At 72.1% G+C, this 115,343-nt stretch carries 82 protein-coding genes and 2 tRNA genes (1 of these 84 cut by a window edge); 41 read left to right on the top strand and 43 right to left on the bottom strand.

Annotated features, from left to right (window positions below; genetic code table 11):
* Nucleotides 1-609: the beginning of a penicillin-binding protein 1C gene (locus tag WMF31_RS16300; RefSeq protein WP_436602825.1), read on the bottom strand. The gene continues 2,034 nt to the left of window position 1, outside the view; only the first 609 of its 2,643 coding nucleotides appear in the window; its start codon is at nucleotides 607-609; its stop codon lies off the left edge, out of view.
* A 3-nt stretch (nucleotides 610-612) separates the two neighbouring features.
* Entirely contained in the window at nucleotides 613-6,396 is a 5,784-nt protein-coding gene (locus WMF31_RS16295; protein WP_436602824.1) for an Ig-like domain-containing protein, read from the bottom strand.
* A 593-nt stretch (nucleotides 6,397-6,989) separates the two neighbouring features.
* Here WMF31_RS16295 and WMF31_RS16290 point away from each other — a divergent pair.
* Both WMF31_RS16290 and WMF31_RS16285 read left to right on the top strand, forming a co-directional pair.
* Entirely contained in the window at nucleotides 6,990-11,243 is a 4,254-nt protein-coding gene (locus tag WMF31_RS16290) for a PAAR-like domain-containing protein (RefSeq protein ID WP_436602823.1), read from the top strand.
* A gap of 13 nt (nucleotides 11,244-11,256) precedes the next feature.
* The gene (locus WMF31_RS16285; protein WP_436602822.1) at nucleotides 11,257-12,888 is read left to right on the top strand and encodes a hypothetical protein; all 1,632 of its coding nucleotides are present in this window, start codon (nucleotides 11,257-11,259) and stop codon (nucleotides 12,886-12,888) included.
* Nucleotides 12,889-12,973: 85 nt separating this feature from the next.
* On the opposite strand, the gene WMF31_RS16280 is transcribed toward WMF31_RS16285, so the two are convergent.
* From WMF31_RS16280 to WMF31_RS16245, 8 genes are all read right to left on the bottom strand, one after another.
* Nucleotides 12,974-13,861, bottom strand: a complete 888-nt coding sequence (locus WMF31_RS16280) for a putative glycoside hydrolase (RefSeq protein WP_436602821.1) — start codon at nucleotides 13,859-13,861, stop codon at nucleotides 12,974-12,976.
* A 130-nt stretch (nucleotides 13,862-13,991) separates the two neighbouring features.
* On the bottom strand, nucleotides 13,992-14,978 hold the full coding sequence (locus WMF31_RS16275; RefSeq protein ID WP_436602820.1) for a hypothetical protein: 987 nt from the start codon (nucleotides 14,976-14,978) through the stop codon (nucleotides 13,992-13,994).
* 627 nt (nucleotides 14,979-15,605) lie between these two features.
* Entirely contained in the window at nucleotides 15,606-16,079 is a 474-nt protein-coding gene (locus WMF31_RS16270; RefSeq protein ID WP_436602819.1) for a BMA_0021/BMA_0022 family TOMM bacteriocin, read from the bottom strand.
* A gap of 147 nt (nucleotides 16,080-16,226) precedes the next feature.
* On the bottom strand, nucleotides 16,227-20,477 hold the full coding sequence (locus tag WMF31_RS16265; RefSeq protein WP_436602818.1) for a TOMM system kinase/cyclase fusion protein: 4,251 nt from the start codon (nucleotides 20,475-20,477) through the stop codon (nucleotides 16,227-16,229).
* Between the two features lie 482 nt (nucleotides 20,478-20,959).
* Nucleotides 20,960-21,604: a ThuA domain-containing protein gene (locus tag WMF31_RS16260; RefSeq protein WP_436602817.1), complete on the bottom strand. Its 645-nt coding sequence runs from the start codon at nucleotides 21,602-21,604 to the stop codon at nucleotides 20,960-20,962.
* A complete protein-coding gene (locus WMF31_RS16255) occupies nucleotides 21,601-22,851 on the bottom strand; it encodes an NAD(P)/FAD-dependent oxidoreductase (protein WP_436602816.1) in 1,251 nt (416 codons plus the stop codon). The genes WMF31_RS16260 and WMF31_RS16255 overlap by 4 nt, the downstream gene beginning before the upstream one ends.
* Before the next feature lie 263 nt (nucleotides 22,852-23,114).
* Nucleotides 23,115-25,010 carry a sigma 54-interacting transcriptional regulator gene (locus WMF31_RS16250; RefSeq protein WP_436602815.1) on the bottom strand — a complete coding sequence of 632 codons (1,896 nt, stop codon included), beginning with the start codon at nucleotides 25,008-25,010 and terminating at the stop codon, nucleotides 23,115-23,117.
* Between the two features lie 331 nt (nucleotides 25,011-25,341).
* Nucleotides 25,342-25,866, bottom strand: coding sequence for a universal stress protein (locus tag WMF31_RS16245; RefSeq protein ID WP_436602814.1), 525 nt, complete (start codon nucleotides 25,864-25,866; stop codon nucleotides 25,342-25,344).
* 404 nt (nucleotides 25,867-26,270) lie between these two features.
* Here WMF31_RS16245 and WMF31_RS16240 point away from each other — a divergent pair, with 404 nt between their 5' ends.
* The 7 genes from WMF31_RS16240 (at nucleotide 26,271) to WMF31_RS16210 (ending at nucleotide 34,755) form a co-directional block, all read left to right on the top strand.
* Nucleotides 26,271-27,161: a hypothetical protein gene (locus tag WMF31_RS16240; RefSeq protein WP_436602813.1), complete on the top strand. Its 891-nt coding sequence runs from the start codon at nucleotides 26,271-26,273 to the stop codon at nucleotides 27,159-27,161.
* Between the two features lie 269 nt (nucleotides 27,162-27,430).
* Nucleotides 27,431-28,504 carry an ABC transporter ATP-binding protein gene (locus WMF31_RS16235; protein WP_436602812.1) on the top strand — a complete coding sequence of 358 codons (1,074 nt, stop codon included), beginning with the start codon at nucleotides 27,431-27,433 and terminating at the stop codon, nucleotides 28,502-28,504.
* Complete coding sequence (locus tag WMF31_RS16230) at nucleotides 28,501-29,226, top strand: ABC transporter permease (protein ID WP_436602811.1); 726 nt, start codon at nucleotides 28,501-28,503, stop codon at nucleotides 29,224-29,226. Before WMF31_RS16235 ends, WMF31_RS16230 begins: the two co-directional genes overlap by 4 nt.
* Nucleotides 29,223-31,211, top strand: a complete 1,989-nt coding sequence (locus tag WMF31_RS16225; protein WP_436602810.1) for a Gldg family protein — start codon at nucleotides 29,223-29,225, stop codon at nucleotides 31,209-31,211. Before WMF31_RS16230 ends, WMF31_RS16225 begins: the two co-directional genes overlap by 4 nt.
* Nucleotides 31,208-32,248 (top strand): DUF4340 domain-containing protein, encoded by a 1,041-nt coding sequence (locus WMF31_RS16220; protein ID WP_436602809.1) that lies wholly within the window; start codon nucleotides 31,208-31,210, stop codon nucleotides 32,246-32,248. The genes WMF31_RS16225 and WMF31_RS16220 overlap by 4 nt, the downstream gene beginning before the upstream one ends.
* 148 nt (nucleotides 32,249-32,396) lie before the next feature.
* Nucleotides 32,397-33,044 carry a hypothetical protein gene (locus WMF31_RS16215; protein WP_436602808.1) on the top strand — a complete coding sequence of 216 codons (648 nt, stop codon included), beginning with the start codon at nucleotides 32,397-32,399 and terminating at the stop codon, nucleotides 33,042-33,044.
* 4 nt (nucleotides 33,045-33,048) lie between these two features.
* Nucleotides 33,049-34,755, top strand: a complete 1,707-nt coding sequence (locus tag WMF31_RS16210) for a protein kinase domain-containing protein (protein ID WP_436602807.1) — start codon at nucleotides 33,049-33,051, stop codon at nucleotides 34,753-34,755.
* A 13-nt stretch (nucleotides 34,756-34,768) separates the two neighbouring features.
* Here the strand turns inward: WMF31_RS16210 and xerD are convergent, their stop codons facing one another.
* Nucleotides 34,769-35,659: a site-specific tyrosine recombinase XerD gene (gene xerD, locus WMF31_RS16205; RefSeq protein ID WP_436602806.1), complete on the bottom strand. Its 891-nt coding sequence runs from the start codon at nucleotides 35,657-35,659 to the stop codon at nucleotides 34,769-34,771.
* Nucleotides 35,660-35,810: 151 nt separating this feature from the next.
* Between xerD and WMF31_RS16200 the strand changes: the two genes are divergently transcribed.
* The 3 genes from WMF31_RS16200 (at nucleotide 35,811) to rpmB (ending at nucleotide 38,241) form a co-directional block, all read left to right on the top strand.
* A complete protein-coding gene (locus WMF31_RS16200) occupies nucleotides 35,811-36,689 on the top strand; it encodes an N-formylglutamate amidohydrolase (RefSeq protein WP_436602805.1) in 879 nt (292 codons plus the stop codon).
* 271 nt (nucleotides 36,690-36,960) lie between these two features.
* Entirely contained in the window at nucleotides 36,961-37,830 is an 870-nt protein-coding gene (locus WMF31_RS16195; protein ID WP_436602804.1) for a hypothetical protein, read from the top strand.
* A gap of 186 nt (nucleotides 37,831-38,016) precedes the next feature.
* Nucleotides 38,017-38,241, top strand: coding sequence for a 50S ribosomal protein L28 (rpmB, locus tag WMF31_RS16190; protein ID WP_129348959.1), 225 nt, complete (start codon nucleotides 38,017-38,019; stop codon nucleotides 38,239-38,241).
* Nucleotides 38,242-38,569: 328 nt separating this feature from the next.
* Here rpmB and WMF31_RS16185 read toward each other — a convergent pair whose 3' ends face one another.
* The 10 genes from WMF31_RS16185 to WMF31_RS16140 form a co-directional block, all read right to left on the bottom strand.
* On the bottom strand, nucleotides 38,570-39,643 hold the full coding sequence (locus tag WMF31_RS16185) for a hypothetical protein (protein WP_436602803.1): 1,074 nt from the start codon (nucleotides 39,641-39,643) through the stop codon (nucleotides 38,570-38,572).
* Complete coding sequence (locus tag WMF31_RS16180; protein ID WP_436602802.1) at nucleotides 39,640-40,365, bottom strand: DUF72 domain-containing protein; 726 nt, start codon at nucleotides 40,363-40,365, stop codon at nucleotides 39,640-39,642. Before WMF31_RS16180 ends, WMF31_RS16185 begins: the two co-directional genes overlap by 4 nt.
* A gap of 64 nt (nucleotides 40,366-40,429) precedes the next feature.
* Entirely contained in the window at nucleotides 40,430-41,353 is a 924-nt protein-coding gene (locus tag WMF31_RS16175; protein WP_436602801.1) for a lysophospholipid acyltransferase family protein, read from the bottom strand.
* Nucleotides 41,354-41,477: 124 nt separating this feature from the next.
* Complete coding sequence (gene queG, locus WMF31_RS16170; protein WP_436602800.1) at nucleotides 41,478-42,659, bottom strand: tRNA epoxyqueuosine(34) reductase QueG; 1,182 nt, start codon at nucleotides 42,657-42,659, stop codon at nucleotides 41,478-41,480.
* A gap of 51 nt (nucleotides 42,660-42,710) precedes the next feature.
* Nucleotides 42,711-43,286 carry an RNA methyltransferase gene (locus WMF31_RS16165; protein ID WP_436602799.1) on the bottom strand — a complete coding sequence of 192 codons (576 nt, stop codon included), beginning with the start codon at nucleotides 43,284-43,286 and terminating at the stop codon, nucleotides 42,711-42,713.
* Nucleotides 43,283-44,155: a tRNA (guanosine(37)-N1)-methyltransferase TrmD gene (gene trmD, locus WMF31_RS16160; protein ID WP_436602798.1), complete on the bottom strand. Its 873-nt coding sequence runs from the start codon at nucleotides 44,153-44,155 to the stop codon at nucleotides 43,283-43,285. Before trmD ends, WMF31_RS16165 begins: the two co-directional genes overlap by 4 nt.
* 51 nt (nucleotides 44,156-44,206) lie before the next feature.
* Nucleotides 44,207-44,719, bottom strand: a complete 513-nt coding sequence (gene rimM, locus WMF31_RS16155; RefSeq protein WP_436602797.1) for a ribosome maturation factor RimM — start codon at nucleotides 44,717-44,719, stop codon at nucleotides 44,207-44,209.
* A gap of 12 nt (nucleotides 44,720-44,731) precedes the next feature.
* Complete coding sequence (locus WMF31_RS16150; protein WP_436602796.1) at nucleotides 44,732-44,983, bottom strand: KH domain-containing protein; 252 nt, start codon at nucleotides 44,981-44,983, stop codon at nucleotides 44,732-44,734.
* Between the two features lies 1 nt (nucleotide 44,984).
* Nucleotides 44,985-45,251 (bottom strand): 30S ribosomal protein S16, encoded by a 267-nt coding sequence (rpsP, locus tag WMF31_RS16145; protein ID WP_436602795.1) that lies wholly within the window; start codon nucleotides 45,249-45,251, stop codon nucleotides 44,985-44,987.
* A gap of 446 nt (nucleotides 45,252-45,697) precedes the next feature.
* The gene (locus WMF31_RS16140) at nucleotides 45,698-45,880 is read right to left on the bottom strand and encodes a hypothetical protein (protein WP_080682315.1); all 183 of its coding nucleotides are present in this window, start codon (nucleotides 45,878-45,880) and stop codon (nucleotides 45,698-45,700) included.
* A 221-nt stretch (nucleotides 45,881-46,101) separates the two neighbouring features.
* Between WMF31_RS16140 and WMF31_RS16135 the strand changes: the two genes are divergently transcribed.
* The 9 genes from WMF31_RS16135 (at nucleotide 46,102) to WMF31_RS16095 (ending at nucleotide 57,911) form a co-directional block, all read left to right on the top strand.
* On the top strand, nucleotides 46,102-47,562 hold the full coding sequence (locus tag WMF31_RS16135; RefSeq protein ID WP_436602794.1) for a DUF4350 domain-containing protein: 1,461 nt from the start codon (nucleotides 46,102-46,104) through the stop codon (nucleotides 47,560-47,562).
* On the top strand, nucleotides 47,559-48,536 hold the full coding sequence (locus WMF31_RS16130) for an AAA family ATPase (RefSeq protein ID WP_129348977.1): 978 nt from the start codon (nucleotides 47,559-47,561) through the stop codon (nucleotides 48,534-48,536). The genes WMF31_RS16135 and WMF31_RS16130 overlap by 4 nt, the downstream gene beginning before the upstream one ends.
* Nucleotides 48,537-48,543: 7 nt before the next feature.
* Nucleotides 48,544-49,869 carry a DUF58 domain-containing protein gene (locus WMF31_RS16125; protein WP_436602793.1) on the top strand — a complete coding sequence of 442 codons (1,326 nt, stop codon included), beginning with the start codon at nucleotides 48,544-48,546 and terminating at the stop codon, nucleotides 49,867-49,869.
* 359 nt (nucleotides 49,870-50,228) lie between these two features.
* Nucleotides 50,229-51,059, top strand: a complete 831-nt coding sequence (rsmA, locus tag WMF31_RS16120) for a 16S rRNA (adenine(1518)-N(6)/adenine(1519)-N(6))-dimethyltransferase RsmA (RefSeq protein ID WP_436602792.1) — start codon at nucleotides 50,229-50,231, stop codon at nucleotides 51,057-51,059.
* Nucleotides 51,060-51,319: 260 nt separating this feature from the next.
* Nucleotides 51,320-52,744: a F0F1 ATP synthase subunit beta gene (atpD, locus tag WMF31_RS16115; protein ID WP_436602791.1), complete on the top strand. Its 1,425-nt coding sequence runs from the start codon at nucleotides 51,320-51,322 to the stop codon at nucleotides 52,742-52,744.
* 7 nt (nucleotides 52,745-52,751) lie between these two features.
* Entirely contained in the window at nucleotides 52,752-53,309 is a 558-nt protein-coding gene (gene atpC / locus WMF31_RS16110) for an ATP synthase F1 subunit epsilon (protein ID WP_129348985.1), read from the top strand.
* Between the two features lie 195 nt (nucleotides 53,310-53,504).
* Entirely contained in the window at nucleotides 53,505-55,439 is a 1,935-nt protein-coding gene (gene dnaG, locus WMF31_RS16105) for a DNA primase (protein ID WP_436602790.1), read from the top strand.
* Between the two features lie 118 nt (nucleotides 55,440-55,557).
* Complete coding sequence (gene rpoD, locus WMF31_RS16100) at nucleotides 55,558-57,477, top strand: RNA polymerase sigma factor RpoD (RefSeq protein ID WP_436602789.1); 1,920 nt, start codon at nucleotides 55,558-55,560, stop codon at nucleotides 57,475-57,477.
* Between the two features lie 2 nt (nucleotides 57,478-57,479).
* Nucleotides 57,480-57,911 (top strand): hypothetical protein, encoded by a 432-nt coding sequence (locus tag WMF31_RS16095; protein ID WP_436602788.1) that lies wholly within the window; start codon nucleotides 57,480-57,482, stop codon nucleotides 57,909-57,911.
* 267 nt (nucleotides 57,912-58,178) lie between these two features.
* On the opposite strand, the gene WMF31_RS16090 is transcribed toward WMF31_RS16095, so the two are convergent.
* Together WMF31_RS16090 and bamA are read right to left on the bottom strand one after the other, a co-directional pair.
* Nucleotides 58,179-58,961, bottom strand: a complete 783-nt coding sequence (locus WMF31_RS16090) for a rhomboid family intramembrane serine protease (RefSeq protein ID WP_129348993.1) — start codon at nucleotides 58,959-58,961, stop codon at nucleotides 58,179-58,181.
* A gap of 207 nt (nucleotides 58,962-59,168) precedes the next feature.
* The gene (gene bamA, locus WMF31_RS16085) at nucleotides 59,169-61,565 is read right to left on the bottom strand and encodes an outer membrane protein assembly factor BamA (RefSeq protein WP_436602787.1); all 2,397 of its coding nucleotides are present in this window, start codon (nucleotides 61,563-61,565) and stop codon (nucleotides 59,169-59,171) included.
* A gap of 563 nt (nucleotides 61,566-62,128) precedes the next feature.
* Here bamA and WMF31_RS16080 point away from each other — a divergent pair.
* From WMF31_RS16080 to WMF31_RS16070, 3 genes are all read left to right on the top strand, one after another.
* Nucleotides 62,129-64,531, top strand: coding sequence for a DNA gyrase/topoisomerase IV subunit A (locus tag WMF31_RS16080; protein WP_436602786.1), 2,403 nt, complete (start codon nucleotides 62,129-62,131; stop codon nucleotides 64,529-64,531).
* Nucleotides 64,532-66,469, top strand: coding sequence for a DNA gyrase/topoisomerase IV subunit B (locus WMF31_RS16075; RefSeq protein WP_436602785.1), 1,938 nt, complete (start codon nucleotides 64,532-64,534; stop codon nucleotides 66,467-66,469).
* A 668-nt stretch (nucleotides 66,470-67,137) separates the two neighbouring features.
* Nucleotides 67,138-67,461 (top strand): helix-turn-helix domain-containing protein, encoded by a 324-nt coding sequence (locus WMF31_RS16070; RefSeq protein ID WP_436602784.1) that lies wholly within the window; start codon nucleotides 67,138-67,140, stop codon nucleotides 67,459-67,461.
* Nucleotides 67,462-67,556: 95 nt separating this feature from the next.
* Here the strand turns inward: WMF31_RS16070 and WMF31_RS16065 are convergent, their stop codons facing one another.
* Together WMF31_RS16065 and WMF31_RS16060 are read right to left on the bottom strand one after the other, a co-directional pair.
* Nucleotides 67,557-68,375 carry a carbon-nitrogen hydrolase family protein gene (locus tag WMF31_RS16065; protein WP_436602783.1) on the bottom strand — a complete coding sequence of 273 codons (819 nt, stop codon included), beginning with the start codon at nucleotides 68,373-68,375 and terminating at the stop codon, nucleotides 67,557-67,559.
* 59 nt (nucleotides 68,376-68,434) lie between these two features.
* Complete coding sequence (locus tag WMF31_RS16060) at nucleotides 68,435-68,716, bottom strand: hypothetical protein (RefSeq protein ID WP_436602782.1); 282 nt, start codon at nucleotides 68,714-68,716, stop codon at nucleotides 68,435-68,437.
* Nucleotides 68,717-69,393: 677 nt separating this feature from the next.
* On the opposite strand from WMF31_RS16060, the gene WMF31_RS16055 reads away from it, so the two are divergent.
* Both WMF31_RS16055 and ligA read left to right on the top strand, forming a co-directional pair.
* Nucleotides 69,394-69,879 carry an NUDIX hydrolase gene (locus tag WMF31_RS16055; protein ID WP_242516401.1) on the top strand — a complete coding sequence of 162 codons (486 nt, stop codon included), beginning with the start codon at nucleotides 69,394-69,396 and terminating at the stop codon, nucleotides 69,877-69,879.
* Nucleotides 69,880-69,892: 13 nt separating this feature from the next.
* Complete coding sequence (gene ligA / locus WMF31_RS16050; RefSeq protein WP_436602781.1) at nucleotides 69,893-71,932, top strand: NAD-dependent DNA ligase LigA; 2,040 nt, start codon at nucleotides 69,893-69,895, stop codon at nucleotides 71,930-71,932.
* 6 nt (nucleotides 71,933-71,938) lie between these two features.
* On the opposite strand, the gene WMF31_RS16045 is transcribed toward ligA, so the two are convergent.
* A complete protein-coding gene (locus WMF31_RS16045; RefSeq protein WP_436602780.1) occupies nucleotides 71,939-72,931 on the bottom strand; it encodes a DUF2804 domain-containing protein in 993 nt (330 codons plus the stop codon).
* A 184-nt stretch (nucleotides 72,932-73,115) separates the two neighbouring features.
* Between WMF31_RS16045 and pruA the strand changes: the two genes are divergently transcribed.
* On the top strand, nucleotides 73,116-74,756 hold the full coding sequence (pruA, locus tag WMF31_RS16040; protein WP_436602779.1) for an L-glutamate gamma-semialdehyde dehydrogenase: 1,641 nt from the start codon (nucleotides 73,116-73,118) through the stop codon (nucleotides 74,754-74,756).
* A 100-nt stretch (nucleotides 74,757-74,856) separates the two neighbouring features.
* On the opposite strand, the gene WMF31_RS16035 is transcribed toward pruA, so the two are convergent.
* Nucleotides 74,857-75,150, bottom strand: a complete 294-nt coding sequence (locus tag WMF31_RS16035; RefSeq protein WP_436602778.1) for a hypothetical protein — start codon at nucleotides 75,148-75,150, stop codon at nucleotides 74,857-74,859.
* Between the two features lie 254 nt (nucleotides 75,151-75,404).
* Here WMF31_RS16035 and WMF31_RS16030 point away from each other — a divergent pair, with 254 nt between their 5' ends.
* Complete coding sequence (locus WMF31_RS16030) at nucleotides 75,405-76,901, top strand: PPC domain-containing protein (protein ID WP_436602777.1); 1,497 nt, start codon at nucleotides 75,405-75,407, stop codon at nucleotides 76,899-76,901.
* Nucleotides 76,902-77,086: 185 nt separating this feature from the next.
* Nucleotides 77,087-79,231: a M3 family metallopeptidase gene (locus tag WMF31_RS16025; protein WP_436602776.1), complete on the top strand. Its 2,145-nt coding sequence runs from the start codon at nucleotides 77,087-77,089 to the stop codon at nucleotides 79,229-79,231.
* 39 nt (nucleotides 79,232-79,270) lie between these two features.
* Here the strand turns inward: WMF31_RS16025 and WMF31_RS16020 are convergent, their stop codons facing one another.
* Nucleotides 79,271-82,093 (bottom strand): tetratricopeptide repeat protein, encoded by a 2,823-nt coding sequence (locus WMF31_RS16020; RefSeq protein ID WP_436602775.1) that lies wholly within the window; start codon nucleotides 82,091-82,093, stop codon nucleotides 79,271-79,273.
* A 145-nt stretch (nucleotides 82,094-82,238) separates the two neighbouring features.
* On the opposite strand from WMF31_RS16020, the gene WMF31_RS16015 reads away from it, so the two are divergent.
* Nucleotides 82,239-82,568, top strand: coding sequence for a hypothetical protein (locus WMF31_RS16015; RefSeq protein ID WP_436602774.1), 330 nt, complete (start codon nucleotides 82,239-82,241; stop codon nucleotides 82,566-82,568).
* Nucleotides 82,569-82,603: 35 nt separating this feature from the next.
* Here WMF31_RS16015 and WMF31_RS16010 read toward each other — a convergent pair whose 3' ends face one another.
* Nucleotides 82,604-83,926 carry a serine/threonine-protein kinase gene (locus WMF31_RS16010; RefSeq protein ID WP_436602773.1) on the bottom strand — a complete coding sequence of 441 codons (1,323 nt, stop codon included), beginning with the start codon at nucleotides 83,924-83,926 and terminating at the stop codon, nucleotides 82,604-82,606.
* Complete coding sequence (locus WMF31_RS16005) at nucleotides 83,923-85,152, bottom strand: FHA domain-containing protein (protein ID WP_436602772.1); 1,230 nt, start codon at nucleotides 85,150-85,152, stop codon at nucleotides 83,923-83,925. The genes WMF31_RS16010 and WMF31_RS16005 overlap by 4 nt, the downstream gene beginning before the upstream one ends.
* 102 nt (nucleotides 85,153-85,254) lie before the next feature.
* Here WMF31_RS16005 and pilB point away from each other — a divergent pair, with 102 nt between their 5' ends.
* The 6 genes from pilB (at nucleotide 85,255) to WMF31_RS15975 (ending at nucleotide 92,444) form a co-directional block, all read left to right on the top strand.
* Nucleotides 85,255-86,955, top strand: coding sequence for a type IV-A pilus assembly ATPase PilB (gene pilB / locus WMF31_RS16000; protein ID WP_436602771.1), 1,701 nt, complete (start codon nucleotides 85,255-85,257; stop codon nucleotides 86,953-86,955).
* A 4-nt stretch (nucleotides 86,956-86,959) separates the two neighbouring features.
* Nucleotides 86,960-88,099, top strand: coding sequence for a type IV pilus twitching motility protein PilT (locus WMF31_RS15995; protein ID WP_436602770.1), 1,140 nt, complete (start codon nucleotides 86,960-86,962; stop codon nucleotides 88,097-88,099).
* Between the two features lie 184 nt (nucleotides 88,100-88,283).
* Nucleotides 88,284-88,976 carry a transcriptional repressor LexA gene (lexA, locus tag WMF31_RS15990; RefSeq protein WP_129349027.1) on the top strand — a complete coding sequence of 231 codons (693 nt, stop codon included), beginning with the start codon at nucleotides 88,284-88,286 and terminating at the stop codon, nucleotides 88,974-88,976.
* Nucleotides 88,977-89,126: 150 nt separating this feature from the next.
* Nucleotides 89,127-89,411: a DUF4398 domain-containing protein gene (locus WMF31_RS15985; protein ID WP_436602769.1), complete on the top strand. Its 285-nt coding sequence runs from the start codon at nucleotides 89,127-89,129 to the stop codon at nucleotides 89,409-89,411.
* Between the two features lie 65 nt (nucleotides 89,412-89,476).
* A complete protein-coding gene (locus WMF31_RS15980) occupies nucleotides 89,477-90,580 on the top strand; it encodes an OmpA family protein (protein ID WP_436602768.1) in 1,104 nt (367 codons plus the stop codon).
* A 241-nt stretch (nucleotides 90,581-90,821) separates the two neighbouring features.
* Complete coding sequence (locus tag WMF31_RS15975; protein WP_436602767.1) at nucleotides 90,822-92,444, top strand: hypothetical protein; 1,623 nt, start codon at nucleotides 90,822-90,824, stop codon at nucleotides 92,442-92,444.
* A 449-nt stretch (nucleotides 92,445-92,893) separates the two neighbouring features.
* Here the strand turns inward: WMF31_RS15975 and WMF31_RS15970 are convergent, their stop codons facing one another.
* Nucleotides 92,894-93,259: a PilZ domain-containing protein gene (locus tag WMF31_RS15970; protein ID WP_436602766.1), complete on the bottom strand. Its 366-nt coding sequence runs from the start codon at nucleotides 93,257-93,259 to the stop codon at nucleotides 92,894-92,896.
* A 243-nt stretch (nucleotides 93,260-93,502) separates the two neighbouring features.
* On the opposite strand from WMF31_RS15970, the gene WMF31_RS15965 reads away from it, so the two are divergent.
* Nucleotides 93,503-95,101: a TIGR02266 family protein gene (locus WMF31_RS15965; protein WP_436602765.1), complete on the top strand. Its 1,599-nt coding sequence runs from the start codon at nucleotides 93,503-93,505 to the stop codon at nucleotides 95,099-95,101.
* A 39-nt stretch (nucleotides 95,102-95,140) separates the two neighbouring features.
* Entirely contained in the window at nucleotides 95,141-96,097 is a 957-nt protein-coding gene (locus WMF31_RS15960) for a hypothetical protein (protein ID WP_436602764.1), read from the top strand.
* Between the two features lie 288 nt (nucleotides 96,098-96,385).
* On the opposite strand, the gene WMF31_RS15955 is transcribed toward WMF31_RS15960, so the two are convergent.
* The 8 genes from WMF31_RS15955 to WMF31_RS15920 all read right to left on the bottom strand — a co-directional run bounded on the left by WMF31_RS15955 (nucleotide 96,386) and on the right by WMF31_RS15920 (nucleotide 105,932).
* A tRNA-Val gene (locus WMF31_RS15955) sits at nucleotides 96,386-96,457 on the bottom strand.
* A gap of 180 nt (nucleotides 96,458-96,637) precedes the next feature.
* Nucleotides 96,638-97,750 (bottom strand): MlaD family protein, encoded by a 1,113-nt coding sequence (locus WMF31_RS15950; protein ID WP_436602763.1) that lies wholly within the window; start codon nucleotides 97,748-97,750, stop codon nucleotides 96,638-96,640.
* Nucleotides 97,751-97,785: 35 nt separating this feature from the next.
* A complete protein-coding gene (locus tag WMF31_RS15945; RefSeq protein ID WP_436602762.1) occupies nucleotides 97,786-98,565 on the bottom strand; it encodes an ABC transporter ATP-binding protein in 780 nt (259 codons plus the stop codon).
* A gap of 162 nt (nucleotides 98,566-98,727) precedes the next feature.
* Nucleotides 98,728-100,518, bottom strand: a complete 1,791-nt coding sequence (gene recJ, locus WMF31_RS15940) for a single-stranded-DNA-specific exonuclease RecJ (protein ID WP_436602761.1) — start codon at nucleotides 100,516-100,518, stop codon at nucleotides 98,728-98,730.
* Between the two features lie 84 nt (nucleotides 100,519-100,602).
* A complete protein-coding gene (gene secF / locus WMF31_RS15935; protein ID WP_436602760.1) occupies nucleotides 100,603-101,844 on the bottom strand; it encodes a protein translocase subunit SecF in 1,242 nt (413 codons plus the stop codon).
* Between the two features lie 74 nt (nucleotides 101,845-101,918).
* On the bottom strand, nucleotides 101,919-104,072 hold the full coding sequence (secD, locus tag WMF31_RS15930) for a protein translocase subunit SecD (RefSeq protein ID WP_436602759.1): 2,154 nt from the start codon (nucleotides 104,070-104,072) through the stop codon (nucleotides 101,919-101,921).
* Nucleotides 104,073-104,127: 55 nt separating this feature from the next.
* A complete protein-coding gene (gene yajC / locus WMF31_RS15925) occupies nucleotides 104,128-104,574 on the bottom strand; it encodes a preprotein translocase subunit YajC (protein WP_129349051.1) in 447 nt (148 codons plus the stop codon).
* Nucleotides 104,575-104,789: 215 nt separating this feature from the next.
* A complete protein-coding gene (locus tag WMF31_RS15920; RefSeq protein ID WP_436602758.1) occupies nucleotides 104,790-105,932 on the bottom strand; it encodes a transketolase in 1,143 nt (380 codons plus the stop codon).
* 459 nt (nucleotides 105,933-106,391) lie between these two features.
* Here WMF31_RS15920 and WMF31_RS15915 point away from each other — a divergent pair.
* From WMF31_RS15915 to infC, 3 genes are all read left to right on the top strand, one after another.
* Nucleotides 106,392-106,463, top strand: a tRNA-Val gene (locus WMF31_RS15915).
* A gap of 30 nt (nucleotides 106,464-106,493) precedes the next feature.
* Entirely contained in the window at nucleotides 106,494-108,551 is a 2,058-nt protein-coding gene (gene thrS, locus WMF31_RS15910) for a threonine--tRNA ligase (RefSeq protein WP_436602757.1), read from the top strand.
* Nucleotides 108,552-108,810: 259 nt separating this feature from the next.
* Complete coding sequence (gene infC, locus WMF31_RS15905; RefSeq protein ID WP_436602756.1) at nucleotides 108,811-109,530, top strand: translation initiation factor IF-3; 720 nt, start codon at nucleotides 108,811-108,813, stop codon at nucleotides 109,528-109,530.
* A gap of 276 nt (nucleotides 109,531-109,806) precedes the next feature.
* Here infC and WMF31_RS15900 read toward each other — a convergent pair whose 3' ends face one another.
* The 4 genes from WMF31_RS15900 to glgB form a co-directional block, all read right to left on the bottom strand.
* The gene (locus tag WMF31_RS15900) at nucleotides 109,807-111,372 is read right to left on the bottom strand and encodes a serine/threonine protein kinase (RefSeq protein ID WP_436602755.1); all 1,566 of its coding nucleotides are present in this window, start codon (nucleotides 111,370-111,372) and stop codon (nucleotides 109,807-109,809) included.
* Nucleotides 111,373-111,535: 163 nt separating this feature from the next.
* On the bottom strand, nucleotides 111,536-112,228 hold the full coding sequence (locus WMF31_RS15895; protein WP_436602754.1) for an SMI1/KNR4 family protein: 693 nt from the start codon (nucleotides 112,226-112,228) through the stop codon (nucleotides 111,536-111,538).
* Between the two features lie 105 nt (nucleotides 112,229-112,333).
* A complete protein-coding gene (locus tag WMF31_RS15890; RefSeq protein ID WP_436606565.1) occupies nucleotides 112,334-112,603 on the bottom strand; it encodes an Hsp20/alpha crystallin family protein in 270 nt (89 codons plus the stop codon).
* Between the two features lie 379 nt (nucleotides 112,604-112,982).
* Entirely contained in the window at nucleotides 112,983-115,232 is a 2,250-nt protein-coding gene (glgB, locus tag WMF31_RS15885; RefSeq protein ID WP_436602753.1) for a 1,4-alpha-glucan branching protein GlgB, read from the bottom strand.
* Between the last annotated feature and the right edge of the window lie 111 nt (nucleotides 115,233-115,343).

Genomic DNA, 115,343 nt, shown 5'->3' with positions numbered 1-115,343 from the left:
GACGCCGCGCAGCCCCGGGCCGAACGCGACCCGGTTCAGGTACTGCTCGAGGATCTCGCGCTTCGAGAGCGACGCCTCGATGCGCAGCGCGAGCGCCATCTCGCCGATCTTGCCGCGCACGGTGCGGGGGCGCGGCGCGAGCGTGCGCGCGAGCTGCTGCGTGATCGTGGACGCGCCCGAGACGACGCGCCGCTCCGCCGCGAGCTGGCCGAGAGCGCGCGCGATCGCGAGCGGATCCACCCCGGGGTGGAGCGCGAACCGCCGGTCCTCGGCGGCGAGCAGCGCGCGCTGGATCCGGTCGCCGGCCTCCGCGAGCGGCAGCCAGCGCGCGCGCGCCCCGTCCCCGGCGCGGAGCTCGCGCAGCACCGAGCCGTGGCGATCGAGGATCACCGTGGAGACGGCGCGCTCCTCGGGCGCGCGGAGCTCCGGCGGGAGCCCCGTGAGCGCCGCGAGCACGGCGAGCAGGAGCCACGGCGCGACGGCGAGCCCGAGCGCGATCCGCGCGGCGCGGCGCGCCCCGCGCGCGCGGGCGAGGCGGACGACGCGGGAGAGCGCGCGCCACCTCCCGGCGCGGCCGGGGCGCTCTGGCGAGGGCGAGGGCGCGGCCACGGCTCAGCGAGGACGCGCCGCCGCGTCCGCCCCCCGGGGCCCGACCTTCACCGCGAGCGCCCCCGTCCGGCCGAAGACCTCGGGGCTGTACATCTCCTCCGCCCGCGCGGGCGGGACCACGAACGCGCCGAGCGTCGTCGCCCGCGCGAGGTAGCGGTACCGGTACATCCCGGCGGCCATGTGGTCGACGAAGAAGAGCACCCGGTCGTCGCGGATCTCGCGGACGAAGCGGCTCGGGTTATACGCGCGGCCGGTCGCGCGCAGGTCGTCCGGGTCGACGTCCGCGGCGGCGGCCTCCGCCGCGGCCTCCGCGGCGTCGAGGTCGAGCGAGCGCGCGGACGTCGCGAGCCGCGCGTCGATCGCCTCCAGGCCGGCCGGCAGCGGATCGTCGATGACCACGAAGTCGCGCGGCGAGGGCGTCACCACGACGATCTCGCCGAGCACGAGGTCCCCGCCGGCGAAGGCGAGCGAGGAGGGCGACGCGCCGCCGGCGGGCGGGCCCGGCGGCGCGCCGCCGACCGCGGCCGCGAGCTCGTCGGGCGCGAGCGCGCGGAGCGACTTCAGGACGGTGAAGCCGCGGTCGAGCGGCGCCGCCGGGAGCTCCTTGCGCGCGTAGCGGAGCCGCGCCTCGTAGAACAGGCGGCCACGGCCGTCGACCGAGAACGCGAGCGGCGAGCCAGCCGCGCTCACGAGCCGCGCCGCGGGAATCGTGGTCCTGGCCTGCTCGGTCGTGGGGCCGTGGAACGAGGCGGAGAAGAGCTCCGCCTGCCCGAGGAACACCCGCGCGTCGAAGTCCGGCGCCGCCTTCTCCTGCGCCCTCCGGTACTGGTCGAGCGCGAGCAGCGCCCAGGCCGTCTCCTGCGTGCTGCGCCACGTGCCCCCGCGGCGGTCCGCGAGCAGCCCCGCCGCGAGCCGCGGCGCCAGCGCGTGCGCCGGCCGCGCGGCGAGCAGCGCCCGCAGCACGAGCGCCGAGGTCCGGGCCTCGGAGTCCATCAGGACCGCGTAGGCGTCGCCGTGGTCGTGGACGGCCCGCGCGACCGGGCCGTCGACGCGCACCGCGCCCTCGATCTCGCGCACGAGCTCGTCCACCGCCGCCCTGTCGCCCTTGCCGACCACCATCGCGTGCGCGAGCAGCGCCTTCGAGAAGAGCGGCAGCTCGTCGCGCTCCTCGAACAGCCGCGTCGCGCGCCCGGGATCGGGGGCGCCGGTCTGGGCGAGCACGTCGACGATGAACGGCGCGGTCGCGCGCAGGATCGGGTCATCGCCGATCTCGTTCAGCTTCCGGCGCAGGAACGCGATCGCGCGGTCCGTCGCGTCGGCCGGCACCGCGACCCCGTGCCGCTTCGCCTCGGAGAGCCCCCACAGCGCGTAGGCGGTGGTCCAGAGATCCGGGCGGTCCGACTCGGCGAAGAACCCGAACCCCCCCTCTCCCCGCTGGTGCGAGAGGATCTCCCGGACCGTCTTGCCGACGACCGCCGTGAGGTCCTTCGGCAGGGCGATCCCGTACGCCCTCGCGAGGTCGCGCAGCGCGAGCAGCGGCACCATCCGGCTCGTGAGCTGCTCGGTGCACCCGTACGGGTACTCGAGGAGCTGCTCCACGCCGCCGCCGAGGCCCACGAGCGCGGTCGGCGACAGGCTCACGGTGAGCCCTCCGACGTCGTCGCGGATCGCCGACAGGTCCCCGAGCCGCTCGGCGCTCGCGGCGCCCGTGTCGCCGTAGAGCGCGACCGCCTCCGGCGACGCGGGCGCCTGGACCTTGCGCGTCACCTCGACCACGTCCTCGGCCCCGCCGCCGGACGCGCGGAAGCGCAGCGTCGCCGGGCCGGCCTGCGGCGCCGAGAGCGCGAAGCGGACCTCGGTCGAGGCGCCCGGGGCGAGCTCGATCGAGCGCCTCGGGCTCCCCGAGAGCGTGAGCCCCGTGGCGGAGAGCTCCACCTCGACCGTGGCCTTCGCGAGCCCCTTCGACGTGACGACGACGCCCGCGTCGATCGCGTCGCCGGCGCGCAGGAAGCGCGGCAGCGCCGGCCGCGCCATGAGCGGGCGGCTCGCCGTCACCCGCGCCTGGCCGTAGCCGAAGCGATCGTCCTCGGCGACCACGACCGCCATCACGCGGTAGGTCGTGAGCGAGTCCGGCAGCTTGAAGCTCGCGCGCGCCTTCCCCGCGGCGTCGGTGACGAGCGCGGGGTGGTAGTAGGCGCTCTGCCGGAAATCGCGCCGCACGCCCGTGCTGCCGTGCGCGCCGCCGCCGCCCGCGCGCCCCTTGTCCGCGCCGAGGTCCGCGAACGGGTTGCGCACACGCGCGAGCGCCTCGCGCGTCTCGATCGTCGCCACCCTCAGGCTGCGCGGCGCCCCGAACACGGGGATCGGATCGGGCGTCTGGTAGCCGATCAGCGACAGCACCCCCTCGTCGACGGCGTAGAGCGTGACCTCCGCGCGCGCGGGCCGGCCGCCGCGATCGCGCACGTCGACGTCCACGCGGATCGGATCGCCGGGGCGCGCGTCCACCCTGTCCGGCGTGACGCGCACCGTGAGCCGCCGCGCCTCGGGGTTCACGCGGAGCGGCGCGTAGCCGAGGCGGAACGCGGGCGCGCCGACGTCGGGCGGCGGCGACCCGTCCTTGCCGGGCGCGGGCGCCGGCCGGGTCCGCCCGCGCAGGATCAGCACGGAGAGGAACGAGTTCGGCCGGAGATCCTCGGTGATCGGCACGTCGATCGTCGGCATCGCGCCCGTGAGCTTCACGCGCCGGTGCTCCGAGATCCCGGCGCGCTCGACCGTGACCAGCGCGTCGGCGGAGGCGAACGGCGACTTCACGAGCACGCGCGCGGTCTGCCCGACCTCGTAGCTCTCCCGGTCGGGCACGAGCTCGACCTTGAGCTCGTCGCTGTCGCCGAAGCCGAAGCCCGCGCCCTCGCCGAGCGCGTAGACGCCCGCGGCCGCGCCGACGGGGTTGCCGCGGCGGTCCCTGGCCGTCGCGTGCAGCAGGTAGTAGCCCGCGCCCGGGACCTTGAGCTCGCAGCTCCGCGGCGCCTCCGCCGTCGTGACGCCGCAGCGCCCGACGACCTTGTCGACCGGCGTGGTCACGCTGCGGTACGCGCTGCCGCTCGCCTCGCGCGCGAGCGTCCACGTCCGCTGCACGAGCTCGACCCGGACCGCCACCTTCCCGACGCGCGCCCCCTTCGGGTCGACCGCGAGGACCTCCGGCCGGAGCACGTCGCCCGCCTCGACGAACAGCTCGGGCTCCCGGAGCGCGACGTAGAGCTCGGCCGGGTGCACGAGCGCCGTCGAGCTCCCGGCGAGCGATTGCCGCGACACGTCCGTGATCTCCGCCTCGCACGTCACGAGCTCGGCGCCGCGCTGCCCGGGCAGGGCGAGCGTCGCGGTGATCTCGGCCTGCCCGGCCGCGTCGAGCCGCTCTTGCCCGCTCTGCACCTCGCCCTCGCGCGGGGCGCTCTCCGGCAGCGCGTCGGTGAGCTCGTCCTCGCTCACCGTGAACCCCTCGATCCCGGGCGGCGTGAACGCCGCCGGCCGCCGCGTCACCGAGAGCCGGACCTCGGCGTTCGTCATCGGCGCCCCGAACAGGTAGTCGCCGCGCGCGATCCAGCGCGCCTTGTCGCCGCGGACGTAGCTCGGCTTGTCGCTCTCGACGCCGACCTTGAACTCGGCGGGCCGGTACTCGGCGACCTCGACGCTGCTCGTGACGTCGGGCCACCCGGCCTCGCCGCCCTGCACCGTGGCGCCGAGGGTGTACGTGCCGAGGCGCGCCGTCTCCGGGATCTTCACGTCGGCCGAGAACGTGCCGAAGGCGCCGAGCCGCGGCGTCTGGCGCACGATCGCCTCGCCGTCGGGCCCCTCGACCTTGAACGCCACGGCCTTGCCGGCCGGCGTCCTCGTCCCCCGCGCCGCCTCCTCGCGGAAGATCCCCTTCACGCGCACCGTGTCGCCCGGCCGGTAGATGCCGCGATCGGAGAACAGCATCCCGAACGGGCGCGGCGCGCTGAAGTCGAACGGCGCGCCGAAGCGCCACCCGCTCAGCGCGTCCGAGACGCGGCGGTACGTCCAGTCGTCGCCCGCGCGCGCGAAGATCACGCCGCGCTCCGGCGCGGACGAGGTCGCGGGCCGGTACGCCGACGCGGGGACGATCGCGAACCCGTCCGCGTCGGTGGTCACCGCCGCGGGCGCGGGCGCGCCCGGCGTCCGGATCCAGACGCGCGCGCCCGGGACCGGCGCGCCCGTCGACAGGCGCGTCACCCAGACGAGCGAGCCGTGCGGCGACACCTTCGCGCTGATCCCGAGGTCCGTCACCTGCGCGATCACCGCCTCGGAGGCGGTGCGCGCGCGCCGGGTCCCGGGCCGCTCGGTGTAGCTGATCCCGATCGCGAGCGGCCCGCGCTTGCCCTCCCCGCCCAGCACGTCGGCGGTGCGCACGAGGTGGGTCGCCGGCGCGTTGCGCGCGGCGGCGGGGCGCAGGACGGAGCGCTTGCCGGAGGGGAGCGCCGCGATCTCGCTCATCCTGGGGCTCCGCCCCGGGCTGTGCGGGTCGGCCTCCAGCGCGAGCACCGCCTCCTCGGTCATCGCGCCGACGGCGAGCGATAGCTCGCGGACGTTCACGGACACGACCGGGATCTCGCGCCGTTGCCCCGGCTCGAACACGCTGCCGGTGAGGCCGATCTGCGCCTCGGGCCAGCGATCGGCGAACGCGACCGCCTCGGAGAAGGGCGCGGCGAGCGCCTGCCCGTGCTCGTCGCGCAGCCCGGCGGCCACGCGCACGCGGTAGCTCTGCCCCGGGGCGAAGCGCCCGCCGAGGAAGACGTGGCGCGTGAGGGAGTCGTCCTCCATCCACGAGGGCCACCGGAGCTTGACGGCGGGCTCGACCGAGATCGCCCGCTTCACGTCCGCGAAGCGGACGCTGTTCGAGAAGACGAGCGAGATCCCGCCCTCGGCCGCGCACCGCCCGCCCGGCGTGTCGCGATCACACTCGATCGTCTCGGCGCGGAGCGGTCCGTAGGTGCGGTACGAGAAGCGCTGCGCCTCGCCGGCCGGGAGCGGCCCCTCCCGGCCGCGGAGGCTCGCGGCCACGGAGACCTCGACCTCGCTGTCGCGCGGCAGCGGCGCGCGCGGGACGAGCTCGGCGAGCAGCTCGTTCTTCGGATCGGGGCGGCGGACGTCGAACGGGACCTTCGTCGCGCCGCCGTCGCCGGCCGTGATGGACACGCTGCGCGCGATCTCGGCGGCGTCGACCGGCTGGTTGAAGCGGAGCTCGAACCGCGCGTCCGGCCGGAGGTCGTCCTTGCCGGACCAGGGCTCGACGCGGGCGACCCGGGGCCGCTCGGTGCGGAAGGTGAGCACGTACGGCGCCGCGAGCGCGCTGCCGTCGAGCGCGCGGGTGCCGGCCGGGACCTCGACGGTGAACTCGGTGGCGCGCGGCAGGCGGCCCTCCGGGGCGAACGTGAGGCCGCTCGAGCCGACCCAGCGCCACTGCCCGGGGACCTGTGGCTTCAGGGACGCGGGCGCGCTGACCTCGCCGCCGGCGAGATCGAGGGGCCGCATCGGCCGGTTGAAGACGAGGTTGATCTCGGCGGGGCTGGTGGTCTGCCCGCGGGGCGCGCCGAACACGACGGCGAACGGCCCCTCCGCGGGCTTTTTGCCCGGGTCGAGCGCGCCGGGCGCGAGCGTGCCGCGGGGCGGGACGTTGGGAGCGCGCGCGCCCTGCACACAGGAGAGGCTGAGGGCGATGGCGGCCAGGGCGGCGGGCGCGAACCGGAGCTGCGGCGGGGCGGGCACGGGCATGGTGCGCGACTGAGCAACAGGGATGCCGCGGGCGCAAGGGGCCTGGCCGCGGCGCAGCCCCGGGCGCGGCGTGGCAGGCGAGACACACGCCGGCGGGGGCTCCGGGCACCGGAGGGGCAATGGGCATCGAGCGCGTCAGCAAGCCACCTCTGGACACGCACCCGCCCATCTGGACACGCACCCGCTCATCTGGACACGCACCCCGCCCATCTGGACACGCCCCCCGCCCATCTGGACACGCACCCCGCCCATCTGGACACGCACCCGCCCATCTGGACACGCACCCCGCCCATCTGGACACGCCCCCGCTCATCCGGACACGCACCCCGCTCATCCGGACACGCACCCCGCTCATCCGGACACGCACCCCGCTCATCCGGACACGCCCCCGCTCATCCGGTCACGCGGACGCGCCCCCCGCTCGTCTGGGCAGGCGTCGAGGGCGCGTCATCGAGAACGCCTTGTCCTCGAGCGCGTGTCACGCGCCGCCGACCTGGCTCGGCTGCGCGACGACACCCCCTGGGCGCGCCGTTCTGCCGCGCCTGCGCGCCGGAGGATGCCCGGGGGGCGACATAGGATCGCTCCACGGGGTCATGTATCCTCCCGTGGAGGTCTGGTGCATGGCCAAGGTGACCGCGCTGGGAATGGATACGATCACGGAGAAGTCCGGCCACCAGATGACCGGCATGGCCGTCAGCGTTTGCCTGACGCCGGCGGCGCCGAGCCCGGTGCCGATCCCGTATCCCACCATGGGCACCGTCGCCGAGGGGATCATCGATCCGTGCATGCGCACCAAGATCGAAGGGGCGAAGATCCTCACGGTGGGCGGCTGCATGAAGGCGTGTCACGGCAACGAGCCGGGCACGCTGAAAGAGGTCGTCAGCCTCAACACGGCCGGGCCGTGCTTCCCCTGGCTCGGGGCCCCCAACGTGTTCATCGAGCTCGGCATGGCCGGCATCACCGGCAGCATGGGCCAGATGAACAAGAGCATCACCGTCGGGGCCGGCGCCAGCGCCAGCGGCGCCGGAGGGGGCGGCGGCGGCGGCGGCGGCGGCGGCGGCGGCGCGGGGGGGCCCGGCGCCGGCGGGCCGCAGGGGTCGAGCAACGCGGGCGGCGGCGGTGGCGGCAGCGCCCAGGGGGCCGGGCCGCCCAGCCCGCCCGCGCCGCCTGGCGCCGACGGCCAGGCGACCGGAGGGCACCCCGTCGACGTCGCGACCGGGACCGTGTTCACCAGCCCGGCGGTCGACTTCCAGCTCCCCGGCCCGCTCTGGGTCAGCTTCGTCCGCACCTACCGCACGTCGAGCGTCGAGCACGACGTCGGGCTCGGTCGCGGCTGGTCCCACGGCCTCGCGCTCCGCGCGACGCGGCAGGGCGACCGCCTCGTGCTCGTCGACGAGACGCTTCGCCGCACGGAGCTCGCCTTCCCCGAAGGCGGCACGGTGCTCGTGCTCCCCTATGGGCGCAAGCTCTGGGTCGAGCAGGACCTCCTCGTGCTCGACTGGAACGACGGGCTGCTCCGCGTGCTCGCGGAGGTCGAGCGCCCTGGTCATTACGCGCTCGTTCAGCTCCGCGACGCGTTCGGCAACGCCGCCGATCTGACGTGGCGCGACGGCGAGCTCGCCGAGATCCGGGACGCCGTGGGGCGCCGCGCGTTCCTGGAGAAGAGCGGCCCCTACCGCGCGTGGTGGGTCAGCGTCGCCGACGCGGAGGGCCAGGAGCACCGCTCGCGGCTCGTCACGTACGAGATCGACGCGCGGTCGGATCTCGTGCGCGTCATCGACGCGGGCGGGGCGGAGACGCGCTACGTGTATGACGCGGATCACTACCTGGTGATGGAGCAGCGCCCCGATCGGGTGCGGTTCCACTTCACGTACGAGACCATCGGCGGGGCCCGGAGGTGCGTGGAGACCTGGGGGGATCTGCCGGACGAGGATATCCTCGCCGCCCTCGGCGCGCCCGAGGCCGCCTCGGAGGGACGGCCGCGCGGCATCTATCCTGCGCGGTTCGAGTATCGTCCGGAGTCGCGCGAGACCGTCGTCATCGACGCTTCGGGCCACCGGCACGTCCATGTCGTCAACGCCTTCGGCCTGATCGATCGCTACATCGATCCACGCGGCTATGTCACGTATTACCAGTACGACGCCGCCGGTCGGCTCACCGCGACCACGGACGGCGCGGGCGCCAGGGTCCGCGCGCAGGTCTCGCTGCTCGGCACCGTGGACGCCATCGATGTCGGCTCGGAGCGAGAGGCCTCGGCGCGGTACGACGCGGACAGGGCGACCCTCACCCTCTCGGGCCGCGGCGGGAGCGAGGAGGTCCGGCTCGCCCGCGGGCGGCCCGTCGAGCACGTCGACGCATGCGGCCGGCGCACGCGCTACGAGCTCGACGAGCGCGGGCTGCTCACCGCGATCACGCACCCGAACGGCACGCAGGAGATCCGGCGGTACGACGCGCACGGCAACGTCATCGAGGTGAAGGGCCCGACCGGCGCCGCGCTCGCGTACCAGTTCGATCTGCTCGGCCGGCCCACGCAGATCCGGGGGCCCGGCGGCGTCGAGTACACGCTCGAATACGACTCGCGCGGCGACCTCGTGGTGCTGCGCGAGTCGACCGGGCGCGTGACCGAGAGCGCCATCGACGGCGCGCGGAACGTCGTGCGTGTCCGCGACAGCGTCGCGGGGACGACGGAGTTCCGTTACGTGGCGGGCAGGATGGTGGAGAAGCGCGAGGTGGACGGCAGCCGATTCCGCTTCGGCTACGACGCGGACCTGCGCTTGCGCTGGATGGAGAACCCTGCCGGCGAGCGATACGAGCGCGATTACGACCCCGCGGGCAACATCGCGCGCGAGCGGTTCTTCAGCGGGCAGGTCCGGGAGTACCAGCACGACGGCTCGAACCTCGTGGTCACCGAGGCTCGCCCCGACGGCACCTGGGCGCGGGTCGAGCGCGATCCTCAGGGACGGGTGGTCGGCCGCGCGCACGGCGAGCGGTGGGCCGAGCGGTTCGTCTACGACGGGGCGCGGCTGATGCGCGCGGAGACCCCGGAGGTGGTCGTCACGTACGAGTACGACGAGGCGGGCCGGCGCGTGGCGGAGACGCAGTCGACCCATGGCTGGACGTTCACGGCGAGGCGGGAGCTCGACGCGTGCGGGCTCATCGTCGGCCGCGCGTACTCGACGGGCTGGGGCGTCGCGATCGAGCGCCGGCCGGAGGACGGCGCGCCCACGGCGATGAAGCTCGAGGGGCAGGCCGCGCGCACGCTCCACTTCGAGCACGATACGAGCGGCCGCGAGGTCCGGCGGTGGTGCGCGGACACGCGGCTCGCGCTCGAGACCGAGCGCGACGCCCGCGGCTTGCCGCTGCGGATCGCGCTGAAGGGCGCGGGCGGGGAGGTGCTGCGCGCGCGCTCCTACGTCTGGAGCCCGCTCGGGCCGCTCTCGGCGATCCACGACGAGCGCCACGGGACGCGCCGGTACGAGCTCGACGCGCGCGGTCGTGTCCTCGGCGCCCGTGGGCTCGGCGCCGACGAGTCGTTCACCTACGCGGCGCAGGGCACGCCGGTCTCCGCCGCGCTGCGCGGCGCGCCGCTCGTCCGCGGAGGGCGCCCCGTGCGCACGGAGGACGCGCACCTCGAGTGGGACGCGCGCGGCCGCCTCTGCGCCTGCTTGCGCTCGGACCCGGCGCGCTCGTTCAGGTACATGTACGACGACGACGATCGCCTGATCCTGGCGATTCGCGGCGACGGCGCCCAGTTCCGGACGCTTTACGACGCCTTCGGCAGGCGGATCGCCGAGATCGCATCCACGGGCACGAGCACGTGGTTCGGCTGGGACGGCGAGAGCCCGGTCGAGGAGCAGGCGATCGGCGGGCCGACGCTCCGGCGCGTCTTCGACGACGACGGCTATACGCCGCTGGCCGAGACCGACGCCAGGGGCGTGTTCCGCCTGGTGGCCTGCGACGCCGCCTCGACGCCGTGGCTCTACGCGGCGTCGGAGGACGCGATGGCCGACATCGACCTGTCGACCTGGGGGCGCGTCGCGCGCCACCAGGGAGCCCCCGGTCCGCTGCGCTTCGCCGGACAGCGCGCCGACGCGTCGACGGGGCTCCATTACAACCGCCATCGCCACTATGCCCCGGACCTGCATGTATTTCTCACGCCGGATCCGGCCGGCGTGCTCGCGTCGCTCCAGGACATCGGCTTCGTGCCGAACGTCACGCTGTACATCGATCCATCCGGCCTCACGACGATCATCGCCGGCGATCGGAGGGACCCCGTCATCCGCTCCAGCGTCGACCGCCTGCAGAGGGAGTACCCGGGGGCCCGGGTGATCTATCACGATCAGATCAACCAGCCTCCGAGCTTGTGGCAACGGATGACCGGGCGTAACAACCGGCTGGACGGGGAGAGCCACGTGGTGGTGACGACCCACGGCGCGCCCGGCTTCGTCCAGTGGGGCAGCGGCACGGTGAACGGCCAGCAGCTCGGGAGGATGCTCAACGACGCCGGGTTCGACGGGACGAGGGCGGGCGCGAAGGTCGATCTCATCGCCTGCAACGGGGCCACGCCTCCGCAGGGGGGGACGTTCCGGGACAGCGTGGCGGGCTCGGTCGCGAGGACGACGCAGGCCGACACGTCGGGCGCGATCTCGAACGAGATGGCGCGCACGTGGGCAGACGAGACGGACACCATCCCCGGCGTCCGGGAGGTCCGCGACTGGCCTCGATTCTGGCGGAAGCGGCAGGAGCCGACGACGTACCAGTACGGCCCAGGGATGATGAGCGGCACGCCGAACCGGCCGTTCGTCCACAGGGGGCAATGGGTGACCTACGGCCCCGGGGTCATGTGATGGACTGCGCGACGTGACGCCGCATCACGGCTTCGAGGCCTACTTGCGCCGAGCGCTGGGCGACGCGACGCGCGGCCGGCTCACCGCGGCAGGCGCGACGGTGGAGCTCGATCGGGGCGAGATCGCCGCCCTGGAGGCCGCGCTCACGCCCGTCTCCCCTCGCCTCACCACGCGCTGCCCGAGCGCGGTCGTCGCGGAGATCGCGCTGTCCCGCGATCGCAGGCCGGTGGCCGCGCTGGCCGTGCACCGCGACGGATCCATCGGCGCCGCGGGCTTCACGCTGCGCGTCTTCGTCGAGGACGACCAGCGGCTCGTCGCGTGGCTCGGCGCGCGCGTCGCGGGGGCCTCCGGCCTCTTCGCCTGCCCGGTGGGCCAGGCCTCGCTGCGCAAGCGGTGGCTCGACGCCGCCCCCGCGGCCTTCCGGGACGAGCTCCTCACGGAGCGTTCGTGCCGGGAGCCGGAGGGCCTCACGGCCAGGCTCGGCGCGGCGGGCGCTGCGCTCGGGGAGCCCCGGCGGCTGCTCGAGTGGCACGGCGCGGGGGACGGGCCCTGGGCCGACATGCCGCCGTGCACCGCCGCCTCCGGGTCGCTCGTGGACGCGATGCCCGCGGACGTGGTCCTCTCGGTCCTCGAGGGCGGCGCGCCGCAGGGAGCGCTCCTGCGGGGGGCGGCGCGCTTCGTGGGCGCCTACCTGCGCTCCTGGGAGGAGGCCGAGGCGCTGCGCGCCCGCCTGTCGCCGGCGCTCTGGGGCTCGCTGCTCGAGGAGACGCGCCGGGGCGGCGATCCGGGCGCGATCGCCCGGCTCGAGCTGGCCCGGTCGGGGCGCCGCGCGGAGCCGCCGCCGGGGGCGCTGCGCATCGCCGAGTCGCGGCGCGCGCGGTTCTCGGCGCTGCACGCGGACGGGGTGCACGCGTGCGCGCTCGACGGCCGGACGCTGCGCTGGTTCAGCCTCGACGCCGGGAGGGCTGGTCAGGCAGAGGGGTGCTTCGTGCAGACCACGGCGCCCATCGCGGTGCACGCGGGCGGCGTCTTCTTCAACCGCACGAAGCGCCTGGATCTGCGCACCGGCGAGGTGCGCGACGCGCCCGGGCCGGGGTTTCTCCGCCGCGCGCTGGCCCGCGAGGCGCGGCGCGCCGCGGATTTTCGCGAGGAGATCGTGGACCGTTGCCTCGACCACCTCGGCGATGCCCCGCTGCTCGTGGAGCCTGGCGAGGGCGCGCCGCCGGCGTGGCTCGTGGCGCGGCCGACCCGCAACGACGTGGAGGCCTGGGAAGCGTACGCGCACCTCGGCGTACGAGCGCCCGAGGCGCTCGGCCTGGAGCACGTCTGGGCGGCTCGCCCCGGGGAGCGCGTGCTCCACGCGCTCCCCAGGGGTCGGCGCGCACGGCGGCTCTCGTTCCGCTTCGAGGGGGAGCTCGTCGCCATCGCGGCGGGGGCGCGCGGCGTGCACGCGGTCGAGCTCGGGCGCGGCCCGGGCGACGCGAGCGTCTGGTGGGAGCTGTCCGCCGACGGAGCGAGGGCGCGGCGAGGCGAGCTCGCGCTGCCCGGGGCGTCGATCCGCGGGCTGCGGGCGCTGCGCGACGGGATCCTCGTGCGGGCGGCGGCGCCGCTCAGCGAGGTCCTGCTGCGCCTGGTGTGCCGATAGCGCGTGTCTCTCGACGACACCTCACCACCGGTGACCTGGAGTCTCATGGCACGATCGACTCCGCGCGCACAGGGCCCGGCGTGAGTCACGCCGTCTCCGGCGAGTCGACGCGGAGCGCGTCCTCCTCGTACCGGCTGCGCGGGTTCCACGCGGCCCACCCGGCGCAGCCGGCGTCGTCGCAGGCGCGGATCTGCTCCTGGACGTGCCACGGCGTGTACCGGTAACGGCGCATCGGCCGCGAGCTGTCGAGATCGAACGCCTGGATCCAGCTCCGCAGCCGCGCGACCCTCCCCGGGAGCTCCGCCAGCCTGCGGAGGCCGGCCGACAGCGCCGCGTGGACGGTCTCGTACGGGTGATGCGCGGGGTTCGCGAACCCGAAGCTGCCGGGCTCCCAGTGCGACGGGTACGGCATTGGCATCACGTAGTCGAAGCGCTCCGCCGCGTCCTCGAGCCGCTGGCCGATGGCGTCCAGCGGCCCGAGGAGCGTGATCCCGAAGACGTCCGCCGAGATCGGGCGGGACGCCGCGTCGCCGACCTCGGCGCGGAGGAAATCGAAGAAGGCGCGGACGGTCGGCGTCCGCTCGCGGATCGGCGTCCGCGACCGCGGCTCGCGCGCCGCGCCGTAGCGCACGTAGTCGTAGTTCACCTCGTCGAAGCCGAGGTCGAACGCCCGGAGCGAGATCTCCGCGATCTCCCGCCATCGCGCCTCCGAGCCGGGATCGTACCAGCCCCGGGGGCCGCCCTTGAACGCGACGAGGCGGGCGATGAGGTAGATGCCGGCGTCGCGGAGGGCCCTGAGCTGGGCGAGGGTGTCCGCGTCGCGCGCGTGGAGGAGCGCGCCGCCGTCCGACCGGATGTCGATGACCAGGGAGTTCAGCTCCGCCCGCCGGACCAGGGTCGCGAGCCGGTTCATCCGGTCCGCGCTCCGCGCCGCCGCGAAGTTCACGTAAACCGCCTTGACGACGCTGGGCATGCCGCTCTCCCCCCGCGGGGGCGAGCGCACGCCCCCGCCACCCACGTTGTAGCCGGGCGCGCGACGCGGGCAAACGCGCGCCTCGTCGCGATTCCCAGGCTCGCTCCGCGGCCGCCCTCGGGACGCGGGCTCAGGGCCAGGTCTCGATCACCGCGGAGATCCAGAGATCCGGATCGCGAAAGCCGGGATCCTGCTCGATGCTCACGAAGCGTCCGGTGTACGTCGCCGCGGGGGTGCCGCAGACCCGGTTCGCCGGAACGCCGTTGAGGAGCCTGCCCTGGACGTTGGTCGTCGCGTTCAACGAGCACACGCCGCTTCCGGGGACGCCGATCCGCCAGTCGGGCTCACGGTCGAGCAGGTTGTCCCTGAGCGCCACGATCTTGTCGCCTTCCACGGGGACGACGTCCACGCCGTGCGAGAGGTGGACGTCCACGGCCTCGCAGGTGTCCGCCGCCATGCCATGCCACTGGATGGCCCACCACGGCCTCGCTCCATAGTGGATCGAGAGCGCGAAGTAGGTCGCGTGGAACATGTTGGTCACGTCGTGGGCGACGTCCGACGCCTTGAAGGAGCGCTGGCAGGTGCTGTCGACGAGGCTCGCGTCGCGATGGGAGCCCGCCACGAGGAGGGTGCGGGAGCGCGTCTCCTTGAAGATGGTGACCGCCTGCATCTCCGTCGAGATGTCCGCGATCGGGTGCGCCGCGTGGTGGCTGAGCTCCCGCCTCGCGACCGGGTCCACGATGAAGGTGCCGAAACCGCGATCGACGATCCCATCGTTGTTGCCGTCGAGGACCTCCATGAGCACGCAGTACCTGCGGCCGCTGTCGGCGTCGCGAACGCGCCGGAGCCGCATGGACTGCCGCAGGCTGAACGGGAGCGCGAACTCGCACTGACCGCGCATCATGGCGCCAACGACGCTCCGCCAGTCGCTCATCTGCACCGAGCTCGGGGCGACGTAGATCCCTGAGTCTCTGGGGGGCATATGGTCACGTGCGCACGCCACGAGCTCCTCGAGGGTCGCGCGGGATATGCAGGTGAGCTCGGCGGCCATCGCCGCGCGAGGCGTCATCGGGACGAGGGCGACCAGGAGCAACAGGATCGATCGTTCGACATGCATGGCAATGACACCTCCAGATCGGGGCCTTGTGAGGTCGACCGGCGATCCCACGCGATGTCCTCTGCGCGCGCAGGCGCCTGGAGGGCGTCCTCCGGTGCCCGGGCCGCGTCCTGCGGGGCCGGGCGTGCCATGTCACACGTCCTTCAGGCGCGCGCTCGCTGACCGCTCGCTTTCGACGTCAACGCAATGATCGCCAAGCAACATCACGAATCGGCGACGGCGGGTGCAAAGCAGAGGCCGCCGAGAAGGCATGTGCGCTGTGCGTGCCGTTCGCGGTGACCGTGACCACCACATCGCAGCATCCCTCGATCCGATCGGCGACCGAGGCGCCGCCCTCCGCTCCCGCCCCGCGCCGCCCCGGGGCGGTCGGCGTCAGTCCACGATCTCCAGCGCCCCCTCGGCGGAGCGGAGCGCCCCCTCGATACCCTGTCGTCGCAGGACGCTTCGCCGCGGAGGTGGACGTTCCCGGCGGACGCCGGGCCGCCCGGGAGGCGGAAGGTGGTGGCCTAGTTTGGGCGCCCGATGCGTGGGGGACGACGCGCGCGTCGCCAGCGTGCCCCGCCGCGGGCGGGCGATGCGCTCCACGGGGCTCACACGGCCCGCGCGCGCGCGCTCGGACAGGCCGGGTCAGCAGGGGATACAGCCGGAGACGAGCACGTGGCCGATGTCGCCGCGCGCGAGATCGGCCATCGCGATGGCCTGATCCTCCAGCTTCGGAGGGGGCGGCACGCGCATCGTGAGCTGAGCCTGCCGCGCGCCCCCGTCCATGTCGCGCACGCCAGGGCTCCGCGGAGCGTCCTCCGGAGACGACGGGCCCGCCTGCTCTTCACGGACGACGAGATCGAGCCCCTCGGGCAGCTCGTAGCCACAGTGGATCTCGAGGAAGCGAGCGGGATCGCGCTTGAGCAGATCGAGCTTCGCCGGCTCGGCCCACGCGAGCGCGACGGCGCGCAGCCAGGCGAGCCTGAGCTGCTCCAGCGCGCTCGCGCTGATGCCTCGCTCGCGCGGAGACGCTTGCTCGCCGGGCGAGATTCCTGACGCGCGGTCGCCGCCGAGATCGAACGCCTGAGTCTGAGAATTCGTGGATTGACTGTTCGACATGGTCTCTCTCCATCTGGCGCGCGCGTCGGGTCGACCGTGCTCGCACCTCCGGGTGTCCGCCTTCCTTCACGAGGACAACGTAAGTCTCCCCCCTATGCCCGGTCAGGGCCCCTCCAGCGGTCCATGGCGCCGCGGGAGCGAGGCGGCCTACGCGGCGATCTCGCGGAGCAGCGCCCGCGCCTCGTCGATCTCGGGGATCTCGGCGTGCTCGGCGGGCCAGGAGCCGATCTCGTGGAGCAGCAGGCGGCCCTCCGGGCGCCGGTCCTGATCGAGCAGGAGGCGGCAGAGCGCGAGCGTCGAGCGCAGCTCGAGCAGCCGCGCGCCTTGCTCGCGCGTGAGCGCGATCGCCCGGCGGAGGCACGCCTCGGTCTCGGGCGCCGCGCGAGGATCGCGCGCCAGGATGGAGAGCGCCTTGAGACGGTAGAGCTCCGGGACATAGTACCTCTCGCCCGTCTCCTCCGCGAGCTTCAGGCAGCCGTCGAGCCGCGCGATCGCCGCCTCGTGGTCCCCTCGCTCGGCCTCGAGCTCCGCCACGAGCGACGGCCAGTAGGTCATCCAGGAGAGATCGCCCGAATCTCGGATCACGTCGATCTGACGCGACAGCTCCTCGACGTCTCCCTCCGCCCAGCGGCGCATGGCCCAGCAGAAATGCTTGAGCCAGAGCCGGTAACGCTCCGCCACATCGATCAGCGCGTTCGCCACCTCCGCGACCATCTCTCGCCTCCGGCAGTAGTGATAGATGCCGGACAGGCACATGAGCGCCCTCGCGAGGCTATGCGGATGATCCAGCTCACGCGCCCACGCCACGGCCGTATGCCCCAGCGCGAACGCCTGGTCCGGATACCCCATCAAGCAGAGCACCATCGACAGGCTCGTCTGGGCATAGACCCTCGAGTCCAGGCCGTACGCGAAGGCGTGCTCCCGGTGCCGCGCGGGATCATAGAGCGCGAGGCACCGCTCGTGGGCCTTCCGGGCCTCCGTGAACCTGCCCTCGGTGTAAAGACACTCCCCGAGCAGCGGCAGCGACCAGACGAGCTGGCCGACGTCCTGCGACCGCTCGGCCACCCCGACGAGCCGCCCCGCCAGGGCGCGCGCCTCACGGCGGTGATTCCGCACGTTGTGGTACATGACCATCGCCCACAGCGTCGCCGAGGTCAGCGGGCAGTCCCCGAGCTGCTCGCTCAGCTCCTCGCAGCGCTGGACCGCCGCCGTGAGCTCCGGGGCCATGTACCCCCGGCGGTCGAGCAGCGCCAGGATGAGCAGGTTGTTGAGGCGCATCTCGGTGATCGCGCGCTCCCGGGCGTCCTCGATGGACGCGAGCCAGCCCAGCGCGTGGGTGATGTGCTCGACGACCTCGATGTCGTCGGTGCTGCTGGCGGGGCGCTTCAGCGCGAGCTCGGCCGCGCGCTCCGCGTAGGGGATCGCCAGCCGCTTCTGCTCGGCCGCCGCGTGGTGGCGCGCGAGCAGATCCGGGCGGGTCTCGACGATCTCCGCGAAGCGCTCCTCGAGGGTCCTGGCGATGCGCGCGTGCACCCGCTGCCGCGTGCGCCGCGGCAGCGCCTCGTAGGCCGCGTCCCGGATGAGCGCGTGCTTGAACATGTATGTCGGGTTCATGGCGCGGCGCTTCCGGTGGATGAGATCCGCGGAGATCAGCCGCTCCACGTCCTTCTGCAGCGCGGCCTCGTCGAGCGTGCTCACCGCGCAGAGCACGTCGTGGCGGAACTCCCGCCCCAGCGCCGCCGCGAGCTGGGCCGTCGTCTTGGCCCTGCCGAGGTGATCGAGGCGGGCCATGAGCAGGCCCCGCAGCGTGGTGGGGATGGCGAGCTCCGAGAGCGACCCCGACAGCACGTAGCGGCCCTCCTCCTCGTGCAGGGCCCCCGAGTCGAGGACCATCCGGATCAGCTCCTCGACGAAGAGCGGCACGCCGTCGGTGCGGTCGACCACCTGCGTCAGCACCGGCTCGGGCAGCGCCCGGCCGCCGGTGATCTGCGCGGCGATCTGCTCGATGTACGAGCGGTCCAGGCGGCCGAGCTGGATCTGCAGCATGCCCGACGTCGGCCACGGCGGGGAGAACTCCGGCCGCGCGGTGAACAGCGCCATCATCCTGGCCGAGGGCACCTCGGCCACGAGCGAGCAGAGCCACTCGAGCGTCGTCGGATCGGCCCACTGCGCGTCCTCGACCAGGAACAGGACCGGCTGGTCCTCCGCCATCTCGAAGAGCAGCGAGAGCAGGAGGTTCAGCGTCATCTCCTTCTGCCGCTGCGGCGAGGCCGACGGCAGCGCGTAGCGCCCCTCGAGCGGGACGGAGAGCAGCGCCGCGAGCAGCGGCACCGCCGACGAGAGCGGGAAGCCGCGGCGGGCGAGGAGCGCCTCGAGCCTGTCGAGCCTGCTCCCGGGCGCGTCGCCGCGGTGGGGCTCCAGGAGCCGATCGAGCATGTCGATGATCGGGTGGAGCGCCGAGTGACGCAGATCGCCGAGGCAGTGGCACTCCAGGCAGGTGTGCGCCTCGCGGCGCAGCCTCCGGATGAGCTCCAGGGCGAGGCGGGACTTGCCGACGCCGGCCCCCCCCGTCACGAGGACGATCTGCCCGGTCCCCTGCCGCGACTGCCCCCACCGCTGGAGCAGCAGATCGACCTCCTGATCGCGGCCGAACAGCGGCGCCGTATCGTGCTCGGGGCCGCCGCGGTCCGCGGCCATGGGCGGGAGCTCCTCGCGCACGTGATAGACCCGGACCGGCCGGGAGGCCCCGTGGCGAGGCACCTGCACCCCCGTCTCGTCGCACGCGAACTGGCTGCGGAGGATGCGGTAGGTGTCCCCGCTCGCGGCGACGACGCCGGCGGGCGCGAGCGCGCAGAGCCGCGCGGCGAGCTGCGGCGTGCTCCCGAGGTGCTGGACGAACCTCTGCCCCTCGCGGGCGACCACGATCCCGGTGTGGACGCCGACGCGGACCTCGAGGGTGGCGCCCCGCTCCGCCTTCAGCCGGGCGCTCCGCGCGCGGATCGCGGCGGCGATCTCCAGCGCCGCGCGGGCGGCGTGCCGGGCGTCGTCCTCCTGCGCCGCCGGGTAGCCGAAGTGGAGCAGCAGCTGATCCCCGAGCGCTCCGGCGAAGGTCCCGCCGTGGCGGCGCGCGATCTCGGCGCAGATCTCCTGCGCCTCGCTGAAGAGCTCGTCGAGCTCCTCGACGTCGATCGCCGCGAGCCCTGGACCGCCGGCCGAGAGGGCGCAGCACACGGCGGTGAGCGGCCGCCGCTCCCCCTCGACCAGGCCCGCGGCCTCCGCGTCGACCTGGGCCCCGGGCTCCGGGACACGGACGGCCGCCGGGGACGGGAGCACGCCGGACGAGGGCGAAGGCGCCGCCTCCGTCGTGCCGACCCGGAAGCTCGCGCCCACCTGCGGCCGATCGAGCTCCGCCTGCGGCGTGGCGCCGAAGGTCCGCGGGCCCGGCGCCAGCCCGCCCCCGGAGCCCACGTCCGCTCGCTCGCGGCCGAGCGGCACGCCGGGCTCCGCGAGGTCGGCGCGGCTGAGCCCGGAGACGTCGCAGGCCTCGAGGTCGCGCAGGAGCCCGTCCGCCGTCACGACGCGCGCCGCGACGTCCTTGGCCGTCGACCGCCGCAGGATCGCGCCGAGCGGGTGCCCGAACAGCGCCCTCGGGACCGGGATGGGCTCGGGGCTCACCTGGCTGAGGAACACCTCCTCCAGCGATCGGCCGCTGACGGCGGGCTTGCCGGTGAGGCACTCGATGAACACGAGCCCCCAGGAATAGAGATCCGAGCGCGCCGTCAGGGGGAGCCCGCGGAGCTGCTCGGGCGCCGCGTACGCCGGCGTGCACAGGAGCTCGTTGCTGGCGGTGAGCTTCACCTCGTGCCCCTCGTGCGCGCCCGCCACGACCGCGCCGATGCCGAAATCGAGCACCAGCGCGTTCCGCCGGGCCCCGGTGGGGACGACCATGACGTTCGCGGGCTTGAGATCCCGGTGCACCACGCCCTGGGCGTGCGCGCAGCTCAGCGCGTCGAGCACCTGGAGCATCAGGTACCGGGTCTCCTGCGGATCGAGGACGCCCTCGTCGCTCAGGAGCTCGGCCAGGTTCTTCCCGGGAACGAACTCGAAGACGGCATAGAGCTGCCCTTCGTCCGTCTGTCCCGAGTCGAGGAGCCGGACGATGTTGGGGTGATGGAGCCGCGCGCAGAACCCCATCTCTCGACGGAAGCGCGCGTCGTACCGCGCGGCGTCGGCGGGGCTGCAGCCGCGGACCTGGTGCAGGACCTTGATGGCCACGGGCTGCCCGGTCGCGAGCTGCCGCCCCTTGTAGACCACGGCGAAGCCGCCCTGGCGCAGCACGGAGAGGACCTCGTAGCGGCCCTGGAACACGGCCCCCGGAGCGACGGCGTTGATGCTCATCGAACCTCCTCTGGTCGGCGCGACGGCCGCCGGCCGGCTCGAGCGGACGACCCCGCCTCGCAGCGCCGCCCTGCTCGCGCCCGGCCGCCTCGCCGCCCGCGATGCGCCCCGGCCAGCGCGAAGGAGCTGACGCGCGCGCGGCCGAATTCCCTCCCCATCGAGAGCTCATATAGTGCCGATGTGGCCGTCGTCGTCCGGTGTCCACACGACCGGAGCGCCGGGACAGGCGCCGATCGAGCGGGCGCCGTGCGCCGCGGCGCCCATGACGAGGCGAGCGCGCGGCCGCGAGCAGCCCCGCAAAGAGGCCGCGGGCGGCGCCCGATCCCGGCACCAAGGCGCGAAGGCGGGAGAAAAGATCAAGGTTCTCGATGCCTTCCCGATGTCATGGAACCTCCGACGCGCGACGCGCGAGCGCGCCGCGGCCGCACGACGATGGCGGCGCGCTCGATGGCGAGGGCGGAGATCGCGATCACGCCGCGGCGCTAGATCCGCCCGGCCCACCGCATCCCGCGCCCGAGGAGCGTGAACGCCTCGGACACCGCGAAGTCGCTCGGGCGGTGTCCGACGGAGACGTAGAACACGCGTCCCCGTCCGAAGTGGTGAGTCCAGGCCACGGGGCTCACCCCGCCGTCCTCGAAGGCCGTCGTGGCCAGCACGTGGGCCCTCGCGTCAACGTGCATGTAATATCGCTCGGTCCGGTACATCGTGAAGCTGGGTAGCCCACGCGTGATGGGGTGAGCGGGGTCGCGGATCTCGACATGATACGTCATGTTCTCGTCGCCCTGGAGCGCGACGAGCTGCCCACCCGTCACCCGCTTGTAGACCGAGCTCCCGCAGAACGCCCAGCACATGCCGTGGAAGCCGCCGATCCCGACGCCGGCGGCGACGGCCTCGGCGAGCCCGCGCTCCTGCGCGGCGGTCAGCTCGCCGAGCGTCCAGACAGGGACGATGAGCTGGTACCGCGAGAGGCGCGAAGGCTGGCTGAAGACATCGAGATCGTCGCTCGCGTCGACGGTGAACCCCCAGGCGGTCAGCCATTCGGACAGGATGTTCTTCCAGCGCTCGGGGTGGTGGACCTCCCACCCTCCCCAGTGGATGAGGCAACGCCCCAGGTCGCTGCGGCTCATGCGGGCTCGCTCGCGCGCTGCGCCCTCGACGGCGCCGGCGCGCTCCCGCGGGCCGCCGCGGCGGGGGCGCCCCAGGCGCCGGCGCCGAACGGCGAGGGCTCGACGATCGCGTCGGCCTCGATCATGCGGTCCAGCGGCGCCCGCGGGAGCGGGAGGCCCAGGGGGACGTCGAGGACGCGGCTCGCGAGATCGCGGCTCGCGTGGAAGCCGAGCGACAGCTTGCCGGGGACGAGCGTCCACAGGCGCGCGATGCCGTCCTCGCGGCCATGGTCGACGATCGCGCTCCGGGGCTCGATCCCCCACGCGTCGGCGCCGCCGCGATCGAGCTCCATCCTGCTGCACATGGTCGCCTGGCCGGTGTGATAGCCGATGAGCCCGTCCCGGAAATAGAACCTCATGCGCTCGACGAGCTCGAACATCTTGACGACGGGCACCGACCCGCGGTGATGGGGGAGGCCGAGCGGCTGGGCGCCGCCGTGGACCGAGGCGAGGAGGGCGCCGCCGGCGGTCGGGGCGATCACGGGGCCGCCGTGCTCCAGGGAGACGATGGATCGCTCGAGGCCGCTCGCCTTGAACGCCGCCACCATGTCGAACCGCGGCCTCAGGCTGTCGAGCAGCCTGAGCGAGCGCCGCTCCGCGAGCTCGCGGAGGCCGAGCCCCGCGCAGAGGACGACCTCGCCTGCGGTCACCTCGCCGCGCCCGGACAGCGCGACGCCGACGGCCTCGCCGCGCTCCACCAGGACGTCGTTCACCGCGGCGCGCGGGTGGACATCGACCCCGAGGTGCCAGCAGAGGCAGAGCAGCTCCGTGACGACACGGCGCGACGACATCGCGAGATCGTCGACCAGCGCGAACCGCAGATCGCGGCTCCGGTCGCGGCGGAACAGGCCCTCCAGCTCCTCGCCCGAGGCCCAGCGGAAGCGGCAGCCGAGCCGCTCCCACCCCGCGGCGTGCTGCGCGAGGCACGCTGCGCGGCCGAAGTAATACGCGCCGCGCGCGACGAGCGCGCCCGGGAAGGCCGCGGCGAACAGCTCGACCGCCTCGGCGCAGGCGGGCACGATCTCGGCGTGATCTCTCGCATGGAGGGCCCCCGAGTGGATCGTGCCATGGTTGCCAGCCGTCGACCGCGCCCCGATGAGGCCGCGCTCGAACACGGCGACCCGTTTTCCCGACATGGCGAGGCGCGCGGCCGTCATCAGCCCGGCGATCCCTGCCCCCACCACGATCACGTCGTAATCGCGAACCATGGAATGCCTCTTTCGATCACCGGCGCACGCACCGCCGGTCTCTCTCCCGATCGGCAGCCCAGCAGGCTTCGTGCCGTGGTCGCGCCCTGCGTCGAGCGGCCGTATTCGCGGCGGCGCTCCGGCGCGAGCCGAGGCGCGCTTGCGCTCTCGCGCAACCCTTTGCCCAACCACGCGCCTGACCGCAGCGCCGTCGCCCGTGGCGTCCGCCGCGACGGCCCGTGCAGCACAGCCTGCCTGATCCACACGGCGCAGATCGCCCGCTGCTAGCGTGGCGCGGTCGGGGCGTAGCCAAGCTTCTTGATCCCGAGCACCTTCAGCTTGTGCACCAGGGTCCGGAGCGGGATGTTGAGGGCGCGCGCCGCCTCCCGCTGATTCCACCCGGCCGCGCGGAGCGCCTCGACGAGGATCTGGGACTCGTACCGCTGCAGGCGCATCTTGAGATCGTCCGTCCCGTCCTGCGCCGCGGCGTCCGGGGCCGCGGCCTCCGGGGCGGCGGGCGTCGGCTCGTCGTCCGGCTCGGTCCGCTGCGCCGCCGCGACCTGGAGCGGGCGCCCGGCGCGGACCCGCTCGGGCAGGTCCTGCTCGACGATCCACTCGCCCTCGGCGATGACGACGGCGCGCTCGATCGCGTTGCGCAGCTCGCGGGCGTTGCCCGGCCACGCATAGGCCCGGAGCAGCTCGAGCGCCCCCGGCTCGATGCCGCGGATGGACCGGCCGTTCGCCCTGTTCGCCTGGTGCAGGAAGCGGAGCGCGAGCGGCTCGATCTCCTCGGGGCGCGCCCGGAGCGGCGGGATCGTCAGCGTCATCGCGTTCAGCCGGTAGAGCAGGTCGAGGCGGAAGCCGCCGGACGCGCACAGCGCCTCGACGTCGCGGTGGGTCGCCGCGATGATGCGCACGTCGACCTCGATCTCCCGGCTCGATCCCACGCGCGTGATGCGCCTCGTCTCCAGCACGCGCAGCAGCGCGGCCTGCGCCGGGAGCGGCAGCTCCGCCACCTCGTCGAGGAAGACCGTCCCCCCGTCCGCCACCTCGAAGACGCCCCGCTGCTGCTGGCTCGCGCCGGTGAACGAGCCCCGCTCGTGGCCGAACAGCGTGCTCTCGACGAGCTGCTGGGGGATCGCCCCGCAGTTGACGCACACCATCGGCCGCCCCTGCCGGGCGCCCCGCTCGTGGATCGCCCGCGCCAGGACCTCCTTGCCCGTGCCCGTCTCGCCCAGGAGGAGCACCGGGATCGGCGAGCGCGAGACCCGCGCGACCATCTGCAGGATGTGGCGCATCTCCGGGCTGACCGCGACCGGCTCGCCCCCCTTCTCGGGGAGCCCTGCGTCCTCGCCCAGCGTCCAGGTCCCGGCGGGCGCCGACCGCACCGCGTTGTCGAGCGTCGCGCCGCGGGCGGCGCTCCAGCTCAGCTCCAGCAGCTTCTCCGGATCGCTCGCCGTGTCGGGGAAGGTCGCGACGCCCGCGAGCATCGGGATCTCCTCGTCGCCTGACGGCGCGGTGATCGCGCGCGCGAGCGCGGTGGCCACGTCCGGGCGCGCCTCGGTGAGCAGGATCGCCAGGGTATCCGGGCTGTACAGCGCGACGCGGTCGACGGGCCGGAGCAGCGCCCGGACGCGCGCGACGAAGCGGCTCACGTGCGCGCCGGCGCCGCGCGCGGGGCGGACCATCAGGACGGCGAAGCTCCGGCCGAAGTAGTGCGCTCGCCTCACCTCCTCTTCGAGGATCACGCGAAACCGCTCGTGGGTGAGGAGGACGTCCGAGGCGCTCTCCTCGGGCGTGAGCACGCGGACCGAGACCAGCACGCTGCCGAGCATCACCGAGTCGCCGGACCGGATCTCCGCGCGCTCGACCCGGGCGCCGCCGACCCAGGTGCCGTTGGTCGACTGCAGATCCTCGACCGTGATCACGCCGCCGGACGCCGTGAAGCGGGCGTGCTCACGCGACAGGCTGGTGTCCTGGATCCGCACCTGGGACGGCGGCGCGCGGCCGATCACGACAGGTGTGTTCGGGCGCAGGACGACGCGCTCCGAGCCGTCGCGGTGATAGATGAGCAGCGAGATGCATTGCTCGGCGGGTCGAACACGCCGGATCGCGTCGATGAAGCTGCCTGGCAGGAGCACGGTTGTCGTGCTGGTGCCGCCGTCACGAGGTAATTCCACGTCACGTCCCCCGGACGACCATGCCACACGGCGGAGCCGCGATCCAACGCCTGCACAGGGCGGTATGCTCCGGCGACTCCGCGCCTGACCCTGGCCGCGCGGCCCGCTGTCGGCGAGGCGCGGCGGAGGGGAGCACGGCAGAGCCGCGCCGGTCGCCGGCGCCGGAGCGAGGCGAGCGCGCGCGCCCGAGCGCGCGAGATGGCCTGACGGAGGGGGCGAGTCTTCCGGGCGCGTCGACGACTCAGGCTGCTCGCTCCTCTCGGGGGCAGCCCGCCGCCTTCATCTGACGCCGACGCGGCTCGGACTCTGGCTCAGGAGATCGGACCCTGGCTCAGGGGAAGGCGTGCTCGAGCTCCTTCACGCCGGCCGCGGGGGGGCGCTCCTCGATCTCTCCCGCGCCCCCTGCGCTCGCGCGCGCGGCGCCGGCTCGCTGCGTCACCGCCACCACGGGGACAGGGCTCGTTCGAATGACCGTCTCCGCCACGCTCCCGAGCAGCATGCGCGAGATGCCGCGGCGCCCGTGCGTCCCCATCACCACCATGTACGGCCGGACGCCCTCGATCGCGCGGACGATCTGCTCGGCCGGATCGCCCTCGCGCAGCAGGCAGCGCAGCCCGCCGTGCGTCTTCGCATACGCGTCGAGCGCCCGCTGCGCGGTGGCGGAGATCTCCTCGATGCTCTCCGGCGGAAGCACGATGTTCACCCCCGCATAGCTGTAGCGAGGCAGCGTGTAGACGTGCATCAGCACGACCTCCGCCCCGAGCGGGGCAGCGAGCTCCAGCGCGAGCTGCACGGCCGAGGCCGAGCCCTCGCCGAGATCAACCGGTACCAGGATCATCTTCGCGACGTTGTCCATTGCCCTGCTCCCATCGTTGCGGGCCGCTCCCGCCTCGACATGTCTCAACATGCCTCAACATGTCTCGATTTGCTTCAACATGCCTCAACATGCCTCTGCCTGACGGGTGCCACTGCATGGCGGATGCCACCGCGCTGGCCGCGGATCCGCGCGCCCGCGCGGCGGACGAGCACGCGTGTCCTGCGGGCGAGCGCAAACGCTGCGTGCTCCCCCACCGCGGGCGCGGCGCCCGCACGCTCTCACACATTCGGACAGAAAAGGGCCCCGGCGCGCGCCCAGTGGGACAGAGGCGCCCTTCGTCGCCACATCACTCCATCACCCCCTGGATCCCTGGAGCTCACGGCCCGTCGCTTTCCGGGGCGCAGAGGTTCAGGTAAATCGCACTTTGCCGTACGCTGGAAGTGATGAATTCCGTCAAGAGGTCGCTCCCCCCGGGGCCGCTCGTCACGGACGAGGACATCCGGGAAGAGCTCCAGCGCCTGTTCGACGCCGGCCCCGACTCGGGGCTCGTCATCCGGGTCTACGGGGAGCCGGGCGAGGGGGTGGCCACGGCGGACGCGTTCCGCGAGATGCTCGCGTCGCTGCGGATGTACGAGGGCAAGCAAGACCATCAGCCCCTCGAGATCCTCGTCGACACGCCGGGGAAGGCGCAGATCGCGCGGGCGCTGTCCGTCCTCGGGCACGAGCAGCACCAGAAGCGGATCCTCGATCACATCCTGACCACGTTCGGGCGCCGCCTCATCGATCCGCTCGCCGAGATCCTCGACACGACGCCGACCGGCTCGGTGATGGCGCGCCTCAGCATGCTGCGGGACATCTTCCTCGCGCACATCGCCGATCTGCGGATGACGCCGGAGTCGCAGCAGATCCTGACGAGCGACGTGCGCAGGCTCATGACCGACGAGTACCTGGCGAGGGTGGCGGAGAACGAGGAGCGCGTGCAGCGCCCGCGGGTGGCGAAGCTCGCGCAGCAGATCCTGCGGCTCGTCGGCTCGACGTTCCACCGGGCCCTCAAGCGGTGGCCCGCGCACGCCGAGCAGATCGCGTCGTCCATCGTGCGGCGCAGCCCGAAGAGGGTCCGGCTGAGCGAGGTGCCGAAGCTCCTGCGCGGCCAGATCATCGACGGCATCGAGGAGTTCCTCTGGATCGAGACGAGCGCGGACATCGAGGGCGCGCTGCGCCCGATGCTCGCGGAGCACCAGGACGTGATGCCCGTGACCCAGGCGAGGCTCGACCGCGCGACGTACCGCGAGTTCGCCGACGCCTGCTGGGCGATCATCGCCGAGCACTGCTGACGCCGCGCCGCGCGGATCGCCGGCGCGCGCCCGCCCGCTTCACCAGCCGCGCGCCCGGTCACCGCCCTCACCGCCCCCACCGCGTGTCCCGGTCGATCGAACCCCGGCGCGGCGTTCCCCGTCTGGGCGGCGCCTCCGGCGCGCCGCGTCGGGAATGATTTCCGTCATCCGCTGTTGTAAGGGGCCGCTGGCGCCTGGACCGCCGCGCTGCGCGGCATCCGATTCCGCCGGCGCGAGAGCTTCTTCCCTTCGCGGAGGGGTGCACGGCCGTGATCGAAATCAGCGAACTCTACAAGTACTATGGCGACCGGAAGGCGATCGGTCCCCTGTCGTTTTCCATCGAGACGGGAGAGATCGTCGGCCTGCTCGGCCTGAACGGGGCGGGCAAGACGACGACCCTGCGGATCCTCGCCTGCGACCTCCTCCCGTCCGCGGGTCGAGTGCTCGTGGACGGGCTGGACGTCGTGGACAACCCGCACGAGGTGCGGGCCCGCATCGGGTACCTCCCCGATCGGCCGCCGCTCTACGACGAGATGAGCGTGCGCGCCTTCCTCCACTTCGCGGCGCGCCTGCGCGGCGTCGACGCCGGGTCGGCGGACAAGCGGGTGGCCGAGGCGCTCGCGGTCACGCAGCTCGAGGACGTCGCCGCGGATCCCATCAGCTCGCTGTCGCACGGCTTCAAGCAGCGCGTGGGCATCGCCCAGGCGATCGTGCACAAGCCGCGGCTGCTCGTCCTCGACGAGCCGATCAGCGGCCTCGACCCGGTGCAGATCGTCGAGATGCGCGCCCTGCTCCGGAGCCTGCGCGGCGAGCACACCATCCTGCTCTCGAGCCACATCCTCTCCGAGATCAGCGAGACGTGCGACCGCATCCTCGTGATCCGGGACGGCGAGATCGGCGCGCAGGGCACCGAGCAGGAGCTCTCCGCGAAGCTCCTCCACGGCGTCCGCGTCGAGCTCACGGTGCGCGGGCTCGCGGCCGAGGGCGCGGGCTACCGCGCGGCGCGCGGCGAGGCGGCGCGGGCGCTCGAGATCGCGCGCGAGGTCGAGGGGGTCACGTCCGTCGAGCAGCTCGCCACGGCCGAGCCGGGGAGCGACGTCGTGAGCTTCGCGGTCGAGGCCGACCGCGACGTGCGGGCGGCGCTGTGCGCCGAGCTCGTTCAGGCGGGGATCGGCATCCTCGAGGTGAAGCGGAGCGAGCGCGAGCTCGAGTCGGTGTTCCTGCGGCTCGCGACGCGCGCGACGAAGGACAGGCCCGCCGGCGCCGACAGGGCGAAGGCCGGCGGCGAGGCGCAGAGGGCCCCGGCTGGGGACCGGGGAGAAGAAGGCGAGGGCGAAGCATGAGAGGGACACTGCTCGTCGCGCGGCGGGAGCTGACCGCGTACCTGAGATCACCGCTCGGGTACGTCGTCGCCGCCGCCGCGCTGCTCATCGACGGCATCTACTTCCAGGTCGCGGCGCTCGGCGCGGGCGCGCGGCTGTCCGCGGAGGTGCTGCTCAAGTTCCTGGACGGCACCGCGTTCATCATGATGGTCGCGGCGCTCATCCTGTCGATGCGGCTCGTCGCGGGCGAGCGCGAGAGCGGGACGCTCATCCTGCTCAAGACGGCGCCCGTGCGCGACGGGGAGATCATCGCCGGCAAGTTCCTCGCCGCGCTCGCGCTCATCGGCATGATGACGGCGCTCACCGTGTACATGCCGATGCTCATCTTCGTGAACGGCAAGGTGTCGGTCGGGCACATCCTGGTCGGCTACGCCGGCGTGCTGCTGCTCGGCGCCGCGTCGCTGGCGATCGGGCTCTTCGCCTCGACGCTCGCGGCGAGCCAGGTCATCGCCGCCATCCTCGGGGCGGCGATCATCGGGACGCTCGGCTTCCTGTTCCTCGTCGCCCGCGTGACCGAGCCGCCGCTCAACGACTTCGTGAGCGCGCTCAACCTCTACCCGCTCAACCAGAAGCCGTTCCTGACCGGCGTGCTCCGCCTGGAGAACGTCCTGTACTACGTCGCGGTCGCGTACTTCTTCCTGCTCGCCGCGACGCACACCCTGAGGGCCCGGAGGTGGCGGTGAACGACAGCAGAGCTCAGGCCGGCGAGGCCGAGATCAGCGGCAAGGACGAGGGCGCCGCGAGGCGGTCGCCCGAGCCTCCGCCGGACGCAGACAAGCAGGCCCCCCCGGCGGCGCCGCGCGAGGCGCCGGCGCTCCGCGCCGGGGGCTGGATGGTGCCGGCGTACGCGGGCGCGCTCCTGCTCCTCTTCCTGGGCGAGCGCGTGGTCCCCACGATCGAGTGGGCCCGCTACGGCCTGTCGGGGCTCGGGGTCGCGACCCTGATCCTCGTCACCGCGCTGCGGTTCGCGACCGCCCTGCGCGAGACGGGCGAGCGCCGCGCGGTCGAGCGCGCGCTCGCGATCCTGTCGGCGCTCGGCGTGGTCGCGGTCGCGGCCTACTTCAGCACGACCGACGCGGGCCGGGCGCTGCTCGGCGTCGCGAAGGCCGCGCCCGACGTGCGCGCGCGCGTCGAGTCGGCCACGACGGTCGGCTGGATCGCGCTGCTCGTGATCGCCACGGTGCCGCTCTTCTTCGGCGAGGCGGCGCTCGCGCCGATGCGGCGCGCCGAGCGCATCGAGGGCCGGCGGGTGCGCGCCGCGACGCTCTCGGGCGTGACGCTGGCGTTCGCGGCGGTGTACTCGGCGCTCTTCGTGTACGGCGCGAGCCAGCTCGATCTCAAGGCGGACTTCTCGTACTACCGCACGGCCCGCCCGGGCGACTCGACCAAGCGCGTCGCCGAGAGCCTGACCGAGCCGCTCAAGATCACCGCCTTCTTCCCGCAGCTCAACGAGGTGGGCGCCGAGGTGGAGGGCTACCTCCGCGAGGTGCAGGCGGCGTCGCCGCAGATCACGGTGGAGATGCACGACCGCCTGCTCGTCCCCGCGCTCGCCAAGGAGGCGAAGGTCACGCAGGACGGCGTCATCGTGCTCTCGCGTGACACGTCGCGCGAGACGCTCATCGTCGGCTCGGACATCAAGACGGCGGGCGCCAAGCTGAAGAGCCTCGACGCCGACTTCCAGAAGGCGCTGCTCAAGGTGGTCCGGTCGCGGCGGATCGCCTACCTGACGGTGGGGCACGGCGAGATGAACGAGGCGGCCGGCGCGGCGGCGGCCGACGGGCGGACGGCCAGGAACCTGCGCAAGCTGCTCGAGTCGCAGAACTACCTGGTCAAGGACCTCGGGCTCGCCCAGGGGCTCGGCAGCGAGATCCCGGCGGACGCGTACGTCGTCGTCGTGCTCGGCCCCCAGAAGGCGTTCCTGCCGGAGGAGGTCGCCGCGCTCAAGAAGTACGCGGACGGCGGCGGCCACCTCCTGCTCGCGCTCGATCCGGACGCCAAGGTCGATCTGGATCCGCTCGCCGGCGTCGTCGGCCTCACGTGGAAGCCCGAGATCCTGCTGAACGATCGGGTCTACGTGCGCCGGCGCTACAACGAGTCCGACCAGGCGATGCTGGTCACCACGCGGTACTCCTCGCACGCCTCGGTCTCGACGCTGAGCCGCCACGCGCAGCAGGCCCCGACGATCTTCCCCGGCGCCTCGTCGCTCGACAAGCAGGGCGGCGGCGACCTGAAGATCGACTTCGTCGTCCGGTCGCTCGGCGAGACGTTCGCCGACGTCGACGGGAACTTCAAATTCGACGCGCAGAGCGAGAAGCGGAGCGCCTACAACCTCGCCGCCGCGGTCTCGAAGGAGCTCGCGCCCGCCGAGGAGGGCAAGGAGAAGAAGGAGCTGCGCGCGTTCGTCGTCGCCGACGCCGACGTGTTCAGCGACCCGGCGTTCCGGAACGAGCCCAACATCGTGCTCGCGCTCGACGCGTTCCGGTGGCTCGGCGGCGAGGAGAGCTTCGCCGGGGAGATCACGACGAACGAGGACGTCCGGATCGAGCACACGAAGGAGAAGGACCAGGTCTGGTTCTGGGCCACGATCCTCGTGGCGCCGGCCATGGTGCTGGGGCTCGGGCTCTTCATCACGCGCCGCGGGCGGCGCGCGAGCGGGAGGCGCTCATGAGGTTGGATCGCAGCTTTTTCGTGCACCTCGGCCTGCTCTTCGCCGCGGCGTTGTTCGCGGTGCTCGTCTGGACGCGCGACAAGACGGCGTCCGCGCTCGCGGTCGCGGACGTGACCGTCTGGGCCGGCCGCGCCGACGACGTCGAGCGCGTCACGTTCGAGGCCGAGTCGAAGACCGTCGTCCTCGAGGCCAGGAAGGACAAGGAGGGGCGCTACTTCGTGGGCACCGCGGAGCGCCGGAAGAAGCCCCCGGCCGACAAGCCGAAGGACGACGTGCACGGCCACGGGGCCGCGCACGAGCACGACGCCCCGCCCGCGGAGCCGGAGACGACGGTCAAGACGTTCGTCTCGGTGAGCGGCGGCAACAAGCTCGCCGAGGCGCTGGCCCCGCTGAAGGCCCTGCGCGCGATCGGCCGCATCGCGGACGACCGGGCCGCCGAGTTCGGGCTCGACGAGCCGGAGGGGACGCTCACCGTCAAGCTCCGCGGTGCCGAGCGCAAGCTGGTCATCGGCGGCCCCACGCCGGGCGGCGCGGATCGCTACGCGCGCGACGAGAGCTCGGGCGAGGTGTACGCCATCAAGGGCGACATCTACCGCGATCTCGACACCGCGGACGGGCGGCTCATGGAGCGGGAGCTGCACGAGTGGAAGGACGTCGACCTCACCCGGGCGCGCGTCATCGTCGGGGACAAGCGCCGCGAGATCGTGCGCGGCGGCGACGAGGGCAAGAAATTCTGGGCCGACCCGGCGACCCCGGATCAGAACGACGAGACCGTCGCCAACTGGATGACCAAGCTCGACCGGCTCCGCCCTACGGAGTACGTGGCCGCGCCCCCCGAGCAGAGGGAGGTCGTGGTGCGGGTCGAGTACGCCGGCAGCTCCGGCGACATCGGCTTCGTCGATCTGGTGAAGGGGTCCCCTGGATCGAGCGGCAAACCCGACTACTTCCTGGTCACGGAGCGCACCCGCCTCCACGGCAAGGTGTCCGCGAGCCTCGCGGAGCAGGTCGAGCAGGACGTGGGCGCCGTCGTCAAGTAGCCGCCGCGTCCGCCGCACGCCGGAGCGGCCCGCCCGGGCGCCCGGCGTGCGTCCCGCGGCCCTGCGCCGCGCCCCGGGGCGCAAGCCGTACCCCCGAGATCGCTCTTTACTTGCAGTACCGGGTCCGGTGCTGCAACGCTCGTGCGCAATGTTCCTTCGACGATGGCCTCCCCTGGCGCTGAGCGCTGCGGCGGCGCTCGCCGCGGCGTGCAGCGCGCCGCCTCCACCCCAACCCGTCACGCCGGCGCCGGTCGCGACGCCGACGCCTCCTCCTCCCCCGGCCCCTCCTCCGCCGAAGCCTTGCGAGGCGCTCGACGAGCAGTGCCAGGCGGAGGACTCGACCCGGGCGAAGATCGCCGGGAGCACGCTCATCATCACGCCAGCGAAGGGCTGGACCTACGCCCAGGGAGAGCGCGCCACGCTCGCGCAGGCCGCGGACGACGGTCCGGCGCTCGCGACGGCGCAGGTCGACGTGGGCGAGGGCAAGCAGGCGGCCGAGAAGCGCGACGCCGCGCTCGCCGCGCTGGCGCAGGAGCTCAACGTCACGCTGCCCAAGAAGAAGGTGAACTGGAAGCGGCCGGACGACACCAAGGAGATCGCCGGCAGGAAGCTCGGCCTGTGGCAGCGGGAGGGCGCGATGCGCGGGGAGAGGAAGGGCCCGCTGCTCATCTTCTCCGACGCCGGAAGGGATGGGGAGATCGTGCTCGGGCTCGGCTTCGTGCCGGACGACGACGACTCCGGCGCCGACGCGACGATCCTGCAGTCGATCGAGTCGATCTCGGTCGCGGAGGAGTGATCTCGTGACGGCACCGAACGTCGCGCCGGGCAGCGTCATCGCCGGGAGGTTCTCCGTCCGCGCGCTCCTCGGGTACGGGGGCGCGACGGCCACCTTCCGCGCGGTGACGGCGCAAGCGCGCGACGTCGCCCTCAAGCTCTACTCGCCCCTCATCGGTCAGCGCCCGGACGCGATGCAGCACCTGCAGCGGTACGTGGCCGAGACGAACAGGCTGCCGCAAGACCTCGTCGCGCACGTCCTCGAGGCGGGCTACGACCCGGCGACCGCCGCGCCCTTCACGGTGACGGACATGCTCCTCATCCCGTCGCTCGCTGAGCTCGCGCAGCGGCGGCCGCTGAGCTTCGAGGAGGTCGGCGCCATGCTCCGCTCGCTCGCGGCGGTGCTCGACGCGGCCCACGCCCGCGATGTGCCGCACCACGGCCTCAAGCCGACGAACCTCTTCATCGACCCGAGCGCTCCGGGCAACGTGAAGGTCGCGGATTTCGGGCCGGCGCTGGCGCGGAGCCTGCTGCCGACGCAGGAGGGCTACGTCCTCGCCGCGCCCTGGCTCGCGCCTGAACAGCTTCAACCGGGCGCGCGGGCCGGCGCTGCCGCCGACATCTTCTCCGCAGCGTTGCTCGCCTTCTTCGCGCTGACGGGCCGCTCGTACTGGCGTTCCTGCCAGGGCCAGGTGGACGTGGCCTCCTGGCAGCGCGAGCTCATGGCGCCGCGCCTCCCCGCGTCGACGCGCGCGGCGGAGCTCGGCATTCCGCTGAGCCCGGCGCTGGACACCGCGTTCGCGCGCGCGCTCGCGCACGATCCGCGCGAGCGTTTCCGCACCGCGAGCGAGCTCGCGGCCGCGCTCAGCGGCTTCGCGGCGGCCGCGATCGAGGTGGGCGCGACGCTCGCCCTGTCCCCCTCGGTGAGCGAGGCGGTCGCGCCCCCGCCGCCGACATCGACGGTCGCCGTCGCCGCCGCCGGCGTGCACGCCCCGCGGCCGCCGAGCGAGGCCGCGCAGCCGTCGCCCTCGCCGCAGCCGTCGCCCTCGCCGCAGCCGGCTGCAGACGTACACGCCGCGGCGGTGCCCCCGGCCCAGAGCCCGGCGGCATTCGTCCGGGCCGCCGTCTCGGCCGTCAATCCCGTCGGCACCTCGCCGCGATCGCCCTGGGGCAAGGCGGCGTCCCTGACGGTGGGCATCGCTGCGGCCCTGCTCGTCGCGGGCACCGCCGCCGCGTGGTTCGCCCTGGACCGCGGGGACGCTGAGCCGCCGAGCCCCAGCGCCTCGGCCAGCAGCGCCGCCGTGGCCCCGTCGCCGTCCGCCGATCCGCCGGCGCCTGCCGCTGCCGGCAGCGCGCAGGCGGTGGATCCTCCGGCCCCGAGCGCCGCCGCGAGCGCGGTCGAGCCCCCGATCGACGCAGGCGCCGCGGCCGACGCGGGCGCGCCGGTCGACGCGCCGGTCACGATCACCTGCAAGCCGGTCTCCTGCGAGGAGATCGCGATCGACGGCAAGGTGGTCGAGGACCCGGCGGCGGAGCTCCGGCTCACCCCGGGGCTGCACCGGGTGAGCGTGAAGCGCTCCGGCTACTACCCGCAGAGCAAGGGCGTCACGGTGAAGGCCGGCACGCCGGTCGTTCAGGAGTTCGAGCTCACCGCGATCCCCCCCGCGCCGGCCCGGCCTGCGGGGCAGGCCACGAACAAGCCTTGCGGCAAGTTCCTCAAGCGCTGCAAGTAGCCTCGGCGCGCGCTCACGCGCGAGGATGCGCGCGCCGGTACGCGGCGCGCACGTGATCGTCCGCGAGGTGCGTGTAGATCTCGGTCGTCACGACGTTGGCATGGCCGAGGAGCGCCTGGACGCTCCGGAGATCGGCGCCTCCTTCGAGCAGGTGCGTCGCGAACGAGTGGCGCAGCTTGTGCGGCGAGCTCGGCTTGCCGATGCCCACGGCGCGCGCGTACCCCCCGAGGAGCTTCCACACCGCCTGCCGGGTGAGCGCTCCGCCGCGCGGGGAGAGGAACAGCACCTGCGTCGCCGCGCTGCGCGGGTGCGTGCCGCGCACCTCCAGGTACGCGTCGATGGCGGCGAGCGCCGGCTCGCCGAGCGGCACGAGCCGCCGCTTCCCGCCCTTGCCGAGCGCCACCACGATCCCCTTGCGTCGCTCGATGTCCGCGACCCTGAGCCGCACCACCTCGCTCACGCGCAGGCCGGCTGCGTACATCACGTGGAGCATCGCGCGATCGCGCAGCCCCTTGAACGTCCCCTGCTCGGGCGCCTCGAGCAGGAGCGCGATCTCGTCGAACGAGAGCACCTTGGGCAGCCGCCGCCCGACCCGGGGCCGCTCGATCAGCGCGCACGGGTCCCGCTCGATGCGGCGCTCGCGGAGCAGGAAGCGGATGAACCCCCGGACCGCGGAGAGGTGGCGGGCCGCCGAGCTGGCGCTCATCCCCGCCTCCCCCAGGGCGACCAGGTAGGTGCCGATCAGCGCTTGATCCAGGCCCTCGACCGTCGTGATCCCGGCCGCCTCCGCGTGCGCGACGAGCCGTGCGAGGTCGTGGCCGTACGCCTCGAGCGTCAGGGGCGAGAGCGCCCGCTCGACGCGGAGGTGATCCAGGAACGCGTCCACCCAGGTCGCGAGATCCACGCCCCACGCTACAGCGAAACCGCCGGAGCGCGCCAGAAAGCCGGACCCGGGCGGGCGCACCCTGGACGTCCGGACACCCTGGACAGCGAACCAGCCTCATCCATTTCTTGCGATCCGGAAACTGGCCGTCCCCGTTCCAGCCGGGCGCGGAATGCGTCAGAGTGTGGCGGTGGTGTCACCCTTCGAGGTCGTCGAGCCCCGCGGAGCGGAAAGCCCGGTCCTCGTCGAAGTACCGCATGCGGGCGTCCACATGGATCCCGAGTCGCTGTCCTGGACCGTCGCGCCGGCCCGTAGCATCGGGCGCGACGCGGATCTGTACGTGGACGCGCTCTTCCAGGACGCGCCGAGCGAGGGAGCGACGCTCCTGTTCTCGCGGATGAGCCGCCTGGTCATCGATCTCAACCGGAGCGAGGCCGACTGCGACGGCGACGCGGTCGAGGGCGGAGGCCGGGCGCCGTGTCCGAGGGGGCTCATCTGGCGCCTGACGACGGACGGCGAGCCCGTCCTCGCCGCTCGCCTCCCGAGGCGCGAGGTGGAGCGCCGGCTCGATCGCTTCTACCGGCCTTACCACCGCAGCCTGAGCGCCATCCTCGCCCGAAAACGCGAGCGCTTCGGCTTCGCGATCCTCCTCTGCGCCCACTCGATGCCGAGCCAGAGCCGCCGCGGCCACGCGGAAGGCGCCGTCGGCCGCGCCGACATCGTCCCGGGGACCCGTGGGCGGACGACCGCCGCCGGCACGGTGATCGACCTGGTCGACCAGCATGCGCGGGCCTCTGGCTTCTCCGTGCGGCATGACGACCCCTATAAGGGGGGATTCAGCACCGCCCATTACGGGCAACCGCACCGTGCCGTCCACGCCGTGCAGATCGAGATTGCACGCAGGCTGTACATGGATGAGCAATCCCTTGGCATGGATGGGCAAGGATTCACCGCCGTGCGAGACTTCGGGCGCACCCTGGTCGCGCGGCTCACCTCGGCCGAGCTGCTCGGTCAGCTCCGCCGCAACCCCCTCGACGCCCGTGAGATCTGATCCGGCTCCATCGATGGAAAAGCCTTACGGAGAGGCGAACCGCGACCGCCCCCCAGCAAGTCGCCGCACGACCGCCGGACGGGACCGGGCCACGCCGACCGAGCCCGACGGAAGCGGCGTGGCCGGTAGCTCGGCCGGCGGTTCCCCGGGCGAGCCCCCTCCTGCGGCATCGGGCGGGGCCGTGCCGGCCGAGCCCCCTCCTGCGGCATCGGGCGGGGCCGAGCCGGCCGAGCAACACGCCGGCTCGAGCCCGGTCGTCACGGCCGAAGAGATGCCCCCGAGCGCACCGCGCGAGAAGCTCACCAAGCCGTTGCTCGCGTCCGAGGCGCTCATGGAGGACCTGGCGCCGATCCGGCCAGGGCAGGATGCGGCCCGCATCTGGTGCGCTGCTGTGGGCGCGGGCTTCCTGATCCTGGGCGGCCTGTCGATCGCAGGGCTCCGTCCGGACGGCGTGATCGCGGGGCCTCCCGCGTTCGTTCTGGGCCTCGTCGCCCTGTTCGCCGCGCTGACGTCGGTGAGCTACCGACAGCGGGCCATCGCGATGGTGGTGCTGGGGGCGATCGCGACCCTCCTCGGCTTGAGGAGCTCCGGGGCTGTCAGCGACATCGGCTGGGGAGCGGCCCGGGCCGTGGCGGCGACGGCGCTCCCGGCGGCGCTCGTCTTCCGGTCCCGCTACCGGGCCTATACCGGCGCGCGCTGGCTGCTCGTCGCCGCTTTCCTCGTTTCGCTCCCGTCGTTCGGGGAGGCCGTCGCCCGGCTCGCGTTGCTCGATCCGCACCTGGGCCAGCTCGGCGCCCTGATGGTGGTCGTGGCCGTGCTGTCCAGCCTCACGGGCTTCATGGGGGCGGAGACGACGGGCGCCGGGGCGTTCCTCGCCGTCGCGGTGGTGCTTGCCTTCACGGCCGATCTGATCATCGGCGGGCTCGCCCAGCTCGGTCACTTCTCGACCTTGGACGTCGCGAGCGTGCTCGTCGGGGCGCTGGCGTTCGCGGCGACGGCCGCCATCACGAGCGTCGGTCTGTTTCAGATCCTGGCCTGGCGCCTGGCCGCCGACGCGCGCCGCATCAATCTCCACTCGCCCCCGAGCGACAAGGACACCCCGGACCGGCGGCCTCCGTCGGGCGGCGAGTGGCTGACCTAGCACCGAGCGTCGAATTTCCGGCGTGCCGAGGCACATGACCCCCGGTGGACGCTTGACATGTCCCCCGGCTTCCTTCACTTTCCCGCGCTCCCGGGCCCCTGCTCCCCCGCGCAGGCCTTGTGCTCGGCCAATCTTGTCGATCAGGGTCGGGGCACCGACCGCGGTCCCCTTCCAACCGAGGACGTCATGGCGAAGAGCGACATCACTGGGAAGCGGAAGCTTCTGGCGCAGAATGTCTCCCACTCCAACATCAAGACGAAGCGCTGGCAGCTCGTGAACATCCAGACCCGGCGCGTCTGGGTCCCCGAGCTCAACCGCTTCGTGAAGCTCAACCTCACGACGCGCGATATCCGGACGATCGACAAGATCGGCGTCCTCGCGTACGCGAAGCGTCACGGCGTCGCGCTGTAGCAGCGCATCGCGCCGGCGCTGCGTCCGGATCCCGAGGCCGCCGCTCCACGGCGGGCTGCGTGTGGCGCAGCCCTGTCATCTCGGGGCCTAACCCCTCCCCCACCCCGGCATGCGAGGCGTGTGGCCATCCTCTGGATGGCTCATGCCTGGCGCAGCCAGCGCGCGCGTCACGGCCGGGCGCCGTGACCACGGCGCCTTCCCGTGCGCGAGCGTGGACGCGCGTGAGCGTGCACCGCGTTGTTCAGCGGTCCTGCACGGCGCTGTCGCCGGCCCGCGCCAGGCTCCGCCTGGCGCTGTCACCGGCCCGCGCCGGCTCCGCTTGGCGCTGTCACCGGCCCGCGCCGGCTCCGCTTCCGTCGTCTGCTGGCCGCGTCTCCATCGTCGCCGCGAAGCCCGGCGCGAGGTGGACCGCGCGCGCATCCCGATCGTCGCGCAGGACCGCCAGGGCGCCTTCGGCGCCGAGCTGCCTGCGGACGTCGTGAAGCGCGGCCTCGAGCGCGGCGCCGTGGAGGAGCGCGCCGAGGGCGCTCACCTCGAGCCTCGGCTTGCCCGTCAGCGCGATCGCCGCCGCGAGGGTGCTGCGCTGGAGGATCGCGATCGGCGCCGCCGCAGGCAAGGGCGTGCCCGGGGCGAGGCGCGTGATTCCGCGGCGCACCGGGACGGCATCACGACCGAGCACGATCTCGAGCTCGGGCACGGCGATCCCGTCGTCGGTGCGCGCGTAGGCGAGCGCGGCGATGGTGCCCCACCCGTCGCACGCGACGATGGCGTCCGCGGGTCGCGCCAGCTCGCCGACCGGCCACGGCGCCTGGAGCGCCGTCGCGCCGGCCGCGATCGCGATCGATGAGGCCTCGACCTCGGCCGGGACCGCCTCGGCGAGGTCCTCGGCCGTCAGCGTCCCGCCAGCGACCGCTCCGCCCACGGCGAGCAGCGCCCGCTCCACGTCGCGCGCCCGGAGCGCCACCGCGCCGAGCGAGCCGACCTCGCGGAGCAGCTCGGCCCGCGCGCTCGCGCCGGCGCGCTCGGCCGCGAGCACGCCGGGCCGCACCAGCTCGCGGAGCCGCGCACGCCCGAGGTAGCCGTGAAGCAGGACCAACATGCCGAGCGAGCGCGGCACGGCGACGCGCGCGGCGTCCGGCACGCTCTGCTCATCGACGAACCCGCGCGGCCGCGGCGCGCCGCGCCCCGGCTGGATCGCTCGCCCATCGAACGCCCTCGCGCCCACGCCGACGCCGGCGGCGAGCGCGACGGAGGGCGCGAGCAGCACGTCCGGCTGCGCGCCCGCCGCGGCGAAGAAGCCGGCGACGATCGCGTCGATCGCGCTGCCGGACGCCTCGAGAGCCGCCCGCGCCGCGGAGGCCGCGGACGCGTCGCTCGCCGTCGCTGCAGCCCCGCGGATCACTGCTCTTCGTCCTCGGCGACGAGGGTGTTCGCCATGGGCATGGCAGGCCTTACCACGGCCGACGCCGTTGATCGATCGGGCTTGCGCGCGAGCGCGGCCGCGAGCGATCCCTTGATCTGGAGCGCGCGATTTCCCTCGACGATCAGGAACACCTCGCGACGCCCGCGCAGGCGGTCGGCGATGCGCTCGAGCGCGGCCGCCCCCATCGCGGCGGACTTCCCGAGCGCGCGCAAGCGCGTGTAGACGATCGGCCCCGGCGGCGGCGTGTCCCGGGCGACGTCGAGCACGGGGATGGCCTTCACGGTGCGCGCGGTCGCGAGGATGTCCTCGCGCTCCCAGATCCCGGAGGGCTCCCAGCAGCGCACGACGCCCTCGGCGGGCAGCCGCTCGAACAGCGCCGCGAGCTTCTTGCGGTTGCTCGCCGTCGGTCGGAGCGACGCCGGCGTCTGGAGCACGATGCAACGCGCCTCCAGCACGGCCGCCACCTCGAGCGAGGTCGCGAGCGCCTCGTCGAACGTGCTCCCGGCCGCGAGCTCGCCGACCACGCGCGGCAGCACCACGCTGAAGACGAAGCCCGGCGGCACCGCCTTGCGCCATTTACGCAACGTGCTCACGCGAGGCAGCGACGTGTCGAGCGGACGGAGCTCGACCAGATCGAAGCGTTGCTTGTACTTCTGGAGTTCGCCCTGGAGCGAGGGCAGTCCGACGAGGAGGCGGGCCATCAGCGCGCACTCTTAACTCAGCTTGCGCGCCGATGCAGCGCGTGGCCGACCGCGGTGCGATTTCTCATTTGTGGCTCAAAATTCCTTGATTTTGTTCGAAGTGGAACCACTGCGTCGGGTTCGCCCGGAGGAAACGCTCCATCTCCGCGGTGATCTGCCGCGCTGCGACGTCGAGCTCGGACGGCCCTGGCCTGCGGGGCAGCGAGATCGGCGGCGCGATACAGATCTCGTACTTCATGAAGCCGGTCCGCCGGGTGAACACCGGGACGATGGGCGCCCCGCTCGCGGCCGCGAGCTGCAGCGGGCCCTCGGGCACGCGCCAGGGCATGCCGAACAGCTCGACCTCGCGCCCGCGCATCCCGGCGGGGAGGCGATCGATCTGGATGGCGACGACGCCCTGCCGTCGCAGGTGCGCGAGCAGCGGGAGGATGGCGAGCGGATCATCGTCCACGTGCTGCATCCGCACGCCGACCCGCTCGCGCGTGCCATCCTGGATGGCCTGCGCTCGGCTGTCGCGCTCGCGCTGCATCACGATCAGCACGTCAGCGGCGTGCACGGAGCGCAACAGCGGCGCGGCGGCCTGCCAGCCGCCGGTGTGCGCGGTGACGACGATCACCCCGAGGCCGCGCCGGAACGCGCTCGTGAAGTGCTCGTCGTTCACGCACAAGCCGGTAAGCCGCTCGGGCCGGCTGCTGCCCGCGATGAACGCGTCGGTGAGGCAGCTGGCGAAGTTGATGAACACCCGGGCCACGTCCCGGTACTCGTCGAGCGCCCCGCGCTGACCGAGCGCCAGCCGCAGGTTCCTCCGCACGATCCTCCGCTGCTCCGGCAGCGCGGCCCCGAAGACGAGCCCGAACAGCGCGGGGCTGTGGCGGACGAGGAAGTCGGGGCCATAGGTCACCCCAGCGTCGACCGCGCGCCGCCAGAGGACGGAATCGTGCCGGCGCAGATCATCGAGGAGCGCTCGGAGCCTGGAGGAGAGATCCACGTTCGTGCTCGTGCGCGCGGCGTCGTGCCGGCGGCCACCCTAGCGGATCATCGGGCGCACGCGAAGGGCGCCCGCGCAGCGCTGCACATCCGGCGCCTTCGTGGATCGCGGAGCGCGGTGTTCCTCAACCCGCACCGGGATCCTCGGGCGGCTCACCGGGCTCCGGGGCGGCCGGGCTCGGCGGCTCGCCGCTCCCTGAATGGCGCACCCCCCACGCTGCGACGGCGCGCACGGACGGATCATCGTGGGTGAGCGCGGCCGCGAGCGCGCGCTTCGCGCTCGCCGCGGCCGCGCCCCGGGCGCCGCTCGCCAGCCTGTTCGCAGCGACGACGGTCGCGTTCCTGGCGAGCCCGCCGCGCCGCGCGCGCCGGAGCGGTGTCCCGACGGTGAGCGCGCCGAACCCTTGCTCATCCAGGGAGGTGAGGTCGTCGACGTCCCGCGCCTCCCAGCGCGCCAGCGGATGGAACGGCGCGGTGCGCTCGAGCGGCGGCGGCGCGGTCTTGTTGAACGGGCAGACCTCCTGGCAGACGTCGCAGCCGAAGAGGTGCTCTCCCATGCGGAGCCGCAGCTCCTCCGGCGGCGCGCTCCGCTGCTCGATCGTCAGGTACGCGACGCAGCGCCGCGGATCGAGCACGAAGGGCGCGTCGAACGCCTGCGTCGGGCACGCGTCGAGGCAGCGCGTGCACGATCCGCAGCGCTCCGCGATGGGCACGTCGGGGGTCAGCGGCAGCGTGGTGACCACCTCGCCGAGCATCTGATAGCTCCCCTGCCCCGGCGTGATGAGCAGCCCGTGCTTGCCGACGAAGCCGATGCCGGCGCGCGCCGCCCAGACGCGCTCCATCACCGGCTCGACGTCACAGAGCGGCCGCGCGAGGGCGTCGGGCGCGAGCGAGCGGATGAACGACGCGAGCCGCCGCAGCCGGCGCTTCAGGTGGTTGTGGTAATCCTGTCCGCGCGCGTACCGCGCGATGCTCTGCGCGAGCGGGGGATCGCGCTTCTCGCTCTCCTTCGGCCGCGCGTACCTGCGGCCGACGCACACGACCGAGCGCGCCCCCTCGAGGATCGCGCTGGTGTCCAGCCGGCGCCGCTGCTCCGCGTACTCCGCGAGGTAGCCCATCTCCCCGTGCATGCCGCGCTCGATGAACTCGAGATACCGCGCGTGCTCCACCCCGAGCGGCTCGTCTGCGCGCGCGACGCCGACGACGTCGAAGCCGAGCGCGAGCGCCTGCTCGCGCACCAGCCGGTCGGGCGTCGGCGGCGCCGCGCCCCCCTCCTCTGCGGCTCGGTGGCCCTCGCCCATGCTCATGACGACACGACGGGCGGCGACGCAGGCATCATGCCCGCGCGCCGCTCGAGCTCACCCGGCGCGCCCGTCGCCGAGCAGCCGATCGAGCGTGATCGCGCACGCTGCGCGCACGCTCAGGTGATTGTAGCCGGTGGCCGTGGCCGCGCGGATGGGCTCGATCCGGACGTCGGCGTCGGCGATGAGCTCGGGAGCGAGCCCCCACCCCGTGCCGAACTGGATCAGCACCGGGCGGCTCGCCTGCGAGAGGCGCGCGCGCGCCGCCGCGTAGCTCGTTACCGGGAGCCCTCGCGACGCCGCCGCGGTCGTCCAGACCTCGACGCCAGCCCGCCCCGAGCCGCTCAGCGCGGCGTACGCGTCCTCGATCCTGGGCACCACGCTGAGGACGTCGAGCGCGACCGCGCGATCGGGGATCCGGCGCTTGCCCGATCCGCTCACCCAGTGCTCCCTGATGCGCTCGGCCAGCGCGCGCTGGGCTGCGACCGGGTGCACGACGAAGAGCCGCTCGGCCCCGTACGTCCGAGCGCTGCGCGCCATGTCGTGGAGGTCGAGGTTCGTGATCGCCGTGGTGACCGTTCCGCCAGAACGATCGAGCACCGGGTAGTGCACGAGCGCGAGCGCGAGCCTCATCGCGCCCCGCCGCCCGCCCCTGGAGGCGCGCCGCCCTCACCCGGAGGAAGACTCCCGCCGCGCGCCTTGCGCCAGAGATCCGGCCGGCGCTCGGCCGTGCGCTGCTCGGCTTGCGCTCGTCGCCAGCGGGCGATGGCGGCGTGGTTTCCCTGCTGCAGCACGTCGGGCACCTTGAGCCCCCGGAACTCCACGGGGCGCGTGTACTGCGGATACTCCAGGAGCCCGGACAGCGCCGGGCTGTGGGACTCGTGCTCCGTCGATCCAGCGTTGCCCAGCACCCCTGGGAGCAGGCGAACGCACGCATCGATCACGGCCATGGCTGCCACCTCGCCGCCAGTCATCACGAAGTCGCCGAGCGAGATCTCCTCGTCCACGAAGGCACGAACCCGCTCATCGAACCCCTCGTAGCGACCGCACACGAGAGCGATCGCGGGGCGCGCCGCGAGCTCGATCGCCTTCTCCTGGCAGAAGGGCCGCCCCTGCGGCGTGAGCAGCACCCGGTGCGCTCGCGGCGGGGGCTCCGAGGGAGGTTGAGGGGTGACAGGCCCCACCGCTGAGTCGTCGGAAGGTGCGCCTGCTGGCTCGCCTGCCGCGCTCGTCGGCTCGCCTGCCGCGCTCGTCGGCTCACCTGCCGCGGCTTCCTCGTCGAGCGCCTCCAGGCAGCGAACGAGGCAGTCGACGCGCATCACCATGCCCGAGCCGCCGCCGTACGGCGTATCGTCCACGCTCCGGTGCCGGCCGAGGCCGAAATCGCGCGGGCTGCGCAGCCGCGCCGAGAGCGCGCCCGAAGCGAGCCCGCGCCCGACCATGCCGATCGCCAGAAATCCCTGGAAGAGCTCGGGAAACAGGGTGACTACATCGATGCGCATCAGATTTGCCGTGGCAGGCCGGACGCCCTGCGCCGAACGACGGATCAGGATTCAGACGAGGCCTTCCAGCGTGACGAGCTGAACGACCTGCTGCTCCACGTCCACGCTGCTGACGAAGCTCTCGACCAGCGGGATCTCGATCGACGCTGCGCCCTCCCTCTCCACGACGAGGACGTCGCAGGTCGGGTAAGACTGGAGCGACTTCACGTGCCCGAGCAGCTCGCCCTCGGGCGTCAACACGCGAGCCCCCTCGATGTCGCACGCGTAGAACTCCCCCTCGTCGAGGGGTCCGAACGCGTCCCTCGGCACGCACACCGTCGCGCCGCGCAGGGCCTCGGCCGCGTCCCGATCGTCGATGCCCGCGATCCGCACGAGCAACGCCTTGTCAACGGGCCGCGCCCCGAGGATCTTCGCGTCCCGCTCACCGCCGTCAGGGAGGCGGAGCCTGACCGCAGGGCGCGTGAGGAGCAGGTCGGACGCCTCGTTGTAGAGGCGCACCCGCAGCTCCCCCTGAACGCCGTGCGGGCGGGAGATCTCCGCGACGGGAACGTAGCGTCGCTCCACGCCGACTTCGTCTCAGTCGAGGATGTCGAGGTGCGCGCGCCGCCCCGACTTGCTCGCAGCGGCGCTCAGCAGCGTCCGGATCGACTGTGCCGTGCGCCCGTCCTTGCCGATCACCTTGCCGATGTCTTCGCGCGCCACCGTGAGCTCGATGCGCGGGAAGCGGTCGCCCGCGACCTCACGCACGATGACCCGGTCGGGGTGATCGACGAGCGCGCGCGCAACGAGCGCGACGAGATCGACCAGCGGAGACGTCGAGGAGGCCATGCTACTTCGCGGCGTCCGCCGGAGCGGCTGCCTGGGCGAGCGCGGGGTGCTTCAGCAGCAGCGCCACCGTGTGCGTTGGCTGGGCGCCGTTCGAGATCCAGTGCCTCACGCGCGGCACATCGAGGCGGATCTCGGTCCTGCGCGGATCGTAGGTGCCCAGCCGCTCGATGAACCGGCCGCCGCGCGGGCTGCGCTGATCAGCGACGACGATGCGGTAGAAGGGCGTCTTCTTGGTGCCCGCGCGGGCGAGGCGAATATGAACGGCCATCTTGTATGAACCTCTATCGGATAGAAGAGCCCGTGCGCATGGTGTGCACGGCCTGCTCTGGGGCGCCGGAGCGTAGCTCGTTCAGTGCCCGGCGCCAGAAGCGGGGGCGCAACCTAGGCGAAGATCCAGCTTGGGGTCAACCCCGCACAAGCGTGCCGAGCCCTACCGACGACAACTTTCTTGCCCCACTCCTCATGCGGCCGATGCGGCCCATGCGGCCCCCTGGCCGTGGCCGCCCCGTCCTCGCTGGAGCTACTCCGAGCAGGGCAGCGCAGACGAGGAACCGATCTCCGCCCACGAGCATCGGAGAGGCATGGAGAGCGGATTTTTCGGACTACTGGCGGATCGGGGGGATCGAGGAGAGCGTCTCGGGGCCCATCCAGCGAAGGCTGACACGCGGCTGACTCTGCCGCGGAGAGCGCGGAGGGGGCTGGCTACACGGGGCGTCAGCCCAAATCCAGGATGATGACGCCCCGGTTGGGATCGTCCTCTTCCGTGTCCGGAAGACGACGAGGTGCAGGGTAGCGTTCGATCGGCAGCTCGAGACGCGGTCGAATTTCTTCTCTTCTGGACCGATCCTTCTCTTCTTCGCGCTGCCGAATTTGCTCGATGATGAACGGAGGAAGCATCGACTAACCCCTCCACCTCGTAGAGTGCTCGCGGCTGGATTGGTGGAACGAGGTCTGGGAGAAAGCACCCCGCTCTTAAAAGCGAATCTAGCAATGTGGGATGGCGGGTCAAGGTTATCGCTCGGGCCGACAGTGGTATGTTCCCGGCGCTCATGACGCGGCACGGCGCCTGGCTCGCGCGCGTATCTTTCGAGATCCACGGAGAGACTCGGCGTCGGCTGGTGCGCCGGCGGGCCACATCCTGCGCGCTGCTGGTGCCGCTGGCGTCGGCGCTGGCGGCGCTCGTGGCGTTGCTCGCGCCCGTCCGGGCAGCAGGCGCCGCGTTCGAGGTCAGCGACGCGAGCTGGGAAGGCTGCTCGGAGCTCCTCGAGATCGCGCGGGCCGAGCTCGGGGTCGCCAGGGTCCACCCCGTCGCTGTGCTCGACTGGAGCCAGGTCGGCCCCGAGGACGGCATCCTCGCGCTCCATCCGCAGCAGGCGCTCGACGCCGACGAGTCCACCGCGTTCATGAAGGCCGGCGGCCGGCTGGCGATCGTGGACGACTTCGGCCGCGGCGACGACACGCTCCGGCGGTTCCAGATCGAGCGCATCCCGACCCCGGCTCGGCCGGTCGCCGCGCTCCGGAACCGCCCCGCCCTCGCCATCGCCGAGCCCGTCATCGACATCGTCGGCGGTCACGCCATCGGGCCGCACCCCGTGGTCAGCCACGTGCAGCGGCTCGTCACGAACCACGCGACCGGCCTGAAGCACCCGAACCTCTCGCCCGTGCTGCGGATCCGCGCCATCAGCGAGCCGGACGTGATCGTCGCGGTCGCCGGGCAGGTGGGCAAGGGCCGGCTCTTCGCGATGGGGGATCCGTCGTCGCTCATGAACATGATGCTCCGGTACCCGGGCAACCGCGCCTTCGCCGTCGGCCTGGTCCGCTACCTGGTCGATGAGGACGGGGCGGAGCCGCGCCGGGGGCGGCTGTACATCGTCGCGAACCGGTTCGAGGAGGAGAGTTCGTTCGGCGGCGAGACGACGCTCCGCAAGGACCTCGACGCACAGGTCAAGGCGCTCGCCGAGGCCGTCGAAGACGCTCGCCGCGACGGGCTGCCCGGCGGCGCCCTCCTCGCCCTCGCGGCCGCCGCCGGCCTGGGCCTCGCGATCTGGACCGCGCGCGCATCGGCCCGACCCTACCGGAGCCCGCTCCCTCGATACGCCCGCCCGACGCCGCTCGTGGCGCAGGGAGGGGCCGCCGGGCGCTTCGCGGTCCTGGCCGCCCCCTCCTCCCCGCGTGGGCTCGCGTTCCTCGAGCTGAAGAGCGCCCTGCTCGAGGCGCTCGCGCTGCGCTTCGGCCTCGAGGCCAACCCGGCGCCGGACGCGGTCGCGCGCCTCGTCGCGCGAGAGGGATATCTTGACGAGCGAGCCCTCTCGGCATTCAAAGAGGTTCTGGCCACCATGTACCGAGTCGAAGCGTCCGTCGTCGCTGGCAAGCCGACGCACGTGTCCAGGCCCGCGCTCGTGCACGCCGCCGACGTCGTGCGCGGGGTCCTCGCCGCCTGCGGCGCTGACGGCCGCAAGCCGCCGCGGGGACCTCGCCCCGGCGCGCCGCTCGATCGTCCTGCGGCGCGCCCCGGTGGGCCGCCTCCGGAGCCCGACGCGAAGCTCGCAACAACACCCTCTGACAAAGGCGCTCGATGAACCAGGTTCAGGCCGTCGCCGTCGACGAAATTTCCGCTGCCAAGGAGCGGATCGAGGCGGTCCGACGGGAGATCACGCGCGTGTACATCGGACCACCGCGCGCGATCGATCTGATGCTCACCGCCCTGCTCGCGCAGGGACACGTGCTGCTGGAGGGCGTCCCGGGGGTCGCGAAGACGACGCTCGTCAAGGCGTTCGCGGCCGCGCTGGGCGCGTCCGTGCGGCGGATCCAGTTCACGCCCGACCTCCTGCCGGCCGACATCACGGGGACCTACGTGCTGTCGCCCAAGGAAGGCACCTTCGCGCTGCGGCCTGGCCCGATCTTCGCGAACCTCGTGCTCGCGGACGAGATCAACCGCGCCCCAGCGAAGACCCAGTCGGCCCTCCTCGAAGCCATGCAGGAGCGGCAGGTCACGATCGAGGGCGATCGCTTCGAGCTGCCGTCGCCCTTCATGGTGCTCGCGACGCAGAACCCGATCGACCTCGAAGGGACCTACCCGCTGCCCGAGGCGCAGATCGACAGGTTCCTCATCCGCGTGAGCCTCGGCTACCCGCAGCACAAGGACGAGGTGGCGATGCTCCGCGCGCACAACGTCGAGCCGCCCCGGGCGCGGGCGACGCTCTCCGTCCAGGATCTTCTCATGCTGCAGGGCATCGCGCGACGAATCCACGTCGAGGACGATCTCTACGAGTACGCGGTGAACCTCACGGCGTTCACCCGGACGCACCCTCGCGTGCTGCTCGGCGCGTCGCCGCGAGCCACGCTGGCGCTGATCCATGCGGCCAAGGCGGCGGCGGTGATCGGCGGACGCCCGTTCGTGACGCCGGACGACGTGCGCGGCATGGCGCCCGCGACGCTCGCGCACCGCCTCGTGCTCGCGCCCGAGGCCGACGCGGAGACGAAGGCGCGCGAGGCGATCATCGACGAGGCGATCCAGCGCGTGGGCTACCGGCGCGCCGTGCGGCCCGCCTAGATCCCTCATGCAGCTCTACCCCACCCGCACCGCCGCTCACATGGCCATCGCCGGGGTCGCGGTCATGGGCGCCGGGCTCATCGCGCGCGAGCCGGCGATCGTCGGCTGGGGTGGCGCGCTCCTGGTCGCCATCGCGCTCGCCCGGGGCGTGACGCTGGTGTCGGTGGCGCGCATCCGCGCGGCCGGCTTCGAGATGCTCTGGGGCGGGGCGCGGCGGACCCTCCGGTCCGCGCGGGGAGGCACGGTGGAGATCGAGGCCGAGGTCCGCAACCGCGACACGCTCGCGGCGCGGTACGTCAAGCTGCGGGCGATCGCCTCGTCACAGCTCGACGTGCGCATCGAACCGAGCCGCGGCGAGGTCTCTGCCTCGGGGCGGCTCAAGGTGAAGATCGTCGTACGGACGCCGCGCGTCGGCCAGCACGGCCTCCACGGGCTCGCGCTCGAGGTGCACGGCGCCCCGGGCCTGTTCGAGGTGCCCCTGACCTTCGCGAACCCGTACGGGATCGAGGTGCTCCCGCGCCCCTTCATGGCCTACCTCGCGCAGCCGCGCGGGGGACGCAGTCACCTCCTCGCGGCGTCCGGCCGGCCCGGACGCGCGCGCGGCGAAGGAGACGACCTGCGCGAGCTGCGCGAGCACCAGCCGGGGGACCCGTTCCGGAAAATCGCGTGGAAGGCGAGCGCGCGCCGGGGCACGCTGCTCGTGAGGGAGTTCGATCGCGAGGAGCGGGACGTGGTGTGGATCCTCGTCGACGCGGCCGTGGAGCTCTGGGCGGGCCCGCTCGGCCGCGCGCCGCTCGATCTCATGATCGATGAGGCCGCATCCATCGCCACGCGTCACCTCGGGCGCGGCGATCGCGTGGGGCTCATCATCCTGGCGCCCGGCCCCCGCGTGACGATCCCGCCCGAGCACGGCCCTGGACACGGCGAGAAGATCGCGCAAGCGCTCACCGTCGGGTGCGGCACGTACGACGCGAGCGGAGCGAGCTCGACGAGGCGGACGTCGCGGCGCGCGTCCTCGAACACCTCCGGCCGCTCGACGCGCGGGGCCTCGCCGACCTGCGCCGCGGCGACCTCGACCGGCTGGCCGCGCGCGCCGAGTCGATGTGCGCGCGCGCGCCCTTCTCGGCGCCGGCGCCGCTCGGGCGCTCGCAGCGCGAGCGCACCCTGCGCCGTTACCTCGCGAGCTACGGCATCGAATCGCCCGCGCGATCCGAGCCGGAGCGGCGGGATCCAGCCGGGATCATCGCGGAGTCGCTCACGCACATCGCGCGCGCGCGGCCACGCGCGAGCCTGGTCTACGTCATCGCGCCGCCGCCCGCTGATGCGCAGCTGAGCCAGCTCGCGGAGGCTGCGCGCCGGCTCTCGCGGAAGGCCGTCCACCTGACGTGGACGCTCCCCGACATCGAGGCAGGGCTCGCCCCGCCATGGGACGCCCCGCGGCCGCAAGAGAGCGGGGGCAACGAGGAGCCGGCGAGCCCGGCGCCGTCCGACAGGGCCTTCCAGGAGCTCGCGCCCATCGCGGCCGAGGCCGTGCTCCTCCGCGCGCGCGTGGCGCAGACGCGCCATGAGGCCGCGCTCCGGAAGGCGGGCGTGCGCGTCGTGCGGCTCCGCGCGAAGACGTCCGCCGCGCCGAGCGCAGCGGCGGCCGCGCCCCACGACGGGGCGCATCCATCGGGGGCCTGAGGGCGAACCATGTCCATCGCAGAGCTTTTGCGCGCGCGCGGGTTGTCCCCCAAGAAGGGGTTCGGACAGAACTTCCTCGTCGACGTCGATGCGGCGCGCCGCATCGCCGAGGCAGCCACCACGCCCGCGGGCGGCGCGGTGCTCGAGATCGGCGCAGGGCTCGGCGCGCTCACGCGGCCGCTCCTGGAGCGCGCCGGTCACGTGGTCGCCGTGGAGCGCGATCGTGACCTCGTCCCGATCCTCCGCGAGCAGCTCGCTGGCCCGATCCAGGAAGGCCGGTTGACCCTGCTCGAGGCGGACGCGGCGCAGGTCGACTGGTGCGCCTCCCTCGCCGGCCTGGAGCGCCCCCACGTGGTGGCCGGCAACCTCCCGTACCAGCTCACGGGGCGCCTCCTCGAGCAGGCGACCACGGTCGCGCATCAGATCGACCGCGCGGTGTTCATGGTGCAACTCGAGGTCGCGGAGCGCCTCACCGCGGCGCCGGGGAGCGGCGACTACGGCGCGCTCTCGGTCTTCGTGCAGGCCGCGTTCGATGTGCGCCGCCTCTTGACCGCGCGCGCCGGCGCCTTCTATCCGCGGCCCGAGGTGGACTCCGCCGTCGTCGTCCTGACGCCGTGGCGCCCGCGGCGCGCCGAGGAGACGGACGCCTTCCGCGCCGCCGTGCGCGCCGCGTTCTCGGCCCGCCGCAAGACGCTCCGGAACGCATGGAAGAACCTCTACGGCTGGTCGCCCGAGGAGCTCGATCGCCGCGCCAGGGACGCCGGCATCTCGCTCGACGCGCGAGGTGAGACGCTCGGCGTCGAGGCGTTCGCGCGCATCGCCAGCCTCAGAGACCGCTGACCGAACGACGCGCTGGCGCCCCGCGCGAGGGCGCCGCGGCGCCTCCTTGCTGGTTGCGCCGAGGTGCGACCAGCGCCAAGGATCCGCGGCGTTCGGGATCAAATCCCGCCCCACCGGCACCACGGCGCGCCTCTCTCGCCGCGAAGCGGCGGCCGGAGAGCCCGGCCTGATTTCTGGCTCGCGGCACTAGTCGGACGCGCAGGTCCGTGCTAGTGGGCCGCGCGACTCGTCAAAGCTCGTACGAGGAGGGCTCCCGCTCCATGGTTGTTGGAAAGATCACCCAGGTCATCGGACCGGTCGTCGACGTCGATTTCCCGCCGGGCCAGCTGCCCAAGATTCTGAACGCGCTCAAGGTGAGCAACCCGAGCATCTCGGCTGAGCCCGATAACCTGGTGCTCGAGGTCGCTCAGCACCTGGGCGAGTCGACGGTGCGCACCATCGCGATGGACTCCACCGACGGCCTCGTACGCGGGATGGAAGTCCGCGACACGGGCAACCCCATCATGGTGCCGGTCGGCAACGAGTGCCTCGGCCGGATCATGAACGTCGTCGGCGCGCCGGTCGACGAGGCCGGCCCCGTTCACGCCAAGAAGACCGCGCCGATCCACCGGGAGCCCCCCCCGTTCATCGAGCAGTCGACCAAGGTCGAGGTCTTCGAGACGGGCATCAAGGTCATCGACCTGATCGCCCCCTACCGAAAGGGCGGCAAGATCGGCCTCTTCGGCGGCGCCGGCGTCGGCAAGACGGTGCTCATCCTGGAGCTCATCAACAACGTCGCGAAGGCGCACGGCGGCGTGTCGGTCTTCGCCGGCGTCGGCGAGCGGACGCGCGAGGGCAACGATCTCTTCCTGGAGATGAGCGAGTCGAAGCTCGCCGACGGCAGCCCCGTCATCTCCAAGGCCGCGCTGATCTACGGCCAGATGAACGAGCCCCCGGGCGCTCGCGCCCGCGTCGCGCTCTCGGCCCTCACCGTGGCCGAGCACTTCCGCGACGAGGAGGGCCAGGACGTGCTCCTGTTCGTCGACAACATCTTCCGGTTCACCCAGGCGGGCTCCGAGGTGAGCGCGCTCCTCGGCCGCATCCCGAGCGCCGTCGGGTACCAGCCGACGCTCTCGACGGAGATGGGTGCCTTCCAGGAGCGCATCACCTCGACGACGAAGGGCTCCGTCACCAGCGTCCAGGCGATCTACGTCCCGGCCGACGATCTCACCGATCCCGCGCCGGCCACGGCGTTCGCCCACCTCGACGCCACGACCGTGCTCTCGCGCGCGATCTCGGAGCTCGGCATCTACCCGGCCGTCGATCCGCTCGACTCGAACTCGACGATGCTCGATCCCCAGATCGTCGGCGAGAAGCACTACTCCGTGGCGCGGCGCGTGCAGCAGACGCTGCAGCGCTACAAGGACCTCCAGGACATCATCGCCATCCTCGGCATGGACGAGCTCAGCGAGGACGACAAGCTCGTCGTCTCGCGCGCCCGCAAGATCCAGAAGTTCCTGTCGCAGCCGTTCTTCGTCGCGGCTCAGTTCACCGGGCTCGAGGGCAAGCTCGTCCCGCTCAAGGACACGATCGCGGGCTTCGAAGAGATCCTCGACGGTAAGCTCGACCACATCGCGGAGCAGGACTTCTACCTGGTGGGCGGCATCGACGAGGTGAAGGCTCGAGCGTCGCAGAAGGCGGCCTGACGCAGCCATGGCCGAGACAATCCTTCTCGAGATCGTGACGCCGACGGGCGTCGCGCTGCGCGAGCAGGTCACTGACGTGACCGCGCCGAGCGTCGCCGGCGAGTTCGGCGTGCTCCCGGGTCACCTCCCGCTGCTCGCCGCCCTGCGCACTGGCCTCGTGACCTACCACCAGAACGGCCAGGAGCACCGCCTGGCCGTCCATCACGGCTTCGTCGAGGTTGCCCACGACACCGCCCTGCTGCTCACGGAGCGCTTCGCGACGAAGGAAGACGTCGATGTCGTGAGGGTGCGCCGCCGGCTCAAGGAGGTCGACGCTGAGCTCGACCACTGGCAGGGCGACCTGACCGACCCGCGCCGCCGAGAGCTCATCGAAGAGGAGCAGTGGCTCGCCACCGAGCTCGAGCTCATCGGCGACCCGCCTCCGCCGATGGTCCGCGAGGACACGCGGTTCCTCGTCGACCACGCCGAGGCGCCGTCCCTCGAAGAGATGGTCGAGGGGTCCCAGCCCGACGAGAGCCTCACAGACCACAAGAAGCCCGGCTCTCCGTTCCCCGACCCGAAGTGACGTCCCCGGCGGCTACCGCCTTGCGCGCGCGGCCGTCGCACAGGACACTGTCCTCCACGCAGACCGCGAGGGGCTGGGGGGGTTCCCCCTTCGCGAGCTGCCTGCATCACCCGGCGCTGGCGCAACCGGCGCCACGCCGTTCACGTCCACCCGTCATCTGTGGGCCCCGCGGGTACGGGGCCCCCAAGGCAGCCCATGATCTCTCCGGAGACGATCGCGCTCGTGAAAGAGCGCACGGATCTCGTAGCGCTCATCGGCGAAAGCGTGCGGCTCACGCGCCGCGGGCACTCCTTCACGGGGCTCTGCCCCTTCCACAAGGAAAAGACGCCGAGCTTCCACGTGAACCCGAACCGCGGGTTCTATCACTGCTTCGGCTGCAAGGAGACCGGCAGCGCCATCGACTTCGTGATGAAGCTCGAGGGCAGGACGTTCGCCGAGGCGGTGCGCGCGCTCGCCGAGCGCGCCGGGATCGAGGTGGAGGAGTCGCTGACCGAGCTCGAGCGGCGGGAGGCGCACGCGGCGCGCAAGTCGAAGGACGACCTCTACGCCGTCAACCACCTCGCCGCGACGTTCTTCGAGCACAGCCTCCGCGGCGGCCCGAGCGGCGGCCCCCACCCGCTCGCGCGCTACGCCCACGAGGAGCTAAAGCGACGCGGTCTACCGCTCGGCAACGGTGAGGCCGTGGACCCGATCTCCGACGCGCTCCAGGCGTTCCGGATCGGCTATGCCCCGTTCGGCTGGGACGCGCTCGCCACGTACCTGCGGCAGCAAGGCGTCTCCCCGGTCCTCGCGGAGCGCGTCGGCTTGCTGGTGCCGCGCTCGTCGGGGAGCGGCCACTACGATCGCTTCCGGCACCGGCTCATGTTCGCGGTGACGGACGTGATGGGCCGGGTGATCGCGTTCAGCGGTCGCGCGCTCCCCGATCCGAGCCCCGCGGAGCTGTCGTCGCTCGGAATCACCGGTCCGGCGCCGCAGGGCGACGGCGCGCCGGCGAAGTACATCAACAGCCCCGAGTCGCCGATCTACACGAAGGGGGAGCACCTCTTCGGGCTGTACCAGGCGCGCCAGGCGATCCGGCAGCGCGGCGAAGCGATCCTCGTGGAAGGCAACTTCGACGTGGTCGCGCTCCACGCGCGCGGCATCGGCCACGCGATCGCTCCGCTCGGAACCGCGTTCACCCCCGGGCAGGCCAAGCTGATCAAGCGCTTCGCGCCCGCGGTCGTGCTGCTCTTCGACGGCGACGCGGCCGGCAAGAAAGCCACGCGCGCGGCGCGCGTCCCGTGCCGCGAGGCGGGGCTCGGCGCGCGCGTCGCCACGCTGCCCGCCGGCGTCGATCCGGACGATCTGGCGCGCGAAAGGGGCGCCGAGTCGGTCCTCAAGTTGGTGAACGGTGCGACGAACCTCCTGCAGCATCTGATAAACGAGGAGCTCGATATCGACAGGTTCAAGACGGCCACGCTGACCGAGCAGCACGCGCGCGCTCGCGCCGTAGCAGAGCTCCTCCGCACCGAGTCAGATCCCGACCTGCGTCTGATGGCTTCAACCTATGCCGACCAGCTGGCCTCGAAGCTCCTCATCAACGGGCAGCCGATGAGCGATCTAGCTCACCTTACCCGTATGCTCGTGAGCGCTACGTCCCAGACGCCGACGCGACCGCTGCGCTGCTCGGAGTCCACCGAGAGCTATGAGCGAGCAAGATCGAGGGAGCGAACAAAAGAGATCGGACTAGAAATGTTAGGATCCCTGCTCGATTTTCCAGAATTACTGCACGATCCCGATGCGGAAGCGGTCCTGGAATGTCTGGAAGGCGAAGTCGCCCTGGCAGTTGCTGCGGCGCGTCAAAATTTCACATTTGAAATGGGTCTTGCCGCCAGCGAATTTCTTGCGCAAGTCCCGGCTCCGATCCATTCATTCGCGGCTGGACGGCTGGTCTCGCCTGTCTTCGAAGCGGCCTCGACGGCCAAGGCGACACTCTTGGAAAATTCGCAAAAGTTGAGCAGGCAAGCCCTCGCACGACAGAAGGCAGCCGTAATGAGCCAGCTTCAGAAGAGCACGGTCGACCCCGATGCTGAAAACGCTTTGCTGCGCGAACTATTCCAACGGAGAGCGGGGGGGCTCGGTCTTCCTTGATGCGTTCCGGGACGCTCCTCCGTGGCGGCCCGACGGGCGTGATCCCTAAAGTGAGTCGGAATCATTTGGTGTCTTGTCGGTCGCGGCGAGCGGATCGCCGTAAGTGGAGCATGAGGTAATGGCGAGCAAGGCCAAGCAATCTTCCGGTCGGGCAGGCGGGGTCGCGAGGGCTACGGGGGGCGGCGCGCTGAACGGCGCGCGCCACGCTTCGACGCGCGGCCACGCTGAGGCAGGGGCACGCCCAAGCAGCAAAGGAGACGCGGGCATCCGAGCCGAGCGCTCAGAGAAGGACCGGAAGACGCTGGAAAAGCTCGTCGAGACCGGCAAGAGCAAGGGGTTCCTCACCTATGACGAGGTGAACGACGCGCTCCCCGCGGACGTCGCGCCCGATCAGCTCGACGACGTGGTGGGCGCCCTCGGCGACGAGGACATCGAGATCGTCGACGGCGCGACCCAGGTGAAGATCGCGCCGAAGCGCATCGCGGACGAGGAGGCGGGCGAGAAGAAGCTCGTCGTCACGCCGGATCGCGAGGAAGAGGACGTCGACTACTACTCGAAGTCGAACGACCCGGTCCGGATGTACCTCCGCAAGATGGGCAGCGTCTCGCTGCTCACCCGCGAGGGCGAGGTCGAGATCGCGAAGCGGATCGAGATCGGCGAGCAGAAGGTCAACGCCGCCATCCTCGACTCCCCCATCGCCGTCCGCGAGATCATCGAGCTCGGCGAGAAGCTCCGGAAGCACAAGATCCGCGTGAAGGAGCTCATCAAGGACGCCGAGAACGACGACCAGGAGTTCGACGAGGAGGAGGCCGATCGGCGCATCATCCGCCTCATCGACAAGGTCAAGCGCGTCGACAAGAAGAAGGCGGAGCTCCTCGAAGAGCGCAAGGACGTCAAAACGGAGGCCCGCCGCAAGCAGATCGATATCGAGGTGACGCAGGCGACGGCCGAGCTCGTGACGACGCTCGAGGAGATGCGCCTCAACAAGCGCACCATCGACAAGATCGTCCAGAAGCTGAAGAGCCTCATCTCGAAGGTCGAGAAGGCCGAGGCGGGCGCGACGGAGCTGGAGCGGCGCACGGGGCTCTCGAAGGGCGAGCTCAAGCGCGAGCTCATCAAGGTGAAGGGCAACCGCGCCCTCGAGGGCCGGCTCGCCAGGAAGCTCAATGTCAACCGCGAGGAGCTCAACGACTTCGAGTCGACCATCAAGAACGCCCAGAAGGGCCTGAAGAAGGTCGAGGAGGAGCTCAACATCGACGTCGCCGCGATCCGCGAGACCTACGAGAACATCCGCGAGGGCGAGCGGATGGCGGAGCGCGCCAAGGCGGAGCTGGTCGAGGCGAACCTCCGGCTCGTCGTCTCCATCGCGAAGAAGTACACGAACCGCGGCCTCCAGTTCCTGGACCTCATCCAGGAAGGGAACATCGGCCTGATGAAGGCCGTCGACAAGTTCGAGTACAAGCGCGGCTACAAGTTCTCGACGTACGCGACGTGGTGGATCCGGCAGGCGATCACCCGCGCGATCGCGGACCAGGCGCGGACGATCCGCATCCCGGTCCACATGATCGAGACGATCAACAAGCTGATTCGCACCTCGCGCTACCTCGTGCAGGAGTACGGCCGCGAGCCGACCCCGGAGGAGATCGCCGAGAAAATGGAGCTCCCGCTCGACAAGGTGCGGAAGGTCCTGAAGATCGCGAAAGAGCCGATCTCGCTCGAGACCCCCATCGGCGAGGAAGAGGACTCGCACCTCGGCGACTTCATCGAGGACAAGAGCGTGATCTCGCCGGCGGAGGCCGTGATCAACATGAACCTCGCCGAGCAGACCCGTAAGGTCCTGAAGACGCTGACGCCGCGCGAGGAGAAGGTGCTCCGGATGCGCTTCGGCATCGGCGAGAAGAGCGACCACACCCTCGAAGAGGTCGGTCAGGACTTCGAGGTCACCCGCGAGCGCATCCGCCAGATCGAGGCGAAGGCGCTTCGCAAGCTCCGGCACCCCAGCCGGTCGAAGCAGCTCAAAAGCTTCATCGACAGCTGATCGTGGGCTCGCCTGCTTGGCAAAAGGCCGGCCGCGCGAGCAGCGCGCGCGGCCGGCTCTCCGCTGGCGCGCTACGCGGTCGCGCGGAGAGCGGCTCGCTTGCCGAGCAGTACGCCGCCGCGCTCCTCCTCGGGGTCGCCGGCGCGCTGCTCTGCGCCGGGTGCGGCAGGACCTTGTCCGAGGACGACTGCCGCAGGGTCGGCGAGGCGATGCGCGCCGCGTGGGAGGCGGAGATGAAGCGGGTGGGTCCGGCGGATGCGGGCAGCTCGGGTCACGCCTCGGTGGTGCTGAGGAGCGAGGGCGAGAGGCTCTCCTCCGAGTGGACGTCCGACTGCAAGAGAGAGCTCGCCGGGAGCGAGGTGGACCCGGGCGAGCTCGACTGCCTCAGGCGCGCAAAGACACTCGATGGGATCCGCCAATGCGCTGCGCCATGAACGCCACCGAGGGCCCCTGGCGAGCGAGCCGGAGGCTTGCGGCAGCGGGTTCGACGCTCAGACGGCCAGATAGCGCCCCCGCGCCCCCCGCCGCAGCAACCTCGGCGCAGGCCGCGCTCCCCCGGGCTGGCGCCGCTGCGGTCTCTTCGCAGGCCACTCCCCTCGCGCAAGCGCAGCAGCGGCGTTAGCGCAGGCCACGCTCCCCCGGCTGGCGCCGCAACGGACCCAGCGCACGCCATGCTCCTCCGAGCAGGCCGCCACAGCGGCTCAGTTCAGGTAGCGCTTGTCCTTCGGACGGTCCTTCTGGCCGCCCGGGATGACCCGGAGCGGAACGCTCCCCGAGCGGCCGCGCGCCGCGGGGACGCGGCGGAGCGCGGCGGACTGCGCCTGGAGCTGGCGGAAGCGCATCCGCAGGTAGAAACGGCGCAGCGGAGAGAAATCGCCGAAGAGGTAGCCGGCCAGCATGCCGCCGAACGGCGTGATCAGCCCCTCCGGGGGCGCGCGCATGGCGATGACGTTGAGCACCGAGATGGCGAAGATGAAGACGAGCAGCATGGTGCCCGTCACCGGGAGGACGAAAAAGAGGCGGACCGTGGCGTGGCGGTGCGCGAGCGCCCAGGCGACGGCGACCGCCTCGATCATCCCGAGCCCGCCATAAAACACCGCCTGCGACACCTTCGGGAAGAGCGCGCCGACCGCCACCTGGAGCGCGAACGCGAAGGCCGCGGAGCCGAACAGGAACGCCAGCATGCGGCCGGCCCCCCAGCGCTCCTCGAGCGATGTGCCGAGGAAGTACAGGCCGAGCAGCGTCATGACGAAGTGCCAGGGATCGCTCGGGCTGTGGATGAGGGGGGCGGTGAACAGCCGCCACACCTGGCCGCCGAGCACCCGCTCGCTGATGCCCAGGAACGGCTCGAGCACGCCACCGCCAGCGCCCGCCCAGTTCATGCCCAGGGTGAACATCACCCAGATGCAGGCAATCGCGACCATCATCCCCAGCAGGGCCTTGCCTGGCTTGGGGAACCCCATCGAGGTGTGCTCCGGGCGCATGGCTCTCCACCTAACAGCCGCGCCTCCGCCGGGCAACCGCTGCCCCCGCAGTATACGGCGATCAGGCCCCTGCCAGGCCCGTGCCGAGCGCAGGCGCCGCCCCTCGTGTCACCCGGGACGCTCCCGGGTAGGGCTCGCCCGGCGCCGGTCGAGGAGCGTGCGCGCCGCGTCGGCGCCCACGCCCCTGCAGAGCCCGCGGGGCGGCGCTCAGAAGAAGTTGCCGATGTTGAACTCGAACTTGTACGTCTCCTCGTAGGGCAGCCGCTTGAACGGGAATCCCCACTCGAAGCGCAGCGGCCCGAGCGGGGAGAACCACCGGAGCCCGAAGCCCCACGAGGTGCGGACGTCGAGGAGGCGCTCGATCGAGAAGCACGGGTTCGTGACGTCGTGCGGCGAGGCGTGGGCGGCTTCGCAGTAGAGCTTCTCGAGGTTCCACGCGTTGCCCAGGTCGGTGAAGACGACGCCCTTGATCTGCACCGCCTCGAGGAGCGGGAACTCCAGCTCGAGGTTCTGGTAGTACATCAGGTTGCCGCCGATGTTCGCGCCGTGCGCGATGAACCGTGAGTTCGGATCGAGGGTCTCCTGGAGAGGGAGGCGCGGCCCGATGTCCCTGAGCTCGAAGCCGCGCACGTCGAGGATGCCGCCCAGGAAGAAGCGCGCGAAGATCGGCACGCCCTCCGGGTTGGGGCTCGTCACCATGCCGGCCTCGGTGTTCAGCTTGAGGATCAGGCTGTCCGTGATCGGGTAGTAGAACCTGCCCGTCGCGCGGTACCGCAGGAACTGGTTCTCGCTCCCGAACGCGCTGTGCGCGAGCTCCACCGAGCCCTGCAGGTAGACGCCGGAGGTCGGGAAGAGCTGGTTGTTCCGCGTGTCGAACGTGAGCGCAGGGCGGATGCTCGACGTGATCCCGTCGTTGAAGAGGTTGTAGAGCGGGAGCCGCTGGAACGTCGACCGCGCCTCGGCCGTGCCGAGGACGGTCGTCGTGCCCGACGAGATCTCGTCGCTCTCCAGCGTGTAGGTCAGCGACGCGCGGAGCTCGGGTTCGATGATCGGGTAGCCGAGCGTCACCGAGCCGCCCGTGGAGGTCTGCGAGAACTCCTGGTAAGCGCGCAGCTGGTTGTAGACGCTCACCGACATCGAGAACGGGCTGTCGAACAGGTACGGCTCGAAGAAGCGGATGTCGACGAGCCGCCGCAGGCCGGAGATCTGCGCCTGGAGCGAGAGCGACTGGCCGTTGCCGAGCAGGTTCGCCTGCTGGACCTGCGCCGTCGCGATGAAGCTCTCGACGCTCGAGAAGCCGGCGCCGATCTGGAAGGTGCCCGTCGGCTTCTCGCCGATGTCGACGTTGACGTTGATGTGCTGGGCGTCGTCGCCCTGCTCGGTGGAGATGTCGACCCGCTCGAAGTAGCCGAGGGCGGTGATCCGCTGCTTCGATCGCTCCAGCTTCGTCTCGCTGAAGAGCTGCTGCTCCTCCACCTCCATCTCGCGGCGGATCACCTTGTCCCGCGTCTTCGTGTTGCCGCGGATCTCGATGCGCCCGAAGTAGACGAGCTGGTTCCGGCGGATGCTGACCGTGATGTCGACCTCGCGCCTGTCCGGGTCGAGCTGGGTCTCCGGCGTGGCCTCGACGTTGGCGTAGCCCGCGTCCCGGTACAGCGTCTGGATCGCGCTGAGATCCTTCGCGAGCTCGGCGCGGTTGAACCAGTCGCCCGGCTTGGCCCGCACCATCTCGCGCAGCGCCCGGCGCCCGCCGAGCGGCTCGATCTCGCGGCCATCGGCGTCCCGCTCGTAGACGCGGAGCGAGCGGATGCGGAACCGCGGCCCCTCGTTGATCGTCAGCGTGACCTCGATCCCCGTCCGGTCGGGCGTGAGCATCACCCGCGGCGTCGCGACCTGCACCGCCAGGAAGCCGCGATCGTAATAGAGCGCGTTGATCACGAGGACGTCGCGCTCGAACGCGTCCTGGCGGAACGGCCCGCCCGTGCCGAAGGCGAAGAAGCCCCCCTGCCCCGTGATCATCACCTCCCGGAGCTCCTCGTCCGAGATGTGGTGGTTGCCGATGAAGGTGATGCGCCGGACGGTGACCGCCTCGTGCTCCTTGATCGTGAACTTGAGGGTGACCTGGTTCTCCCGCGCCGGGATGATCTCGTGGCTGACCTCGGCGAGGAAGAAGCCCTCCTCGGCGTACTTGTCGCGGAGCTTCTGCACCCCTCGCCGGATCGCCGCGTGGCTCAGGATCGTGCCGGTCTTGACCTCGACCGAGAGCGCCTCGGTGAGATCCTCGCTGCTGATCTCGTCGTTGCCGGAGAACTCGATGGCCTTGATGCTCGGTCGCTCGCGGACGAGCACCCGCAGGCTCACGCCGTCGTCGCGGCGGGTGAGGTCGACCTCGACGTCATCGAACAGGCCCGACTGCCAGAGCTCGCGCACGTCGCGCGCCAGCCCCTCGGGGGTGAACGGCCTGCCGACCCTCGTCTGCCCGAGGTAGACAAGTACGTCCTCCGTAGAAATGCGCCGGTTGCCGGCGACGACGATCTGCACCACCGGTTGCCCACGGGCGAGCTCGGCCTCGGTGGGCGCCAGGTCGAGCGTCGGCTCCGGCATGTCGGCGGGGGCCTGCGCAGGTGTACCGGCGCCTGGCTGTGCTCCACCGGCCGCGGTGCCTGACGCAGGCGGTTGGGCGGCGCCGGCCGGGGCGGGAGACGGCGTGGCGCTGCCCCCTGGCGGCTGCGTTTCCGGAGCACCTCCGGGCACTTGAGCTGCCGCGAGCCGGGGCGGTAGGGCCACTGCCGCAACGAACACCAGGAAGAAGCCGAGCCAGACGAGCCGCAGCCAGCGGCCGGGGAGGCGAAGCGTTGGACGGGTGCCTGTCGCGTACAAGGCGCCACCCCGTAGCCCAGCACGCCGTGAGTCTCAAGGGCGGACGCCGAAAACAAGGCGTCGCCGGCCGGGGCGCTTTACGAAGACCCCCGCGTCCGGGTCGATCTGGTGGCCATCTGACGCTATGCCAGGGCCCGCACGAGCGCAGACGAGCGCATCGCCAGGAATTCCCGCGAGGCAACCTTGACCGAGCGCGATGCCCTGGGTAATTGCCGAGGCTCGCCAGCGTCCACCTGAACATCGGAGCACCTGTTCACGGGTGCCCGCGTATTTCCTGGAGCAACGCCGTGTCCCGAACCCCCTCCCTCCCGCCCGATGGTGAGGCGCCCCGCAAGGGCCGCCGCGGCGGCCGGCCCGGCGACGGCGAGCCGCCGCCGCCCCCGGTGCCCGACACCTCGCTCGCTGACGAGGCGCAGCGCCGGTACCTGAACTACGCGCTCAGCGTCATCACCTCGCGCGCGCTCCCAGACGTGCGCGACGGGCTCAAGCCGGTGCAGCGCCGCATCCTCTACGCGATGCTGCACGACCTGCACCTCGGGCCGGACGCGAAGTACCGGAAGAGCGCGGCGGTCGTCGGCGACGTGATGGGCAAGTACCACCCGCACGGCGACGTCGCGATCTACGACGCGATGGTCCGGCTGGCGCAAGACTTCGTGATGCGCGCGCCGCTCATCGCTGGCCACGGGAACTTCGGCTCCGTGGACGGCGATGCGCCGGCGGCGATGCGCTACACGGAGGCGAAGCTCCGCCCCCTGGCGCTCGAGCTCCTGAGCGAGCTCGGCCAGCGCACCGTGAATTTTCGCCCCAACTACGACGGGACGCGCTTCGAGCCCATCGTCCTGCCGTCACGCTTCCCGAACCTCCTCGTGAACGGCTCGCAGGGGATCGCGGTCGGGATGGCGACGAGCATCCCGCCGCACAACCTGGGCGAGGTGGTCGACGCGTGCGTCGCGCTGATCGAGAACCGCGAGCTCAGCACGCTCCGCCTGCTGACGCACGTGAAGGGGCCGGACTTCCCGACCGGCGGCCAGCTGCACGCGACGAAGAAGGAGCTGGAGGCCGTCTACACGTCCGGCCAGGGCTCGCTGAAGCTCCGCGGCGAGTGGCAGCTCGAGGAGGGCGACGGCAAGCGCGGCGCCGCGCCCCAGATCGTGATCACCTCCATCCCGTACGGGATCGAGCGGAAGGCCATCGTCGAGAAGATCGCCGAGGTGATCGTCTCGAAGAAGCTGCCGACGCTCCTCGACGTGCGCGACGAGTCGACCAGCGAGGTGCGCATCGTGATGGAGCTCAAGCGCGGCGCCGACGCGCAGCTCGTGATGGCGTACCTCTACAAACAGACGCCGCTGGCGATCAACGTGCAGGTGAACCTCACCTGCCTCGTGCCCACCGACAACCCCGACGTCGCCGCGCCGCGGCGGCTCGGCCTGCACGAGATCCTGACCCAGTTCCTCGACTTCCGCTACGCGACGGTGACGCGGCGGCTCGAGTTCGAGCTCGGCGAGCTCCGGCGGCGCATCACGATCCTCGAGGGCTTCGAGAAGATCTTCGACGCGCTCGACGAGGTGATCCGGATCATCCGCAAGAGCGAGGGCAAGGCCGACGCGGCCGAGAAGCTGATGAAGCGCTTCGACCTGAGCGAGGAGCAGACGGACGCGATCCTCGAGCTCAAGCTCTACCGGCTCGCGCGGCTCGAGATCCTGCTGGTGCAGAAGGAGCTCGCCGGGAAGCGCGCCGAGGCGAAGCGGATCGAGGGGCTGCTCAAGAGCGACGAGAAGCGTTGGGCGATCGTCCGCGACGAGCTGGTCGAGATCAAGCGCTCCTACGGGGAGAAGCGCCGCACCAAGGTCGTCGGCGCGCTCGACGAGCCCGAGTACCAGGCCGAGGATTTCATCGTCGCCGAGGACGCGAACGTCATCCTCTCGGCGCAGGGCTGGGTGAAGCGGGTCCGCGAGGTGAAGGATCTCTCCTCGACGCGCATCCGCGAGGGAGACAGCGTGCTCGCGGCCGTCGCCGGCTCGACGCGGGCGACCGTCGCGTTCTTCTCGAACCTCGGCGCGTGTTACGTGTGCCGCATCCACGACGTGCCGCAGTCGACCGGCTACGGCGATCCCGTGCAGAAGCTGTTCAAGCTCGCCGACGGCGAGCGGATGATCGCGATGCTCTCCTTCGACGCGCGGGCGCTCGACGTGCCGCCGCAGACCCCGGACGCGGCGGAGCCTGAGCCGCCGTTCGCGCTCGCGATCACCCGCGGCGGCCTGGGCTTCCGGTTCTCGCTGCGGCCGCACCGGGACCCGTCGACGCGCTCCGGGCGCCGCTTTGCCAAGCTGAACGAGGGCGACGAGGTGCTCTTCATCCACGCGGTGGACGGCGCCGACCGGGTGCTCTGCGCTTCGAGCGACGCCTACGCGCTGAGCGTGGCCGTGGACGAGCTCGCGCTGCTCTCCGGCCCGGGCAAGGGCTCGTCCGTGATGCGGGTCGCGGAGGGGGAGCGGCTCGTCGGCGCTGCGCTCGCCCTCGGGCCGAACGACGCCATCACGGTCGAGACGGAGAAGGGCAAGACCCTCGAGATTTCTGCGAGCAAGATCGCCGGCCCGCGCGGCACCCAGGGCGAGCAGCTCGCGCGACGCGACCGCTTCGCCCGGGTGGTGCCGCCGGCCGTGGTCGTACCGACGCTGGAGGTGAGCTGAATGGCCGCCACGAATCCCCCCGTCCGCGCCGCGTCCGGCGCGCGTTACACCGCAGCCGACATCGAGGTGCTCGAGGGCCTGGAGCCCGTCCGCAAGCGCCCCGCCATGTACATCGGCGGCACCGATGTCAGGGGCTACCACCACCTGCTCTGGGAGATCGTCGACAACGCCGTCGACGAGGCGATCAACGGGCACGCCAGGCGGATCGAGGTGACGCTCGACGCCGACCACCAGGGCGCGACCGTGACGGACGACGGGCGCGGCATCCCCGTGGACGTCCACCCCCGGTACAAGCGCGCCGCGCTCGAGCTGATCTTCTGCACGCTGCACGCGGGCGGGAAGTTCGCGAACGACAACTACAAGGTCTCGGGCGGGCTCCACGGCGTCGGATCGAGCGTCGTCAATGCGCTCTCGGAGATCGTCGAGGTCCGGGTGCTGCGCGACGGGCTCGAGCACCAGCAGACGTTCTCGCGCGGCGCGCCGACCAGCAAGCTCAGGAAGGGCGCGCCCACCCGCAAGCACGGCACGAGCATCCATTTCCGGCCGGATCCGGAGATCTTCGGGCGCGACCGGCGCTTCGATCCCGAGACGATCCGCGAGCGCCTGGAGGCGAAGGCCTACCTTCACGGGGGGCTCGCGATCGTGTTCCGCGATCTCGCGTCCGGGGAGTCGGTCGAGCTGCTCCACCCGAACGGCATCGCCGACTTCCTGCCGAAGCTGGTCGCCCAGCGCGGCAAGGCGGTGACGCACCCGTCCATCTTCCACGTCGCCCGCGAGGGCGACATCCGGCTGGAGGCCGCGCTCCAGTGGACGGAGTCGACCGACGACTACGTGAAGTCGTACGTCAACGGCATCCCCACGCACGCCGGCGGCGCGCATGAGTCCGGCTTCGGCACCGCGATCGTGAAGGCGGTCCGGGCCTTCATGGAGGCGAAGAAGATCCAGCCGAAGGGGGTGACGCTGACGGCCGACGACATCCGCGAAGGGATCGTGGGCCTGCTGTCCATCTACATCCAGGACCCTCAGTTCCAGGGGCAGACGAAGGATCGGCTCAACAACCCCGAGGCAGGACCGGCGGTCGAGGGCATGGTCCGGCCCGCGCTGGAGCAGTGGCTGCTCCACAACGGGACCGCGGGCGAGTCGATCGTGGCCCGCGCGATCCTGGCGGCGCGCGCCCGGGAGGCGCGGCGCGAGGCGACGCAGCAGGTCCTGCGCAAGACGCCCGTGTCCCACCGGCTCAACCTGCCGGGCAAGCTCGCCGACTGCGCGTCGACCGACCCCAGCGAGAGCGAGCTCTTCATCGTCGAGGGAGACAGCGCCGGCGGCTCCGCCAAGCAGGGCCGCGACCGGCGGACGCAGGCGATCCTCCCGCTGCGCGGCAAGGTGCTCAACGCGGAGCAGGCGTCGACCTCCAAGGTGCTCGGAAACAAGGAGCTCCAGGACATCGTGAGCGCGCTCGGCTGCGGCTTCGGGAAGGACTTCGACGCCTCCAAGCTGCGCTATGGCCGGATTTTTCTGCTCATGGACGCTGACAGCGACGGGCAGCACATCGCGACGCTGCTGCTGACGTTCTTCTACCGGCACCTGCCCGGGCTGCTCCGTGGCGGGCACGTGTTCCTGGCACAGCCGCCGCTGTACCGGATCGACGTCGGCAAGGAGACGCACTGGGCCCTCGACGACGCCGAGCGCGACCGGATCCTCGCGAGGCTCCCCAAGACAGCCAAGGCGGACATCTCGCGCTTCAAGGGTCTCGGTGAGATGCCCGCCGAGGACCTCAAGGCGACGACGCTCGACATCCATCGCCGCCGCGCCCTGCGTGTCGTCATCGAGGGAGAGATCGAGACCGATCGCATCCTGAACGAGCTGATGGGCAAGGACGCCCAGGCGCGCTTCCGCTTCATCATGGAGCGCGCGCCGAACGCCGAGATCGACGTCTGAGCCGCGATCCACGGATCCCGGGGTCACCGCCTCTGGCGGCGCGCGGGCGCCGTTGGATGCCGCCCCGCCGGCGCATATTCATCACCTGATCTGGAAAAAGCACGTCGCGAGGAGGGCGCGATCATCCACGCGCTCGCGACGTCGTGAGTGCCGCAATGGCGCGCCTGTGCCAGGCACGAGGGATCCGGGGCGCCGATGTCACGTGAACAGCGGGCCACACCCGGTGTGGCATTGCGCGCAGGGTGACTGGCAATTCCCGCGCTTTGTGCTGTGGAATGCCCAAGGCATCCGGGACGCGACCGCTCCAGCGGCCTGCGGCCTACTGGTTGCAATACCTCGCACCAGTGGCCGCGATGACCGTGGCACACAGCCCTTTCACCGCTGGAGAGGTACTCGTGACGACTGCGCTCCCCATCTCGACTCCGCTCGCACCCTCCTCGTCGCACAACACACCGGCCGCACGCGCCTTGCCGGTTCCGTCGGCTCCCGCTGCAGGCCCCAGCGCGGCGGCAGCCGCGCGCGCGGTGCCGATCCCGGCGCCTCGCGCGCCGGCATCAGGCTACGGCGTGCAGCCTTCGCGCGAGCGCGCCGCGCCGCTCGTACCCGCGCGCTCCACCTCTCCTTCACGCTCCGCAGCCCCGCTCCCGCGCAGCACCTCGGAGCGACTCTTGCTCGGCCGTGAGCGCATCCGCCACGCCGCGGAGACCGGCCAGCGGATCCGCTCGTACGAGATCGCCCTCAATCTCGATCTGTCCGAGTTTCATTTCGCACGGCTCTTCCGTGCCGCCTTCGGGCGATCCCCGCATGTCTATTACGACGAGGTGCGCGCGGAGCGCGCCCGCGCGCTGCTGCGCGAGGGGCTCACCGAGGGGGATGTGGCCCGTCGCATCGGTTTCCGCAGGCCTGCGGAGCTCAGGGCCCTCCTGTCCAAGCGCGGGGGCGCCGCGCCCCCGAGCAACGGGACGGAGCGGGGCGACGCCGCCGCCGAGTGATCAGCACGGCAGAGGCCGGGGGCACGCGGCGCGTGCGCCAAGGCCGTCCCCCTGGTCGAGCGATACCAAACGGTCCACCCCCCATGACATCGCGATCAGAGCCTCCGGTGCCGGAGCGCGGGGAGGTTCGTTCTGACCCGATCGAGATAGGCGGGGTCGAGCGTCGCCACGACGATGCCCTCCCCTTCGGAGGCCTGAGCGATCACCTCGCCCCAGGGATCGATCACGCACGATTTCCCGAAGGTCGCCCGCCCGCCGGGGTGCTTGCCCCACTGCGCTGCGGCCACGACGTACGCCTGGGCCTCGATGGCCCGCGCGCGGAGCAGGACGAGCCAGTGATCCTTGCCGGTGAGCAGGGTGAACGCCGCAGGCACGACGACGGCCTCCGCGCCCGCGGACGAGAGCGCACGGTAGAGCTCCGGAAAACGGACGTCGTAGCAGATGGATAGCCCGAGCTTCACGCCGTCGATCTCGGTGACGACGGGGCGATCGCCGGCGCTCGTCGACGCGGATTCGCGGTACTTCGTGCCGTCGGCGATCTCGACATCGAAGAGGTGAATCTTCCGGTACCGGGCGGTGAGCCGGCCGTCGGGCGCGAAGACCGCGCAGGTGTTGTATGGCCGCGCGGGATCTGGGGCGCGCTCGGGGAAGCCGCCGGCCACGATCGTCACGCGGGCGGACCGCGCCGCCTCGGCGAGGCAGCGGACGATCGGGCCGACGCCTGCATCGAGATCCTCTGCGATGCTGCGCTTTTTTTCCTCGCTGCCCATGTAGGCGAAGTTCTCGGGCAGCACGACGGTCGTCGCCCCGCGGTTCGCCGCCTCGACGATGCGCGCCTCCACCCGCGCCAGGTTCTCGCCCACGTCCTCCTGGCTGGAGAGCTGAAGGGCCGCCCAGATGACCGGTCTCTGCATGGGGCAAGCCTACCGCACGACGAACCGGGGTGGACTGCACGCCGGGATATCCGCGGTGTTCACCGGGATCTCTCAGTCTCCTGGTGCACCCGCCGCTCCACCTTCGCCCGCTGTCCCGCCGGCGCCCGCTGTCCCGCCGGCGCCCGCGGCTCCGCCGGCATCCGGAGCGCCGCCTCCGCCTTCGCCCGCGGCTCCGCCGGCACCCGGAGCGCCGCCTCCGCCTTCGCCCGCGGCTCCGCCGGCACCCGGAGCGCCGCCTCCGCCTTCGCCCGCGGCTCCGCCGGCACCCGGAGCGCCGCCCTCGCCCGCGTCGCCATCCACATCGAGATCGGGGATGGCACACTCGAGTGGCACGCCATAAGCGCACGTGGCACCGCACGCGGCACAGACGCACGCGAGCACCCGCTGGAACGCTCGATGCGGGGCGCCGCCGTCCTCCGGCAGCACGCACGCCGCCTGACAGGCTTTATCGCGGCCGCAGCCCTTGAGGCACAGGCTGATCTGCCTGCATCCGGGCTCCCCATCGCACGCCGCGAGCTGCTCCTGGCACCGCCCGCCACGGGACGCGTGCTCGTTGAAGCAGTCGCCGCACCGCCCTTCCCTGCCGCCATAGGCAGCGAGGCACTCGCAGAGGTTCGCCGGCCCGGGCTCCTCGTCGACGCTCGCGTCGGTCGGGGAGCCGCCCGCGCCGCCAGCGCCCGTCGTCGCGCCGCTCGTGCCGCTGCGCGGAGGTGGAAGCCGCTCCTCGGTGCAGCTCGGGAGCGACGCGAGCGCGAACGCCACCCCCGAGGCCAGCACACCGCAAAGCACGGCGCGACCTCCCGCCCCGAGAGCGACGCGCCTCGCCCTCCGCATGAACGACAACATGGGACGATCGTAGCCTGCCTGTCCCCCCGGGACCGAGAGCCCGCGCCGCACGGCCCCCGGCCGCCGGCGGGAACGGCCGAGGGCGAGCGGAACCCTCTCCCGACGACCGCCGATCGCTCCTATGCTTTGCCGGCTCGTTGCGGAAATTCTCATGGAAATCGCTCCCCTCTCCCTGATGCCGCGCTCCGTGCTCGCCCTGGCCAAGGAGGTCGCGCGCGCGCTGCTCCGGCGGCCCGTCGTCGGGATCGCCGCCGCCGCGCAGACCGCGGACGGCCGGTGGCTGCTCATCCGTCGCAGCGACACCGGAACCTGGGCGCTCCCCGGAGGGACCCTGGAGTGGGGCGAGACGCTCCGCGACACGATCGTGCGCGAGCTCGCGGAGGAGGCCGGCGTCACCGAGGTCGAGATCGGTCGGGTCGTGGGGGTGTACTCGCGCCCCGATCGCGACGTCCGCTTCCACGCCGTGACCGTCGTCGTCACCGCGCGGATCGGCGCGCCGACGCGGCCCCCCCAGAACCCGCTCGAGATCCGCGAGGTCAGGCTCTTCCGGGACGACGAGCTCCCCGGCGAGCTCGCGATGGGCATGGGGGACCTGCTCGCCGCCGCCCGGCGCGCGGGCGACACCGAGCTCGAGTGATCCGAGGGACACGATGACCCAGGCACACCACGACGAGGCCGGAGCGCGCAGCCTGCTGCAGGGCGGGCTCGCGACGGACCCCAGGCACAAGGCGCGCATCGACGAGCTCGCCGAGCGCATCGAGAAATACAGGGCGAGCTACTACGCCGGGCACCCCGAGATCTCGGACGCGGCCTTCGACGCCCTCGAGGACGAGCTCCGCGCCCTGGATCCCGCGCACCCGGTCCTCGCCCGCGTCGGCTCGGCCTCCCTCATCACGGAGTGGGAGAAGGCGCGGCACGAGATCCCGATGGGCTCGCTCAACAAGGTCGTCTCCGAGGACGAGCTCCGGGCCTGGGTCGCGCGCTGCGAGGAGATCCTCGCGAAGGACGCGCGCGCCGCGGGCGGCGCGCGCGACGAGGGCGCCGCGCAGCCGGGGGCGCCCGAGGCGCCCAGGGTCGCCGACGACCTGTTCGTCGCGGAGAAGCTCGACGGCATCTCCATCGAGGTCATCTACAAGGGGGGCAAGCTCGTCGACGCCATCACGCGCGGCGACGGCGAGTGGGGCGAGCGGATCACCGCCAACGTCGCGAGGATGAAGGGCGTCCCCTCGCGGATCCGGGAGCAGGGCAGGCTGTCGGTGCGCGGCGAGATCATCCTCCGGCTCTCGGACATGCGGCGCCACTTCCCCGGCGTGACGAGCCCGCGCAACATGGCCGCGGGCGCGTCCAAGCGGTTCGACGGCCAGGGGGCCGAGCGCTGCACCGTGCTCTTCTACGACGTCGCCGACCACCTCGAGATCCCGACGTGCCGGGCGCGCTTCGCCTGGCTGCGCGAGCTCGGCTTCGCCACGCCGCAGACCGCCCACGGCGGCGTCGAGGACGTCATCGCGCTCTACCGGCGCTACTCGAGCGAGCTCCGCGCGAGCCTCGACTACGAGATCGACGGGCTCGTCGTCTACGTCGACTCGCTCCACCTCCAGGGCCTGCTCGGCGACGTCAACCGGAGGCCGCGCGGCGCCGTCGCCTTCAAGTTCGCGTCGCCCGCCAAGGTGACGACGGTCGTGGGGATCCAGTGGGACACCGGGCCGAGCGGCCGCGTCACCCCGGTGGCGATCGTCGAGCCGGTGGAGCTCGCCGGCGCCAACGTGCGGCGCGCCTCGCTGCACAACGCGGCCAACGTGCGGAGCCTCGGCATCGGCGTGGGCGACGAGGTGCTGGTCTCGCGCCGCAACGACGTGATCCCGTACGTCGAGGAGGTCGTCGACAAGCGCGGCCCCGCCGCGGTCCCGCCGTCGCTCTGCCCGGTCTGCGGCGCGCCGCTCGTCGTCGAGGGCGAGTACCTGCTCTGCCGGAACGCCGGGTGCCGCGCCCTCATCGAGGGGCGCATCCACAACTGGATCGACGCCATCGGCGCGCTCGAGTGGGGCGACAAGCTCATCGAGCAGGTCGTGGCCGCGGGCCTCGTCCGGGAGCCGCTCGACCTGTACACGCTCACGGTCAAGGACATCGCGGAGCTCGATCGGCGCGGAGAGAAGAGCGCCACGAAGTGCCTCGAACAGCTGAAGAGCCGCCTCCCGCTCACGCTGCCGGTCTTCCTCGCGGCGCTCGGCATCGAGGGGTTCGCGATCCAGACCGCGCGGCTGCTCGTGTCGGCCGGGTACAACACCATCGAGAAGCTGCTCGCCGCGGGCGAGGACGAGCTCGCCAACATCCCGGGGCTCGGCGCCATCAAGGCCGCGAGCATCGTCCGCGGGCTGCGCGCGCGCGGCGACGAGATCGCGCGGCTGCTCGCGGCGGGCATCGTCCCGGTCGCGCCCGAGGCGGAGGGCCCGCTCGCGGGCCTGACGTTCTGCTTCACGGGCGCGGCCACGCGCTCCCGCGGCGAGCTCACCCACCTCGTCGAGTCGAACGGCGGGCGGGTGCTGAGCAGCGTCACCAAGGAGCTCAACTACCTCGTCCTCGCGGACGTGGAGTCCACGTCGAGCAAGGCCGTGAAGGCGCGCAAATACGGCACGAAGCTCATCACCGAGGACGATCTCGACAGGCTCATCGCCGAGCGCCGCGGCGGCTAGCGGCGCTCACCAGGTGATGTCCTGGTCCTCCGTGACGCCGAGCACGTCGCGGAGCTCGAGCACCCGCCCGCCCGGGAGGCGGATCGTGCCCGAGTAGAGGCCGATCGGCTGCATGAACTCCGACGCGAGCACGCCGAGGTGGGTGTGGTTCGAGTGCGCGGCGCCGGGGGCGAACCCGAGATCCACGGCGCCGTCCGCGGTCCTCACGCGCCACGGATCGAGCGGCCGCGCCGCGTCGAAGGTGAACCGGCCCTCGGCGAGCGGGACGAGCTCGCCCTCGATCCAGAGCGCGCACTCGGCGTCGCCGACGAACCCCTCGCCGAGGTTCATGCCCACGCGCTCGCCGCTCTCTGCGCGCCCCAGCGCGAGGGCCCAGCGCCACGTCGTGCGGCGCGGCAGGAGGCCGTCCGTGTGGTCGTAGCCGGCGAGCGCTCCGTCGAGCGAGATCCGGCGGCCGAGCACCGACGCCTCCCCCTCGGCGTCGAGGAGCAGCCGCTTCTCGGTCGTGGCGAGGAGGCCGCCCGGCATGGGCGCGATCACCGAGAGGGCCGGCGGCGCCGCGCGGCTCGTGAGCCGCGCGTGGAGCTCGAGGCCCCGGAACGCCGCGGTCGCCGTGACGCTCGCCTCGCCGCGCGGGCGGTCGATGCGGACGCGCGCGCCGGGCAGCCACGCGCGCGCGGAGCCGCCCCCGCCCACGCTCGCCGCGAACGGCGGGCCGAACATCGAGCGGTCCACGAGCAAGCGCCGGCCCGCCTTGTCGAAGGCGACGCCGAACGCGAGCGCGAGGTAGCCGAGGTGCACGACCGCGACGGCGAGGAAGACCTCGTTCGACGCGATCGCCAGGTAGGTCCACCGCTTGCGCCTGAGCAGCCGGTGGAGCCGGCGCGGCGCGAGCGGCGTCAGATCGACGCGCGGAAGATCGCCGCAGAAGGAGCCAGCGCGCGCCGCTCCCGTGACCGGATCGAAGAGCGCGTCGGGCGGCGTGAGGAGCTCGCGCATCTCGCGAGCGTAGCGGCAGCGAGGGCGCTCCCCAAGGCGGGCGGATCCTGAAACCCGGCATCCTCGGAAGCGCTGCCAGCGCGGCGAGCGCGACCACGCGCGCGGCCCCCTTGCGCGCCTCCGCCGCGGCGAAACGCGGCGCCGGAGCGCTGCGCGCCCTCGGCGCCGCCGCTAGACTCGCGGCATGATCGACGCCATCGCCACGCCCCCGAGCCCCCAGAACGAGCCCGTCCTCGCGTACGCCCCAGGCAGCCCGGAGCGCGCGGCCCTCAAGGCGGAGCTCGAGCGCAGGGCGCGGGAGACGATCGAGATCCCCATGATCATCGACGGGGAGGCGGTCCGGACCGGAGCGCTCGAGGAGGTCCGCGCGCCGCACCGGCGCGACCTCCTCTTGGCCCGCGCTCACCAGGGCGGCGCCGAGCACGTCGCGCGCGCGATCGAGGCCGCCCGGCGCGCGCACCCGGCCTGGTCGCGGACGCCGTGGACGGCGCGCGCCGCGGTGTTCCTCAAGGCCGCCGAGCTGCTCGCGACCCGGTACCGCCCCGTGCTCAACGCGGCGACGATGCTCGGGCAGAGCAAGACCGCGTACCAGGCGGAGATCGACGCCGCTTGCGAGCTCATCGACTTCTTCCGTTACAACGTCCACTTCGCCCACCGGATCGCCGCCGAGCAGCCGGCGAGCGCGCCCGGCATGTGGAACCTCGCCGAGCCTCGCCCGCTCGAGGGCTTCGTCTTCGCCGCGACGCCGTTCAACTTCACCGCGATCGCGGGCAACCTGCCCGCGGCCCCGGCGCTGATGGGCAACACCGTGGTGTGGAAGCCCTCGGCCAACGCGCTGTACTCGGCGCATTTCGTGATGGAGCTGCTGACCGAGGCGGGCCTCCCGCGCGGCGTCATCAACCTCGTCATGGGTCCGCCCGGGCTCGTCTCGAACGCGTGCCTCGATCACCCGGACTTCGCCGGCATCCACTTCACCGGCTCGACCGCGGTCTTCCAGGCGATCTGGCGCCGCATCGGGGAGAACATCGGGCGCTACCGCGGCTACCCGCGCGTCGTCGGCGAGACGGGCGGCAAGGATTTCGTCTTCGCGCACGCGAGCGCCGACGTCGACGCGCTCGCGGTCGCGCTCGTCCGGGGCGCCTACGAGTACCAGGGGCAGAAGTGCTCGGCCGCGTCGCGCGCGTACATCCCCCGGTCGCTCTGGCCGACCCTCAAGGACCGGCTCGTGGGCCACATCCAGGCGCTCCGCGTGGGGGACGTCGCCGACTTCCGCAACTTCATGGGCGCCGTGATCGACGGGCGCGCGCACGCCCGGCTCACGGAGCGGATCGCCGCGGCGAAGGGGGACCCGGCGTGCTCGCTCCTCTGCGGCGGCGGCGGGCGCGCGCACGACGGGAGCGAGGGGTGGTTCGTCGAGCCGACGCTGATCGAGACCACGGATCCGCGCCACGCCCTGATGACGGACGAGCTGTTCGGGCCGGTCCTCACGGTCTGGGTCTATCCCGACGGCGAGGAGGCGCGGGCGCTCGCGCTCTGCGACGAGACGTCGCCCTACGGCCTCACGGGGGCGGTGTTCGCGCGGGACCGGGCGTTCATCGAGGCGGCGAGCGACGCGCTCCGCTTCGCGGCAGGCAACTTCTACATCAACGACAAGCCCACCGGCGCCGTGGTCGGGCAGCAGCCGTTCGGCGGCGCGCGCGGCTCGGGCACGAACGACAAGGCGGGCAGCATGCTGAACCTGCTCCGGTGGGTCTCCCCGCGGGTCGTGAAGGAGACGTTCGCGCCGCCGCGCGCCGTCCCCTACCCGTTCATGGCAGCGGAGTAGGAAGGAGACGTTCGCGCCGCCGCGCGCCGTCCCCTACCCGTTCATGGCAGCGGAGTAGGACGCGCGAGCGCGCGAGCGGACGGGCGGAGCGCCTCCCCGATCAGTCCTCCGGCGAGTAGTCGCAGGCGCCGCTGGCGAGGTCGGAGCACGACCAGTCCTCCGCCTCGTAGCAGTCCGCCTGGCGCTCGATCGCCGTGGCGTAGGAGGCGCGGTCGGCCAGGTCGCGGCACAGCGCGACGCAGGCGTCCTTTCCCGGGCCGTCGGGCTGGCACTCGGCGTTCGTGGCGCAGACCACGTCGCACGGGTCGCGCTCGGAGCAGGCAGCAGAGAGAGAGACGAGCAGGAGGGCGAGGATGAGCGCGAAGCGGGGCATGGCGAACGCTCCAGCGCTCATCGGAGCACGCCGGTGTGCCGGTTGACGAGAGCCGAGCCCATCGGCGGCTCGGCCCCGGCGGGCCCCGGAGCGGGGCATGCCCGGCGCACGCCGAAGGGCGTCTGCTCAGGAAAGATTATGTAATCAAACACACATACCACGCCTGCCCGACGAAACCGTGCCCGTCCTTGTCCGAGGGGGAATGACAGTGTAGTTGCACTATTCCTTCGAGTCCGTCGAGGGGACCTCGGACGCAGCTAGCATTGGGAGGTGCCATGAGATCCATGTATTTGCTGGGTTTTTTCGTGGCTGGCACGATCGCGGCGACCGCCGCGGGTTGCGGAGGCGGCGACAATGGAGCCGGCGGGAGCGACGGCGAGGGGGGTGCCGGGGGCGCCACGACGACGACCACCACGACCACCCCCTCCACGACGACCGGCTCCTCGGGCTCCACCGACGTGGACGACGGGAACGACAGCATCGACGAAGCCGCGCCGCTGGACGGCAACGCGGTTCAGGGGACCCTCGAGCCCATCGACGCGGACGCGGACTACTACAGTTTCACCGGAACCAAAGGTCAGCCCATCTCCATCGTGACCGACGCGAAGCCGTCAGAAGACGAGCTGGATCCCACGTATCCCGATGTCGTCGTCACGCTGCTCGACGCGGACGGGAACCAGCTCGCTCAGAACGACGATCCCGCTGGAGGGAATACCAACGACAGCAACCTGCTCACCGTCCTGCCCGCGGACGGCGAGTACTTCGTCGTCGTCCAGGATTGCAACGCCGTCTTCTCCGGGGGTTGCGCCGACCCGGCGGAGATCCTCTCGTTCGACTACGCGCTGCAGGTGGTCCCGATCGATCCGGACGAGAGCGAGACCGACAGCTACATCGCGGACACGGAGCCCAACGATGACGCCGAGCAGGCCGTGACGCTGCACTACGAGCTGCGCGAGGACGAGTCGGACTACTACCCCACCTTCGTCTTCGGCAGCTTCGCGAGCGCGACGGACGTCGACGTCTACTCGTTCACGCCGCCGGAGACCCCCGAGGTCGAGCATGCCCTCGTGGCCCAGCTCGGGGTCACCGGCCCGACGGGGATCGAGGGCAATGGCTCGACCGTGGAGGTCAGCGAGATCGCCGTCTTCGATCCGACCGATCTGACCAGCGCCTACGCGAAGGTGGACCCGGCGAAGGGAGGCAGCATCTCCGTACCCGTGGAAGCCGGGAAAGAGTACCTCGTCTTCGTCAAGCGCCCCGAGGGCGAGGTGGGGAAGAACGATTTCTACGTCATGATCCACGGGCGCACGGGCTCCGACCCCCTCGAGGCCGAGGAGCTGACCAACGGGGACGTGGCGACGCCGGAAGACGACCTGGTCGCCCTCTTCAACACGGCCAGCGGCGTCATCTATGGCGTCGAAGGCAAGCTCGCGGACGGGGAAATCGCGGATGTCGACGTCTACGCGGTCCCCCTCGACAACGTGGAAGAGGGCTGGACGATCTCGGTCGCCTGCGGAGCGCAGCGCCAGGGGTCAGGGATCCGCGGGCTCAAGGCCGAGGTGCTGAACGGAGATGGCGCCGAGATCGACGCCGCCACCCACTCGGCCACGGAGAGCGAGACGGAGGAGCTCTTCATCAACGCGGCCGCGATCCCGCCGGGCGCCGCGGAGAACCGCCTGCTCGTCCGGGTGTCGGCCGCCGCGCCCGCCGAGGATGTGACGAGCCGCGCGTACAGCTGCCGCTTCGGCTACCTGCCGCCGAGGGCCAACTGAGGGGCTGACGCACCCGCGCGGCTCGAGCTCCGGTCTCCGCGGGGCTCGGCCGCGGGGTGCGCGGCGCCGCGCTCCGAGCGAGCGCGAGCGCCGACCGCGACGCACCTCACAGCCCCCGGATCGCGGCTCCGCCGGCGCCTCCCCTTCCGGGCCTCCCCCGGACCCCGTGGTATAGCCGGGCCGCCATGAAGGTCGGCTCCACGCCCACGCGCCTCGGGCGCCCCTCGCTCCTCTCGCTCCTCCTGCTGGCCGCCTGCGGCGCGGGCGCCCCGACGGGCGCCGTCCCTCCGCCGCCCGCGCCCGGCAGCGCCGCGCCGGCGGCGCCCTCGCCCCCGACGGCGACCCTGCGACCCGAGGCCCCAGCGCGCGCCGAGCTCGATCCCGTGGCCGTGGGGATGACCGTGAGCGGGGTGAAGCGGCTCTGCGACGAGCACCTGAGCGCGGCGGCGCGGCACCTCGACGCCATCAGGGCGCTGAAAGGAGCGCCGCCGGAGGAGCTCACCTACGCCGCGACGCTCGGGCGCTTCGACGACGCGGTGCTGGAGGTGAACAGCGCGGGCGACTTCCCGTACCTGATGGGCGTCGCGCACCCCGACGCGGCCGTGCGCGAGGCCGCCAGGCTCTGCGAGCCCAAGGTCGACCGGTTCACGACCGCGATGTGGCTGGACGCCGATCTCGCCGCCGTCATCGAGGCGTACGCCGAGCAGGGAGACGCGCTGGAGGGCGAGCGCGCCCGGCTCCTCTCCGATGTCCTCCGCGACTTCCGCCGCAACGGGCTGTCGCTCCCGCCGGACCGGCAGCAGCGCCTCCGCGACGTGAACGAGCAGATCACCCGCATCAGCCAGGAGTTCATGTCGAACCTGTCGGCGTCGACCGGGTCGATCGAGATCGCGCCCGCGTCCCTCGAGGGGCTGCCCAAGGAGTACGTCGCGAAGCACCCGCCCAAGGCGAACGGCAAGGTCGAGATCTCCACCGACTACCCCGACTTCTTCCCGTTCGTCACCTACGCGAAGGACCGCAAGGCCGCGCTCGATCTCTTCATCCTGTTCACGAACCGCGGCGGCGAGAAGAACGTGAAGCTGCTCGAGCGGCTCCTCGCGCTCCGCTCCGAGAAGGCGAAGATGCTCGGCTACAAGAGCTGGGCCGACTACGCCATCGAGCCGCGGATGGCCAGGACGAGCGGCGCCGTGCGCGCCTTCCTCGACCAGGTCAGGACCGCGCTGAAGGAGCCCGCCAGGGCCGAGTTCGCCGAGCTGATGAGGGAGCACGTGCGGCTCGGAGGCAAGCCGACGGACAAGCTCCCGCCCTCCGAGCGCTACTACCTGGAGGACCGCGTCCGCGCCTCCAGGTACCGGTTCGACTCGCAGGCGCTCTCGGACTACCTCGAGCTCGGCGCCGTGAGGCAGGGGCTCATGGACCTCACCGCGCGGATGTACGGCGTGGAGTACAGGGAGGTCCCCGCGAACGCCTGGCACCCCGACGTGACCGCGTACGAGGTGCGCGCCGGCGGCGAGCGGATCGGGAAGCTCTACCTCGACCTCTTCAGCCGCCCCGACAAGTACAAGCACGCGGCGATGTTCGTCGTGCGCACGGCGAAGCGGCTCGACGACGGGTCGTGGCAGACCCCCATCGCGGCGCTCGAGTGCAACTTCCCGAAGCCGGGGGCGCAGCCGGCGCTCATGTCCCACGAGGACGTGGTGACGTTCTTCCACGAGTTCGGGCACGTGCTGCACCACCTCCTGACGCGCTCGGAGCTCGCCTCCTACTCGGGGACCGCGGCCGTGCGCGATTTCGTCGAGGCGCCGAGCCAGATGTTCGAGGAGTGGGCGTGGTCGCGCGAGGTGCTCGACCTGTTCGCGAAGCACCACGCGACCGGCGAGAAGATCCCGGAGGATCTGTTCGAGGCGATGACCCGCGCGCGCGGCTTCGGGCGCGCGCTGGCCACGCAGCGGCAGCTCACCCTCGCGTCGCTCGATCTGGAGCTCCACGCCCGCGACCCGGGCTTCGACACGACCCGGGTCGTGGAGCAGGCGCAGCGCGCGAACGAGTCGTTCGCCTTCGTGAAGGGGACGCACCTCCAGTCGAGCTTCGGGCACCTCATCACCTACGACGCGGGCTACTACGGGTACCAGTGGGCGCTGTCGCTCTCTCGCGACGTGCTCACCCGCTTCAAGCGGGAGGGCCTGCTGAACCCCGCCGTCGCGCGCTCGTTCCGCGACGAGGTGCTCGCGAAGGGAGGCGGCGTCGACGCAGGAGAGCTCGTCGCCCGCTTTCTCGGCCGCCCGCCGAGCCACGACGCCTACCTCGCTTACCTCCAGGGCAAGGACTGAGCGCGCCGGGGCCGCCCTCGCGGCGGTCGTCCACGGTGCCTAGGGCTCGATCGCGACGCCGAGCTCCTCGCGCAGCGCGTGGTAGGCGTCCGAGACCGTGAACGAGAGGAGATCGCCGATCTTCTCCTCCGCCGTCAGCACCCCGGGCGCGTCCCCGCGCGAGAGCGACGACGCCGCGATCGAGAGATCGCCGGTGAGCAGGTAACCGACCCGGGCAGCGCAACGCTCGACCGAGCCCACCCAGTGGGCGAGATCGAGGGGCGCGCGGATCTCGTAGAGCTCGGAGACCGAGGCCTCCAGCGCGCCGCGCTCGTCCGCCGTCGCGTGCTCGCGGAGCAGCGGCAGCAGCGAGAGCACGGCGCCCTCGAGCTCGGGAGGGACGGCCTCCTTGGGCCGCACCAGCTTGACGGCCGCGGCCACGCAGACGCCGAGCTCCTCGAGCGACGGGAAATGGAGGATCAGCCGGTGCGGGCTGACGTGGTACGCGACGTGGCTGCCCACGAGGAACGCGAGCTCGACGGCCGTCCGCCCGCGGAGCGCCTCGCCGCCGACGAGGACGCTCGGCTCCTCGACCGTCACGGCGGCGACCGCGATCGGCGCGTCCTTGCGGAGGTAGACCGCCGGCGCGGTGATCCCGAGGCACCGGCTCGCCCACGAGAACAGGCGCACCACGCCCGCCGCGTTCCGCTCGGCGTCCGCGCGCGCGCTCGGATCCGGCCGAGGGAGCCCCTTCTCTCGCGCGCGCTGGGCGAGCCGGGCGCGGATCGCCGCGTCGGCGACCGACGCGAGCACCGCCTCGAGCGCGCGATCGCGATCGGCCGCGCGCAGGAGCTCCCACGCGCCGGCGCTCAGCGCGCGCGCCGGCTGGACGACGCCCGCCGGCCGGTGCTCCTCGAAGACGAAGCGCTCGCGCGCCTCGGCCGCGCCGAGGTACATGGCCACGCTCGCGGCGGCCCAGGCCTGGTCGGGGCGCCGGAGCTTCTGGAACGTATCGAACAGCTCGTGGAACGCCTGGACGTTGCCCGGATCGAGCACCGCCGCGGCCTGGAGGTGCGCGGCGGCGCGCTCGAACCGCCCCGCGCTCCGCGCGAGCGACGCCGCGTTGAGCCGCCCCGGGACGTCGTCCGGTCGCTCGGCCACGGCGCCCTCGAACGCCTCCAGCGCGGAGCTCGGATCCTCGAGGTGGTCGCGGAAGAGCAGGCCGAGGCGGCGGCACACCTCCCAGGTCACGTCGCTCCGCGCCTGCGGATCGGCGATGCGCTGCGCCCGGTCCAGCATGCGCCGGTACGCGAGCTCGAGCTCGCCCCACTCCTGCCGAGCGGCCAGGAGGATCGCCAGGAGCGCGAGCGCTTCGAGCAGGGTGGGATCGGCGTCCAGCGCGCGCTCGAGCAGGTCGATGCCGGCCTGCTCCCGGGTGATCTCGCTCAGGGTCGCGCGCGCCTCGCCCTGCATCGCCGCGCGCGCGAGCTCCAGCAGCGCGCGCGCCCGCTGCTCCGGGTCCTCCACGAGCTCGGCGAGGCGGCGGCGCACCTCGAACGCCGCGTCGACGTCGCCCGCCGCCTCGCACAGCCGCTCCAGGCTGCGCAGGACCGCGGGCTCGTCGGGGCGGAGCTCCCGCGCCCGCTCCAGGAGCTCCCGCGCCCGCGCCGGATCCCCGGCGACACTCTCCCAGCGCTCGGCGGCCTGGACGAGGAGCGCGAGCCGGTCGGCGTCGCTCTCGAGGCGCGCGAGGAGCCGCTCCTCCGCGGTGCGCAGCGCGGCGAAGTCGCGCTCGGCGAGGCTCAGCTCGACGAGCGCCTCGAGCGAGGGCCGGTGCTCGGGCGCGAGCGAGAGCGCCCTCTCGAAGCTCGCGATCGCCTCGCGGCGCCTCTCCTGGCGCCACCGGACGTACCCGATGCGCTGGTGCACCTCCGCGCGCCCCTCGCGTTGCGCGGCCCCCACCAGCGCGAGCGCCTTCTTGTACGCCGTGAGCGCTCCCTCGAGGTCGCTCGCGGCGGCCAGCGCATCGCCGGCCGCGAGGTACTGCGCGACCGGATCGTCCGGCGCGGGCGGGGGCGTGGTGGCAACGTCCACGTCGACCGCGGCCCCGAGCGGCGGCGCCGCGATCTCGTCCGGCGGGACAGCCTCGGGCGGCGGGGCCGCGTCGAGGGCGCCGTCGCCGCGCGGGAGGAGCACCGAGATGGCGTCGCTCCCGCGCACCCGCGCGAAGCACGGGATCGCGTCGGCCAGCGCCGGGCTCTCCGCCACGCGGCGAAAGATCGCCTCCGCGGTGAGGCCGCGCTCCGGATCGGCCTCGTCGAGGTGCTCGACGAACGCGCGGGTGAACACCGACGGCAGGTCGTCGCCGAACGACCCGAGCGGGTGGGCCGCCACGAGGAGCTCGATCCCCGTGGCCGGGGACGTCACGGCCCGCTCCGCGGCGGCGACCACGGCGCTCGAGGTCACCTCGGGCGCGTGATGGCACTCGATGACGAAGAGCACCGCGCCGCGGGCGCGATCGCCGAACACGGCGGCGACGTCGCCCAGCGCGTCGCCCACGCCGGGGTTCTCCGGGTCGAGGCAGAGGAAGAGCTCCCCGGAGGGCGAGAGCGCGACCGTGCTGGAGGCGTAGAACAGGAGCAGGGCGGACGCCTCTTCGCGCGCGGCCTCGTCCGCGTCGACCAGGGTCTTCCTCGTCGCCGTGAGCTCGTCGAACAGCGCGTCGAGCTGCTCCGCGAGATCCCGGGCGGGATCGACGTCGACGACCCGGAAGCCCGCGTCGTCGAGCGAGAGGCGAGCCCGGACGAGGTCACCGTCCAGCGAGCCGGGCGCAGGCCTCTGATCACGATGCAAGCCGGGCGTGGCGACGATCGCCAGGCGCATCAGATCGCCCTCTCCTCGTTGCGCGCGCGCATGTAGGTGAGCAATCTATCAGGGCCGCGCCCGAAGCGAAGCAAGTTGCCGCCCTGCGCGCGCCTCCGCTGCGTAAGGTTCCGGGTGCGAGACATCACCTCGGGAGAGGATACCCATGAGCGAAGGCAAGGGGCGCCAGTGGACGGAAGCGCCCGGCGGCGAGAGAGAGACCCCGGCAGCGCGGCCTGGAGGCGCCACGAGGGCACGCGCGGCGTCGATCGCGCTCGCGGTCGCCCTGGCGTCCGGATGCGGCACGGTATGCGACGAGGCGGCCGAGCACATCGACGAGTGCGGCTACCACGGCGGCGGCGCCTCCAGCGAGGCGTCGTGCGCAGGCGCCAGCCGGTGCGCCTCGGCGTGCGCCGCGGAGGCGCCGTGCGGCGCGTTCGACGGCACGGACCCGGCCGCGTTCGATAAGTACATGCGGTGCCTCGACGCATGCTGAGGCCGCGCGGAGCTCGGCGCGCGGCGCGGCGGCGCTCAGCAGACGGCGCGGACGAGCGCCGCGCCGTCCGGCGGCCGCTCGTCGTCCGGGCCGAGGCACCGCAGCGCGAGCTCCTTCCAGGGCGAGAGCCCCTCGCTCCCGAGCGGCGCGAGGCGAACGAGGACGTCCTCGAGCACGCGGCCGTAGCCGTAGACGTCGTCCCGCGGGTCGCTCGGGCGCCCGCCGAGCCGCTCGGGTGAGACATAGCCCGGGCTGCCGCCGGCGGACGGCGCGCCGCGGGGCCTGGCGAGGCCGAAATCGCTGAGCACGGGCTCGCCGAGCTGGCGCAGGAGCACGTTGCCCGGCTTGACGTCGGCGTGGACGTAGCCGCGATCGTGGATGCGGGCGAGGGCGCGCGCCAGCGGCCGCGCCCACCGCCCGATGGGCGCGAGCGCCGCGGCGTCGCCGGCTCGGAGCACGTCCCGCAGCGAGCCGCGCGCGACCCACTCCAGCGCGATCCACCCCTCGTCCGGGTCCGCGTCGAACACCCGCACCACGCCGGGCCCCTCGAGCGCCACGGCGAGGCGCGCCTCGCGGGTGAGGTGCGCCCGGTCCCCCCCCCGCCCGTGGTAGACCTTGAACCCGACGCGCCGGCCGAGCACCTCGTCCTCGGCCTCGTAGACGGCGCCGGAGCCGCCGCGCGCCACCTCGCGCAGCAGGCGAAACGGGGTCTTGCCGGCCGAGGGCGCGACGATCGTCACATCCTCGACGCGGGCCGCGGCCGGCCGCTCCGCGCCGAGCGCCGCCCGCCAGCGCCGGTGGCGCTCGCGCGCGCCGGGCGCGCCGATCTCGCGGACCAGCACCCGCTCGATCGCGCCGAGCGCCCGCGGGAGCTGCCCCATCGAGGCGTAGAGGTCGGCCGCGAGGACGAGCCCCTCGGTCGAGGACACCGGCTGCGCGCGCGCGGCGCCGGCGCGCTCGCGCGGCACGCCGCCTTCGAGCACGCCGAGCGCGCCCTGCTCGTCCCCCCGGGCCGCGAGGAGGTCGGCGCACGCCACCCGGATCGGATCCGGGAGCAGCCGCTCGTCCATCGCCGCGACGAGGTGCGCGACGGCCTCGGCCTCCCGCGGCGTCCCGCGCGCCCGCCGGAGGATCGCGATCACCTCGTCCGTCGACGGTCCGTCCTTCGCCCCCGCGCCCCGCAGGCGCGCGACGTCGTCGCCGGCCTCGCGCGCCGCGGGCTGACCGCGCGGGCGCGCGGGCCCCTGCCCCGGCGGCCGCGCCGGCGCTGCGCCGGGCGGCGCGTCGCCGCCCCGCGGCGCACCGCCCTCGGCCTTCTCGCCGCCGAGCCGCTCCTTGAGCCGCTGCCACAGGCTCACGCCGGCCCGCCCTCCGCGCGGCCCCCGTCCCTCCGGGGCGCCGGAGCGTCTCCCGCGGCCCTCACCCGGAAGACCGCCGTCCCCCCGCGCGCCGCGGCGATCGCGTCGCCGGCGCAGAGCTCGACGGCCGGGGCGAGCTGGTAGTCGCCAAGGAACGGCGGCGGCGCCCCGGGCGGCGTGCTCAGCACGACGAACGCCGAGGCGCCCGCCCGATCGAGGCGGAGCCGCCACGGCCCGACCGGCAGATCGCCGAGCGGCGCCGCGAAGCGCTCGCCCGCGACCTCCACGACGCAGCCCTGCCCGTCCGCGGGCGCGATCGCGCACGGCACCTCCCCGCCGAGGAGGAGCTCGACGCCGCGGCCCACGGGCAGCGGCGCCGTGAGCCGCGCGCCCGCGAGGGTCGTGCCGTTCCGCGTCCCGAGATCCTCGACCTCTACGCCCGACGGGCCGCGCCGGATCCCGAGGTGCGTCCTGCTGACGGCGCGGGACGCGACGACGATCGTCGCCTCGCCGCGGCCGATCGTGACCTCGTCGCCGAGCGCGCAGCGCAGGAGGGCGCCGCCGAGCTCCAGGGCGACGACCGGGCCCGCGAGGAGCCGCGCGCGGATGGCGCGCAGCGCGTCCGCCACCTGCTCGCAGTCGCGCCGCTCCCCCAGCCACGCCTCGGCCACGGAGATCGCCTCGCGGCGCTCCGCCATCCGATCCAGGTCCGCGATCCGCCGCAGCACGGCGGCGAGCTCGCGCTGGCTCCGCTCGACGCTCATCGAGACGCGGAGGCGCTCCTCGAGCCGGTCGATCGCGCCCGCCGCCGCCAGCACGCGCGCCTCCGCCTCGACGTCGCCGACGAGCGCGTACGCGTCCGCCGCGCGCTCGAGCTCGCCCGCCTCCTCGAGATCGCGCGCGACGGCCAGCACCTCGCTGCGCATCGCGCTCGCGCCCCGCGCGCGGACCAGGTCGAGCGCGAGCAGCGCCTTGCGCCCGAGCGCCGCGCGCCGGAGCTCGGGGCTCTCCGCGGTGCGGGACGCCGACGCGCAGAAGGCGATGCGCTTCTCGACGCTCCGCTCGGCGTCCGCGCGGAGGAGGAGCACCCGGGCCGCGTCGTCCGGCATCCCGGCCTCGATGTACAGCTCGACCGCCCCCGCGAGATCGCCGGCGAGCTCCCTCGCCTCGGCCGCCCTGCGTCGGCTGTCCCCCCGCTTGAGCCCGAACCACTCAAAGAGACTCACGCCGCGCCGCCCTCGCCATCCGACATCCTACCCTTGATGCGCGCCCGCCCCAACCGCCAGCGTTGACTCCCCTCCTCCCCACCCGCAGGATTTGCGGCCTCGATGTCGACCACGAACCGCCTCGGCGAACTGCTCGTCCGCGAAAAGCTCATCAGCCTCCAGCAGCTCAGGCAAGCCCAGGAAGAGCAGCGCAAGACAGGACAGAACCTCGGCTACGCGCTCGCCAAGCTCGGGTACATCTCCGACGGCGAGATCACGACCTTCCTCTCGACGCAGTACCGCGTCCCGGCCGTCGCCCTCGACGAGTACGAGATCGACGCCGAGATCTCGCGCCTCGTCTCGCGGGAGGTCTGCGAGAAGCACAAGATCATCCCGATCTCCCGGTCCGGGACGGCGCTCGTCGTGGCGATGGCCGATCCGACGAACCTCCACGCGATCGACGACATCAAGTTCCTCACCGGGTTCAACGTCGAGCCGGTCGTCGCGTCCGAGACGGGCATCCTGGAGGCGATCGATCGGGCCTACAACGTCGGCGCCTCGTACGAGGAGATGCTGAGCGAGTTCGCCGAGGAGGAGGTCGGCTTCCAGGTCGAGGGCGACGACGTGAACGTCCTCGAGCTGGAGAAGGCCGCCGAGGGCGCGCCCGTGGTCCGGCTCGTCAACGCGATCCTCCTGAACGCGATCAAGAAGGGGGCGAGCGACATCCACGTCGAGCCGTACGAGAAGAAGCTCCGGGTGCGCTACCGCATCGACGGCGTGCTGATGGACGAGATGCAGCCGCCCATCAAGCTGAAGAACGCGATCGCGAGCCGCCTCAAGATCATGAGCTCGCTCGACATCGCCGAGCGGAGGCTCCCGCAGGACGGCCGCATCAAGCTGAAGATGGGCAAGGGCCGGGAGATGGACTTCCGTGTCTCCGTGCTCCCGACGATCTGGGGGGAGAAGATCGTCCTCCGCCTGCTCGACAAGTCGAACCTCCAGCTCGACATGGTGAAGCTCGGCTTCGATCCGAAGCCGCTCGCGGACTTCAAGTGGGCCATCAACCAGCCGTGGGGCATGGTCCTCGTCACCGGCCCGACCGGCTCCGGCAAGACGACGACGCTCTACTCGGCGCTCTCGGAGCTCAACCAGGTCGGCTCGAACATCAGCACCGCCGAGGATCCCGTCGAGTACAACCTGCACGGGATCAACCAGGTGCAGATGCACGACGAGATCGGCCTGAACTTCGCGATGGCGCTGCGCTCGTTCCTCCGGCAGGACCCGGACATCATCATGGTCGGCGAGATCCGCGACTTCGAGACGGCCGAGATCGCCGTGAAGGCGGCGCTCACGGGGCACCTCGTGCTGTCGACGCTGCACACGAACGACGCGCCGTCGACGATCTCGCGCCTCCTCAACATGGGCGTCGAGCCGTTCCTCATCACCGCCAGCGTGAACCTCGTGCTCGCCCAGCGCCTCGCGCGCAAGATCTGCGCCGACTGCCGCGTCCCGCTGCGCGTGGAGCCGAGGGTGCTCCTCGACTTCGGCTTCACCGAGCAGCAGGTGGCGCGCGCGGAGCTCGTGCGCGGCGCGGGCTGCAAGTCGTGCAACGGCTCGGGCTACAGGGGCCGCGTCGCGCTCTACGAGGTCATGCGCTTCAACGACTCGCTGAAGGAGATGGTCCTGCAGGGCGCGTCCACGGCCGAGCTCAAGGCCGCCGCCATCAAGGGCGGGATGCTGACGCTCCGGATGAGCGGCATCGAGAAGGTGCTCGCGGGGATCACCACGACCGAGGAGGTCGGCCGCGTGACGATGGGAGACTGAGCGCATGACCACCGAGATCGTCGGACAGCAGGAGGGCCTCCGGTACACGCTCCAGCAGCTCCTCCGCGCCATGGTGGAGAAGGGCGCGAGCGACATGCACATCACGAGCGGCACGCCGCCGCTCCTGCGCATCGACGGCACCGTGGTGCCGCTCAAGCTGCCGCCGCTCATGCCGAGCGACACGAGGCAGCTCTGCTACTCGGTGCTGAGCCAGGAGCAGGTGGCGGCGTTCGAGCAGCGCAACGAGCTCGATCTGTCGTTCGGCATGAAGGGGCTCGCCCGCTTCCGCGCGAACATCTACATGCAGCGCGGCGCCGTGGCGGCCGCCTTCCGGCAGATCCCCTTCCGGATCATGAACTTCGACGAGCTCGGCCTGCCGCCGGTCGTGCTCGACATCACCTCCAAGCCGCGGGGCCTCGTGCTGGTGACCGGCCCGACCGGCTCGGGCAAGACGACGACGCTCGCGAGCATCATCGACAAGATCAACTCCGAGCAGCGGCTCCACATCCTCACCATCGAGGACCCGATCGAGTACCTGCACCCGCACAAGCTCTCGCTGGTGAACCAGCGCGAGATCGGGTCCGACACCGCGTCGTTCAAGGACGCGCTCCGCTACGCCCTGCGCCAGGATCCGGACGTCGTGCTGGTGGGCGAGATGCGCGATCTCGAGACCGTCGAGGCCGCGCTGACGATCGCCGAGACGGGGCACCTCGTGTTCGCCACGCTCCACACGAACTCGGCGATCTCGAGCATCAACCGGATCATCGACGTCTTCCCGCCGCACCAGCAGTCGCAGGTGCGCCAGCAGCTCTCGTTCACGCTCGTCGCCGTGATGACGCAGCTGCTCCTGCCGCGCGCGAACGGGCCGGGGCGCGTCATGGCGATGGAGGTCATGATCCCGAACGCCGCGATCCGGAACCTCATCCGCGAGGACAAGCTCCACCAGATCTACTCGCAGATGCAGATGGGCCAGGCCGGCAGCGGGATGCAGACGATGGCCCAGTCGCTCGCCTCGCTCTACCAGCGCCGGATGATCACGCTCGAGGAGGCGTTCGCCGCCGCGGCCGACCCCGACGAGCTCCGCGCGATGCTCGAGCCGCGCGCGGCCATGAGCTCGCGGAGCAACCTCGCGAAGCAGCCCTGAGCAGGGCCTGCCCTTCGGTTCACCCTGCACGCTCGACGCGCCCCGCGGCTCACCGCGCAGCGGGGCGAGGCGCCCGCGGCGCGCCCCCTCCCGGATCCGGAAAAACCAAGCGAATTCGCGTCTCTCGACGGTGGCCCCCACACTTTTTTGACATCTACCCAACCGTTCAGTAGGTTCCGCGTCGATGCAGGGGCTCACCGAGCGACAACAGCAGGTGCTTCACTATATCCGGCAGTCGATCAGCGAGCGCGGGTACCCGCCGACGCTGCGCGAGATCGGCGCGCATATGGGGATCCGCTCGACGAACGGGGTGAACGACCACCTCCGGGCGCTCGAGCGCAAGGGCTACCTCACGCGCGAGGACATGAAGTCCCGCGCCCTCCGCCCGCGTGACCTCGACGGCGAGGGCGCGGGCGGCGGCGACCCGCTCCGCAGCGCGCTCGTGGGGGGCGGCGGCGACGCCCCGGCGAACGACCAGGAGGACGATCTCGTCGAGATCGCGGTCGTCGGCCGGATCGCCGCGGGCCTGCCGATCCTCGCCGAGGAGCACGTCCTCGATACCGTCCGGATCGAGCGGACCCTCGTCCGCGGCGGCCGCGAGGTGTTCGGCCTGCGCGTCACGGGCGACTCGATGATCGAGGCGGGGATCTTCAGCGGCGACTACATCTTCGTCCGCAGGCAGCTCACCGCGCAGCGGGGCGACATCGTGGTGGCGCTGATCGGCGACGAGGCGACCGTGAAGTACTTCTTCCCCGAGAAGGACTACGTGCGGTTCCAGCCGGCGAACGCGGCGATGGCCCCGATCCTGGTCCGGGCGAGCGACTTCAAGCCGGCGATGCTCCTCGGCGTGGTCGTCGGCGTGTACCGGAAGCTCTAACCGACCTCCCCATTCCCCGAGCTGGTTGACGCGCGCCGAGCGCACTTGGTAGCGTCGCCACGACCGGACGGACGGCCTAGTGGGGCCTGCTCCAGAAAGAACGCGATCGTGACGACGCACGGGCGGCGATTCGGGACATTGGTTTCAGGCGTGGGCCTGGTGCTCGCGGCGGCTCTGACGAGCGGCTGCGGCGGCACCATCTACGCGTTCACGGCGAACTCGGCCTCGAGCAAGCTCGAGACAGCGGAGGCGCTCGGCGCAGAGAAGTATGCGCCGTACGAGTACTACACCGCGCGAGAGCACCTCTGGAAGGCTCGGGAGGAGGCCGCCGCCGCCGACTACGGCGACGCGATCGACTTCGCCGACGTCGCGGAGGAGTACGCGGACAAGGCGATCAACCTGGCGAAGCAGGCGCACGAGGGCGCGGGTCGATGAGCATTCGGAGGACGCGCCGCGCATCACGTGGCCGCCGCGCGGATCGCGCTGGCGTCGTTGCTGTCATGGTGTTCGCGGGCTCCGTCGCCTCGTGCGCGCAGGTGCCGGTCATGCGCGGCGAGATCGAGGGGCTGACGAGCATCGCGGCGCAGGCCGAGCGCAACGGGGCGCTGCGCTGCGCGCCGCGCGAGCTGGCGATGGCGAAGTCGCACCTCACGTTCGCGTCGGTCGAGCTCGATCAGGGCTTCTTCGCGCGCGCCAAGGAGCACCTCGACATCGCGAAGGCGAACACCCACGCCGCCTACGATCTCTCGCCGCCGCAGAAGTGCGCCGAGCGCGGGTTCATCGAGGACGAGCCGCCGCCCAAGCCCAAGCCCGGCGACTGCGACGGCGACGGCCTGCTCGATCCGCAGGATCCGAAGTGCCCGTGCGACGCCGAGAACTACAACGGCTTCCAGGACGACGACGGCTGCCCGGACGACCCGGACACCGACGGCGACGGGATCACGGACTCGAAGGACAGCTGCGTGCTGATCCCCGAGGACAAGGACGGCTACCTCGACGACGACGGCTGCCCCGATCTCGACAACGATCTCGACACGATCCCCGACGTGTCCGACAAGGACACCACCGGCCAGAGCTGCGCGAACGAGCCGGAGGATCCGGACGGCTACGAGGACGCCGACGGCTGCCCCGAGCCGGACAACGACAAGGACACGGTGGTCGATCTCGAGGACCAGTGCCCGAACGAGCCGGGCGTGGTCGGCGGGGACAAGCCGGGCTGCCCGAAGAAGCCGAGCCTTGTCATCGTCACCGAGAAGGAGATCAAGATCACGCAGCAGATCCACTTCGAGTTCGACAAGGACAAGATCCGGCCGGAGAGCTTCCCGATCCTCAACGCCGTGGTGGAGGTCCTGCAGGCGCACCCGAAGATCAAGATCGAGATCCAGGGGCATACCGACAACAGGGGCTCCGCGGCGTACAACAAGAAGCTGTCCGATCGGCGCGCGGCCGCGGTGAAGAAGTACCTCGTGGCCAAGGGGATCGACGAGAGCCGGCTGACGTCGAAGGGGTACGGGATGGAGGTGCCGATCGTGCCCAACACGTCCGATCAGAACCGCGCGCTGAACCGGCGCGTGCAGTTCGTCCGCACGGAGAGCGCGCAGTAGTCACGCCGCCGGCGAGGTGCACGCCCGGCGTGCTGGTGCGCGGCTCTCGACGCCACACTCCCGGAGCCGGTGGCGGCTCCGCTCCTGATAGCAAGAGCCCGTCCCCAGCCCTTCCTGGAGATCTGAACCCGTGTTGTTTCGTCGTTCACGCCGCGCTCGTCTCGCGTTCGCTCTGACCTCGACGTTCGTCCTCGGCGCGCCGGCGGTGGCCAGCGCCGCCGGTGAGAGGGACGCGGAGGCGATGAAGATGCACGACCAGGCGATGGACGAGGACTACCTCTCCGTCGAGTTCGACAAGGCGGAGCGGAGGCTGAAAGGCGCCCTGAGGCGGTGCGCGAGGAACGCCTGCTCCAGGCCGGTCATCGGCAAGCTGCACATCGCGCTCGGGACGGTCTACGGCGGCGGCGGCAAGCTCGACCAGGCCAGGGCGGAGTTCGTGCGCGCGCTCCGGGCCGACCCGAAGGCGGCGCTCATCGACGCGCTGACGACCACCGAGCTGGCGCAGGCGTTCAAGGAGGCCCAGAAGGAGGTCGGGGCCGGCGGGAGGCCTGGCGCGGACGAGGGGGGCGAGGACGACGGGAGCTCGGCCGCCGCGGGCGGCATCGAGCACACGCCGGTGGCCGAGCAGGCGGTGAACACGCCGGTGCCGGTCTATGTCGAGCTCCCGGAGGAGATCGGCGCGTCCAAGGCGACGCTCCGGTACAAGCCGTTCGGCGCGCAGAAGTGGAAATCGCTGGACATGGAGCGCATCGGGAGCGGCTTCGGGGCCGAGATCCCGTGCGAGGATGTCACCACGACCGGGGACGTCCGGTACTACGTGATCGTGCAGGACGAGGCGGGTGACCCGGTGGGCACCGCCGGCTCCCTCAAGGCGCCCCACCGGGTGCCGATCAAGAACGAGATCGAGCAGGAGCCCTCGTTGCCTGGCCGGGAGCCTCCGACGCGTTGCGTCGCCAAGGAGGATTGCCCGCCGGGGCTGCCGGGCTGCCCCGCGGACGGTGAGCGAGGCGACGCGGGGCTGGGCGAGAGCTGCGAGGAGACCGTCGAGTGCGCGTCGGGGCTCGTATGCCTGGATGGGACGTGCGAGCAGGGGAGCGGAGGCGGCAAGGGCGCGGCGAGCAAGGGTGGTCGCAATGTGATCGGCGTCTGGGGGCAGCTCGACGTGCTCCTGATCCGCAGCACCGATTACGTCTGCTCGGGCAGCGATCCCGCGTACGCCTGCTTCTATCCGAACAGCGGTGGCAAGCAGTTTTACGGGGAGCCGGCGCATATCCCCGACACGAACGGGATCACGGGTGGCCTCGGTCTCGCCGGGGCGCGCGCGATGGTGTCGTACGACCGGCAGCTCTTCTCGAGCGTGCCGCTGCTCGCGGGGGTGCGGCTCGGGTACGCCTTCGGCGGGTCGCCGTCGTCCAGCGACCCCCCGACGTCGTGGGAGGATCGACAGAACCCCCATCTCCAGGCGAAAGACTTTTTGCCGTTCCACGGGGAGCTGCGCTTCACGTATTTCTTCCTGGGGGATCGGATCGTCGAGAAGGGCGGCCTCCGCCCGTACCTGTTCCTGTCGCCCATCGGCCTGGCCCAGGTCAACGCGTCGGTGGCGGTGGACGTGTGTGATAACCGCACGGAGGACGGCTTGTCGTACATCGGAAGCGGCAGAGACCGGTGCGCGCAGAACACTCGCTTCGTGGAGAACCTCGACGCTTATCAGATCACCGGGTTGAACTTCTCGGGGCTCGGCGCGGGCATGACCTACGGCATCACCGACCATGTGGGCGTTGCCGCCGAGCTGAAGGCGATGCTGATGTGGCCAACGCTCGGCCTTGTCTTTGCGCCGACGATCGGGCCCGTGTTCGCCTTCTAGGCCCCCTCGGACGAACATCGCGAGCAATCCACCCCCGGGACGCTCGTCCCTGGTTGCAAGCTCTTCCCTGGTTGCGTGGGGCTCGGATGGGGCTCCTGCCGCGCGATGGGTCGTGCCGGCCTGCCCGGCCCGCAGAGATGCGGTCCCCTGCCCAGCGCGGCCCCCTCTCTCCTGGGCCCCTGCCGAAGACACGGAGCCAGGAGCGAAGTCAGGGAACCATGTACTCCATCCAGGGCAATGCCCCAAGCTCTGCGTTTTCGGCGCGCAGCCGCACTCAAGCACACCCAATCGCCCCGCCCCCCACCCCCGCGGTGCACAGCCCACAGCGCGGCGGGCACCCGCACAGGAGACGGGCCCAGATCGGCGTTTTCGGCGCGCAGGCGTACTCACGTACGCCGAGCACCGAAAACGTCGAGATGGGCCCGTCTCCGAAGCGGGTGCCCGCCGCGCTAGAGGTCGAAGGGTTCGGCGCCGAGCAGCTGGTGGAGCGCGTAGAGCGCGCCGGCATCGTGATGCTCGAAGCGGATGCCCGCGCGGGCCGGCCGCCCCGCTGCGCCCCGGCGAATCCAGGCAATCCGGCCGCGAAGGCTCAGCGGATCCCACAGGTTCGGGGTGGTGACCTCCAGCGTCACCGGCGCCTCGGGCTCGAGGAGCTCCGACGCGAGCTGGGCCTCGGACAGCTCGATGCCGGCGCCGCCCAGACCCAGATCGCGGATGCGGACGCCGTGCTCCTCGATCGACTGCCGATCGCGCAGCGTCGCCCCGAGATCGACGCGGCGCCTCGCATGAGCGCGAAAGTGGTCCCGGACAGCCATCCCGGCGCATTCTCCAGTCGGCGCGAACATATCACGAGACCCGCGCGCGCATGCTCGCATCACCGAGGCCTGCTGCGCGGGCGCGAGCACGCGCGCGAACAGCATGCTCGCCCGGCGAAGCTCATGGCCGCGTTCGGTGAAACGACCGTCACGTGTTAGCCTTTGGGCTTCGCGGCGAACCTTGGGTAACATGCGGACCACATCCGCAGGAGCGAGTCGCGAAGTAGCCGGAGTTCTACCCTGATGGCCCAGGACACACGCAAAGATCCGCGAGCGAGAGTGCTGCAAATGACCGTCCGCTACAAGAGCGCCACGGTCGACGAGTTCATCGAGCACCACTCGCATGACGTGAGCCGGGGCGGCATCTTCATCAAGACGCCGTCGCCGTTCCCCGCTGGCACGCTGCTCAAGTTCGAGATCCGGCTGCAGGATGAGCAGACCGTCATCGCCGGCGTCGGCCGCGTCGTGTGGAAGCGCGAGCCCGCGCAGGCGAGCGACGCGCAGCCGTCCGGCATGGGCGTCAAATTCATCAAGATCGACGAGAAGTCCAAGGCCGTCATCTCCCGGCTCGTCGACGCACAGCAAGGCGCCGGCTCCGCGTTCGAGGCCGGGATCACCGATCGCTCCGACCTGGGCGACGAGGCGCAGGACGGCGCGACCGCGCCGCAGCAGGCCGAGCCGGCGGCGCCCAAGGCTGCGGCGCAGGTGCGGCGGGCGTCGACGATGCTCGGGCTCGGCGCGATCGGCGCGAGCCCCAAGGCCGACGCGGCCGCGGGCCAGGGCGACTCGATGAAGAAGGCCGATCCGGCGGAGGCCGGCAGCTTCTTCCCGAAGACGAACCCCGAGAAAGAGATGCCGCCGCCCGACGAGCGGACGATGATGAAGCAGGCCGCCGAGCTGCTGAAGCAGGCGCTCGCGGAGGCCGGCGGCTCGCTGGACGAGATCGGCGCGTCGAAGGAGCCGCTCATCCCCACCCCGCCGAAGAGGCCGGAGGCGGCCGCGAGGCCGAAGGAGGAGCCGGCGGCCATGCCTCTGGCCGAGCCCGCGGCCGCGCCGGTCGCGGCGGTCGCGCAGCAGGCGAGCGAGCGGCAGGACCTGGACGAGGCGCCGGCCGCCCCCGAGGCGAGGCCCGTGAAGGCCGCCGCGGCCAGGAAGCTGGTCGAGGAGGCGGCGCCCAGGGCGCCGGCCGAGGAGCAGCCCGAAAGGCCGTCGCGCCAGGAAGCGAAGGTCGCTGAGGACCGCTCCAGGCCGAAGCCTGCGGCGGCCGGGCCGACGGAGGCGAAGGCGGCCGCGGGGGTCGCCGCGAAGTCCGGGATCAAGCCCGCGCACGCGCAGGAACAGGAAGAGGAGAGCAGCGGCACCGGGAGGCTGCTCACCATCCTGCTGGTCGCGGCGGCGCTCTGCGGCGGGCTCTGGCTCTTCTTCGGGCAGAGCGACCCCCAGCCGACCGCGCCCGCGACCCCCGAGCAGCCCGAGGTGAAGCCCGCGGCCACGCCGGAGGAGAAGCCGCAGGGCGTCGTGCCTGCGGCGACGGACACGTCGGCCCCCACCGAGCCGGAAGCCCCCGCGGCGGGCGCCGGGGCTTCCGCGGCGCCCAACGCAAGCGCCGCGCCCGTCGAGGCCCCCAAGGCGACGGCCGAGCCCGCAGCGCCCAAGGCGACGGCCGAGCCGGCCGCTCCCGAGGCGACGGCCGAGCCCGCAGCGCCCAAGGCGACGGCCGAGCCGGCCGCTCCCGAGGCGACGGCCCAGCCCGCGGCTCCCAAGCCGACGGCAGCGCCCAGGCCGAGGCCGCGGCCGCGGCCGCGGCCGGCCCCGCCGAAGTCGGACGATCCCTACGGTTGATCGGTACGCCGTGGGGTACGCGCGGGAAAGGCAGCTGCGATGAGCGGCTCGGGAAGTCAGGCCGGGGAATCCGGGCGGAACCGCCCGAAGACGGCCGCCACCCTGGCGGCGCTGGGCCTCGTGGCGGCAACGGGCCTCATCTGCGGCGCGGTGGCGCTCCGCAACCCAGCGACCGTGGTGGCGCGTGAGCACCGCCGTGGCGTGGCGCCGACGGCCGCCGCGGTCGCCGGGACCGGCAGCGCCCGCGGCGACGACGCACCGGACCCCGAGCCTCGGGCCACGACCGCCGAGCCCGAGGCTCCGCCTGCCAGGACGGAGCCCGCCCGCGCCCAGGCCACGGAGCTCGAGAACGCCGAGGCCGCGGGGATCGCCGCGCTCCGCGCGCTCGTGGAGCGGTATCCCGAGGACCCTCCCGTCGTGAGGGCGCTCGCGCTCGCGCAGGGGCGCGAGAAGGCGTTCGCCGACGCGCTGAGCACGACGAAGCGGCTGTTCGAGATCGCCCCCGAGGAGACCGGGAACGACCAGGTCGAGCAGCTGATCCTGAGGATCGCCAACGGCCCCCCCGACGTCGCGCTCACCGCGCTCGACCTGATGGCCAAGCACATGGGGAGCCGCGGTCCGGACCTGCTCTACGAGGTGGTGACCGGGGCGAGGTTCGGCGACTATCCCAGGGATCACGCGAGCAGGCTGCTGCACGAGAGCAGCGTGCGGCAGCTCGCGTCGCCCGCGCTGATCATCGCGGACGACCTGCGACGGCTCAGCGGGTGCCCCACCAAGGCGCAGCTCGCCACGGCGCGCCGGGAAGGCGACGTCCGCGCGCTCCATTACGTCAAGCACTGGCTCACCCCGCACCGCTGCGCGACGAACCGGAGGCGCACCTGCATCAAGTGCGGCTCCCTTCACAAGGATCTGCGCGCCGCCGCCAGCGCCATCGAGAAGCGCAGGAACGAGAAGGCCGCCGCCGCCGCCTCGGCGTCCGCGCCCGCCGCGCCCTGACGCGCGCTCGCGCTGCCTCAGCGCGGCGAAGGCACCACATCGCCGGCGCCGCGCCTTTCTCCGGCGGCGCCGCGCCTTGACGAGCGCCAGCCTCACACCACCGCGCACCGACCTCGCCGACGAGCTCTCTCCAAGCACGGCGCCGGTCGACCTTCGACCGCCGTCTTCGTGCGTGGACCACGGTGCCCGCCTGCAACATCGACGCAGCAGGCTGCCAAATGGCAACGTCTCTACGGTCGGAAAGGGGGCTCGATGCGTCGAGCCCAGCTCGTTGCATTCGATCCGGGGTGGGCGCAGCAGGACTTGAACCTGCGACTTCGTCCGTGTGAAGGACGCACTCTACCGCTGAGTTATGCGCCCGATGCCGGCCGGCTCATCGCCCGGCCGTCTCGGAAGACGTGGCGCTTTTAACCCAGACATCGCGATTCGACAAGAACAACTCGACATCGATGTCGAAATTCTTCGTCGCCTCCGGGCAAGACCGGCAAAACGGGCGTGGGGAGCCCGCCGGTACCGTCGAGACAGCCCGGGTGCCGGGCGCTACGGCGACGGCGGCGTGGCGCCCCCCACCTGGACCGCGGGCTTCTGCTCGTCCTGCTTGATCGAGTAGCGCACGAGCGCGCGGAGCACGTCATTGCGCTGCACGTTGCCGAGGAGGCTCTTCATGTCCTCGTAGATCGACGGATCGACCAGGAGCGCGCCGAGGGTCCCCTTCCCCGCCCGCATGTCGCGCACGATCGCCCGCAAATCGCCCGTCATCGCCGTCACGTTCGCGAGCGCCTCGGCGCCGTCGCCCTCGCCGCCGTAGAGCGCGTCGTGCGCGAGGCTGTCGCTCTCGCGGATCCCTCGCAGCGTCACGGCGAGCTCGTCGGCTGCGTTGCCGAACTGCTGGATCTGCTTCTGCGGGCCGTCGCCGTAGATGACGTCGTGCGCGAACCCAGGCCCCTCCTTGACGCGCGTGACGACCCCCCGCACCTCGCGCAGCGTGCTCGCGAGCTCCGTGCTCATGCGGTCGATGCTCTGCACGGCGCGCGAGATGCGCTCGGCCTCCTCGGGATCGGTCAGGAAGCGGCGCGGGTAGCCCTCGCCATCGGTCACCTGCTTCATCAGCGAGTTCACCGAGGCGACGGTCTCGTGGAGATCCTTGTGCAGCTTCTCGTCGGCGAAGCTCTGCGAGACCTTCTGGATGTTGTCGAGCGTCGCCTCGGCCTTCTCGGCCATGCCGCTCACCTTCCCCATCATGTCCGTCGGCACGTCGCCCGGGATATGGCCGCCCGGCGGCACCGACTCCGCGCTCTGTCCCTTCGTGATCTCCAGCATCTTGTCGCCGAGCAGGCCCTTGTTCGCGATCTGGGCCATGCTGTCGGTCCTGATCCGGCCCGCCTCGCTCTCGACGACCTCGAGCTTCACGTAGATCCTGGTGTCCTTCGGATCCGGGCCGTAGCCGACCTGGGCGACGTGCCCGATGTCGATGCCGCCCATGCGGACGGGCGCGCCCGGCTTCAGCCCCTGGACATCGACGAAATTCGTCGTGAACTCGACCGAGGAGTCGAAGAGCCGCCGCTCGTCGCCGATCAGAAAAATGACGAGGGCGGAGAGGAGGAGCCCCGCCAGCACGAAGAGTCCGACCTTGAGATCGCGCGCTCTGCCCATGCGGGAGGGCATCTTGCGCGATCTTGGCGGGGCCGTCACGCGCCGAGAAGCGTCTGGACGTCTTCGTTCACCGGGGCGGTCCCGGTAATGAAATTGGCGACATGCGGATCTTTGGAGGCCCGGAACTCGTCCGGCGTACCCGTGGCGATGACCTCGCCGCGGTAGATCATCGCCATCCGATCCGAGATCGAGAACGCGCTCTTCATGTCGTGCGTGACCACGATGCTCGTGACGTTGAGGGCCGACTTGAGCCCCTTGATGAGGTGGTTGATGCGCTCGGTGTTGATCGGATCGAGGCCGGTCGTCGGCTCGTCGTAGAGCAGCACCTCGGGCTGCACGGCGATGGCGCGGGCGAGGCCGACGCGCTTCTTCATGCCGCCGGACAGGTCGCCCGGGCGCATCAGCTCGATGCCCGGCAGGCCGACGAGCGACAGCGCCCAGTTCACGCGCTCGGCGATCTGCGCCTCGGTCATCTGCTTGCGGTAGTGCTCATGCAAGCCGTAAGCCACGTTCTCGCCGACCGAGATCGAGTCGAACAGCGCGCCCCCCTGGAAGAGCATCGCGATGCGCTGGCGCACCACGCCGATGCGCACCTCGCTCATCGTCGTGATCTCGTCGCCGTGGAACGTGATGGAGCCGCCGTCCGCGTCGAGCAAGCGGATGAGCAGCTTGAGCATCACGCTCTTGCCGACGCCCGAGCCGCCCATGATCGTCAGCGTCTCGCCCGGGTACACCTCGAGGTTCAGGTCGCGGTAGATGACCTTCGGGCCAAAGGCCTTGCGCACATGCGAGAACCGGATCAGCGGCTCAGCCACGCACGAACGCTAGCACGCCCGTCCGGGCGGTGGAGCGGCGCTCTGGGGGCTCACCGGAGGGGCTCGCGCTCCGGCGAGCCCCTTATTGTGGCTCGCCTGCGCTTCAGCCCCTCCGGTGAGCATCCAGAGCGCCGCGCCACCGCCCGGGCCCGCCGCGAACGCTCAGTGCGAGGCCGCGACGTGCTCGATCCTGATCTCGACGGCATCCCCGCCGCGCCAGGCGTCGCGCCGGAGCCGGCCCACCACGTCGACGCGCCCGCCGGCGAGCCGCGGCGCGAGCGCGCCCAGCTCGAACCCGAAGCAGGCGATCTCGCGGCGGGCAAAGCTGAGCTCCAGCTTGAGGTGGCCCTTCAGGTTCCTCGCCGAGCGCACGGCCGCGCCCGGCACGAGCACATGGGCCGGACGGTTGCCCTCGCCGCACGGCTCCAGGCGCTCGAGGTCGCGCGCCACGACCGCCGGGTCGTCGCGATCGTCGAGCCGGGCGTGGGCCGTCGCCTCCGCGGCCGCGGGCGGGAGATCCTGCTCCCGGAAGGCGTCGCACCACGCCGCCCGAAGCGCCTCGACGCGGTCGGCGCGCACCTCGACGCCGGCCGCCGCCTGGTGGCCCCCGAAGCCGACGAGCTCGGCGCGGCAGCGCCCGAGCGCGTCGTGGAGCCGCGCGCCGGCCGGGCCGCGCACCGAGCCGCGCCCCTTCTCGCCCTCGAGGCCGATGACGATCGTCGGCTTGCCGTAGCGCGCCGTGATCCTGCCCGCGACGATGCCAACCACGCCGGGGTGAAAGCCCTGCCGCGCGATGACGATCGCCGGGTCCCGATCGAAGCCCGCCCGCTCGATCTCGGCGAACGCGGACGCCAGCATCTCGTCCTGGATGGCGCGCCGCTTCATCTGCGCCTGCTCGACCGTGGCGGCGAGCGCCGAGGCGGTCACGCTGTCCCGCTCGAGCAAGAGCGAGAGCGAGACGTCAGGATCCCCGAGCCGCCCCGGCGCGTTGAGGCGGGGCGCGATGCGGAAGGCGATGTCCTCCGCGGACGCGCCGCGGCCGAGGTCGAGGTTGGCGAGCGCCGCGAGCGCCCGGAGCCCGGGCCGCGCGCCGGTCTGGAGCACGCCGAGGCCGGCGCGCACGAGCGCACGGTTGTCGCCGGTGAGCGGCGCGACGTCGGCGACCGTACCGATGGCCACGAGATCGAGGTAGGGGCGCAGATCCAGCGAGGATCCGAGCTTCTTGCGCACGGCGGCCAGCACCGAGAGCGCGAGGCCGCACGACGCGAGCCCCTTGTACGGGAAGCCGCAGTCCGCGCGGTGCGGGTTCAGGAACGCGAGCGCGGGGAGCGGCTCTTCGGGCACGAGGTGGTGGTCGATGACGACGCAGTCGATGCCGGCCGCGCGCGCGGCGGCGAGCCGCTCGTGATCGCTGGAGCCGCAGTCGCACGTGATGAGCAGCGTGGGCGACGCGCGCCGCACGCGCGCGAGCGCGGGCGCGGACAGGCCGTAGCTGCCCTCGGCGCGCGTCGCGAGGAGCGGCGTCACCTGGCCCGAGAGGGCGCGCAGCGCGCCGGTCATGATGGCGGTCGAGGTGACTCCGTCGCAGTCGTAGTCGCCGAAGACGACGATCCGCTCGCCGGCGCGCACGGCGCGCGCGATCCGCTCGGCGCTCGCCTCGCGATCGGCCATGGCGTCGGGCGACGTGAGGTGCGAGAGGCGCGGGTCGAGGAAGCGCCGGGTCGCCTCGTCCGGCGCCCGGCCGGCCCGGTACAGGATGTCCGCCACCGTGATCGACAGCCCCAGGGCGCGCGCCATCGCGAGCGCGTCCGCGGACGCCTCCCCCGGGTCCGCGATGCGCCCCTCGCCGAGCGCGCCCGCGTCGCCTTGCGCTCCGTGGGAGGCGGGCGTCGGGGTCTCGCGCTCGGCGAGCTCCTTCCAGCCGTCCACTGCCGGCGTCGCCGTGCTCGTCATCGGGGGAGCGGGTACACCGGCGCGGCGGAGGTGTCCACGGCCAGGGCGCGGGGGACGCGAGCGACCGCGACCATGGCGCCGCGCTCAGACGACGGCGTCGGCGCGCTTCTGCGCGCGGACGCGGCTCACCTTCTTGCGCTTGCTGCCGCTGGAGCCGAAGAACTTGCGGTCGATCCACTCGGTGAGCGGCGCGGCGATGTAGATGGACGAGTACGTGCCGACGGCGATGCCGACGACGAGCGTGAACGCGAAGTCCTTGATGACGCCCGTCCCCCAGAACAGGAACATCAGGAGCGACAGCAGCGTCGAGGCGGACACGAGGATGGTGCGCCCGAGCATCTCGGAGAGCGAGAGGTTGATGACCGCGGGGAAGCTCATGTCCCGGTGCTTCGCCAGGTTCTCGCGGATCCGGTCGTAGACGATGACGGTGTCGTTGATCGAGTAGCCGACGATGGTCAGCAGCGCGGCGACGGTCGAGAGGGTGATCTCGCGCTGCGTGAGGATCATCGCGCCGATCGCGATGACGACGTCGTGCGCGATCGCGACGATGCCGCCGGGCGCGAACCGGATGTCGAACCGGAACGCGATGTACACCATGATGAAGAGGAGCGTGATGAGCACGCTCTTGATGGCCGCGTCGCGCAGCTGCGCCCCGGCCTTCGGCCCGATCCACTCCACCCGGAGCGCCTGGTCCGGCACCGCCTCCGCGCCGAGGTGCTGCTGGAGCCCGTCCATCAGCTGGTCGCCCTTGGACTTCAGGTAGAGCTCCACCTTGTGGTCGCGCTCGCTCACGACGTTCGGGTTGTTCGCGCCGGGCCGGAGCTCGACCCCCTCGACGCCCTCGAGCTGCTTCTTGATCCCCTCCAGATCGGGCGGGACGTCGTAGCGCGCGGAGATCTTGTCGCCGCCGGGGCTGAACTTGACCTCGCTGGCGCGCACCGCCGGCGGGCAGCGGTCCTCGGGGACGGGGGCGCCGTCGGGCGGCAGGCACATCCGATCGCGCAGCGTCTCCTGCTGCTGCTCGGAGAACGCGGAGACCTCGTGCACCCGGATGAGGTAACGGTGCGGGTTCGCTGGATCGGCGACGGACACGACGTCGGGCGAGTCGAAGCCCGCCTTGGTGACGGCCTCGCGGACGTCGGCGCTCGAGACCGGGGTCTTGAACGCGACCTCGACCTCGGTGCCTCCCTTGAAATCGGTCCCGAGCCTCGGCCCCGGCACGAAGAACGCGATGATCGAGAGGACGAGCAGCACCGCGCTGAGGCCCATGAAGAGCCAGCGCTTGCTCATGAAGTCGAACTGGCGGCCGTGTTTGATGAGTTCCATCGTCGTGTCTCAAGTCGGAGCGCCGCGCGCGCGGTCTCCTCATAGATCGGAGATCCGCGCGCGCGGCCTCCTCGTCATCCGAGCGAGAGCTTCTTGACCTTCCGGCCGCGGACTGCCCAATCGAACATCAGGCGGGTGCACACGACGCCCGTGAACAGGCTGACGGCGATCCCGACGATCAGCGTGATGGCGAAGCCCTTGATGGGGCCCGTGCCGTACTGCGCGAGGATGAGCCCCGAGATCAGCGTCGTCACGTGGCCGTCGAGGATGGCGGTGAACGCCTTGTCGTAGCCGACGTCGACGGCGGCGCGCGGGCTCTTGCCGTTCCGGAGCTCCTCGCGGATGCGCTCGTTGATCAGCACGTTGGCGTCGACCGCGATGCCCATCGTGAGCGCGAGGCCGGCGATGCCGGGCAGCGTCATCGAGGCGCCGAACATCGCGAGCACGGCGATCTGCAGGACGAGGTTGAAGAGGACGCCGACGTTCGCGATGAGCCCCGCGCGGCTGTAGACCACCAGCATGAACACGAGCACGAGCGAGCCGCTGATGAGCGCGGCCTTCGTGCTCCGCTCGATCGCGTCCTTGCCGAGCGACGGGCCGATGCGCTGCTCGTTCGACGGCGAGATCGGGGCCGGCAGCGCGCCCGACCGGAGCACCAGCTCGAGCTTGCGCGCGTCCTCCAGCTGCTGCTCGGGGTTCTGCGAGCCCATCGTGATCTGCGCGCGGCCGCCGCCGATCTTCGTCTGGATGACCGGCGCGCTCTCAACCTTGTCGTCGAGGATGATCGCGAACCGCCGCTTGACGTTCCTGCCGGTGATGTCCTCGAACCGGTCGGCGCCGAGCGGGGTGAAATCCATCGACACGTACCAGCCGCCGAGGCCGCCCTCGCTCTGATCCGGGAGCGCCTGTGCGTCGCGCACCATGTCGCCCGTGATCTCGGCCTTGCTGAAGAGGAAGTACGTCCGCCAGCCGATCTCCTCGATGGCGTCCGTCTCCTCGTCGTACTCGTACAGCTTGCCGAAGCCGATCTCATTGTCCGGCGGGACCTGGAGCGTCGCGGTCCACTCGCGCAGCCGCTTCAGGGTGTCGCGCATCTCCTCATGCTCGGCGCGCACCATCCGGGCGAAGTGGACCGGCTTGGTCTTCCCGGGGCCGACCGGCGCGTTCTCTATCGAGAACGTCAGGCCCTTCGGGAGGTCCTCCTCCTTGGTGGTCCTGGCGATCGACTCGAAGAAGTCGTTGTCGTCGTCGACCATCTTGAACTCGAGCCGCGCCGTCTGGCTGATGATGTCGCGGATCGTGTCGAACGCCTTGTCGTCGTCGCCGGGGACCTCGATGATGATGTCCTCGTCGCGCGTCGAGACGCTCGCCTCCTTGAGGCCGAGGCCGTCGACGCGGCGGAGCACCGTCTCCTTCGCCTGCGCCACCGCCCGATCGCGGATGTTGCTCGACACCTCGTCGCGGATCCGGAACTTCGCGACGCGGCGGTCCGCCGAGCGCTGGAGCTGCATCTCCCCGAGGAACTTCGTCAGGAACGCGTCGTTGATCTTCTCCGCGTCCGCGGGGTCGTCGAAGGTGATCGTGATCGTGTCGGTGTTCTCGCGCGACTTCTCGATGCGGAGCTTCGTCTGGAGCTTCTGCATCTGCTCGATCGTCGGCGGCGCGTCGCCCTCGTGGAAGCCGAACGCGGTGGCGAGCTCCGCGCGGAGATCGTCGTAGTACCGGTCGCGCTTGTCGTTGATCGCCTCGTCGACGTCGACCGAGTACACGAGGCGGAGGCCGCCCTTGAGATCGAGCCCGCGCACCAGGCGGAACGGGATGTTCGAGGTCAGAAACCGGCTGAAGCCGAGATCGCCGCGCTTCGCCTGGGTCTCCTGCTCCGCCAGCTCTTCGGACGACAGCCCGGACTGGTCGGGCCGGCCGTAGCGCTCGTCGTGGTAGGTCGGGAAGATGCACAGCGCCGCGCCGAGCGCGAGGAACAGCGCGAAGCCCGTCTTGGCGCGCCACGCGAAATCGATCCACGGCCCGGTGCAGAAGAGCGCCCAGGGCACCATCAGCCCGAACGTCGCGAGCGCCCAGAACACGTGGTAGTGGGCGGCGAGGGCGGCCGCGCCGGCGGAGAGCGCCGCCCACGCGAACACGCCGCGCCGCGAACGGCTGAGCCACGCACCGAGGAGGCACAGGCCGGCGACGCCGGCGAACCCGTACTGGAAGATGTTTAGGAGCATGGAGTGTGGCGCCGCGGTGGGCGGTAAAGGGCTTCCTGGTGGGCCGAGCGCCGGCCTACGACTTCTTGTCCTTCGCCGATTCCTTCGCCTTGTCGGCGGCCTTGGCGTCCGCTGCGACCTCGCCAGGATCGGCGCCCTGGATCGCGCTCTTCAGGATCTGCACGTTCACGCCGGGCGCGATCTCCAGCTTCACCCGGGGTGAGTTCGGGTTGATGTCCGTGATCCTGCCCAGGATCCCGGACTGGGTGAACACGCGATCGCCCACCTTGAGGTTCGCCTCGAGCTGCTTCTGCTTCTTGTTCTGGCTCCGCGTCATCAGGAAGATGAGCAGCAGCGGCAGCGCCAGGATGAGGAACGAGAAGGCGCCCCCGCCGAACGGCGCGGGCTGCCCCTCCTGGCCGCCGGCCGGCGGCGGCGACGGTTGACCTTCAGCAGGCGCCGCCGGCGCGGCGCCCGTTCGCCCGGGGGCGGGATTCGGCTGGAACCAGTTTGAGCTTGCCAAGGTGACGCGTGTCTCCGGCCCCGACGGGGTTCGCCCGCAAATTACGGGCCTGTCCCAACCCCCGGGGCTCGCCTCCATACCCAGGATCCATGGGTCGCGCAAGGAGCTAGGCGGGCAGCCTCACCGGGACCCGGTGGGGATTCCCGGGCTCAGGGCTTTTCCGCTCCGCGCGAACGCGGCGGGCACGCCCGCGACGGGGCGGGCAGCGCGCGGCGTCAGCCGTCGCTGCCGAACACCACGAGCCGGCGGGCCCGCTCGCCGCTCGCGATCTCCGCGAGCGAGAGGCGCACCTCGCGCTCGGAGATCGCGCCGTCGATCGTCGCGAACGTCGCGGAGATGATCGGCGGGATGCGCCCGACCCCCGGGAAGCCCGGGGCCCACGTGAGCGCATCCGCGAACGCGGCCTTCACGCCGGCGGCGACGGGCCCGGACGGCGCGAGGGGCACGTCGAGCGGCTCGAGCACCACGATGGCCCTGGCCCGCCCGAGCGTCTTCACCACGTCCGCGCTGAAGAACGGCCGGAGCGCGCGCACGCCCATGAGGCCGACGCGCCGCCCCTGCGCGCGCAGGCTGCGCACGACCTCGCGCGCCGCCGGGAACGCGCAGCCCACGGCGACCATGATCTCCTCGGCGTCGGCCGTGTCGACGCGCTCGATCGCGCCAAGCGGGCGGCTGGTGAGCTCGCAGAGCTCCCGCATCGCGCTGGTGAGCGCGAACGGCACGCGCGCGGCGAAGCTCCGCTCGGCCCGCTTGCGGATGACCCCGCGCCCCTGCGGGCGAGGGCCGCCGTCGTCGTCGGTGTCCCCCGGCGCCACGTCCTTGAAGGTCGGCGCGGTCCGCTCCGAGCCGAGGAAGCCCGCGGCGAGCTCGCGGGCCCCGCCGAGCGCGGCCACGTCCGACGGCAGCGCGTCGACGATGTGAAGGAACGGTGTCTCGCTGTCCTCGGCGGCGCGCCGCGCGACGAGCACCATGTCGGCGGCTTCCTGGTTGCTCCAGGTGACGAGCACCCCCGCGCCGACGTCGAGCGCCGGCGCGAGCTCGTCGCGCCCCACGGCGAGGCCGCCGCGCCGCTCGATGACGTGCACCGTGATCGGCATCCGCACCGCCGCCGCCTCGCCGAGCGCGGCGAGGGCCCCGACGAGCTCGTGGGCGCCCAGCACGACGCTCGCCCGCTGCCCGGCGCGCGCGCGCTCCACGGCGCCGCGGATCGCGAGGGTGGCGCTCGCGGCGCGCTCGATCGGCAGATCGCCGGGCACCGCCGCGTGCGCGGCGAACAACACGCTGCCCGCGGCCACCTCGACGGTCGCGATCACCGCCGCCGGATCCGGCGGCGAGCCCAGGCTGTCCGGTGCTGTCATCCAGCGGTTCGTCACCCGAGGCGCACGCGAGGTCAAGCGCGAGCGCGCGCGCATTTCGGGCAGCGACCGGCCTGAAGTGACGCAGCGATCACGACGACCCCGTCTGGACATAAGTCCGCGCGATGCGGCTTTTGCCGCGCCGGGCGCGCGGGGTGGCGACGCGGAGCATGGAGGGTCCACGCTCGCCTCGCCCCTGACGGTCCGCGCTCGCCCTGACGGGAGCCCCCGCCCTGCACCGGGGGCACTGGCGGCATGCGCCCCCCGCTGGGCGCCTGAGCGTGGCCGAGCCCCCTGAACGCCCCGAGCGTGATCGACGCGTGGACGCGGCATCCTCGCGAGCATCGGTCGCCGGAATCGCCGGAATCGCCGTCGCCCCAAAAGAGAGCTTGACGGTTCGATCTGCCCTTGCTAGGAGGCGCTCTCCGTTTCGACGGACCTCAGGGTCGCGGGGCGGGACATAGGCGCGTAGCTCAGTGGTAGAGCACTACCTTGACACGGTAGGGGTCGCCGGTTCGAAACCGGCCGCGCCTACAAATCAGCAGGAGTAACCTGCGAGGTTTCATGGCCCTCGATCAGACCGCCGAGGCGGCCCGCACCACGGTGCGCGAGGCTCTCGCCGATGATATCGCCAAGGATCGCACCGTCATCGGCGCCAAGGTCAACGGCCGCCTCCTCGACCTCCACACCCCCTTCGTCCGCGACGCCTCGACCCGGATCGAGCCGGTCCGGACGAACGATCCCGACGGCCTGCGCATCATCCGGCACTCGACGGCGCACATCATGGCCGACGCCGTGCAGCGGCTATTTCCTGGTACGAAGGTCACGATCGGCCCCGCCATCGACGCGGGGTTCTACTACGACTTCGACAAGCCGACCGGCCCCTTCACGGACGAGGATCTCGCCAAGATCGAGGCGAAGATGCGCGAGATCATCGCCGCGGGTCGCCCGTTCCGGCGCGAGGTAGTGAGCCGCGACAGGGCGCACGAGCTCTTCGCGCAGATGGGCGAGACCTACAAGCGCGAGCTCATCGACGCGATCCCGGAGGGCGAGGACGTCTCGCTTTACCGGCACAGCGACGGGGATCGCGAGTGGGTCGACCTCTGCGAGGGCCCGCACGTGCCGGACGCCTCGGTGCTCCAGGCCATCAAGCTGGTCAGCGTGGCCGGCGCGTACTGGCGCGGCGACGAGCGCAACCCGATGCTCCAGCGCATCTACGGCACGGCGTTCCCGAGCCAGGCCGCGCTCGACGAGCACCTGAAGCTGCTCGCGGAGGCGAAGGAGCGTGATCACAGGAAGCTCGGCAAGGAGCTCGAGCTCTTCATGTTCCACGAGGTCGCGCCGGCGATGCCGTTCCTCCTGCCGCGCGGCGCCCACGTGGTCAACGCGCTCGTCCAGTACATGCGCGACCTCTACGTCGACTACGGCTACGAGGAGGTCATCACGCCGCAGATCTTCGACAAGCGGCTGTTCGAGACGAGCGGGCACCTGCCGAATTACCGGGAGAACATGTACCTCCCGGTCACGGCGGAGCACCTCGACGCGGCCCGGCTCGCGCTCCGGCTCGGCGTCTCCCCGGGCGACGCGGACGCGGCGAGCTACAAGGAGGCCGACAAGCAGCGCGACGCGGCCGTGCTGGAGCAGCTCGCGGAGCTCGAGCGGCTCGCGCAGAAGCCGATGAACTGCCCGAGCCACTGCCTCATCTTCGGGCAGCGACGGCGCAGCTACCGCGAGCTGCCGTGGCGGCTCGCCGACTTCGGGCGGCTCCACCGGTACGAGCGCGGCGGCGTCGTGCACGGCCTCGCCCGGGTGCGGAGCTTCTGCCAGGACGACGCGCACATCTTCTGCGCGCCCGAGCAGATGCAGGGCGAGATCCAGGCGTTCCTGCGGCTCCTGCTCGAGGTGTACGCGGCGTTCCGGTTCTCCCGGATTGACATCAAGCTGGCGACCCGTCCCAAGAAGCGCATCGGCACCGACGCCCAGTGGGACGCGGCGGAGGGCGCGCTCGCGGACGCGCTGAAGCACGCGGGGCTCCCGTACGAGATCGCGCCCGAGGAAGGCGCGTTCTACGGGCCCAAGCTCGAGTTCCACGTCGAGGATGCGCTGCGCCGGAGCTGGCAGCTCGGCACCATCCAGGTGGACTACGCCCTGCCCGATCGCTTCGAGCTCGAGTACACCGGCGCCGACGGGGCCGCTCACCGCCCCGTGATGCTCCACCGGGCGATCCTCGGCTCGCTCGAGCGGTTCTTCTCGGTGTACCTCGAGCACATCGGGGGCGCCTTCCCGGTGTGGCTCGCGCCGGAGCAGGCGATCATCGTCACGGTCAGCGAGAAGCAGGCCCCGTACGCGGAGGAGGTGGTCGCTCATCTCCGGCGCCGCGGGCTCCGGGCGAGGGCCGATCTCAGCTCGGACAAGCTCGGCGCCAAGATCCGCGCGGCACGGCTGACGCGTGTCCCGTACGTGGTCGTGGTCGGCGACAAGGAGGCGGAGGCCCGCAAGGTCGCGCCCCGGTCGCGCGACCTGAACAAGGACCTCGGGGCGATGCCGCTCGAGGAGTTCGCCGACCGGCTCGCCGCGGAGGCGAAGCCCCCTCGCCTCGCGGTGAGCGCATCCGCTTCGTGACCTGCCGTTCCCGCCGGACGCCGACGCTGGCGCCGACGCTGGCAGGCCCCCTCCCCCTCTTCCTGACGAGCCCGGCAGGCCTGAGCTCCGGTACGCCCGCACGCCGCGGTGGTGGTCGTGCTTGCCGCCGTTGCCTGCGGCGCCAAGTCAGGCGACATTGGCATGGCGATGGCCGCCGCGACCGGTACCGGTCGGAGGGCGGCGGCGCGTCGCGTTCAGAAGCACGGACCACAAGGAGGCAGCGAAATATCACATGGCGATGAGACGCTTCGATCCGCGGCAGGCCCAGAGGGGGCCGCAGATCCGCATCAACCAGCGCATCCGCGTCCCGGAGATCCGCGTCATCGGCGATGATGGCGAGATGCTCGGCATCATGCAGACCCACGAGGCGCTGCGCCGGGCACAGGAGAAGGGGCTGGATCTCGTCGAGGTCAACCCGAAGGCGGATCCCCCGGTCTGCAAGATCCTCGACTTCGGCAAGTACAAGTACGACGAGAAGAAGAAGGCCCGCGAGGCGAAGCGCAAGCAGAGTGTGGTGGAGATCAAGGAGATCAAGCTCCGTCCGAAGACGGACGACCACGATCTCGAGTTCAAGACCCGGGCTGCCCATCGGTTCCTCGGCGCCGGCCACAAGGTGAAGTTCACGGTGCGCTTCCGCGGCCGCGAGATCACGCACCCGGAGAAGGCGCAGGAGCAGCTCGACTGGATCGTCCAGCAGTGCGAGGAGATCGCGAACGTCGAGGTGCGCCCGATGATGGAGCAGCGCACGATGACGCTGATGATGGCGCCCAAGCCCGCCATCCTGCAGCGGGTCGCCCAGGCCCGCGCCGCCGCCGAGAAGGCCCGCCAGAAGGCGCTCCAGGAGGGACGCGCCGCTCCCACGGCAGCCGACGCGGAGGAGGAGGAGATCGAGAAGCTCGAGAGGCAGCTCGAGGAGCAGGACGACGACGACGACGACGACGCCGCGGAGGCGAGCTAGCCCCGCCGCGGGAGCTCTCTCTGACAGGTCAGAGAGAGCTCCGAGGCGCCAGGGTCGCCAGGCGCGAGAGCGATGGGGGCGGCAGGCCCCCTCCCATCAATCCCCCGAGCTCTCGGCGCGCCGGCGGCCCCCTCTCTCCGCCGGCCTTTCCGCAGCAACGCCAGGAAGCTCGGTGAGACGCGCGGCGCGCCGCGCGGACCCTTGCGACCGGCGCGGCGGCTCCGCGCGGCGCGGCCCCCCCCGCGCCGCGCGGAGCCGCCGCGCCGGTCGCGAGGGTCAATGCGGGATCAGACCGCCGAGCCACGCGCCCGCGGCGAGGGCCGCCAGCGCGGCGACGAGCAGCACGGCCTTCACGGCGCCGCCGCTGCCCCGGGCCGGGTGGACCGGCCGCGGCGCCAGATCGGGCGGGGCGGTCGCTGCGAACGGAGCTGTCGCCGCGGGCGGGGCGGTCCCTGCGAGCGGAGCTGTCGCCGCGAGCGGGGCGGTCGCTGCTGGCGGAGGGAAGGCCGGCGGGGCGAGCGGCGGCGGGGCGAGGGCGGGCGACGGCGGCGCAGGGCGCTGCGGCGCGGGCGCGAGCTGCGGGGAGGCCAGGGTCGTCTCGGGTCTCCTCGCGAGCGGCGGCTCCACAGGTGACGCCGCGGGCGGAGCACCCCCATCCGGCTCCTCGAGGGCGGCGAGGTTGCCCACCTCGACGGCCACCGCGGCGAGGGATCGCCGCATGAGGTCCTCGCCGGGCGCCGAGACCTTGATCTCGTCCGCCCACTTGCCGATGTCCTCGAACGCCGAGATTTTGAGCGGCTCGTTCAGCCGCGCGGTGCTCGGCGCGGCCTTGCTGTCCGGGAGCGACGTGAACTCGAGCAGCGTCTCCTCGATCAGCTTGTCGATGAACGACGCCTTGTCCGACGCGGGAGCCCGCCTGCGCAAGGCCATGGCGCTGCGGACGTGCTCGGCGATGTCATAGGCGCTGACCGGCCGGCCGAACTTGTAGAGGAAGTTCGTGAGATCCCTGCCGAACTCGCGCGCGGAGCGGTACCGCGCGTCGGGATCCCGCGCGAGGGAGCGGGCGATGATGCGATCGAGCTCGGGGGGGACCGCCTTGTTGATCTCGGCGAGCGGCGGGATCTGCGCCTGCTGCACGAGCTTGACGGTCTGGTAGTCGGTGTCGCCGAGGAACAGCCGCTTCCCGGCGAGCATCTCCCACAGGATGGCGCCCACGGCGAAGATGTCGGTGCGATGATCGACCTCGAGGCCCTGCGCCGCCTCGGGCGAGAGGTAGCTGAACTTGCCCTTGATGATGCCGGCCTCGCTCTTCTCGAGCTGGCTCGTCGCCTTGGCGAGGCCGAAGTCCACGATCTTCACCTCGCCGTACTTCGTGATGAGCACGTTCGGGGGGGACATGTCCCGGTGCACGACCTTGAGCGGGTGCCCGTCCGCCGCCTTGAGCTCGTGGGCGTACGTGAGCCCCTCGCAGAGCTTCGCCGTGATGAACACCGCAGACTCGACCGGGATCGTGCGGCCGGCCTTGCGCATGGACTCGAGGACGGCCTTCAGGTCGGCGCCGTCCACGTACTCCATCACGATGAAGTACGCGTTGTCGCCGACGCCGATGTCGAACACCTGCGCGACGTTGGAGTGGGAGAGGTGCGCCGACAGCCGCGCCTCATCGAGGAACATCGCGATGAACCGCTTCTTCTCGCTGAGGTGCGGGAGGACGCGCTTGATCGCGACCTGCTTCTTGAACCCCTCGATCCCCGCGCTCTCCGCGAGGAAGACCTCGGCCATGCCGCCCGAAGCGAGCCGCTCGATGACCCGATAGCGCTGCTGCTGGTGGGCTTCCGTCATGCTCCGCCTAGTACACCACGTCCCGCGCCGCGCGCGGGAACAACCGGCCCCGTGCCCCGGGGCCTCGCGCGCGGCGCCGCGCGGCGTGTGCGCGCCATGGCGTGGCCCGAGGACACAGGCCGCCCACAGGCAGCGCTGAGCCCGCTCGGGAGACGACCCCGGCTCAGCCCGTGAGCGCGCTCCTCGCGGCGAGGCGCGGCGCGGGCGTGAGCGGTACCGCCACCGCGCGCGCGCGGCTCCTCGGCGCGATCACGGCGCGCAGGCGCGGCGAGAGCTCGAGCTGCGCCGCGGCGATCCGGCGGCGATCCTCGAGCTCCGCGGCGAGCATGTCCTTCACCATCTCGAGGAGCTCCGGGAAGCCCGAGAGCCGCAGCCCGATGTCGTTCGTCCAGAGGATGACCGCGAGCTCACCGTCCTCCGCCACCGCGTCGACGTCCCAGGCGAAGACGGTCTCGGCCGTCGGATCGATGCCGAACGGGACGAGGGTGCGCCGCGGGCGCTCGCCGGCGCGGCCGCGCGCGCTCCCCTCCACGGCGTGGCCCTCGCCCTCGCCGTGCGCCTCCTCGACCTCGCCGTGCTCGAGCACCATCCGACCGACATCCATGAACGTGCCGCGCGCGAGCGCGCGCACGCCGAGCAGGCTCGCGCCCGCGAACAGCTGCGGCCACCCGTCGTGCAGCGAGAGCAGCTCCCGGTAGCTCGGCGGTAGCGGCATCCCCAGGCGACGCTCCACGGCGACGATCGCCGACTCGGACGCGCCGGCCGGCGGCGCGATCGGCATCCCCCGCCGCGGATCGAGCCGCGCGAGCTCCAGCTTGAGCGCGCGGATCCGGTGCATCGATTCGAGCCAATCCATGCGCGCGACCCTATGCGCAAGGCGCCGGAAAGAGCAAAAAACGCGCGATCCTCCTCTGGCCTGCCGGGCGGGGCGCGCGCCGCGCGCCCGCGGGTCGCCGCGCGCTCAGGAGACCGCGAGGGCCTGGGCCTCCGCCGGCTTGCCGCTCAGCAGCTTGCTCGCCGCCTCCGCGCCCAGGCGGATGGGGATGCGCCGCGGCCTCGACTCGGGCCGCCTCGCCACCCGCACGGTCAGCACGCCGTTCTGCAGCGTCGCCGAGACATGATCCATGTCGTAGTGCTCGCCGAGCACGAACGAACGGGTGAATTCGCCCTGATAACGTTCGCTCCGGACCAGCGCCGCCCCGCCGCTGTCCGCCTTGCGGTGAGCATGGATGGTGAGAGTTCCTGCATCTCATGAGGTTTCTTCCTTGCATTCCTCATGAGCGGTCCGGAGGGGCCCCGAGCCGTAGGACGCCAGATCAAGGAGATACCGGCGCACGGGGGTGCTCCTGGTCAAGATGGGAGAGCTCACCGCCTCTGTGCCGGATCGACCGGTATCGAGTCGGGGGCGCGCGGCTCAGGACCCCTTCCGGACCTGATCCAAGGAGTAAACACCGCTCCCCGCATGTCAATACCGCCCGTCGCGCCGGCCGGGGCGGGCGATCATGTCCACGACGGTGAGGTGATCCGGTGTGGCCCAGGTCGGGCCTCCAGCGCGGGAGCGCGGCGCGCCGCGAGCCGGCCGCGGCTGGCTCACGGCGATGGCGGAGGCCTCACGGCTCGCCGGCGCGCTCCGGGACGAGCCACAGCACCGCGAGCGGCGGGAGCGTCAGCGAGATGGACTGCGGGAACCCGTGACACGGCACGTCCTCGACCTCGACCCGGCCGAGGTTGCCCACGCCGCTGCCGCCGTACTCGGTCGCGTCCGTGTTGAGCGCCTCCACGTAGGCGCCGCGGCGCGGGATGCCGATCCGGTAGGCGTGGCGCGGCACCGGCGTGAAGTTGCCGACGAAGACCACGTGCTCGCCCGTGGGCGCCATCGGGTCTCCCGCGCCCTCCCCGTACCGGGCGAACGAGATGACGCTCTGCATGTTGTCGGTGCAATCGATCCACCGGAAGCCGTGGTGCTCGTCGTCGAGCTCGTGCAGCGCCCGGTGCTTCCTGTAGAGGGCGTTGATGTCCGTGATGAGCCGCTTGAGCCCGGCGTGGGCCGGGACCGAGAGCAGGCCCCAGTCGAGCTCCGTCTTCTCGCTCCACTCGCTGAACTGGCCGATCTCGCCGCCCATGAACAGGAGCTTCTTGCCCGGGTGCGCCCACATGTAGCCGTAGAGCGCGCGCAGGTTCGCGAGCATCTGCCAGTGGTCGCCGGGCATCTTCGAGAGCAGCGAGCGCTTGAGGTGCACGACCTCGTCGTGGCTCAGCGGCAGGAGGAACTTCTCGGAGAAGGCGTAGAGCAGACCGAACGTCAGCTGGTGATGGTGGAACGCGCGGTGGATCGGCTCGTGCTTGAAGTAGTCGAGCGTGTCGTGCATCCACCCCATGTTCCACTTGAAGTCGAAGCCGAGCCCGCCGACGTACGTCGCGTGGGTCACCGACGGCCAGGCGGTGGACTCCTCGGCGCACAGGATCGCGCCCGGGCAGCGCTCGTGCACCCGGTCCGACAGCTCGCGGATGAACTCGATGGCCTCGATGTTCTCGCGGCCGCCATACCGGTTCGGCACCCAGTCGTGCGGGCCCTGCGCGGCGTAATCGAGGTACAGCATCGAGGCGACCGCGTCGACCCGCAGGCCGTCGATGTGAAACTCGTCGAGCCAGTACAGGGCGTTGGCGATGAGGAAGTTCCGGACCTCGTGCCGGCCGTAGTTGAAGATGTAGGTGTTCCACTCCCGGTGCTCGCCGAGCCGCGGATCGAGGTGCTCGTAGAGCGCCGTGCCGTCGAACCGGCCGAGCGCCCAGGCGTCCTTCGGGAAATGCGCCGGGGTCCAGTCGAGGATCACGCCGATCCCCTTCTGGTGGAAGCGGTCGACGAGGTAGCGGAAGTCGTCGGGGTCGCCGTAGCGGCTGGTCGGCGCGAAGTAGCCGGACACCTGGTAGCCCCACGAGCCGTCGAACGGGTGCTCCATCACCGGCATGAGCTCCACGTGCGTGAAGCCGAGCTCGGCCACGTAGTCGACGAGGTGGTCGGCGAGCTCGCGGTACGTCATCCACCGCATGCCGTGCTCGTACGGGGGGCCCTCGCCCGGCACGCGGCGCCAGGAGCCGGCGTGGACCTCGTAGATCGCGAGCGGCTTCTTGCGGGACTCCTCCTCGCCGCGCGCCTTCATCCACGCGGCGTCCTGGAAGGTGTACCGGCTCGTGTAGACGCGGGAGGCGGTGGCCGGCCGGAGCTCCATCGACTGGGCGAGCGGATCGGTCTTCACCGCGATGTGCCCCTCCGCGGTCTTGATCTCGTACTTGTAGAGCGCGCCGTCGCCGAGGCCGGGGACGAAGATCTCCCAGAAGCCGCCGCCCATCCTGCGCATCGCGTGGCGGCGGCCGTCCCACTGGTTGAAGTCGCCGACCACGCTCACGCGCCGGGCGTTCGGGGCCCACACCGCGAACGACGTCCCGGCGACGCCGTCGAGCTCGCGCGCGTGCGCGCCGAGGACGCGGTAGAGCTCCCAGTGCCGGCCCTCCGCGGCGAGGTGGAGATCGACGTCCCCGAGCGTGGGCCGGGCGGCGTACGGGTCCTGCTCCAGCGCGACGCTCCCGTCCGCGAAGCGCACCTCGAGCCGGTAGCGGAAGCGGTCGTCCTTCGGGTAGGTGACGCCCGGGAAGCGCGCCTCGAAGAGGCCCGCCTCGTGCACTCGCCTGAGCGGCAGCTTCGGCAGCGACGGATCGCCCGGCAGCACCGTGATCGCCTCGGCGTCCGGGCGGAAGACCCGGACCCAGAGATCGCCTTCCTCCTCGTGCGGGCCGAGCACCTGGTGGGGATCCGGATGCTCGACGGCTGCGATGAGATCGACTTCGCGTTGTTCCAGCATGTCAGGGTCACGCCTATACTGGCTCCCGTCGCCGACGTCATGCCGAGAGTCCGCCCGAGACGCCGGCCAGGCGCTTCCTGACATCGCGCCGAGGTTGCGCGGGCGCACCCG

Origin of the sequence: Sorangium sp. So ce1036 (assembly GCF_051369805.1) — a bacterium.
Classification (GTDB): domain Bacteria; phylum Myxococcota_A; class Polyangia; order Polyangiales; family Polyangiaceae; genus Sorangium; species Sorangium cellulosum_F.
The sequence above is the reverse complement of the archived record's forward strand: the minus strand, read 5'-3'. Positions and strand labels throughout refer to the sequence as shown.

What these genes read in the sequence shown, in the direction of transcription:
- WMF31_RS16015 (WP_436602774.1), top strand. Translation starts at nt 82,239, where the DNA reads ATGAGCGAAGGCAAGGGGCGCCAGTGGACGGAAGCGCCCGGCGGCGAG.
- WMF31_RS15970 (WP_436602766.1), bottom strand. Translation starts at nt 93,259, where the DNA reads ATGGCTGTCCGGGACCACTTTCGCGCTCATGCGAGGCGCCGCGTCGAT.
- WMF31_RS15950 (WP_436602763.1), bottom strand. Translation starts at nt 97,750, where the DNA reads ATGGGCAGAGCGCGCGATCTCAAGGTCGGACTCTTCGTGCTGGCGGGG.
- WMF31_RS16030 (WP_436602777.1), top strand. Translation starts at nt 75,405, where the DNA reads ATGAGATCCATGTATTTGCTGGGTTTTTTCGTGGCTGGCACGATCGCG.
- WMF31_RS16025 (WP_436602776.1), top strand. Translation starts at nt 77,087, where the DNA reads ATGAAGGTCGGCTCCACGCCCACGCGCCTCGGGCGCCCCTCGCTCCTC.
- ligA (WP_436602781.1), top strand. Translation starts at nt 69,893, where the DNA reads ATGACCCAGGCACACCACGACGAGGCCGGAGCGCGCAGCCTGCTGCAG.
- lexA (WP_129349027.1), top strand. Translation starts at nt 88,284, where the DNA reads ATGCAGGGGCTCACCGAGCGACAACAGCAGGTGCTTCACTATATCCGG.
- WMF31_RS16240 (WP_436602813.1), top strand. Translation starts at nt 26,271, where the DNA reads ATGAATTCCGTCAAGAGGTCGCTCCCCCCGGGGCCGCTCGTCACGGAC.
- pruA (WP_436602779.1), top strand. Translation starts at nt 73,116, where the DNA reads ATGATCGACGCCATCGCCACGCCCCCGAGCCCCCAGAACGAGCCCGTC.
- WMF31_RS16295 (WP_436602824.1), bottom strand. Translation starts at nt 6,396, where the DNA reads ATGCCCGTGCCCGCCCCGCCGCAGCTCCGGTTCGCGCCCGCCGCCCTG.
- WMF31_RS16230 (WP_436602811.1), top strand. Translation starts at nt 28,501, where the DNA reads ATGAGAGGGACACTGCTCGTCGCGCGGCGGGAGCTGACCGCGTACCTG.
- WMF31_RS16140 (WP_080682315.1), bottom strand. Translation starts at nt 45,880, where the DNA reads ATGCTTCCTCCGTTCATCATCGAGCAAATTCGGCAGCGCGAAGAAGAG.
- WMF31_RS15895 (WP_436602754.1), bottom strand. Translation starts at nt 112,228, where the DNA reads ATGGATTGGCTCGAATCGATGCACCGGATCCGCGCGCTCAAGCTGGAG.
- infC (WP_436602756.1), top strand. Translation starts at nt 108,811, where the DNA reads ATGAGACGCTTCGATCCGCGGCAGGCCCAGAGGGGGCCGCAGATCCGC.
- rpoD (WP_436602789.1), top strand. Translation starts at nt 55,558, where the DNA reads ATGGCGAGCAAGGCCAAGCAATCTTCCGGTCGGGCAGGCGGGGTCGCG.
- WMF31_RS16065 (WP_436602783.1), bottom strand. Translation starts at nt 68,375, where the DNA reads ATGCAGAGACCGGTCATCTGGGCGGCCCTTCAGCTCTCCAGCCAGGAG.
- WMF31_RS16055 (WP_242516401.1), top strand. Translation starts at nt 69,394, where the DNA reads ATGGAAATCGCTCCCCTCTCCCTGATGCCGCGCTCCGTGCTCGCCCTG.
- secD (WP_436602759.1), bottom strand. Translation starts at nt 104,072, where the DNA reads ATGCTCCTAAACATCTTCCAGTACGGGTTCGCCGGCGTCGCCGGCCTG.
- WMF31_RS16220 (WP_436602809.1), top strand. Translation starts at nt 31,208, where the DNA reads ATGAGGTTGGATCGCAGCTTTTTCGTGCACCTCGGCCTGCTCTTCGCC.
- WMF31_RS16260 (WP_436602817.1), bottom strand. Translation starts at nt 21,604, where the DNA reads ATGAGCCGCAGCGACCTGGGGCGTTGCCTCATCCACTGGGGAGGGTGG.
- rsmA (WP_436602792.1), top strand. Translation starts at nt 50,229, where the DNA reads ATGTCCATCGCAGAGCTTTTGCGCGCGCGCGGGTTGTCCCCCAAGAAG.
- trmD (WP_436602798.1), bottom strand. Translation starts at nt 44,155, where the DNA reads ATGCGCATCGATGTAGTCACCCTGTTTCCCGAGCTCTTCCAGGGATTT.
- WMF31_RS15980 (WP_436602768.1), top strand. Translation starts at nt 89,477, where the DNA reads ATGGTGTTCGCGGGCTCCGTCGCCTCGTGCGCGCAGGTGCCGGTCATG.
- WMF31_RS15920 (WP_436602758.1), bottom strand. Translation starts at nt 105,932, where the DNA reads ATGACAGCACCGGACAGCCTGGGCTCGCCGCCGGATCCGGCGGCGGTG.
- rpsP (WP_436602795.1), bottom strand. Translation starts at nt 45,251, where the DNA reads ATGGCCGTTCATATTCGCCTCGCCCGCGCGGGCACCAAGAAGACGCCC.
- thrS (WP_436602757.1), top strand. Translation starts at nt 106,494, where the DNA reads ATGGCCCTCGATCAGACCGCCGAGGCGGCCCGCACCACGGTGCGCGAG.
- queG (WP_436602800.1), bottom strand. Translation starts at nt 42,659, where the DNA reads ATGAGCATGGGCGAGGGCCACCGAGCCGCAGAGGAGGGGGGCGCGGCG.
- WMF31_RS16035 (WP_436602778.1), bottom strand. Translation starts at nt 75,150, where the DNA reads ATGAGCGCTGGAGCGTTCGCCATGCCCCGCTTCGCGCTCATCCTCGCC.
- atpD (WP_436602791.1), top strand. Translation starts at nt 51,320, where the DNA reads ATGGTTGTTGGAAAGATCACCCAGGTCATCGGACCGGTCGTCGACGTC.
- WMF31_RS16200 (WP_436602805.1), top strand. Translation starts at nt 35,811, where the DNA reads ATGCGTCAGAGTGTGGCGGTGGTGTCACCCTTCGAGGTCGTCGAGCCC.
- WMF31_RS16180 (WP_436602802.1), bottom strand. Translation starts at nt 40,365, where the DNA reads ATGGCCCGCCTCCTCGTCGGACTGCCCTCGCTCCAGGGCGAACTCCAG.
- secF (WP_436602760.1), bottom strand. Translation starts at nt 101,844, where the DNA reads ATGGAACTCATCAAACACGGCCGCCAGTTCGACTTCATGAGCAAGCGC.
- WMF31_RS15995 (WP_436602770.1), top strand. Translation starts at nt 86,960, where the DNA reads ATGACCACCGAGATCGTCGGACAGCAGGAGGGCCTCCGGTACACGCTC.
- WMF31_RS16245 (WP_436602814.1), bottom strand. Translation starts at nt 25,866, where the DNA reads ATGGACAACGTCGCGAAGATGATCCTGGTACCGGTTGATCTCGGCGAG.
- dnaG (WP_436602790.1), top strand. Translation starts at nt 53,505, where the DNA reads ATGATCTCTCCGGAGACGATCGCGCTCGTGAAAGAGCGCACGGATCTC.
- WMF31_RS15900 (WP_436602755.1), bottom strand. Translation starts at nt 111,372, where the DNA reads ATGACGGAAGCCCACCAGCAGCAGCGCTATCGGGTCATCGAGCGGCTC.
- bamA (WP_436602787.1), bottom strand. Translation starts at nt 61,565, where the DNA reads ATGCCGGAGCCGACGCTCGACCTGGCGCCCACCGAGGCCGAGCTCGCC.
- WMF31_RS16165 (WP_436602799.1), bottom strand. Translation starts at nt 43,286, where the DNA reads ATGAGGCTCGCGCTCGCGCTCGTGCACTACCCGGTGCTCGATCGTTCT.
- glgB (WP_436602753.1), bottom strand. Translation starts at nt 115,232, where the DNA reads ATGCTGGAACAACGCGAAGTCGATCTCATCGCAGCCGTCGAGCATCCG.
- recJ (WP_436602761.1), bottom strand. Translation starts at nt 100,518, where the DNA reads ATGACGAGCACGGCGACGCCGGCAGTGGACGGCTGGAAGGAGCTCGCC.
- WMF31_RS16150 (WP_436602796.1), bottom strand. Translation starts at nt 44,983, where the DNA reads ATGGCCTCCTCGACGTCTCCGCTGGTCGATCTCGTCGCGCTCGTTGCG.
- WMF31_RS16195 (WP_436602804.1), top strand. Translation starts at nt 36,961, where the DNA reads ATGCCCCCGAGCGCACCGCGCGAGAAGCTCACCAAGCCGTTGCTCGCG.
- WMF31_RS16290 (WP_436602823.1), top strand. Translation starts at nt 6,990, where the DNA reads ATGTATCCTCCCGTGGAGGTCTGGTGCATGGCCAAGGTGACCGCGCTG.
- WMF31_RS16275 (WP_436602820.1), bottom strand. Translation starts at nt 14,978, where the DNA reads ATGCATGTCGAACGATCGATCCTGTTGCTCCTGGTCGCCCTCGTCCCG.
- atpC (WP_129348985.1), top strand. Translation starts at nt 52,752, where the DNA reads ATGGCCGAGACAATCCTTCTCGAGATCGTGACGCCGACGGGCGTCGCG.
- rpmB (WP_129348959.1), top strand. Translation starts at nt 38,017, where the DNA reads ATGGCGAAGAGCGACATCACTGGGAAGCGGAAGCTTCTGGCGCAGAAT.
- WMF31_RS16270 (WP_436602819.1), bottom strand. Translation starts at nt 16,079, where the DNA reads ATGTCGAACAGTCAATCCACGAATTCTCAGACTCAGGCGTTCGATCTC.
- WMF31_RS15960 (WP_436602764.1), top strand. Translation starts at nt 95,141, where the DNA reads ATGAGCGGCTCGGGAAGTCAGGCCGGGGAATCCGGGCGGAACCGCCCG.
- WMF31_RS16280 (WP_436602821.1), bottom strand. Translation starts at nt 13,861, where the DNA reads ATGCCCAGCGTCGTCAAGGCGGTTTACGTGAACTTCGCGGCGGCGCGG.
- WMF31_RS15975 (WP_436602767.1), top strand. Translation starts at nt 90,822, where the DNA reads ATGAAGATGCACGACCAGGCGATGGACGAGGACTACCTCTCCGTCGAG.
- pilB (WP_436602771.1), top strand. Translation starts at nt 85,255, where the DNA reads ATGTCGACCACGAACCGCCTCGGCGAACTGCTCGTCCGCGAAAAGCTC.
- WMF31_RS16130 (WP_129348977.1), top strand. Translation starts at nt 47,559, where the DNA reads ATGAACCAGGTTCAGGCCGTCGCCGTCGACGAAATTTCCGCTGCCAAG.
- WMF31_RS16045 (WP_436602780.1), bottom strand. Translation starts at nt 72,931, where the DNA reads ATGCGCGAGCTCCTCACGCCGCCCGACGCGCTCTTCGATCCGGTCACG.
- WMF31_RS16075 (WP_436602785.1), top strand. Translation starts at nt 64,532, where the DNA reads ATGGCCGCCACGAATCCCCCCGTCCGCGCCGCGTCCGGCGCGCGTTAC.
- WMF31_RS16090 (WP_129348993.1), bottom strand. Translation starts at nt 58,961, where the DNA reads ATGCGCCCGGAGCACACCTCGATGGGGTTCCCCAAGCCAGGCAAGGCC.
- WMF31_RS16265 (WP_436602818.1), bottom strand. Translation starts at nt 20,477, where the DNA reads ATGAGCATCAACGCCGTCGCTCCGGGGGCCGTGTTCCAGGGCCGCTAC.
- WMF31_RS16020 (WP_436602775.1), bottom strand. Translation starts at nt 82,093, where the DNA reads ATGCGCCTGGCGATCGTCGCCACGCCCGGCTTGCATCGTGATCAGAGG.
- WMF31_RS16125 (WP_436602793.1), top strand. Translation starts at nt 48,544, where the DNA reads ATGCAGCTCTACCCCACCCGCACCGCCGCTCACATGGCCATCGCCGGG.
- WMF31_RS16255 (WP_436602816.1), bottom strand. Translation starts at nt 22,851, where the DNA reads ATGGTTCGCGATTACGACGTGATCGTGGTGGGGGCAGGGATCGCCGGG.
- WMF31_RS15965 (WP_436602765.1), top strand. Translation starts at nt 93,503, where the DNA reads ATGGCCCAGGACACACGCAAAGATCCGCGAGCGAGAGTGCTGCAAATG.
- WMF31_RS16215 (WP_436602808.1), top strand. Translation starts at nt 32,397, where the DNA reads ATGTTCCTTCGACGATGGCCTCCCCTGGCGCTGAGCGCTGCGGCGGCG.